This is a genomic window from Adhaeribacter arboris (genome assembly GCF_003023845.1).
In the GTDB taxonomy this organism is placed as follows: Bacteria; Bacteroidota; Bacteroidia; order Cytophagales; family Hymenobacteraceae; genus Adhaeribacter; species Adhaeribacter arboris.
On sequence record NZ_PYFT01000001.1, the window covers coordinates 1,843,842 to 1,959,184 of the forward strand.

At 42.6% G+C, this 115,343-nt stretch carries 93 protein-coding genes, 1 other RNA gene and 1 pseudogene (1 of these 95 only partly in view); 58 read left to right on the forward strand and 37 right to left on the reverse strand.

Annotated features, from left to right (window positions below; translation table 11 throughout):
• Positions 1-671 precede the first annotated feature (671 nt).
• Positions 672-2,096, forward strand: a complete 1,425-nt coding sequence (locus tag AHMF7605_RS07595; protein WP_106927985.1) for a Glu/Leu/Phe/Val family dehydrogenase — start codon at positions 672-674, stop codon at positions 2,094-2,096.
• Positions 2,097-2,190: 94 nt separating this feature from the next.
• On the opposite strand, the gene AHMF7605_RS07600 is transcribed toward AHMF7605_RS07595, so the two are convergent.
• On the reverse strand, positions 2,191-2,424 hold the full coding sequence (locus tag AHMF7605_RS07600) for a hypothetical protein (RefSeq protein ID WP_106927987.1): 234 nt from the start codon (positions 2,422-2,424) through the stop codon (positions 2,191-2,193).
• Positions 2,425-2,653: 229 nt separating this feature from the next.
• The gene (uvsE, locus tag AHMF7605_RS07605; protein WP_106927989.1) at positions 2,654-3,580 is read right to left on the reverse strand and encodes a UV DNA damage repair endonuclease UvsE; all 927 of its coding nucleotides are present in this window, start codon (positions 3,578-3,580) and stop codon (positions 2,654-2,656) included.
• Between the two features lie 207 nt (positions 3,581-3,787).
• Between uvsE and AHMF7605_RS07610 the strand changes: the two genes are divergently transcribed.
• From AHMF7605_RS07610 to AHMF7605_RS07630, 6 genes and pseudogenes are all read left to right on the forward strand, one after another.
• Positions 3,788-4,411 carry a dihydrofolate reductase family protein gene (locus AHMF7605_RS07610; protein WP_262512382.1) on the forward strand — a complete coding sequence of 208 codons (624 nt, stop codon included), beginning with the start codon at positions 3,788-3,790 and terminating at the stop codon, positions 4,409-4,411.
• A gap of 394 nt (positions 4,412-4,805) precedes the next feature.
• Entirely contained in the window at positions 4,806-5,432 is a 627-nt protein-coding gene (locus tag AHMF7605_RS07615) for a 3-keto-disaccharide hydrolase (protein ID WP_233218973.1), read from the forward strand.
• A 530-nt stretch (positions 5,433-5,962) separates the two neighbouring features.
• A complete protein-coding gene (locus AHMF7605_RS07620) occupies positions 5,963-8,836 on the forward strand; it encodes a PVC-type heme-binding CxxCH protein (RefSeq protein WP_106927995.1) in 2,874 nt (957 codons plus the stop codon).
• A 36-nt stretch (positions 8,837-8,872) separates the two neighbouring features.
• Entirely contained in the window at positions 8,873-9,262 is a 390-nt protein-coding gene (locus AHMF7605_RS07625; protein WP_106927997.1) for a hypothetical protein, read from the forward strand.
• A complete protein-coding gene (locus tag AHMF7605_RS29640) occupies positions 9,253-9,405 on the forward strand; it encodes a hypothetical protein (RefSeq protein ID WP_158267467.1) in 153 nt (50 codons plus the stop codon). The genes AHMF7605_RS07625 and AHMF7605_RS29640 overlap by 10 nt, the downstream gene beginning before the upstream one ends.
• Positions 9,406-9,417: 12 nt before the next feature.
• Positions 9,418-9,687: pseudogene (locus tag AHMF7605_RS07630) on the forward strand (type II toxin-antitoxin system VapC family toxin); the annotation flags it as partial.
• A gap of 54 nt (positions 9,688-9,741) precedes the next feature.
• Here AHMF7605_RS07630 and AHMF7605_RS07635 read toward each other — a convergent pair.
• Positions 9,742-10,797, reverse strand: coding sequence for an LLM class flavin-dependent oxidoreductase (locus tag AHMF7605_RS07635; protein ID WP_106928001.1), 1,056 nt, complete (start codon positions 10,795-10,797; stop codon positions 9,742-9,744).
• Positions 10,798-11,060: 263 nt separating this feature from the next.
• Between AHMF7605_RS07635 and AHMF7605_RS07640 the strand changes: the two genes are divergently transcribed.
• Together AHMF7605_RS07640 and AHMF7605_RS07645 are read left to right on the forward strand one after the other, a co-directional pair.
• Positions 11,061-12,128, forward strand: a complete 1,068-nt coding sequence (locus tag AHMF7605_RS07640) for a WD40/YVTN/BNR-like repeat-containing protein (RefSeq protein ID WP_106928003.1) — start codon at positions 11,061-11,063, stop codon at positions 12,126-12,128.
• 365 nt (positions 12,129-12,493) lie between these two features.
• Positions 12,494-13,408 carry a pirin family protein gene (locus tag AHMF7605_RS07645; RefSeq protein WP_106928005.1) on the forward strand — a complete coding sequence of 305 codons (915 nt, stop codon included), beginning with the start codon at positions 12,494-12,496 and terminating at the stop codon, positions 13,406-13,408.
• Between the two features lie 18 nt (positions 13,409-13,426).
• Here the strand turns inward: AHMF7605_RS07645 and AHMF7605_RS07650 are convergent, their stop codons facing one another.
• The 11 genes from AHMF7605_RS07650 to AHMF7605_RS07700 form a co-directional block, all read right to left on the reverse strand.
• Complete coding sequence (locus tag AHMF7605_RS07650; protein WP_106928007.1) at positions 13,427-15,610, reverse strand: hypothetical protein; 2,184 nt, start codon at positions 15,608-15,610, stop codon at positions 13,427-13,429.
• Positions 15,611-15,920: 310 nt separating this feature from the next.
• Positions 15,921-16,331, reverse strand: a complete 411-nt coding sequence (locus AHMF7605_RS07655; RefSeq protein ID WP_106928009.1) for a hypothetical protein — start codon at positions 16,329-16,331, stop codon at positions 15,921-15,923.
• Between the two features lie 108 nt (positions 16,332-16,439).
• Positions 16,440-16,904, reverse strand: a complete 465-nt coding sequence (locus AHMF7605_RS07660; RefSeq protein WP_146153540.1) for a hypothetical protein — start codon at positions 16,902-16,904, stop codon at positions 16,440-16,442.
• Positions 16,905-17,157: 253 nt separating this feature from the next.
• Positions 17,158-18,387 (reverse strand): efflux RND transporter periplasmic adaptor subunit, encoded by a 1,230-nt coding sequence (locus AHMF7605_RS07665; protein ID WP_106928013.1) that lies wholly within the window; start codon positions 18,385-18,387, stop codon positions 17,158-17,160.
• Positions 18,384-19,697, reverse strand: a complete 1,314-nt coding sequence (locus tag AHMF7605_RS07670) for an efflux RND transporter periplasmic adaptor subunit (RefSeq protein WP_158267469.1) — start codon at positions 19,695-19,697, stop codon at positions 18,384-18,386. Before AHMF7605_RS07670 ends, AHMF7605_RS07665 begins: the two co-directional genes overlap by 4 nt.
• Positions 19,698-20,019: 322 nt before the next feature.
• On the reverse strand, positions 20,020-21,276 hold the full coding sequence (locus tag AHMF7605_RS07675) for a TolC family protein (protein ID WP_106928017.1): 1,257 nt from the start codon (positions 21,274-21,276) through the stop codon (positions 20,020-20,022).
• Positions 21,263-23,161, reverse strand: coding sequence for an efflux RND transporter permease subunit (locus AHMF7605_RS07680; RefSeq protein ID WP_106928019.1), 1,899 nt, complete (start codon positions 23,159-23,161; stop codon positions 21,263-21,265). Before AHMF7605_RS07680 ends, AHMF7605_RS07675 begins: the two co-directional genes overlap by 14 nt.
• Positions 23,162-23,377: 216 nt before the next feature.
• Positions 23,378-23,755, reverse strand: a complete 378-nt coding sequence (locus AHMF7605_RS07685) for a four helix bundle protein (RefSeq protein ID WP_106928021.1) — start codon at positions 23,753-23,755, stop codon at positions 23,378-23,380.
• 68 nt (positions 23,756-23,823) lie between these two features.
• Complete coding sequence (locus AHMF7605_RS07690) at positions 23,824-25,089, reverse strand: efflux RND transporter permease subunit (protein WP_106928023.1); 1,266 nt, start codon at positions 25,087-25,089, stop codon at positions 23,824-23,826.
• Positions 25,090-25,140: 51 nt separating this feature from the next.
• Complete coding sequence (locus tag AHMF7605_RS07695) at positions 25,141-25,410, reverse strand: heavy metal-binding domain-containing protein (protein WP_106928025.1); 270 nt, start codon at positions 25,408-25,410, stop codon at positions 25,141-25,143.
• 349 nt (positions 25,411-25,759) lie between these two features.
• Entirely contained in the window at positions 25,760-26,167 is a 408-nt protein-coding gene (locus AHMF7605_RS07700; protein ID WP_106928027.1) for a hypothetical protein, read from the reverse strand.
• Positions 26,168-26,790: 623 nt separating this feature from the next.
• Here AHMF7605_RS07700 and AHMF7605_RS07705 point away from each other — a divergent pair.
• The 7 genes from AHMF7605_RS07705 (at position 26,791) to AHMF7605_RS07735 (ending at position 33,896) form a co-directional block, all read left to right on the forward strand.
• Complete coding sequence (locus tag AHMF7605_RS07705) at positions 26,791-27,198, forward strand: DUF1801 domain-containing protein (RefSeq protein WP_106933388.1); 408 nt, start codon at positions 26,791-26,793, stop codon at positions 27,196-27,198.
• Between the two features lie 157 nt (positions 27,199-27,355).
• Positions 27,356-27,799: a hypothetical protein gene (locus tag AHMF7605_RS07710; RefSeq protein ID WP_146153541.1), complete on the forward strand. Its 444-nt coding sequence runs from the start codon at positions 27,356-27,358 to the stop codon at positions 27,797-27,799.
• Between the two features lie 51 nt (positions 27,800-27,850).
• Positions 27,851-28,603, forward strand: a complete 753-nt coding sequence (modA, locus tag AHMF7605_RS07715) for a molybdate ABC transporter substrate-binding protein (protein WP_106933389.1) — start codon at positions 27,851-27,853, stop codon at positions 28,601-28,603.
• 18 nt (positions 28,604-28,621) lie between these two features.
• Complete coding sequence (gene modB / locus AHMF7605_RS07720; protein ID WP_106928031.1) at positions 28,622-29,293, forward strand: molybdate ABC transporter permease subunit; 672 nt, start codon at positions 28,622-28,624, stop codon at positions 29,291-29,293.
• Positions 29,290-29,907, forward strand: coding sequence for an ATP-binding cassette domain-containing protein (locus AHMF7605_RS07725; RefSeq protein WP_106928033.1), 618 nt, complete (start codon positions 29,290-29,292; stop codon positions 29,905-29,907). Before modB ends, AHMF7605_RS07725 begins: the two co-directional genes overlap by 4 nt.
• Positions 29,908-30,095: 188 nt before the next feature.
• Positions 30,096-30,320 carry a hypothetical protein gene (locus tag AHMF7605_RS29455; protein ID WP_146153542.1) on the forward strand — a complete coding sequence of 75 codons (225 nt, stop codon included), beginning with the start codon at positions 30,096-30,098 and terminating at the stop codon, positions 30,318-30,320.
• 240 nt (positions 30,321-30,560) lie between these two features.
• Positions 30,561-33,896, forward strand: coding sequence for a glycosyl hydrolase (locus tag AHMF7605_RS07735; RefSeq protein ID WP_106928037.1), 3,336 nt, complete (start codon positions 30,561-30,563; stop codon positions 33,894-33,896).
• Positions 33,897-34,347: 451 nt separating this feature from the next.
• Here AHMF7605_RS07735 and AHMF7605_RS07740 read toward each other — a convergent pair whose 3' ends face one another.
• Both AHMF7605_RS07740 and AHMF7605_RS07745 read right to left on the reverse strand, forming a co-directional pair.
• A complete protein-coding gene (locus AHMF7605_RS07740; protein WP_106928039.1) occupies positions 34,348-35,694 on the reverse strand; it encodes a GntP family permease in 1,347 nt (448 codons plus the stop codon).
• A gap of 360 nt (positions 35,695-36,054) precedes the next feature.
• On the reverse strand, positions 36,055-36,657 hold the full coding sequence (locus AHMF7605_RS07745) for a hypothetical protein (protein ID WP_146153543.1): 603 nt from the start codon (positions 36,655-36,657) through the stop codon (positions 36,055-36,057).
• A gap of 306 nt (positions 36,658-36,963) precedes the next feature.
• On the opposite strand from AHMF7605_RS07745, the gene AHMF7605_RS07750 reads away from it, so the two are divergent.
• Complete coding sequence (locus AHMF7605_RS07750; protein WP_106928043.1) at positions 36,964-37,536, forward strand: transposase; 573 nt, start codon at positions 36,964-36,966, stop codon at positions 37,534-37,536.
• A 121-nt stretch (positions 37,537-37,657) separates the two neighbouring features.
• Here the strand turns inward: AHMF7605_RS07750 and AHMF7605_RS07755 are convergent, their stop codons facing one another.
• On the reverse strand, positions 37,658-40,693 hold the full coding sequence (locus AHMF7605_RS07755; RefSeq protein WP_106928045.1) for a TonB-dependent receptor: 3,036 nt from the start codon (positions 40,691-40,693) through the stop codon (positions 37,658-37,660).
• A gap of 719 nt (positions 40,694-41,412) precedes the next feature.
• On the opposite strand from AHMF7605_RS07755, the gene AHMF7605_RS07760 reads away from it, so the two are divergent.
• The 10 genes from AHMF7605_RS07760 to AHMF7605_RS07805 all read left to right on the forward strand — a co-directional run bounded on the left by AHMF7605_RS07760 (position 41,413) and on the right by AHMF7605_RS07805 (position 50,586).
• Complete coding sequence (locus tag AHMF7605_RS07760) at positions 41,413-41,913, forward strand: GyrI-like domain-containing protein (protein ID WP_233218975.1); 501 nt, start codon at positions 41,413-41,415, stop codon at positions 41,911-41,913.
• Between the two features lie 270 nt (positions 41,914-42,183).
• Positions 42,184-43,062: an alpha/beta hydrolase family esterase gene (locus AHMF7605_RS07765; RefSeq protein WP_106928047.1), complete on the forward strand. Its 879-nt coding sequence runs from the start codon at positions 42,184-42,186 to the stop codon at positions 43,060-43,062.
• Between the two features lie 536 nt (positions 43,063-43,598).
• Positions 43,599-43,904, forward strand: coding sequence for a hypothetical protein (locus tag AHMF7605_RS30130; protein WP_199200209.1), 306 nt, complete (start codon positions 43,599-43,601; stop codon positions 43,902-43,904).
• A 116-nt stretch (positions 43,905-44,020) separates the two neighbouring features.
• Complete coding sequence (locus tag AHMF7605_RS07775; protein ID WP_106928049.1) at positions 44,021-44,677, forward strand: hypothetical protein; 657 nt, start codon at positions 44,021-44,023, stop codon at positions 44,675-44,677.
• A 421-nt stretch (positions 44,678-45,098) separates the two neighbouring features.
• Positions 45,099-46,118 carry a sensor histidine kinase gene (locus AHMF7605_RS07780; protein WP_106928051.1) on the forward strand — a complete coding sequence of 340 codons (1,020 nt, stop codon included), beginning with the start codon at positions 45,099-45,101 and terminating at the stop codon, positions 46,116-46,118.
• Positions 46,105-46,746, forward strand: coding sequence for a response regulator transcription factor (locus AHMF7605_RS07785; protein WP_106928053.1), 642 nt, complete (start codon positions 46,105-46,107; stop codon positions 46,744-46,746). The genes AHMF7605_RS07780 and AHMF7605_RS07785 overlap by 14 nt, the downstream gene beginning before the upstream one ends.
• Before the next feature lie 1,027 nt (positions 46,747-47,773).
• On the forward strand, positions 47,774-48,307 hold the full coding sequence (locus AHMF7605_RS07790; protein WP_233218977.1) for an RNA polymerase sigma factor: 534 nt from the start codon (positions 47,774-47,776) through the stop codon (positions 48,305-48,307).
• Positions 48,307-49,020, forward strand: coding sequence for a hypothetical protein (locus AHMF7605_RS07795; RefSeq protein WP_106928055.1), 714 nt, complete (start codon positions 48,307-48,309; stop codon positions 49,018-49,020). The genes AHMF7605_RS07790 and AHMF7605_RS07795 overlap by 1 nt, the downstream gene beginning before the upstream one ends.
• 34 nt (positions 49,021-49,054) lie before the next feature.
• The gene (locus AHMF7605_RS07800; RefSeq protein WP_106928057.1) at positions 49,055-49,948 is read left to right on the forward strand and encodes a DUF4097 family beta strand repeat-containing protein; all 894 of its coding nucleotides are present in this window, start codon (positions 49,055-49,057) and stop codon (positions 49,946-49,948) included.
• Complete coding sequence (locus AHMF7605_RS07805; protein WP_106928059.1) at positions 49,945-50,586, forward strand: hypothetical protein; 642 nt, start codon at positions 49,945-49,947, stop codon at positions 50,584-50,586. Before AHMF7605_RS07800 ends, AHMF7605_RS07805 begins: the two co-directional genes overlap by 4 nt.
• 55 nt (positions 50,587-50,641) lie before the next feature.
• Here the strand turns inward: AHMF7605_RS07805 and AHMF7605_RS07810 are convergent, their stop codons facing one another.
• On the reverse strand, positions 50,642-53,101 hold the full coding sequence (locus AHMF7605_RS07810; RefSeq protein ID WP_158267470.1) for a Kelch repeat-containing protein: 2,460 nt from the start codon (positions 53,099-53,101) through the stop codon (positions 50,642-50,644).
• Between the two features lie 1,008 nt (positions 53,102-54,109).
• A complete protein-coding gene (locus AHMF7605_RS07820; RefSeq protein ID WP_158267471.1) occupies positions 54,110-54,463 on the reverse strand; it encodes an SDR family NAD(P)-dependent oxidoreductase in 354 nt (117 codons plus the stop codon).
• Between the two features lie 574 nt (positions 54,464-55,037).
• Between AHMF7605_RS07820 and AHMF7605_RS07825 the strand changes: the two genes are divergently transcribed.
• The 4 genes from AHMF7605_RS07825 (at position 55,038) to AHMF7605_RS07840 (ending at position 62,584) form a co-directional block, all read left to right on the forward strand.
• Entirely contained in the window at positions 55,038-55,898 is an 861-nt protein-coding gene (locus AHMF7605_RS07825) for a DUF6371 domain-containing protein (RefSeq protein WP_106928067.1), read from the forward strand.
• A gap of 578 nt (positions 55,899-56,476) precedes the next feature.
• Positions 56,477-59,593, forward strand: a complete 3,117-nt coding sequence (locus AHMF7605_RS07830) for a SusC/RagA family TonB-linked outer membrane protein (protein ID WP_199200210.1) — start codon at positions 56,477-56,479, stop codon at positions 59,591-59,593.
• Between the two features lie 13 nt (positions 59,594-59,606).
• Positions 59,607-61,139: a RagB/SusD family nutrient uptake outer membrane protein gene (locus AHMF7605_RS07835; RefSeq protein ID WP_106933393.1), complete on the forward strand. Its 1,533-nt coding sequence runs from the start codon at positions 59,607-59,609 to the stop codon at positions 61,137-61,139.
• Between the two features lie 23 nt (positions 61,140-61,162).
• Positions 61,163-62,584, forward strand: a complete 1,422-nt coding sequence (locus tag AHMF7605_RS07840; RefSeq protein WP_106928069.1) for an arylsulfatase — start codon at positions 61,163-61,165, stop codon at positions 62,582-62,584.
• Positions 62,585-63,088: 504 nt separating this feature from the next.
• Here the strand turns inward: AHMF7605_RS07840 and AHMF7605_RS07845 are convergent.
• A complete protein-coding gene (locus AHMF7605_RS07845) occupies positions 63,089-63,523 on the reverse strand; it encodes a DUF2059 domain-containing protein (RefSeq protein ID WP_106928071.1) in 435 nt (144 codons plus the stop codon).
• Between the two features lie 702 nt (positions 63,524-64,225).
• Here AHMF7605_RS07845 and AHMF7605_RS29645 point away from each other — a divergent pair.
• On the forward strand, positions 64,226-64,402 hold the full coding sequence (locus AHMF7605_RS29645) for a hypothetical protein (RefSeq protein WP_158267472.1): 177 nt from the start codon (positions 64,226-64,228) through the stop codon (positions 64,400-64,402).
• Positions 64,403-64,683: 281 nt separating this feature from the next.
• Here AHMF7605_RS29645 and AHMF7605_RS07850 read toward each other — a convergent pair whose 3' ends face one another.
• Together AHMF7605_RS07850 and AHMF7605_RS07855 are read right to left on the reverse strand one after the other, a co-directional pair.
• On the reverse strand, positions 64,684-66,348 hold the full coding sequence (locus AHMF7605_RS07850) for a glycoside hydrolase family 32 protein (protein WP_106933394.1): 1,665 nt from the start codon (positions 66,346-66,348) through the stop codon (positions 64,684-64,686).
• A 957-nt stretch (positions 66,349-67,305) separates the two neighbouring features.
• A complete protein-coding gene (locus AHMF7605_RS07855) occupies positions 67,306-67,908 on the reverse strand; it encodes a hypothetical protein (protein ID WP_106928073.1) in 603 nt (200 codons plus the stop codon).
• Positions 67,909-68,471: 563 nt separating this feature from the next.
• Between AHMF7605_RS07855 and AHMF7605_RS07860 the strand changes: the two genes are divergently transcribed.
• Together AHMF7605_RS07860 and AHMF7605_RS29650 are read left to right on the forward strand one after the other, a co-directional pair.
• Positions 68,472-69,341 (forward strand): DMT family transporter, encoded by an 870-nt coding sequence (locus tag AHMF7605_RS07860; protein WP_106928075.1) that lies wholly within the window; start codon positions 68,472-68,474, stop codon positions 69,339-69,341.
• Between the two features lie 544 nt (positions 69,342-69,885).
• A complete protein-coding gene (locus AHMF7605_RS29650) occupies positions 69,886-70,038 on the forward strand; it encodes a hypothetical protein (protein WP_158267473.1) in 153 nt (50 codons plus the stop codon).
• Positions 70,039-70,693: 655 nt separating this feature from the next.
• On the opposite strand, the gene AHMF7605_RS07865 is transcribed toward AHMF7605_RS29650, so the two are convergent.
• The gene (locus tag AHMF7605_RS07865) at positions 70,694-71,671 is read right to left on the reverse strand and encodes a GlxA family transcriptional regulator (protein ID WP_106928077.1); all 978 of its coding nucleotides are present in this window, start codon (positions 71,669-71,671) and stop codon (positions 70,694-70,696) included.
• 240 nt (positions 71,672-71,911) lie between these two features.
• On the opposite strand from AHMF7605_RS07865, the gene AHMF7605_RS07870 reads away from it, so the two are divergent.
• The 10 genes from AHMF7605_RS07870 (at position 71,912) to AHMF7605_RS07915 (ending at position 78,217) form a co-directional block, all read left to right on the forward strand.
• The gene (locus AHMF7605_RS07870; protein WP_106928079.1) at positions 71,912-72,355 is read left to right on the forward strand and encodes an SRPBCC family protein; all 444 of its coding nucleotides are present in this window, start codon (positions 71,912-71,914) and stop codon (positions 72,353-72,355) included.
• A 144-nt stretch (positions 72,356-72,499) separates the two neighbouring features.
• A complete protein-coding gene (locus AHMF7605_RS07875; protein ID WP_106928081.1) occupies positions 72,500-72,925 on the forward strand; it encodes a DoxX family protein in 426 nt (141 codons plus the stop codon).
• Between the two features lie 72 nt (positions 72,926-72,997).
• A complete protein-coding gene (locus tag AHMF7605_RS07880) occupies positions 72,998-73,585 on the forward strand; it encodes an SRPBCC family protein (protein WP_106928083.1) in 588 nt (195 codons plus the stop codon).
• Between the two features lie 291 nt (positions 73,586-73,876).
• Positions 73,877-74,305 (forward strand): VOC family protein, encoded by a 429-nt coding sequence (locus AHMF7605_RS07885; protein ID WP_106928085.1) that lies wholly within the window; start codon positions 73,877-73,879, stop codon positions 74,303-74,305.
• Positions 74,306-75,211: 906 nt separating this feature from the next.
• Positions 75,212-75,538, forward strand: coding sequence for an ArsR/SmtB family transcription factor (locus AHMF7605_RS07890; RefSeq protein WP_106928087.1), 327 nt, complete (start codon positions 75,212-75,214; stop codon positions 75,536-75,538).
• Positions 75,539-75,583: 45 nt separating this feature from the next.
• Positions 75,584-75,991 (forward strand): VOC family protein, encoded by a 408-nt coding sequence (locus AHMF7605_RS07895; protein ID WP_199200211.1) that lies wholly within the window; start codon positions 75,584-75,586, stop codon positions 75,989-75,991.
• Between the two features lie 98 nt (positions 75,992-76,089).
• The gene (locus AHMF7605_RS07900) at positions 76,090-76,497 is read left to right on the forward strand and encodes a DoxX family protein (RefSeq protein WP_106928091.1); all 408 of its coding nucleotides are present in this window, start codon (positions 76,090-76,092) and stop codon (positions 76,495-76,497) included.
• 55 nt (positions 76,498-76,552) lie between these two features.
• Positions 76,553-76,774 carry a hypothetical protein gene (locus tag AHMF7605_RS07905; protein WP_106928093.1) on the forward strand — a complete coding sequence of 74 codons (222 nt, stop codon included), beginning with the start codon at positions 76,553-76,555 and terminating at the stop codon, positions 76,772-76,774.
• A gap of 63 nt (positions 76,775-76,837) precedes the next feature.
• Positions 76,838-77,227: a VOC family protein gene (locus AHMF7605_RS07910; RefSeq protein ID WP_106928095.1), complete on the forward strand. Its 390-nt coding sequence runs from the start codon at positions 76,838-76,840 to the stop codon at positions 77,225-77,227.
• Between the two features lie 48 nt (positions 77,228-77,275).
• Positions 77,276-78,217 (forward strand): DinB family protein, encoded by a 942-nt coding sequence (locus AHMF7605_RS07915; RefSeq protein ID WP_106928097.1) that lies wholly within the window; start codon positions 77,276-77,278, stop codon positions 78,215-78,217.
• A 382-nt stretch (positions 78,218-78,599) separates the two neighbouring features.
• Here the strand turns inward: AHMF7605_RS07915 and AHMF7605_RS07920 are convergent, their stop codons facing one another.
• From AHMF7605_RS07920 to AHMF7605_RS07930, 3 genes are all read right to left on the reverse strand, one after another.
• Positions 78,600-78,965 carry a DUF6717 family protein gene (locus AHMF7605_RS07920; RefSeq protein WP_106928099.1) on the reverse strand — a complete coding sequence of 122 codons (366 nt, stop codon included), beginning with the start codon at positions 78,963-78,965 and terminating at the stop codon, positions 78,600-78,602.
• A gap of 212 nt (positions 78,966-79,177) precedes the next feature.
• A complete protein-coding gene (locus AHMF7605_RS07925) occupies positions 79,178-81,802 on the reverse strand; it encodes an MGH1-like glycoside hydrolase domain-containing protein (RefSeq protein WP_106928101.1) in 2,625 nt (874 codons plus the stop codon).
• A 262-nt stretch (positions 81,803-82,064) separates the two neighbouring features.
• Positions 82,065-82,307: an HAD hydrolase-like protein gene (locus tag AHMF7605_RS07930; protein ID WP_262512338.1), complete on the reverse strand. Its 243-nt coding sequence runs from the start codon at positions 82,305-82,307 to the stop codon at positions 82,065-82,067.
• 482 nt (positions 82,308-82,789) lie between these two features.
• Between AHMF7605_RS07930 and AHMF7605_RS07935 the strand changes: the two genes are divergently transcribed.
• The 4 genes from AHMF7605_RS07935 to rnpB all read left to right on the forward strand — a co-directional run bounded on the left by AHMF7605_RS07935 (position 82,790) and on the right by rnpB (position 87,599).
• Positions 82,790-85,429, forward strand: a complete 2,640-nt coding sequence (locus AHMF7605_RS07935; RefSeq protein ID WP_106928105.1) for a DUF5060 domain-containing protein — start codon at positions 82,790-82,792, stop codon at positions 85,427-85,429.
• A gap of 197 nt (positions 85,430-85,626) precedes the next feature.
• Positions 85,627-86,178, forward strand: a complete 552-nt coding sequence (locus AHMF7605_RS07940; RefSeq protein ID WP_106928107.1) for a lysophospholipid acyltransferase family protein — start codon at positions 85,627-85,629, stop codon at positions 86,176-86,178.
• 361 nt (positions 86,179-86,539) lie between these two features.
• On the forward strand, positions 86,540-86,884 hold the full coding sequence (locus AHMF7605_RS07945) for a hypothetical protein (protein WP_106928109.1): 345 nt from the start codon (positions 86,540-86,542) through the stop codon (positions 86,882-86,884).
• Positions 86,885-87,094: 210 nt separating this feature from the next.
• Positions 87,095-87,599, forward strand: an RNA gene (rnpB, locus tag AHMF7605_RS07950) — RNase P RNA component class A.
• A 234-nt stretch (positions 87,600-87,833) separates the two neighbouring features.
• Here rnpB and AHMF7605_RS07955 read toward each other — a convergent pair.
• The 7 genes from AHMF7605_RS07955 to AHMF7605_RS07985 all read right to left on the reverse strand — a co-directional run bounded on the left by AHMF7605_RS07955 (position 87,834) and on the right by AHMF7605_RS07985 (position 98,832).
• Positions 87,834-89,804 (reverse strand): glycoside hydrolase family 127 protein, encoded by a 1,971-nt coding sequence (locus AHMF7605_RS07955; protein ID WP_106928111.1) that lies wholly within the window; start codon positions 89,802-89,804, stop codon positions 87,834-87,836.
• Between the two features lie 33 nt (positions 89,805-89,837).
• Entirely contained in the window at positions 89,838-90,689 is an 852-nt protein-coding gene (locus AHMF7605_RS07960; RefSeq protein WP_106928112.1) for a sugar phosphate isomerase/epimerase family protein, read from the reverse strand.
• A 495-nt stretch (positions 90,690-91,184) separates the two neighbouring features.
• Positions 91,185-92,093, reverse strand: a complete 909-nt coding sequence (locus AHMF7605_RS07965) for an alpha/beta fold hydrolase (protein ID WP_106928114.1) — start codon at positions 92,091-92,093, stop codon at positions 91,185-91,187.
• A gap of 221 nt (positions 92,094-92,314) precedes the next feature.
• Positions 92,315-93,247, reverse strand: a complete 933-nt coding sequence (locus AHMF7605_RS07970) for a YihY/virulence factor BrkB family protein (protein ID WP_106928116.1) — start codon at positions 93,245-93,247, stop codon at positions 92,315-92,317.
• A gap of 3 nt (positions 93,248-93,250) precedes the next feature.
• Complete coding sequence (locus AHMF7605_RS07975) at positions 93,251-93,658, reverse strand: acyl-CoA thioesterase (protein WP_106928118.1); 408 nt, start codon at positions 93,656-93,658, stop codon at positions 93,251-93,253.
• Positions 93,659-93,904: 246 nt separating this feature from the next.
• On the reverse strand, positions 93,905-94,963 hold the full coding sequence (mltG, locus tag AHMF7605_RS07980) for an endolytic transglycosylase MltG (protein WP_106928120.1): 1,059 nt from the start codon (positions 94,961-94,963) through the stop codon (positions 93,905-93,907).
• Positions 94,964-95,205: 242 nt separating this feature from the next.
• Positions 95,206-98,832 (reverse strand): PAS domain-containing hybrid sensor histidine kinase/response regulator, encoded by a 3,627-nt coding sequence (locus AHMF7605_RS07985; protein ID WP_106928122.1) that lies wholly within the window; start codon positions 98,830-98,832, stop codon positions 95,206-95,208.
• A 281-nt stretch (positions 98,833-99,113) separates the two neighbouring features.
• Here AHMF7605_RS07985 and AHMF7605_RS07990 point away from each other — a divergent pair, with 281 nt between their 5' ends.
• Positions 99,114-99,746 (forward strand): L-threonylcarbamoyladenylate synthase, encoded by a 633-nt coding sequence (locus AHMF7605_RS07990; RefSeq protein WP_106928124.1) that lies wholly within the window; start codon positions 99,114-99,116, stop codon positions 99,744-99,746.
• A gap of 132 nt (positions 99,747-99,878) precedes the next feature.
• Here AHMF7605_RS07990 and AHMF7605_RS07995 read toward each other — a convergent pair whose 3' ends face one another.
• Positions 99,879-100,772 (reverse strand): lysophospholipid acyltransferase family protein, encoded by an 894-nt coding sequence (locus AHMF7605_RS07995; RefSeq protein WP_106928126.1) that lies wholly within the window; start codon positions 100,770-100,772, stop codon positions 99,879-99,881.
• Between the two features lie 92 nt (positions 100,773-100,864).
• Between AHMF7605_RS07995 and AHMF7605_RS08000 the strand changes: the two genes are divergently transcribed.
• From AHMF7605_RS08000 to AHMF7605_RS08030, 7 genes are all read left to right on the forward strand, one after another.
• A complete protein-coding gene (locus AHMF7605_RS08000) occupies positions 100,865-101,461 on the forward strand; it encodes a WbqC family protein (RefSeq protein ID WP_106928128.1) in 597 nt (198 codons plus the stop codon).
• Positions 101,462-101,578: 117 nt separating this feature from the next.
• On the forward strand, positions 101,579-104,161 hold the full coding sequence (locus AHMF7605_RS08005; protein WP_106928130.1) for an ATP-dependent Clp protease ATP-binding subunit: 2,583 nt from the start codon (positions 101,579-101,581) through the stop codon (positions 104,159-104,161).
• 158 nt (positions 104,162-104,319) lie between these two features.
• Complete coding sequence (locus AHMF7605_RS08010; RefSeq protein ID WP_106928132.1) at positions 104,320-105,879, forward strand: acyl-CoA carboxylase subunit beta; 1,560 nt, start codon at positions 104,320-104,322, stop codon at positions 105,877-105,879.
• Positions 105,880-106,045: 166 nt separating this feature from the next.
• Positions 106,046-107,116: a M42 family metallopeptidase gene (locus tag AHMF7605_RS08015; RefSeq protein WP_106928134.1), complete on the forward strand. Its 1,071-nt coding sequence runs from the start codon at positions 106,046-106,048 to the stop codon at positions 107,114-107,116.
• A 96-nt stretch (positions 107,117-107,212) separates the two neighbouring features.
• On the forward strand, positions 107,213-108,052 hold the full coding sequence (locus AHMF7605_RS08020) for an ABC transporter substrate-binding protein (RefSeq protein ID WP_233218978.1): 840 nt from the start codon (positions 107,213-107,215) through the stop codon (positions 108,050-108,052).
• A gap of 18 nt (positions 108,053-108,070) precedes the next feature.
• Positions 108,071-108,619, forward strand: a complete 549-nt coding sequence (locus AHMF7605_RS08025; RefSeq protein ID WP_146153544.1) for a hypothetical protein — start codon at positions 108,071-108,073, stop codon at positions 108,617-108,619.
• 162 nt (positions 108,620-108,781) lie between these two features.
• A complete protein-coding gene (locus AHMF7605_RS08030; RefSeq protein ID WP_106928138.1) occupies positions 108,782-109,546 on the forward strand; it encodes a MerR family transcriptional regulator in 765 nt (254 codons plus the stop codon).
• 111 nt (positions 109,547-109,657) lie between these two features.
• Here the strand turns inward: AHMF7605_RS08030 and aroA are convergent, their stop codons facing one another.
• A complete protein-coding gene (gene aroA / locus AHMF7605_RS08035; protein WP_106928140.1) occupies positions 109,658-110,899 on the reverse strand; it encodes a 3-phosphoshikimate 1-carboxyvinyltransferase in 1,242 nt (413 codons plus the stop codon).
• Complete coding sequence (gene aroB, locus AHMF7605_RS08040) at positions 110,896-111,933, reverse strand: 3-dehydroquinate synthase (protein ID WP_106928142.1); 1,038 nt, start codon at positions 111,931-111,933, stop codon at positions 110,896-110,898. The genes aroA and aroB overlap by 4 nt, the downstream gene beginning before the upstream one ends.
• A 266-nt stretch (positions 111,934-112,199) precedes the next feature.
• Between aroB and AHMF7605_RS08045 the strand changes: the two genes are divergently transcribed.
• Entirely contained in the window at positions 112,200-113,384 is a 1,185-nt protein-coding gene (locus tag AHMF7605_RS08045; RefSeq protein ID WP_106928144.1) for a proline dehydrogenase family protein, read from the forward strand.
• A 580-nt stretch (positions 113,385-113,964) separates the two neighbouring features.
• Positions 113,965-114,708: a hypothetical protein gene (locus AHMF7605_RS08050; protein WP_317046510.1), complete on the forward strand. Its 744-nt coding sequence runs from the start codon at positions 113,965-113,967 to the stop codon at positions 114,706-114,708.
• A gap of 92 nt (positions 114,709-114,800) precedes the next feature.
• On the opposite strand, the gene AHMF7605_RS08055 is transcribed toward AHMF7605_RS08050, so the two are convergent.
• Positions 114,801-115,343, reverse strand: the 3' portion of a protein-coding gene (locus AHMF7605_RS08055; protein ID WP_106928146.1) for an energy transducer TonB. The gene runs 285 nt beyond the window's last position; 543 of the gene's 828 nt are visible here — the last part of the coding sequence; its start codon lies off the right edge, out of view — the gene reads right to left on this strand; it ends in the stop codon at positions 114,801-114,803.

Here is a 115,343-nt window from a genome sequence, read left to right on the forward strand (position 1 = left end):
CCAGCACGGATGGTTTTAAGCGATGGTTGCCTGGGTTAATCAAATATTTTAAAATTTATTTAAAATAAGAATTTCTTCTTACATCTGGTTCTATACTGTAATAAAAATAACAGCTTAGTAAAAATGCTAAGTAAGTTGGATAATTTACCAAAGCCACGGTGATTTTTTAACTTGTACATTTAAATGTTTAGAATTATTGAATAAATACATGTGGCAAATTTTTTCCACAATCGAATCAATTCGTTGGCTTAAAAAATAACAGTTATTGAGATTTCACCTTACTTAAATACCATTAACAATGTGGATAACTCGTTGATAACCCGCAGTAATCCACAATTCAGCATTTGTCTTTGGTAGTTGGCACCTAAATTGAGGCTTTACGTAAAAAAGTATGCAAGCCGAATATTTTTCACTTGGACGTAAAGATTTGCTAAAAATTTTCGTTTCTTTGAAAATTTAATAATCAGACCCAGGTTAAAAGCTGGTTAATTGCATATTTTCGATTTAGGTAAATAGGCAATCAGCATTTATTTTATTTAGCAGAACCAGTTAGATAGATTTTCAAGAGTAATACTTTGCCAATGAAACACTTGCAAAGTTCACTTAAACAATCCGCTGGCTTGGTTCGTTTTACATTCATTTAGTATCACCTCAATTTTTACCCGAAAACTATGATCTACCAGGAATCTCAGGGAAAACAATTTTTAACTAGCGTCCATCATTATTTCGACGAAGCCGCGCGGCATTCTACCTTACCGCCCGGCATACTGGAACAAATTAAAATTTGTAACAGTGTTTATAAGGTAAACTTTCCGGTAGAAGTAAACGGCAAAGTAGAGGTAATTGAAGGTATCCGGGCGCAGCACAGCCACCACAAACTACCTACCAAGGGGGGAATCCGGTACAGCATGCACGTAGATGAAGACGAGGTAATTGCCTTGGCTACACTCATGACTTTTAAATGTGCCCTGGTGGATGTTCCGTTTGGCGGCGCCAAAGGCGGCGTTAAAATAAATCCCCGGACCACCCCGGTGGAAGTGCTCGAAAAAGTTACCCGCCGCTACGCCAGTGAACTCATCAAGAAAAATTTAATTGGCCCGGGTATGGACGTTCCCGCCCCCGATTATGGTACCGGTAGCCGCGAAATGGCTTGGATTGCCGATACGTATCATACTTTTAAATACGGCGAAACCAGCGCTTTGGGCTGCGTTACGGGGAAACCGGTGGGTCAAGGGGGTATCCGGGGGCGGACCGAAGCAACCGGCTTAGGCATTTATTTTGGTTTGCGGGAAGCTTTGCAGGACGTGGAAATTTTAAACCAGCTAAAAATTACGCCCGGTATGGCCGGTAAACGCATGATTTTGCAAGGCTTAGGAAACGTAGGTTATCACGCTGCTCATTTCTGCCAGCAAGACGGCGTCATTATTACCGGCATTGCGGAGCGGGAAGGCGGCATTTATAATCCGGATGGCCTGGACATTGAAGCGGTTATGAAGCACCGCAAAGAATCAGGTTCCATTTTAAACTATCCGGGAGCTACGAACGTGGAAAAATCGGTAGACTTGCTCGAATACGAATGTGATATTTTGCTGCCGGCCGCTTTAGAAAATCAAATCGACGAAAAAAATGCGGCTCGCATCAAAACAAAAATCATTGCCGAAGGCGCCAACGGACCCGTTACGCAACCGGCGGAGCAAATTTTACTGAGCCGCAATATTTATATCTTACCGGACTTGTACCTGAACGCGGGCGGTGTAACGGTATCGTATTTTGAATGGCTGAAAAACCTGTCGAATGTACGCTTTGGCCGGATGGGAAAACGCGCCGAAGAAGCTAGTTTGCGCCGGATTATTGATACCATTGAAACCTCTACCGGTAAAAGTATTTCGACCAAAGAAAGGCAATTAATTATCCGGGGAGCCGATGAAATTACCTTAGTGCATTCGGGTTTAGAAGATACCATGATTCAGGCTTACCACGAAATGCGCGAAGTAATGCGGCAGCACCCTACCATTTCGGATTTACGAACGGCGGCGTTTTACAGTGCTACCGAGAAAATAGCGGTTAGTTATTTATCGTTGGGAATTTTTCCTTGATAAAATTTTGAAAAGATGTAAGTAGTTCATTTGCTTCGATACTCAAAAAGAAACCCGCCAGATTTTGAAATTTGGCGGGTTTTGTTATTTACGTTTATTGCTGCAGTTTTTTTACTTTCTCCTGCTGGATGGTAAAATACTCTTCCCAGTCCGAGATGGTGGTGTCGTCGAAGGTAATGTTACGGTTAATAAGCTCTTGCTTAAAGTCGTCGAAGCTAAGGTCATACCATTTTTCCAGCTTGTGCGAGGGGTGCGTCAGGCCGAAGTCGTTGGCCAGGTAAGTAAAAAACTGGTTGTTGATTTCATTCAGTAATACTCCGTTATCCATAATTACCGACTGTTTAAGTGAATAAAATAATTACTACGCAGGGTACCAATCAATGTTAAGCGCATCAACATCTTACACTAAAATACAGAATTTATTCGTCTGACCGAAGCGCTCAAACTTTTTTTTAAAATAAATTGATTTTTCTTCGGAAATAAATCTACAATTCGACTAACCTATTTTAGAAAATTAACCCGCTCGAGGCTTTTTATAGTTATTAAATGCTATGGAATTAATCAATTTGGCTAACCTTCTGTTCTACTTTATAATCCTGCAAGTATTTATTCACGGCTAGTTCTTTGGCTTTGGCTTCGAACATAATATCTATTTCCTGATTGTAAGTTTTAACTTCTTCGTATAAATAATCGGCGTGAGCGGTGGGTACGGATGCCGGGTCTTCGTACTTTTTCTTGGAACTGGAATAATGGACCACTGGGGTTATCTCTTTGGGCCAAGTGCTTACGGCGGCTAGTAAAGCTTCTTCTTCGTTTAAACCGCCCGGGCAAAATGGATGATGAAAATAATCGAAAGTAACGGGAATATGGGTTTGTTCGTGCAGCCACAATAAATCGCGCACGCTGAACATGTTGGCCTTGTCGTCGTTTTCTACCGCCAATCTTCTCCGGACATTATCCGGTAAGCGCAGGTAATTTTCGGCGAACCGGGCCAAAGCCGCTGCTTTATCCCCGAAAGCGCCCCCCACGTGAATATTTATTTTCGCGTAAGGCGTTTGCGGTAAGTTCAACAAATCCATCACCACGGCGTGTTGGTTTAGCTCGTGCAAGGTTTTAGTTACCACATTCTCCGACTGCGCCGCTAAAACGTTAAACGGACCCGGATGGTAAGTAAGTCGGAGTCCGCTTAGGGCTGCTTTTTCACCACAGCGTTTAAGAATAGCACTAAGTTGCTCGTAATCTGGTAAATCTGCCACCTGGTACTGACTCATCCAGGGCAACATATCCGAACTCATCCGGAAAAACAAGATATTATGCTCAATATTCCAATCCAATACCTTTTCAAAATCGGTAAAATTAGCCAACGCCAGCGCCGAAGCGTACGGAACTCCTTTCTCCAGAAAAGTCCGTTTCATCATGGAGCGGTTTACCTGAATTTTTTGAGCGGCTAAAGTTAAATTAATGGAGGCGTAGCCAAAGCGCATAGATCATAGTTTTATAATGTTCAAACCGGATTTTAGAATAAATATGCTCCGGAGGAAAATAGTTACGTAAAGCAAGCCAGTAAAGCCAAAAGCTCCAGAAACTTATTAGAATGTAATAACCGAGAGCCTTACGGATTGTTCCGGTAAAAAGTACGGATAAGGAGCCTTTCAACAGTTTAACTTTTTATAAATAGGAAGCCTTACGTTATTTGCCACATGCAGGGATCCGTAGATGGCCGGATTAAACAAAATAGCTGGGGGTTTAAAGACTACCACAAGTATTTTGAAGAAACCGCCGAAAAAATTCCGGCCGACGCCTGGTTGGTAGGCCAGGTAACGATGCAGGAGTTTTCGAGTAAACAACCGTATGTTCTGGAATCCGGAAAGGAAGATTTTCCCAAAAAAGACTTTGTTGCCGATCAGCCGGCAAAAACTTTCGCGGCAGTAATTGACCCCGCCGGCAAATGTTTCTGGGATACCAATAGGGTTTCTACGGAACATGTAATTGAAGTACTCACCGAAAATATACCAATTGGTTACTTGGAGCACCTTCGAAGCAAAAACGTTTCTTATGTTTTCGGCGGGAAAGAAGAACTAAATTGGGAACGGGTATTAAATAAATTGCACGATCTTTTTAACATTCAAATTCTTCGGATAGATGGCGGCGGACACGTAAACGGCTCTTTCCTGAAAGCCAACTTAATAGATGAATTTAGCCTGGTTTTGGCTCCGGTGGCCGATGGCGCCATTGGTTCTCCTACGGTTTTTGAAGTAGAAGAAGGTTACGGCGCCCGGAAAGCTACCCAATTCAAAATCAAATCGGTGGAGTAGATATACGGCGACTTTTTATGGATTCGCTACCAAATTATAAAAGATACTATTCAGGAACGGTAAGTTGGGTCGAGTTTAAACCTTCTTGTTTTGCATCTGTCTTTTGTAAATGGTAGAAAAAGCACGAAAGCCATCTATAGCTTGTAAGTAGGGTATTATTCGAGTAATGCACGGAAGTAAATCCGCGTTATAGCACTTTTTCTCATTTTGTATCATACCTCTCTTCCTCTTTACTCGAATAATAAACTATGTGAGCTTCGTGAGAAATTTCTTTTAACAGAATAAAAGAAATTTTATCCGGAAATTTTAATTTCGAAGGTTTTAAAATTTAGTAAGTTTCCTGGACAAATTGTCTTAACCTTCCTGTTATGAAAAAATTTTCCCGCTCGTTCTTTTGGTAAGTTATTTCTGCCTTTCCCTAATTCCCCCCAAGCCAAAATCCATTTCTTTATTCAACGGCAAAAACTTTAAGGGTTGGCAAGGCGATACGCTCCATACCTGGCGTATTCAGGAAGGGGCTTTAGTGGGAGGATCGCTCACCGAAAAAGTACCGCACAACGAGTTTCTCAGCACAACTAAAAGCTACTCCCATTACATCTTAAAGTTAAAATTTAAACTAACCGGCACCGAGGGTTTTATAAACGGGGGCGTCCAGTTTCACAGCCAACGCATTGCTAACCCACCCCACGAAATGACCGGTTACCAGGCCGACCTGGGTAAAGGTTACTGGGCTAGTTTGTACGACGAATCCCGCCGCGATAAGTTACTTGCTACTGCCGATTCCCTGCTGGTAAAACAAGTACTGAAACCGAATGACTGGAACGATTACGAAGTAAGAACGCAAGGAAAGCGCATTCAAATATATTTAAACGGCAAACAAACCGTAGATTACACCGAAGAAGATGCCAGTATTCCCCAATCCGGTTTGATTGCTTTACAAACGCACGGTGGTGGTAAAGTAGAGGTGTATTATAAAGATATCCAACTGACAGAAATACCTAGAAAAAAGTACAGTAATTAAAGTAAACCCTCTAACCAAAAATTATCAAGCAGATTATTATTTTAAATCCAAATTCCTCTATTTTTTATAAGGTTTATTCTTAACTTCCTGATCTTAATCTATAATTTATACCCAATGGAAAGGAATAAGACGTATTCGCAAGGAGCAGTAGCTAAGAATAAATGAAGTCAGTTTGGCTGTAGAGGGCCTTCTAAGGTTCCGGTCCCGCAGGCATTCCGACGGGTAGGGGCGTGCTGCGCACGTTCCCACCCGCTCGGAAGAGTTAAACGAGGCCCGCCGGCCACGAGGCAAACTGGTTACTGCTCCACCGCAACAGCACCGCCAACGGGAGACTGGAAAAGGCTCCAAAGATAATCTGTCCTTAATATGTCTGTCCTATTTCAATCTAGTATTATTGCAACTCGGGTCATTTTTGCTTGTAAAAAAATCTGTAAGTAAACCGGTATTTCTTGCCTTTTTCTTCAAGCCTTTATTAATTTTAAGTGGATGTGCTTTTTAATCTAATATAAACTTAAAACAATACCGTTATTATGAACCTACCCCGTTCGTTTATTTTAATTTTGCTTACTTTATTTCTTAATTCCCCCATAATAGCCAAGCCAAACCCTAAAGCTCTTAAGGTGAAAAAGGCGGCTAAATACGATCGGGATTATACCTTGCAAACCACCATTTTAGGTTATTACAGCCCCGAGGGAAAACGAAACCCGGTACTTCAGGCCAAAAAGGGAGAAACCGTGCGCATTAAAATTGTGAACGGCGAGCTAATGACCCACGATATTGCCTTGGAGAAAATTGGCGTTAAAAGTAAAGTACTCGTGGAAAAAGGCGATACGGCCAGTGTAGTTTTTAAAGCCACGCAAAGCGATACCTACTTCTGTACCATTCCGGGTCACCGGGCAGCCGGTATGGTAGGCAAATTTGAAGTGGTAGCCCAAATTGCCGCTACCGAGGAAACTATTGCGGGCATAATTCCTAAAAAAACCGGTAAAGCCTTAAACGTAAACTTTGAAAAAGGCAGCCTGCTTGATTGGACCAGCGAAGGCGATGCGTTTACTAATCCGCTGGTATCTAGTGATCCTTCTCCCATGCACGAAAAAGACATGCCTATTAATAAATCAGGTAAGTACTTTGTGAGCAGCGGCGGCACCAAAAACTATAAACGGACCGGTACTCTTACCTCGGTACCTTTTACCGTTACCCAACCTTTTGCTTCGTTTAAAGTTTCCGGCGGCGCTTTGCAAGATACCCGGGTAGAATTAGTACGGGCCGATAACAAAGAAGTATTTTTTCAGATTACCGGAAGTGGCCGGGCTACCTTGCAACCGGTGGTGGTGGATTTATCACCCGTCATGAACAAAGATATTTTTATTCGCTTGGTAGATAACGAAACCGGTATTTCTACCATTCCCTATATTAAAGACGATATTTGGGCCCATATTAACTTCGATGACTTTCAGTTTCACGCCACTCGTCCGAATTTTACTAATGAATTAAAGCAAAGCGATATTATTATTCTGCCGCCCTTGGATCCGGTGACGCATTCCGGACTTTCCGGGATAGAAGCCGCCAAAGCTATGACCCTGGCGCCCGGTTTTTCCGTTAAATTAGCTGCCTCCGAGCCGGAGATTATTCGCCCGATCAGTTTTACGATTGATGCCAAGGGAAGATTATGGGTAGCCGAAGCGCATACTTATCCGGTGCGGGCTCCCGAAGGCCAAGGCAAGGACCGTATTTTGATTTTTGAAGATACCAACGGCGACGGAACGCTGGATAGCCGGAAAGTATTTACCGAAGGCTTAAACCTGATCAGCGCCATTGAAATAGGTATGGGAGGTGTTTGGTTAGGTTCTGCTCCTCACCTTTTATTCATCCCGATTGATAAAACCGGTGATAAACCAGCTGGTCCGCCGCAAATTTTGTTAGATGGCTGGGGTTACGAAGATACGCACGAAATGCTGAACAACTTCCGGTGGGGGCCAGATGGCTGGTTGTACGGTACGCACGGGGTATTTACGAAATCGAACGTGGGCAAACCCGGAGCGCCGGATTCTGAGAGAACCAAGTTAAATGCCGGAGTATGGCGTTTTCACCCGACTACCAAGAAATTTGAATTATTTGCCGAAGGAACCAGTAACCCCTGGGGAATTGATTGGAATGATTACGGCCATTCGTTTATCACCGTTTGCGTAATTCCGCACATGTTCCACGTTATTCAGGGAGCGCGTTATCAGCGCCAGGCCGGTGAACACTTTAACAAATTTACCTACGACGATATTAAACAATCCGGCGACCACGTGCATTGGATTGGCGATCGCGGACCGCATGCGGGTAACTTTAGATCTAACGCCAAAGGGGGCGGCCACGCTCACGCCGGCGCTATGATTTATTTAGGCAGCGAAAACTGGCCAAAGGAATTGCGTAATCAAATTTTCATGAATAACATTCACGGTAGCCGGATAAACATGGATTTACTGAACCCGAAAGGTTCCGGCTACCAGGTGGGACACGGGAAAGATTTCCTGGAAACGAACGATACCTGGTCGCAGTGGTTAAACTTCCGGTACGATGCCAGCGGCTCGGTTTTCGCCATTGACTGGTACGACAAAAACCAATGCCACAGTTCCAACCCCGATGTGCACCAAAAAACCATGGGTCGTATTTTTAAAATCAGCCATGAGTCGGATAAGTTCGTGCAGGTAGATTTAACCAAAGCTTCGGATATGGAACTGGTTAACTACCAACTGTACCCGAATGAATGGTACGTACGCAATGCCCGGTTAATTTTGCAGGAACGCGGCCCGAATAAAAAAGTACACAAAGCCTTAAAGAAAATCCTGAACGAAAATCAAGATCCTACCCGTAAACTACGCGCCTTATGGGCCTTGCACGTAACCAAAGGTAGCAGCGAGAAAGAATTACTGGCTTTGTTGGACAACGATAACGAACACGTCAGAAGCTGGGCCATTCAGCTTTTAGCCGAAGACAAAAACTTATCGGAGGCGGCTTTAAAGCGCTTTGCCGAAATGGCGAAAAATGATAAATCAGCGGTGGTAAGGTTGTATCTAGCTTCGGCTATCCAAAGAACGACTCCCGAGAAAAGATGGGAAACTCTGGCGGCTTTGATGCAGCACGAAGAAGACAAAGAAGACCATAATTTGCCTTTAATGCTGTGGTACGCCTTTGAACCAACCGTACCAACCGACATGAACAAAGCCTTAGAAGTAGCCCAAAAAGCCAAAGTGCCGAATATTTTACCCTACACGGTAAAAAGAATCAGCGACATGAAATCGGCCGAGTCGTTAAAAACTTTACAAGGCTTCCAGCAACGCCTCGACGCCAACGATCATTCTCATCAAAGTCATGAGTTACAAGCTTTGTTGAAAAAGGCACTTGAATCGAAGTAACTTTGATTAAATAAAATTAAAAAAGCCCTTGAATTAATGTTCAAAGGCTTTTTTAATTCTCAATTATTGAAATCCATCCATGAATGGAAACATAAACTATGGCTATTTAATACTAGGGCTATTGCTATCCAAGTATTGAATTACTTGATTTATCTGTTAAAAGAAATCTACGTATATTTAGTAAAAGTTTACAAAATCAAGTTTATGCCCCCAAGTACTGCTGAAATAGAAAATATATTAAATCAAGTAAAGAAGCTAGATTATTTGGGTAGAATTAGTATTCTAGAAAAAATAATTTTACTTATTGAAAATGAAGCACATAATAAAGAATTAGTAAAATTATCCTCTCTAAACGGGCTAGGTTCTGAAATCTGGAAAAACGTAGATATAGATAAATTTGTAGAAAATGAAAGACAATGGGATTAAGTACATTTGATTCCCCAAAAGTCTTTCTGGATACTGCTCCTTTGATCTATTTTATCGAAGGTAATACACCTTATCAGGAACAATTAAATAGCCTTTTTACTGCTGCCGACAACGGTGATTTTTCCTTTATTACTACCATTTGAACTCTCCTAGAAGTATTGGTTCAACCTATAAAGGTAAATCGCCTGGATTTAGTGGAGCAATATAAGTACCTTTTAAATAATGCATCTAACATGGAAGTAATAGAAATAAATACAACTATTGCCGTTAAAGCCGCAGAACTAAGAGCAAAATATAACCTTAAAACGCCGGATACTATTCAAATGGCAACAGCATTAGAACCTAATGCAGCTTACTTTTTAACAAATGATATACGTTTAAAAACTGTTAAAGAAATTACAACAATAACAGTTTCAGAAATTTAGAATAATTAAACTAGAAAAATCTATTAACCCGTTAGAGCTTTTCTTGCTTATCCTTTATTTCACAGTTACCTGTTGTTGCTTTTCCACTTCTTTCTTTACCGTTGGCGATACTACTGTTCCCAGCAATTCTATCGCTCGTAAAACTTTGGCGTGAGGTAAGGTTCCTACGCTTATATGCAGCAGAAAACGGGTATTGCCGAAAAGCTCGTAGTTAAATAAAATTTTATCAGTTACCTGTTGCGGGCTGCCCACGAGTAAAGAGCCTTCCGGCGACCGCATCCATTCGTATTGTTGCCGGTTCATCGGCGACCAGCCCCGCTCCTGCCCGATCCGGCTCATCACCAAGGCATAAGGACCGTAGAATTCATCGGCGGCTTTTTTCGAATCGTCGGCGATATACCCGTGCGAATTAATACCCAGTTGAAACTTACTTTCCTCATGACCGGCTTTTTTATAGGTGGCTTTATACAAATCGGTAAAAGGTACAAACCGCTCCGGCATACCGCCAATTATAGCCAAAGCCATCGGTAAACCGTAGTTGGCGGCCCGCACCACCGATTCCGGGGTACCGCCAATAGCCACCCAAATGGGCAATTCGGCTTGGTATGGCCGGGGATACACGCCACGGTTATCAATGGAAGGCCGGTGATGGCCTTGCCAGGTTATTTTTTCACTTTTATTTAATTTTATCAGCAATTCTAATTTTTCGGAAAAAAGGGAATTATAATCTTTCAAATCGTTGCCAAACAGAGGAAACGATTCTATGAAAGAACCCCGGCCGGCCATAATTTCGGCCCGTCCTTTTGATAGCAAATCGACGTGGGCAAAATCTTGAAAAACCCGCACTGGATCATCGGAACTTAACACTGTTACCGCACTGGAAAGCTTAATGTGTTTGGTTTTTACCGCCGCGGCTCCTAAAACTACGGCCGGAGCCGATACTACAAAATCGGGCCGATGATGCTCCCCAATGGCAAAAACATCCAGACCTACCTGGTCGGCTAGTTCTATTTCCTCTATCAGGTTGCTCATTCTTTCGTGCGGAGCTAAAAGTTTGCCGGTTGAGGGGTCGGGTGTATTTTCAACGAAGGTAGTGATGCCTATTTCCATTATAATATATGTAGCTACATTGTTTACCTATAAATAAAGCAAAACAAGTTATAAGAACGAATGTTTCAGATAGATGGCTTAAAATTTAGCTTTCGTTTGACTCCATTTCTTCGTACTTCAAAAACAAATTGTAATCCGGTAAATTAATTTTACTACCCGGAGTGCATGTAGGCGCTATTCAACGCTTCGGAATCCACCGAAACATGCAACCTTTTATTTCCAGAAGGAATCATTATGACAAAAGACCTATAGAACTAAAAACAATGAAAAATCTGCGCTTTAAACTTTTATATTATTTACCGTTCTTCCTTCTTCTCCTCTCTTGTACCGATTCCGAAATCGAAAATCCAGCTAAAAAATCCATTACTTTTAAACCCATCGGCCTGTCCAACCGAATTGTATATGAACTGACGGTGCAGGATAATAAGCTATATGCCGCTACGGATAATGGTGTATTTGTAAAATCACTTTCCGCTTCCTCGAACTGGCAGGAATTGGGCTTACAAGGCCAAATGGTTAAAACAATTTTGTTTATTCCGGACGGTACTTGCCTGGTATCCGTTTCTAATCCAGCTAAAGAGGAGCACCAATTGTACAAAGCAGAAAATAACACCTTTAACTTTCAACAGGTAAATACAAATTTTGGGGGTACAGAACCCGAGCCCATCAATAATATGGCTTTTAACCCAGCCACGAACGAAATATTAGGCGTGGGTTATAATGTAGTAGCTAAATCTACGGATAAAGGCACCACTTGGACTCCCATTTACGGTGACTGGCATTACCTGGCCTCGGGCTTGGATTTTGTTCAGCTCAACCAAAAGAATGGAGATATTTGGGCTGGGGGCCAAAACGGTATTGAAGGATTTAACCTGGTTCAATTTTCGAAAGCAAGTAACACTTGGCAAAACTGGACTAATTTAATTGAGTCGCCGAGTACGGCGAAAGACATAGCTTTTGATAAAAATAACGCCAAACGGTTAATCATTGGCGGCGAAGACGGTATTATTAAAACCGAAGATAACGGTACCACCTGGACCACCATCAAGCATGAACCGCACTCCGCCCGCTTTTATTTTGGGGTGGATTTTGACCTGGATAACAGCAATAAAATTTACGCGGCCAGTTGGCTGAAGAACTTCAGCGATCCGCAGCCTTTACTATTGTACATTTCAGAAAATGCCGGAACAACCTGGAAGGAATACAAATACAAGGATGATTCTCTTTTTGGCGGTGTTTGGGACATGGTGCAGGTAAAAGAAGGCGAAAAAACCAAATTGTACTTAGGTCTTTATAAAGGCGGTGTTTTTGAAGTAACTATTGATTCATAATTCTTTGGTTTTTTAAATGATAAGTCCCTCTTTATGGCGCGGATTTATTTCGGTGCCTTTTTAACCCACTGCTCGACTTAGCCAACCTGTACTTTCCCATTAGCGTCAATATAATTAGGGTAAAAAGGATAAATTTTAATAAATTCAAAAAATAGAAATCTTGCTGTACCAGAATGTAACCTGATAGTTTGGTTAATTAAAAAATTGAAAGTGCAAAAGTCACGGAAGTAAATCCGCGCCATCGTGACTTTATGAATAAAAAATATTTTTTTATTTGTACTCCTACTTGCTTGTTTTCTGCAAATTATTTTGCCTTTTAGCTGGGTATTTCCGTTTTTACCAAGGTTACAAACAATCAGAAAAGCATGCTGGATATTGTAATTGAAGCCCGTAAAGCGGCTATTGGTCCGGGAATGAACGTTCGCCGGATTCTTCCTTTCCGGTTGCGGCGGATGGTGGGTCCTTTTATTTTTATGGATCATGCTGGGCCAATAGAAATGCCTCCCTCTTTAGTACCTTCAATGGATGTGTTGCCGCATCCGCATATTGGTTTATCCACGGTTAGCTACTTATTTGGCGGCCAAGTTACCCATCGCGATAGTTTGGGTGTCCAGCAGGTAATTCGTCCGGGCGAAGTAAACTGGATGACGGCCGGCAGCGGTATTGCACATTCGGAACGCTTTGAAGATCCGGCGGCCTTAGCTGGGGGCCAGTTAGAAATGATTCAGACCTGGGTAGCACTTCCCGAAAAAGACGAAGAATCAGCACCAACTTTCGATAATTACCAACCCGGGCAATTACCCATTTTTACGGATTCCGGCGTATGGATGCGGTTAATTGCCGGCGATGCCTTTGGTTTAAAGAACCATGTAAAAACCCATTCGCCTTTGTTTTACCTGCACGTCGTATTGCAACCCGGAGCCCGGTTCGGTTTGCCCCGGGAACACACCGAACGGGGAATTTATGTAGCCAAAGGAAGCATAGAACTTTCTAGCCGCACTTATTCGGTGGGTCAAATGCTGGTTTTTTCTAAAGGAGTGGACCCGGTGATTGTAGCCAAAGAACCTGCTACTCTCCTATTTTTAGGAGGCGAACCCTTAGGCGAACGTTTTATCTGGTGGAATTTTGTTTCGTCGCGGAAAGAACGCATCGAGCAAGCCAAAGCTGACTGGAAGGAAGGCCGAATACTTTTACCTCCTACTGATAATCTAGAGTTTATTCCACTGCCGGAAGATAAATCCAGGCCGGCCGGCAGCCCCGCGCCCGAAGCCCTTTCCTGATAAATACAGGGTATATTTTTATTTGGCCAAGGGATCCGGCCGTAGCTGGAATTTAAATACTTTGCTGGTAGTGCCTTTGCCGCCCTCCATGTGAAAAGGTGCCCGGGTACTAATGGTAGCCCAGAGTCCCCGTCCTTTCCAACCACCCTTCGGATCATCAATCCGGCCATCCAGCCATTTAGTATAAAAACCCAGGGGATAAGGTACGCGCAGTTTCACCCATTTGCCCTCTTTAAGCGCCAGCAAAGCTTCCGACTCATTCCCGGTATTAATGGGAATATTTTCTCCCAGACCAAAAGTATTAAACTGGTCTACCCAGGTGTAATAACTGGATTCGGCGCTTCCCTTGTAGTTTACGCCTTTTAGTTGCGGCAAAGGTTCGGGGTAAAAGGTCCAGCCATCCCGCGCGTGTTGGCCGGTGGCTTTCGGGCCGTTTAGCGGATCTTTGCTCTTGCGCCGGTCGAAACTGGCTAAATGGCCGCTGGCTAAAGCTACCCAAGCCACGCCATTCCGGTCGATGTCCATGCCCCTTGGGGAGAATCCCTCAATCGGTTCGCCTTTGTCATCTAACGGCAGCTCGTAATATTCGACCAACGCTGTTTCGGGTGGATTAGAGCCCGGATTAAGCCGGATAATACCACCCGGATACCCTAAAGTGGATCCCCAAACCGATCCGTCCGGAGCCGGAGCTACCGAGTAAAGTCCTTTCGCAATTCGTTTGTCTTTTTTAGGGTCAACGGGTTGGTCCGGCTCCACGTAAGCATCGCGTTTGCCATTGCCATTCGTATCCAAAATAAGAGCTGTCCATCCCTGGGACGCTTTTTCGTCGCCGGTTTCCTGGTATTTTTTCGTATCGAACCAGCCAATAACTTCTCCCCCGCCGCTGGTCCAAAGAGTATTTTTGCTATCCTCCGCGAACATCAGGTGGTGGGTACTAAAGTTGGTGCTAATAGGGGTATATTTTTTGGTTTTCGGATTATACACACCTAAATGGCGGCTGGCCCTTTTTAACGGGAAAAGCTTGGCCGATGGATGGTCCTTAAAATCATCCGGATTGTCGGGCGGCCTTACGGCGGCGGTAATCCAAACATTGCCTTCGGCATCTAGCATTGGGTTATGCACGTTGGTTTTACTGTTCCAGATGGCCTCCGTACCCCAGTAAGGCGAAGCCTCCAGTACTTCCCCGGATATAACGGGAGTTTTCGGGTCGCGTACGGTTAGCGGTATCCGGCTAGTAGTGTGGGTTATGGGGTCCAGAACGGGCAGGTAATCGGCGCTGGCTTCCAGGGCACCGTATAAAGGCCCGTTCGCGTTTACGGTGGGGTTTCTCCGGTCCGTAGAAACCAGGTCATGCAGATACGCTTTCGGATCGGCCCAATCCCATTGGGTAATGACCACGTTCCGCTCGATTCCTGCGGGACGCGGGGGAGTTGGCGGTAGTTCCCCGGCCTTCATCCGGTCGGTCCAGTCGGCAAACATACGGAGGACTTCTTCTTTCCCGATTTGGTGTATGGCGGAGGTCATAATAGGTCCGGCTTGCCCGGAGCGTAACCGGCGTTCCCAGGCTTCCACCGAATTATTAAAAGTACCTAAGGATTTTTGAAATTCCCGGGTGCCTTTGCTGCCCAATTGGTGGCAGGCCAAACAAGTTCCTGATTTTATACTGGACAGAAAATTAGCCTGGGTTTTAACATTCGACAAGATACCATTGCCATCGGGACCGGTCCCCGGAAATTTACTTTTATCAGGTACATGCAGCAGGGAAAACCAGTAACCCGCCGGGTAGTATTCAGCGGCGGCTTGCGGGGTGGGTGCTACTACGGCTGTCAGGTCTAGATTCCGGCCGGGTTTAACTTGTTGCTTCGGCGAATCAATCAACCCATACCCGCGTACCCAAACGGAATAATTAGCCTTGGGCAAGCCGGGTATTACATAACGCCCTTTCTCATCGGTAACTACTATTTTAGCAAATCGGGTAGGCAAATCATGCGTTTCGGCAATTACCCACACCCCGGCTTCCGGACCATTAGGACCCGTAACTACGCCTCCCAAATCACCTTCTCCCACCTGTACGGCTTTGGTTCCGGAATTACTCGAATTACAGGCGTTTAATGCCACTAGTGAGGTAAAAATAAAGAGATAAAGAAGATTTTTGAAAATACCTTCTTTCCAATTTCCAAATAAAATAGATGCGTATTTCATAGTGATTCAATTGGGCTAAAAAAGGAAGGAAAATCCGGCTTAACTTCTTAAAACCAGCAAATTAGGCCAACGAATATATCTATTTTAAATCTTTGAATCAATAATCAGGAGAATTCAATTTTTAACGGCTGATTTTTTGGTTGGTAATATTAAAAAACATGCAGGTGACATTGCCAACGTTAGAATGGCTGTATTTATTTTAAATTCCTGCTAACGGATTGGGCTAAACGGCGTACGAGGCCATCGGCCAAAGGCTGACGTTTAAATGTTATTTGCGGAAGTATTTTATTTCTTAAAAATGTTGAACCACTTAGTCAGACAAAGGATTACCTTCGTTATATTTTGCAATTATTACTAGAAATATAAATCCTAATACAATGAGAAGTAAAAATAATTTCCTTGCCTTCTTTACGGCTTCTCTATTTTCCTCTTCTACTAAGAAAACATCTATCTCATTTACCTTTGCCGTAAAATAATTTAAGATAAAATACATTAAAAGCAAAATTGGTAGGTATCCTATTCGGTGACTAGGTTTCTGGAAGCTGATTTCAATTATACCTAAGTTGTTTTCCAAAATCCCAAACACTGGTAGTAACCATATCCATATTAACAGGCAGAAAACACATTTCGCTATAAATAGACGGGCTTTACCTCCTGAGAACTGCATACTTGCTTGTTCTTTTTGGTATAAACCTGCTATTATTTTATTTACTACATTCATTTAATATTTTTCAATATTCTCTTATTGAATATTACCGCTAACGGGTAGTACATGAGTTGAGCCAGGCGTAGCCGCAGCTTAACTTATGTGCAGTGTTAGCAAACGTTTTTATTTATTTGTCAATATATACTCCTTAATTTTATTATGCAGATTCTGTTGAATCCATCGCCCATAATCTTGTTTCTCTTTTTCCCTATTAGAACTTTCATCTGTCAGTTGACTTTGAGAATACCATTCATTCCATGGTGAGCCTATATTAAAGGTGTCTTTTTCAATCTTTATGTCATAAAGGCTAAACATGTATCCGCCTCTTGAAAAAACTAAAAATCTGTTATTTATAAATTCTAATTTCGGGTTATCACAAAAGTAACCTGCCTCGTCATAGTTATAAAAAATTTCCCTAGTACGCATCCATTCAGCATCCTTGTCTGAAATTCCATTTTTTAAACTGTAGTCTATCTTTAGTTCTTTTGGATTTAATTTCTTGTCAAGTTTTAGAACCATAAACCCAGGGTCACCAATACTAAAATCGGAATACAAGCCATAGTAAAACTTCCCATCAGGTGATTCCACGTGTTGAATATATTCTAGGTAGTTAAGGTCACATGACGATAATGCAAGGAAGAATACTAAAGAGGTAAATGTTTTAATTAATTTCAATACGGTGTCCTTGATTAAATTTTTGCTAACTTATGTATATATGGAACTACTCCGTTTTTCCACCCGAATGAACCGGATAAACGGAACAGACTCCGGTTATCTGAATCCAGAAACTCTTGTTTTTATTATTTTAAATATAGAAATAAATTCATAAGGCAAAATCTTTTTAATGGTTATGGTCCGCCATCTGGTTAGCTCCGTTTTTTAAAACTGATTCGCTGTGCAGGAGATAAGCTCCGGTTGCTACCACGGTATCTTTGGCATTCAATCCGCTGGCAATGGCTACCTGGTTGGCACTTTCTTCTCCCAGCGTAACCATTTTAGGAGAAAAGGTATTTTTGGCGGTTTGCAACCACACATGCGCTCCCCGGGAATCGCGGATGACCGCATCTATTGGCAAAATCAGGATCTGTTTTGTTGCACCAGGAAGCGTGATAGTGGCCTGGGTACCGGCAATCAACTGCCCCTTCGGATTGGGTATTTCTGCCCGGGCTATTAATACCTGACTATTTTGCCGGAATTCCGGATTGATAAAGGCAATTTTAGTTTTTATAGCCTCCGATTTACCTGGTAATCTTACCTCAATGGGCGTACCTATTTTTAATTGGCTAGCTTCCGGCGCGTACAATTCAACTTCTACCCAAATGGTAGAAAATCGGTTGAGTCGGTAAAGTAAACTTCCTTCGGCTATATAAACTCCTTCTGCGGCGGCAATTTCCGTGATTGTACCGGAAGTGGGAGCCAGAAAAGTAATCCGGGCATCTAATTGGCGGGAATTGGCTATTTTGTATATCTGGGCCTTCGTTAAGCCAACTAACTGCAATTTACGTTCTGCTGCTTCCAGAATAGAAACAAACTGCTTCTGTTCGGGAAACGCTTTTACCTGGTCCAGCGCCAGTAGATATTCTTGTTCCAGGGTGAGTAAGGATTCGCTGTACAAGTCGTAAAGTGGCTGCCCTTTCCGGATGGGTCGCCCGGTTTCCTTAATATATAACTTTTCAATACGGCCAGCGGCGCGACTGCTGATTACATCCGTCTGCGTTTCATCTGGCACTAATCGACCGGGTAAGATGGTATTGTTCCCCACCTGGCCTGTTTGTACTAGTCGTGCAGTTATATTGCCGAGCTTCATTTGTGTATCACTCAACATAATACTGGTTACCTTATCTTTATAAATCTGTTTCGTAACCGGCTCCAGATTCATGCCGCAGATGGGGCAGGAACCAGGTTCGCTTTCCACAATTTGCGGGTGCATCGGACAAGTATAGGTTGTATCAGCGGCGGCTTGCCCAGTTGCGTTTTCGGTTTCGTGGTGCACGTGTTTGTCTTTTCTGAGGCAGGAAACGAATGCCAATACCATTAAAAATAAGAAAACTCTATTAAAAATCTTTTTCATTGATTATTCTTCTCCACCCGGATAAAGCTTTCGCTGTCCACTAAAAACTGGGCGTTGGCGGCTATTACATCCTTGGCCGTTAATCCCGATACTATTTCTACCTGGCCGTTTGCTTGTTGCCCCACCTGAACCGCAACCGGTTTAAAAACATTATTTACTTTTTGGAAGGCTACGGCCTGGGTACCCACATCTAACACTGCTTCCTTCGGTATCCAAAGAGTTACTCCGGTATTGTAAGTAGCTTTTCCGGTGATTAATTGACCAATTTGCGTTACTTTATTTTGAGCCGAAAGAGAAGCACGTACCTGGGCAAAATTTTCGCCGCCGTCATAAACCGGTGCTACCAAGCTCACCCGGGTGCGCACCGAATCGCCCGGTATTTGATTAAAATAAATGGATATAGGAGTCCCTGGGGTTAATTGATTAATTTGATTACTGGGTACCCTGAATTGCGCCCATACTTGCGAAGCATCCACTACTTTTAACAGTGCCTGGCCGGTGGTTACGTACATTCCTTCCCGGACGGCAAAACCATTACTGGTTGTTAGATTTGTTGGGGTCGCTACCGCACTTGTATTAATACCCGTACTACCCGCATTACCCATCCCTGCCATATTATCTCCTCCGGCTGTGGGGGCCGAAGCAGTAGGAACGTTAGCCGGAGTTGCAGTAATTGCCGGGTCGAGTACATAACCCGTGTAGGGGCTGTACACCGAAAAAACGTAGGACTCCCGACGATTCTGGGCTAAAGTATTTAATTGCGCGGCGGTGGCGCCTAAAAACTTTAATTTTTGGCGAGCCCCGTTTATTAGAGCCGTATTGGTAGGATCATTTTGTAACAGGTACAGCAATTCTTTTTGAGCCGTTACCAGTTCGGGACTGTATATATCAAACAACTTCTGCCCTTTACGTACCGGCTGGTAATTAAACTGCACGTACAATTTTTCAATTCGGCCCCCAAACCGGGCCGGAATAATGTTTTGCTGCCGGGTGTCATACGTTATTATTCCGCTCAAAATAATTTCATTCTGAACTTGTTTTTGCATTGGTTGAATGGTTTTTAAATCTGCCACCACGGCTTGGTTAACCGGTTGCAAAAGGTAATTCAGGTTGGAAGTTGTTGTAAGAGCAGGTGTATTTGCGGTTTGTTTGGCTACCAAGGTCATGCCGCATACCGGACAACTGCCGGGTTGGTTACGTACAATTTGCGGGTGCATGGGGCAGGTATACGGCACTTCGGTGGCGGTTTCAGCAGCATGGTTAAGATTTTCGCGGCAACTGGTGATTGCAAAAGCTAGAAAAAGGAACAAGATGACTTGGATTTTGGTAATAAGTAGTTCTCCCCGACGCCTCTCAGAACGATTGGCTTTTGTTGGGAAAAGTATAAATGGCGCGAACGTCCTCGCTCGTATCTTGTCATCGTCCGTTCTCCGGCCGAGATAAGAATCCCTTACTTGCTTATAACAAAGTTTTACTCTTTCATCCGGCCAGAGGCCTACCAGATAATAAACACGAGCGAGGATGCTCGCGCCATTTAGAAGTACTCTGGTAAAAAGAAATCCTCTCCCAACCTCCGCCAAAAGAAGCCTTTTTAATAAATAGAAAGACAACATACCTAAATTATTTTTTGAGTTATTTTTCCAGTTCTTTCTCATAATTCACCCCTATCAGATAGAGTTGTTCCAGGTTATTCAGGTATTCCATTTGGGCCATGTTCAGCGCTTCCCAGGCATCCATTACTAAGAGTAATTGCCCGGTATTCTGCTCGTAGCTCAGCAAGGTAGTTTCGTAGTTTCGCCGGAGAGCCGGGATAATTTTTGTTTGATAGTTCTGGACCTGGGTTTTCTTTGATTTTAACTCCAAAGCCATATTGGCCGCCATGCCCTGGGCTTCTTTCAATAAGTTCTCCCGGCCTATTTGCATGGATTGAATTTCCAAATTCATGGCTTTAGAATTGGCTTTATACATCCGGTTCGACCAAGGCGCAAAAGGGATAGATACCATACCCATAGCGGTAAACACCTGCGGCATCATCCGGTCGCGGGGCAGCATGTTTTCGAATCGGATACTAAAATCCGGCAGGCGCTGGCTATTTTCGAGGAGTAGGTTGAGCCGCATGGATTCAATTTTTCTATCTAACTGCCGCACATCGCTGCGGGCTGAATTGAAATAAGAAGTATCCGTTTGAATAGCTACTTCTGGAACCTTTACCACGGTATCAATCTGAAAACGGGTATCTCTGGGCAGATTCATCAGAATATTTAATTGAATATTCTTCATCCCGATTTCGCTTTCATTCATCAGCAGCATATTTTCCACTTCGTGCAACCGTGCTTCGGCCTTGTAGATACTGCCTAAAGTGCTTTGGTTGTAAGGGTACCGTACTTTGGCGAGTTTGAGCATAAACCCCATAATGCGCTGACTTTCCCGGAGAATCGATTTTTTTTTCTCTAAAACTACCCATTGGTAATAGGCAATTTTAGCCTGGGCCCGCAACTGATTGTACATAACTTCGTGACCTTCCTCCTCAACTGCCACTCGCGATTGCATATACTTTTCTTGGGCTTTCAGTTTAGCTGGATTAGGAATTTCCTGTTGGGCAGCGGTCATAAGCATGCCTTTATCCCGGTCTTCCATAATCCGCTGCCCCGGATAAGGATACATAAACACGCCGGCTCCTATCATAGGTGACATCCAGCTTTTGGCTCCTTCCGCGTACGTCTTGATGGCCTCGGTTTGTAAGTCATGTTCCTGCAACATCAGGTTATAATGATGTATATAAAGCAGAACACTGTCGAGGTTCATTACCCGGTTCTGCGCCCGCAGAGGTAAAAACGCCACCAGAAAAAGCCCAATAGCCAAGCCATATTTATACTTATTGTTTAACATCGTAAATTTCAATTTTACCGTGTTTTCTTAATTCGTACTCTTTCGTCATTTCAAAAACGACCGGCGTAACCAACAAAATATGGATAGAAGAAGTAAAAACGCCGCCAATCAGGGGCAACACAATGGGCAGCATTACATCGGTACCTACCCCGGTAGCCCACAGTACCGGAATTAAACCAAACAAGGAAACCGAAACCGTCATGATTTTGGGCCGCAAGCGTTTGGCGGCTCCCCTAAAAACATATTCCCGGATGTCCTGCTTGGTGATGCTTTGACCAGAATTACCTTTTTCGGCTACTAACTGGTTCATGGCTTCGTTGAGGTAAACCACCATCACCATGGCCGTTTCCACCGCCAAGCCAAACAAAGCAATAAACCCAACTGCCACCGCAACCGATAGATTTATACCGTAGAAGTACACGATAAATACGCCTCCTATCATGGCAAAGGGAATGGTAATTAAATTAAGTAAAGCTTCTTTTAACGATCTAAAGGAGAAATACAGAATCAGGAAAATAATTACAAGCACCAGGGGAATAATAATTTTTAGAGTCTGATTGGCCCGGATTTGATTTTCCCATTGGCCGCTCCATTCCAGGTGGTAGCCCGTTGGGATACCGGTTACTTCCTGGTTTATTTTCTGAATTGCTTCCTGCACGGTGCTGCCTAAATCCCGCTCCCGTACGTTGAAAAGCACCGCACCGCGTAACTGGGCATTTTCGGAGGCAATCATGGGCGGACCTTCCACAAACTGTACGTCTGCCACCGCCGATAAAGGTACGGAACCCAAAGAAACGGATTGAATGGGAATGCGGCGGATCCGGTCTAAACTGTTGCGGTACTCCTGGGCTAATCGTACGTTAATGGAAAAACGCTGGCGGCCTTCTACAGTATTTCCAATGGGTATGCCGCCTAAAGCAGATTCGACCACCGCATTCACATCATTCACCGACAATCCGTACCGGCCCAGTTCCTCCCGTTTCGGCTGAATTTCCAAATATTTACCGCCAGTAACCGGCTCGATGTACAAATCTTTAACTCCTGGAATTTCCTGAAGCGCGTTTCTTATTCTTTCTGATAGCAAAGCAATAGAATCGAGACTTTGCCCATACACTTTTACTCCTACATCGGTACGGATGCCGGTAGCCAGCATATTTATTCGGTTAATGATAGGCTGGGTCCAGCCGTTTATTACCCCTGGGATTTGTAGTTTTTGGTCAAGTTCGGCTATAATTTTAGCTTTGGTCATGCCTTCCCGCCATTCCGATTCGGGTTTCAGCTGAATAATAGTTTCGATCATGCTGATGGGAGAATTGTCCGTTGCGGTACTCGCCCGGCCCGCTTTACCCAGAACCTGCGCTACTTCCGGCACTGATTTAATAATCTTATCCTGCACCTGTAGTATGCGCTTAGCTTCGGAATTAGAAATATCCGGGAGCGTGATGGGCATAAACAAAATGGAGCTTTCATCTAAGGGTGGCATAAACTCCGAACCTAAACGCAGCATCATCGGAATGGCAATAAATAAAGCGATAATATTGATGCCAATGGTAGTTTTACGCCATTCCAAACACCAGCGTAAAATAGGTCCGTACACCCGCTCCAAACCCCGGTTAATGGGATTACTGCTCTCCGGCTTAAACTTTCCTTTTAGAAACAGAGAAAGCAGCACCGGCGTAACCGTTATGGCTACGAAGGCATCCACAATTAATATAAAGGTCTTGGTCCAGGCCAAGGGACTAAATAATCTTCCCTCCTGCCCCGTCAGTAAAAACACCGGCAGAAAAGAAGTAATAATGATAACGGTACTCCAAAACACGCTGGGCCCCACTTGCTTCGATGCTTTTTCGATGATAGCTAATCTTTCGGAATCGGATAGGTTCATCTTTTTAAATTTTGAATGAGGAAATAAGGGAATGTGAGAATGAGTGAATGTTGAATGAGTGATTGAGTGAATAAGTGAATTTTGAATAATGAAATTAAAAATATAGAATATGGATCATAGTCTTTTTTAAAATAGATTCATTGATTTATTTGATTATAACTACTATTCATTCACACATTCACTCAATCACTCATTCAACATTCACTCGTCCATTTATTACTTGCTAGTATTTTTTCTGGCTTTCGCCATTACGGATAAGATTTCAGTTGCTTCTTTCATAAGATTTGCCACTTTAACTTCCGGTATAATGTTGGCTTCGGTAAGTAATTCCAGCCAAAACAAGGTTTCATCAGCTTCTTCAATCACAATGCTACATTTAGCGTAGAATTCGGCGGAGGAACGGGCACGACAAGCGGCACGGTAATTTGCGGCGACCGATGTGGCTGAACGTAAAAGTTGTCGTTTTAAGATGCTTGCCTCTTCCGTTTTAGGTAGGCTTTGTGCCAAACGAATTACATCCAAAGCTAAATTTTTAGTCTTCTGACGGAAGCGTTCCACAAATTGTTCTTTAGATAATCTCCCAGATTCTTCCATTGTTCTAATTGTAATTATTTCATTTAATTATTCAGAATTCGCTCATTCACTCATTCAAAACTCACTCATTAACTATTCTGCGCATCTGCTAAATGCCGGTAAGCATTCTCGACCATTACAATGGCATCATCTACAATTACCCCAATGGCCAAGGCTATACCAGTAAGGGACATGATGTTAGAGGAAATATCAAAGGCATTTAAAAGAATAAACCCGATAGCAACGGAGAGCGGCAGTTGAATAATAATAATGAGGGCACTGCGCCAGTGAAAGAGAAAAATGAAAACTAAAACCGAGGCTACTACCATCTCATCGATTAAGGTGGCTTTTACCGAATCGACCGATTCGGTAATTAAACCGCTGCGGTCATACACAATATTAAATTTTACGCCTTTGGGTAAACCCACCGCTACTTCTTTCATTTTGGCCTTCACGTTGGCAATTACTTCGGCGGCATTTTCCCCGTAGCGCATTACCACTATTCCCCCCACAGCTTCGCCTTCTCCGTTCAGGTCAAAAATTCCTAAGCGCGATTCCCCGGTCATTTGCACGGTAGCAACGTCCTTTACCCGTACCGGAATGGTATTCGAAGTTACAACCGGAATATTTTCGATTTGCTCCGTGGATTGCAGGTAACCGGTAGTTTTAATGATATACCCGATAGCACTCCTTTCGAACTTGCGGCCGCCGCTCTCGTTATTGTTTGCCCGCACGGCGCCAATTACTTGAGGTACCGATAAATTGAAATAAGTTAGTTTATTCGGGTCTAAGGTGATCTGGTATTGTTTCTGGAAGCCGCCGAACGATGCAATTTCGCTTACCCCCGCAACATTTTGCAGCGAAAATTTCACGTACCAATCCTGGATAGCCCGCTGTTCGCCTAAGTCCAGGCCGGGTGCATCTAAGGTATACCACAAGATATGCCCTACTCCGGTTCCATCCGGCCCTAAGGTAGGAACGGCGCCTTCCGGCAATAAGCGGTTCGCGTAGTTCAGGCGTTCCAGTACTCTTTCCCGGGCCCAATAAACATCGGTTTTATCTTCAAAAATGATGTAAATAAAACTCATCCCAAACATAGATACGCCGCGCACATACTTTACCAGGGGCATGCCCTGCAAATTCGTAACCAAGGGATAGGTTACCTGGTCTTCCATAATCTGCGGGCTGCGGCCCATCCATTCGGTAAATACAATTACCTGGTTTTCAGATAAATCCGGAATAGCATCTACTTTGTTAACGGAAATGGAGTATACGCCCCAACCAAATAATCCGGCCGCCAGCAGCAAAACCACCAGCCGGTTCCGGAGAGAAAAAGAAATTAAGTTGCCAATCATAGCCAGAAGAGAATGATTCTCCCGGATTGAGGCCCAGGAGAAAATTTTAAATTAATGCTGTTCCTCGTGCTCGTGGTCTTTAGCAGCTACTTTTTCTAAGTTCATGCCGCATTTTGAGCATTTACCGGGTTCGTTGCTGGTTACTTCCGGGTGCATGGAGCAGGAATACACGGCGGCTAATTCCGAACCAGCTTGCCCGCTGGAATCCGCTTTTACGGTAGTTTGTTCCGTGGCATTTCGACTGGAGTTGGCGTTGTTACAAGCGGTAATAGAGATAAATCCAAGTAGGAAAAAGGAGACAGTAAAAAGAATTGCTTTCATGATGAAGAGTGTTTAAAAATCTAAGTTGAAGAAGTTATCTACCTAAAAATCAGGCGCTTTCACTAAAGCGCATTTGTCTTTAAAAAGGTATAATACAAGATTTTACAATGGCTGAAAAGCCACAGTTTTAAATGATTAAGCCGATAAGCTTTTTAACTTTAAACCAGGTTGTCGGAATACATGGCATTAGTATGGCTACCAATTACCAATACCCTAACCCTACTACTATCAGTAAGGTAACCTAAAGCCAGAAAAATTACTTTACCTGAAAATTAAAAAGGATAAGGCTTAGTAGAAGCCGGGCTTAAGGGAGACAATAGCCGGATAACTTCTACCAGAAGAAAGGAAATTATATTAAGAAAACTTGGTGTAGAATACCGCGCAACCGACCGGAAGAAGGCGGGGGCAACGTAAAATAAGGTTGCGCCTCTTGCAATGCCGGATAAATAACCTCGGCGTAAACCGCATACGTATTAATTGGCCGCAGCAATTTTGCTACTTGCTCATAGGCTTGGCGCGAGTTTAAAGAGCAATAAACGGAGGTTGGCACAACACAAGTACCCAAACCGCAATCCTCGCTGGTAGTTTTAGATTTTGGAGCCGGCTTTTTACAGCAACAATTGGAATGGGTAGAAGTAGTAATTGCTTTTTCCATTTCGTTAGAAGAGCAATTCGAAACCGCTATCCGAAATCCGGCAGAAGCCAAAGTGATGGCCAGAATTAAGGTGTAGTGAATGATTTTCTGAATTGCTCGCATGAATGAAATGACGAAATAAAAAATGAGTAGCCCGGCTCACGCCTCTTTATACAAACAAAATTAGATAAACTTAAGTTACTTTCTTTATATAATCTTAAAAAAAACTAATATAATTTAGACGTTTAACTGTTTATGTAAGTTGTTTCAAATTCAACAGTAATTTTTTTCTTTTCAGAAACAAATAGATTATTTCTTATAGTACCCTACGCACCCTGATGGTTAGAAAAAGTTTATACTTACTTTATGTTTCATCATTATTCCGTAAGACCCGATTTATTGTTTTAATTTTTTGCTTGATTTTGTAAATAACGTGAGTTAGAACTGCAAAAGGTAAAAATGAAATACGAGCGATTATTGGGTTTTGGATTTAAATTAAATCCGTTAAAGTTTTATCAGTTTAATCAATTGACAAAATCAATAAAATGCTCTTTTATTAAAGGGGCAGGGCCGAAAAAGGGTACGTTCTGCTTAAGTAGTTATCGTTCGTTTACTGCCATAGAGAAACCTAATGCGTGCTGTTTTTTTAATTAAAAGTAATTTGCCGAAAGTAATACCAATTGTTGAAGGTCATTTTTGAACGCAGAAAAGCCATCAATTTAAATCAAAACAACAAAAAACACTATATGGATAACTTAAACAGGGAAGTAACTAAATTTCTTGACGACTTGCATCACCCTTTGAGAGCCGAAATAGAACAGTTACGACGAACAATTTTAAACGCTGATGGTAGAATAACAGAAAACATAAAATGGAATGGACCAAATTATTGTTTGGAGAACGAAGACCGAATAACAATGAGAATTCATCCACCCAAACAAATTCAATTAATTTTTCACAGAGGCGTCAAAAAACTAACTCAACCTAAAGACAAAATTATTGTCGACAATTCAGGACTTCTTGTTTGGAAAGAGAATGATCGAGCAGTAGTTTCTTTTCAGGATAGTAACGGTATACAAAAATCAAAATTGGAACTGGAAGATATCGTAAATAAATGGATGAAAGCAACGAAGTCAACCACAACAAACCGCTAATAGAATATTAACAAAAGTAGGCTAACCCCCTATTATTCGGCTGACGGAAGTAAATCAACCTATATAATGCTCATAAACGGTAATGATGAAATTTCCGCCTTCGGCAATACCTAAACCGTTTTCCAAGAACCAATCCATAAAAATTGTAAATTCGGGTATGAAAAAATTACTACTTCTTGCCTGGATTTTCTTTTTTTTGTTAGGATGTAAAAAGGACGACGTAAACCCTAAATCTACCGCTGACCTCTTGCAGGGAGCCTGGAAGGTAGTCTCCAATACCTATGAAGGCTACGATGCGTCAAACGTTAAAGTTTACACGGATACTACCCAGAATAATTCCATCTATATTATTTCGGGGCAAAGCATTGCTATTTCCGATGGTACTACCACTAATCCTTGGGCTACGTACAGTTTAAGCGAACAACAAAACAAAAAGTACATTCACGTAGCTGGTTACGGCTTAAGCTCCAGCTTTGAGTTGGCTTTACTTACCGAAAGCAATATGACCTGGCAACGGGAAACCTGGAACGATACTTATCCAGATGGCTCCGGGTTCAGAAAAGATGCGAGATCGGTGGTAACCATACAATTTCAAAAATAAATTCTAAATAACCCCATTTCCTTGCCGGAAGTAGTTATTCCTTCAACTATTATGAAAAGCTTATTCACGTGGATTCTGTTGTTTTTAGGGCTAAGTCTGGTTAGTAGGGCGCAGCCGGTAAGAGTGGCCGTAGCCGCGAACGCCCAATTTGTGATAAAAATTTTACAAAAAGATTTTGAAAAGAAAACCGGAGTTAAAACCGAAATTATTACCGGTTCTTCGGGCAAAATAACCGCCCAAATTAAAAACGGAGCACCTTACGATATATTTCTATCCGCCGACATGGCATATCCTACTAACCTGTTTAAATCCGGATTTGGCTTAAATGCCCCAAAAGTATATGCTCTGGGTAGCTTAATTGTGTGCAGTACTGCTGATTTAACCCTAGAAAACTGGCGCCAGTTGCTTACTACTAGTTCCATCAATAAGATTGCCCTGGCTAATCCGGCGCTGGCCCCCTACGGCCAAGCCGCCCGGGAAGCTTTGCAGCATTACGGTATATGGGAAAAAGTGCAACCCAAATTAGTTTACGGCGAAAGTATTGCCCAGGTAAATACCTATATTACTACTGGGGCCGTAAAAATAGGTTTTACCAGCGAAGCCTTGATTTACGAAAATCCAAATAAAAATAAATTTAAATGGGTACGGGTAGAAAATAAAGTTTATTCTACGATGGAGCAAGGCATGGTAGTACTGAGCCACGCTAAAAAAGGAAATTATGCCCACGCAATGCAATTTTACGCTTATCTTTCCAGCCCGGCCGCTCAACAAATATTCCGGCAAAATGGGTACCGGGTGCCGTAACGGGTAAATCAGAATACTATGGATTGGACTCCTATCCTGCTTAGTTTAAAACTTTCGTTTATTACCACTATAATTTTGCTCTTCATTGGGTTGCCGGTCGCTTATTGGTTATCCGGAAGTAACTCCATTCCTAAACTTATTCTGGAGGCAGTTATTACGATGCCCTTGGTATTACCGCCCTCGGTTTTAGGCTTTTATTTGCTATTGGCTTTTAGTCCGCAGAATACGCTGGGGAATTGGCTACAAGAAACTTTTGCCCTGCAGTTGGTTTTTTCTTTTAAAGGACTGGTTTTAGCTTCGGTAATTTATAGCCTGCCCTTTATGATTAGCCCGGTAAAGTCGGCGTTCGATCATTTACCCCGTTCTATGGCCGAGGCTTCGTATACCATGGGAAAATCCCGCCTGCAAACCTTTTTTCATATTTTGTTACCCAATATCAAAGCTTCGCTGATAACGGCGGCTGTGCTCACCTTTGCGCATACCCTGGGCGAATTTGGCGTAGTACTCATGATTGGCGGCAATATTCCCGGTATAACCAAAGTAGCTTCCATTGCTATTTATGATTCTGTGGAAAGCATGGATTATACCAGCGCCAATTACTATTCCTTGCTTTTATTTACCATTACCTTTGTTATAGTAGTAACAGTTTTTGTTTTAAACCGGAAATCGGCCAAAAGCCCGTTGGAATGATAGAGGTAGCTATTCAAAAAAATATTAAAACGTACAACGGTAACAACCAGCTGCTAATTAATACTACGTTTGCCACGAATACAATTACGCAAATTTTTGGCCCCTCCGGCGCCGGTAAAACTACTTTCTTAAAAATACTGGCCGGGCTGGTGCAGCCCGAACAAGGCTACATAAGCGTGGAAAATGAAATTTGGTTAAATACGCGAATCCAAATTAACTGGTCGCCCCAAAAAAGACAAACCGGTTTTGTTTTCCAGGATTACGCCCTTTTCCCGCATTTAACCGTGGAGCAACACTTGTTATTTGGCACTTCCGATACGAGTTACGTACAACGTTTGCTGGCCATAGGTAAAATGCAAGCTTTTTATCGGCATAAACCCAAATTCTTATCGGGCGGACAGCAACAGCGGTTAGCTATTCTGCGGGCTCTTTCTACAAAGCCGAGGTTGCTTTTACTGGATGAACCTTTTTCGGCATTGGATTACGCCTTAAAACAGAGCTTGCTCCTTGATTTAAAACAACTGTTTACCGAATTGCAAACTACTTGTCTGGTGGTTACGCATCATCCCCTGGAAACCGAAGGCTGGGCCGAACACTCTTTTGCATTAGAATAAACCTGGTTGATAAAGCCCGGAAAGTCTAAAATGTAATATCAATGAAGCGGAAGCTAAGGCAGATTTATCTAAAAAATTAAAACATTTAAGTAGAAAAGCACGCATTAAATAGTAAATTTAAAAGCTTACTGTTCAAGTTCCGCCTTTGCATGTAAACGGCGAGAAAAGTGATTACGTAAAATACCCAAATGGTACAACAATACACGGCTCGCCTGGTAAAAAAATTAAAAGCAAAGCAAGAGCTGGTTCGGCTGGTCCGTTTATTACCTTTCCTATTTCTGATTGCCGTACTGATTACGAATACCATAGCCTGGGTAAATGGGGCGGCCTGGTACGAGAGCGTGTTAAATCCCTGGTTATTGTGCGCCTGGATAGTGGGTACTGTTTTCATTTACAAGGTGAAACTTCGCTAAATTTGAATTTAAAAACTTTCATTATTACCTGTATACATGAGGGTAAAAAAGGCTTTACTAACCTGAAACTGGTAAAACAACCTTTCCGGGAAATTTTAATTTTCCCTGTTCTGACACATTACCTGAATTGACCTTCGATAACCGGCTGAGTTGCAAAGCAAAAATTCAGAACTGGTATACATGTTCAAACAGTGTACACCTTAATGCCCTTATCTTTACTCTAAGCAAGCTTATAGCATTATGACCGCCTTCCGTAAAATTCTTTTAAGTTTTTTATTTGCTTCCGGCGCTCTTGTCGTTTATGCCCAGCAGCCAAAACCGAACAATTTACGGGCCGGCTTTCAAAATCCTGCCAGTGCGGCGCGCCCTCGGGTTTGGTGGCATTGGATGAACGGCAATATTACGAAAGACGGCATCCGCAAAGATCTGCTTTGGATGCACCGTTCGGGCATTGCCGGTTTTCAGAATTTTGATGCGGGTTTAACCACCCCCCAAATTGTGGAGAAACGGCTTACCTACATGACACCCGACTGGAAAGATGCTTTCCGTTTCACCACTAAACTAGCCGACTCTTTAAAACTAGAAATGGCGATTGCCGGTTCACCGGGTTGGAGCGAAAGCGGTGGCCCCTGGGTTCCGGCTAAAGACGGCATGAAAAAATTAGTCTGGCGGGAGATTCGGGTAAAAGGCGGCCAGAATTTTAACGGCAGCTTACCCAAACCACCCGCTACTACTGGTTCCTTTCAGAACTTACCCATTCCGGAAGAAGCGAGTGTTTTCACGGCCAAGACTGCTCCGCCACCGGAGTATTACGAAGATGTAGCCGTAATAGCCTATCGTTTGCCAACAGCTGATTTAGCTTTAACAGAACTAAACCCTAAAGTTTCTTCCAGTGCGGGTAGTTTTACCTTAACGCAACTTACCGATGGAGATTTAAATAAGACCAATCTTTTACCTTCCGATGCAAATAAAGGGTACGCCTGGATTCAATTTGAATTTACCAAACCTCAAACCATTAAAGCCATTACGGTAGTAGGTGGGGGCAGCAAATCTCCTTTCGGCCTGGCCAGTCCTTCGGAAAATCGTAGTTTAGAAGTGAGCAGTGACGGCATAAATTTTAAGCAAGTAGCTTTTATTCCTCTTACCGGCGTTCCGCAACAAACCATTACTATTCCGGCTACTACCGCCAAATTTTACCGCGTCACATTTAAGAATCCGCCACCGCCCTTTAGCTTTGCTGCCCTGGAAGGCGGCGAAGTGCCGAAACCGCCGGCGGGCACTGATATTGCCGAAATAATGCTGCACCCGGTTCCCCGGGTGAACCACTTAGAAGAAAAAGCCGGTTTTGCCACCGCCACGGACTTAACGCAGCATCCTACTCCCCCTACTACCGAGGTAATTTCCGAAGCGAATGTGATAGACATAACCGGCAAAATGGGTCAGAATGGTACTCTGAACTGGACCCCACCCGCCGGCGAATGGAAGATTGTACGGTTTGGCTATTCCCTCACCGGTAAAAAAAACCACCCGGCTTCTCCGGAAGCAACCGGCTTGGAGGTAGACAAATTAGATGCGCGGGCGGTAAAAGATTATTTTGAAAATTACCTGAACCAATACAAAGAGGCCACCGGCGGATTAATGGGCAGCCAAGGTCTGCAATTTATGGTTACGGATAGTTACGAATCGGGGCAGGAGACCTGGACTCCCTTAATGACCCAGGAATTTGAGAAACGGCGGGGTTACAGTTTGCTAACTTGGATGCCGGTACTAACGGGCGCCATTGTTAAAAGCGCCGAAGCAAGCGATCAGTTTCTATGGGATTTTCGCCAAACCATCGCTGAACTTATAGCCGAGAACCACTATGACCAACTCACCACCATCCTGGAAAAATACGGCATGAAACGTTACACTGAATCGCATGAGAATGGCCGGGTTTTTATCGGGGATGGTATGGATGTAAAACGAACTGCGGCCGTTCCCATGTCGGCTATCTGGATACCCGGAATTGGTGGTTCCTCCATAACGATGGCCCAGGCCGATATTCGGGAATCAGCTTCGGTAGCTCATATCTACGGGCAAAATTTAGCCGCCGCCGAATCCCTGACAGCCATAGGCCTAGGTGGCAAGGCCTGGTCCTACTCCCCGGAACAATTAAAACCTACCGCTGATTTAGAATTAGCTAATGGTTTAAACCGCTTTGTCATTCATACTTCGGTACACCAGCCGGTGGATGATAAAATTCCCGGTTTAGGCTTGGGGCCATTTGGTCAGTGGTTCAACCGCCACGAAACCTGGTCCGATCAGGCGAAGGCCTGGACCGATTACCTGGCGCGCAACAGTTATTTATTGCAACAAGGAAAATTTGTAGCCGATGTGGTGTACTATTACGGCGAAGACAATAACATTACCGGTTTATTCGGCAACCAGCTACCCGCTATTCCCGAAGGCTACAATTACGATTTTATCAATCCTCACGCTCTCCTAAATTTGTTATCGGTAAAAGATGGCAAGCTGGTTACCCCATCCGGCATGAGCTATCAGGTATTATATCTGGACAACAATGCCCGCCACATGTCGCTAAAAATATTGCGCAAAATAGCGCATTTGGTAAAAGCCGGGGCTACTATCAGCGGGGTAAAACCCGAAAACACACCCAGCCTGAAAGACGATAAGCAGGAATTTCAACGGCTAGTGAATGAAATCTGGAATTCGGGCAATCCAAAAGTGATGACGGGTAAAGAATTAAGCGAAGTGCTGCCGGCGTTAAATATTGCGCCTGATTTTACTTATACGAAACCGCAAAACGATACCAAAATTTTGTATGTGCACCGTCAACTACCAGATGGGGAAATTTACTGGGTAAATAATCGTAGCGACCGCTTTGAAAAAGTAGAAGCAAGTTTTCGGGTGAGTGGAAGAATACCGCAAATCTGGCATCCGGAAACCGGAAAAACAGAACCTACTTCTTACCAAACCACGAAAGGCCGTACCGCTATAACCCTAAACCTTACGCCCAACGATGCGGTATTTGTGATTTTTCAGGAACCAACCACCAAATCCTCTTTTTCCTTAACGCCAACATCCGAAAAAGAGATTGTTACCGTTGCGGGCAATTGGCAGGTAACTTTTCAACCTAACCGGGGAGCACCCGCGGGGGCAACTTTTAATCAATTAACTTCTTACACCGAAAATCCCGAGGCCGGAATCAAGTACTTTTCCGGTACCGCTACCTATAACAAAACCGTTACGATTCCAACCGGCCAGATCAGCAAGGGCTCGCAAATCTGGTTGGATTTGGGCGAAGTCAAGAATTTAGCCGAAATAATCGTAAACGGAAAATCATTGGGCATTGTCTGGAAAAAGCCCTTCCGGGTTGATGCTACCAATGCGCTAAAAGCAGGGAATAATAAGGTAGAGGTAAAAGTTACCAATTTATGGGTAAACCGCTTAATTGGCGATCAACAAACAGAGGTGAAGCAGAAAATTACCTACACCACCATGCCGTTTTACCAGGCTAATTCAGAACTGTTACCAGCCGGCTTGTTAGGGCCCGTGAAAGTATTATCCGTTAAGTAAAAGCACAATATCCATTTAAAATGGAAAAGCCTCTCCTATTTTTCTTCCGGAAAATCGGTTTAGTTATGTAGCAAAATGGTTTCCCCCGGCAGCACAGGTTATATTAACCAACTTGAAACCATTAAAACAAGATGTAATTACTGGCTTTATTACTACTTAAGAGGTAAAAATTAGTAGCTACGAGCAATTGACAGCAGTTTGGCTAGAGAGGGCCTTCTAAGGTTTCGGTGCCGCAGGCATTCCGACGTGTAGGGGCGTGCTGCGCACGTTCCCACCCGCTCGAAAGAGCCAAACGGGACCCGCCGGCCACGAGGCAAACGGGTTACGGTACAAATAAGATAGCACCACCAACTGGAGACTTGAAAAGGCTCCACAGATAAACTTTTAATAAGGCAGATTGAATAATTACATTCAATATTAATTATATTCCTTTAATTAAATAACAACAAGCTTACGTTAAAACCATAAAAAGGATCCAAATAATAAATTGTACGGTAACACCCATTAATAAAGTAGCTACGCTGTAAACTTTTAAAGTAGCCGAAGTAGACAAATTAGAAAAACGACTGATCACCCAAAAATAAGCATCGTTGGCGTGGCTAATCATCATACTCCCCGCTCCCATGCTCAACAAGGCTAAAGTTAATCCGGTTGGCGACTGTAAGCCTAAATGGGCTAGCAAAGGTGTTACCAGGGAAGCCGCCGTGATAATCGCCACCGTGGAAGAACCTTGGGCCGTTTTTAGAATGGTAGCAATTAAAAAAGGAAAGAAAATACCCAGGGAAAAACCGCTGAGCAGGTCACCCAGATTTTTACCCATGCCGGTGGCTTGTAACATTTCCCCGAACATCCCACCCGCCGCAATAATGGCTAGTATCATTCCGGCCTTGTCTACCCCATCCGTCAACCAATGCGACAGCTCTTTTTTGTTTTGTTTTTGAATCAGGCGAAAGGATAAAACAATGCCGATTGCTAACGCCACTACTGGTTCTCCGATAAAAGAAATAATCTGCAACAGTATACTTTGATCCATGGTTTGTTTAGTAGCATACAGAAAAACAATTGATTTACAAGCAATCAAAGCAATCGGCACCAGGATGGGTAAAAAAGAAAGAAAAGCCAAAGGTAATGGTATTCCTGGGGCCAGATTTAGCTCCGGTTCATGGTCGATGTATTCGTGGGCAACCTTTCGTCCCCGCCAAACACTCCATCCGAACCCTACCAAAGCCGCTGGTACCGCCAGCAATAAACCATACAGCATCACCATGCCTAAATCTCCGCCAGAAGTACCAACGGCGGCCGTAATACCCGGGTGAGGCGGCACCAGACAATGCACCGCGTACAAAGAGGTAGCTAAAGCAGCCGCCATTACCGGCATTTTGTGGTGCGATTTTTTAACCAGTGAATGATTTAAACCACTTAAAATAATAAAACCGCTGTCGCAAAAGATGGGAATGCCAATGATAAAGCCGGTTAAGGCAATAGCTGTGGGGGCATTTTCCTCTTTTACCATTCTTAAAATGGCATTGGCCATGCTTATCGTCGCGCCGGTTTTTTCCAGGATAACGCCCAGCGTGGTGCCCAGAATTATTAACAAGCCGATTTTCTCCATGGTATGGCCGAAACCCGTTTTTAGTACGGTTACAATTTCCGCTAAGGGCAAACCACTCAGTAAACCAACTCCTAATGCGGCCAAGGTTAAGGCAAAAAAAGCATTTACTTTTTTGTAAGCCGTAATCCAGATAATAAAACCAATACTCGTAACCAGGAGAAAGAGCAAGTAATAGGTATTTGTCATGTGGCTTGGTTTTACTTTTCAGAGAGCAAAGGTAGAGCCGACTACGCAAAAGCTACTGGTTTATCTTTAGAAAAACTAGTTATATGAAAAACCGGTAATTACTCTTAAGTAGGTAGGTCAGATGATTCCAGCTAATCCATAATAGCCAAGATACTTTTTCTAAGCAGTATTGCCCGCAGCAATTAAAAATCTGGGATAGATGGCTTAGAAAAGTAATTAAAACACAAACCTCTACAACTATAAATTATAATGTAAGCTAATTTAGAAAAGCTAAAGAGTATACTTAAGCAAAGCTTGAAATAAAAGAACTTAGTTACGGTTTTTTAAAAAATGGAGACTTATTTAATCCATATATGGCAGTTAATAACCTCTACTTAACCTATCAGACAAGATAAAAATACCTAAAATTATAAGGGCAAATATAACGGGTGTTTTAATAGAACGGGCTCGGTATATAGTTTCTCTTCCTATGTATTTGTTCCAGAAGAAGTTGGTTAAAATGGAAGCGCCAATAGCATTTATAATGAATGAAATAAACATAGTTCTACCATAACTATTAAAAATATATGCGAAGGCAGTTGTGTATAAAAAGCCAAAACCAATAACGATCCATTTCGCTTTTTTAGTTACAATATTCAGAGAAAGTAACACTGCCCCAAAAAGAACGGAAAGAAAAATGGAGAAGCCCCAAATAACTCTTGGTGAATAGTAAGCGGGTGCATCCGGGTCGGTAACCAGGTTGCGCGGCCATTGGCTGGTAAACATAATATCCTCCTCTTTCCGCTCCTTAGGCTCGGTTTCTTTCTTAGCCCTAATAATATCGTGGATTTCGGCTAGTTCCTCTTCGGTAAATGACCGGCCTCTATTTTGTAACTCATTTAGTGCAGCAGAAATAGTTCGGGAAGAGTAACTCCAAATATTAACCAGATAATTTTCAAGTTCTTCGTCGGTTTTGTTGGTCATAAAAGTTTTTTTTAAGCCAAACATCAGGCAAACTTAAAAATACAAAATTAAGCTATTCCTGCAGGTATAAGCTTGTTTTTTAATCGTTCCCTAACGGTAGCCAATTTATTTAAGTTGTAGGAGAAATATACTGCGGGTCTATTTACCAAGAAAGGAAGAAAAGGCGTATGCCATACTCCCCCAACGAAATTATCAACCAGTAAGGGCGTATATAGCTATACGCCCCAACATGGCTTAAGCTATTTTAGCATACATATTGCTCATACGGGCCGTACGAGCGAATTGTATTCGCCCATCCTTTACTCTATGGCCTACAATCCTCTTATTCATCACCGCCGTTCCATCCGGCTCAAAGGCTACGATTACAGCCAGTCGGGTGCTTATTTTATTACCCTCTGCCCCTACCACCGGGAACATCTGTTTGGAGAAATTGTAAATGGAAATACGGTGCTGAGTGAATACGGACAAATTGCATTTAATGAATGGGTCAGAACCCCGGTAAAGCGCTCAAATGTAGCATTGGATGTTTTTGTCATTATGCCCAATCACCTGCACGGAATCGTAATCATTAATGATACGGGCGAATCGCATTCGCCCATTTTGGATGATATGGCCTGGAATAAAATCCAATTACAATTCAACAATAAGGGCGAATGCGATTCGCCCCTACGTTCACTATCCAATACTGTTGGGGCGATTGTTCGGGGGTATAAATGGGTGGTGACCAAACAAATAAATTTATTATGTTCTGGCCAGATAATCTGGCAACGTAATTATTACGAACATATCATTCGGAACGAACAAGCGTATCAAACCATTTCGGAATATATTATGAATAATCCTGCAAAATGGGAAGAAGACAAGTTCTTTAGTATATAAAGAATTTTAACTTTCACTGATTGAAATTAATGCGCGTTTTAGACTAAAACCTTCACCCTAAAGCAAAAAAAGACCTGGTTTAACCAGGTCTTTTCTATAAAAATCAAATTGTAAAATCGGCTTATTTCACCCGGGTAAAGGTAATGACTCTCTCCTGACCCTGGAAGTTAGACGAAAGCGTAAGCGTATCTCCTTCTACTTTTCCTTTGTTCGGCACGTCCGTTCCCATAATGTTCAGGGTAAAGCTAACTTCATTGCCAATTATTTTACCGTTAGCAATAGGGTTAACACCTCTGGGAGTTTGCATGGTACCCGTTAAAGTTTCTCCTTCGGCTTGTAATTGCAAGTTCATTTCAAAGTCGCCCATTTTGGCCTGCCAGGTACCGTTGATGTTGGCTGGTTGGCCGGGAGTGGCTAAACTATCCACGGCGGCTGGAGCATTGGCGGGCGCTTGACCCGGCGTGATTCCGGTTGTGGGAGCAGGTACACCGGCTGGTCTTTGTCCGCCTGCTGGCATTCCTCCTGGTCGGCCACCGGCAGGAGCACCACCTCCTGGGGCACCACCTCCTGCAGGAGCACTTCCGCCTGTGCTGGCACCAGCATCCTGGCCACCGCCACTTTCACCACCTTTTAAATCATCGTTGGTTACCGATTTTCTATTTTTACGGGGCGCATTATCGTTGCTCATTTTACCAATGCGGTAGCTAAAGTTTACTTTCAGGTTTAGGTTATGGAAAACGTTCGTACTCTTTTGGCTAAAGATGGGTGAGGTTTGCTCGCTTCTTACCTTTATAGTGGTAGTAAAAAAGTTTTCGGCGCCAAAGCCAATGCTACCTTTTTTGTCGTTGATATCTTTTTTAACGTTTAAGCTATAAATACCAAAACCACCTTGGTAACCTTGCAACTGTACTTGCCGGCCCCGGTAAAAACCAAAACCTTGCAAACCCCAGCCCTGACCTAAGTTATAAGAACCAAAAGCCCGTAAGTTGTACACCCAGCCTTTGTTATTAGCGTTGTAAATAGGGTCGGCCACGTTGTTATCTATAACGGAATAATACGTATCCGTACCACCCATCAACATGAGCTTACCTACATTCACATTGCCGTTAATACTAAACCCATAGGCATTTTCTTGGCCAATATTAGCATAAGTAGTCCGTACGGTATCTAAACCCACCACATCCCGGATACTTTGGATAGAATTATTGGTGTTGCGGGTAAAAACCGAGAAGTTGAGCGAAGTCCGTTTAATAAAGGCGCTGTAACCCAATTCAAAATTGTTGGTATACTCCGGGTCTAAATTAGGATTACCCTGGGTAATGTTTTTGGTACTACCACTCGCGCCAAAGCTAGAACCCGCAATTTGAATGGCCGGGTTCAGGAACTGCAACGAAGGCCGCTGAATCCGGCGGGTGTAAGATGCTTTAACGGTGTTGCCGCCTTTTAATTTTTTAGATAAATTAATACTGGGAACCAACACCCCGTAAGAAGGAATGTCCTTGGTGGTTTCCTGATTATTTTTAAAATCGGCGTCTATATTGGTGTATTCATAACGGCCACCCACTTTCAAACTGTATTGTTTAGGTGTGGTTAAAGTATACGATAAATAACTACCCATTACATTCTGGTTGTAGTTAAAAACGTTATTAAGCTGCGCATTTGCGCTGCGCACATAATCGCCGGTAGCCTCGGCGGTAAAGCGTTGGAAATCGCTGGAAACCCGGCGCATAATCCCTTTCACGCCTACTTCTACCATCTGGGTTTTGCCAATCGGATTTTGATAGTCTATTTGTACGGTGCTTTCCTGGTTAGAACTCTCGTTCAGGTTTTTCAAACGGGCCGGGGTAAAAGCATCCGGATTTAAAGTATGGTTTAAGAAGTCGTTGGTGCGGTTGTTGCGGCTAAACTGAGTTAAAATACTGAGTTCCTGCTGCGGCTTGGCGAACAAATGCGTATAGTTCACATTTACGTCTACCTGGCCGGAGTTATTTTTATTTTCCGCCTCCTGATTTAAAGTACTCAGCGGAGCTCCATTTCGGAAACTTTGGGTAAGTAAATCATCCTGAAAAGAATGTCCGTTAAAGGTGCCAAACATTACCGAAGAGTTTAGATAGTTCTTCTCGTTTATATCATAATCCCAGCCCAAAGTATACCGGCCCATCAGGTTTTTCGTGCGGGTATCGGCATTTTGCAGCGTGGTCAATTGGTCGCCGGTAGTATTAGTGGTGATTTGGGTGTTTTCGAAACTGCCGGGAGTATTGTAACCGGTACGGCCAAATCCACCCAAAGAAAAGCCCATTTTACCTGACCGGTAAGAACCATTTAACCCCAGGTTTGTGCCCCGCAAGCCAATGCCGGTATCAATTCCTAAACTACCGCCTTGCAAGTTATTTTTCTTCAGGATAATATTTACTATACCCGCTGAACCTTCGGCGTCGTATTTAGCCGAGGGCGACGTAATTACTTCTACCGATTTAATTAAATCCGAAGGAATTTGCTTTAGAGCATCCCCCACACTTCCGGCGGTAATAGTAGATGGACGGTTATTAATTAAAACTTTAATATTCTGGTTACCGCGCAACGAAACGTTGCCGTCTAAATCCACGGACAGCATGGGTACTTTACGCAATACATCGGAGGCATCACCGCCCCGGTTAGAAGCATCGTTTTCGGCGTTGTAGACGGTACGGTCTACCTTTTCTTCGACTAAAGCCCGTTGGGTTTGAATTTCAACCGCTTTTAAGGCAATAGCGCTGGAGTTGATTTTTAATTCTCCCAAGTCAACGTTTTTATCTTTCTCGCCTACTTTTACGTTGTCGATGGTGCGGGTTTCGTAACCGATAAACGTTACCACTACCTGGTAAGTACCGGCTCCTACTTTCGGGATGGTGAATTTTCCTTTTTCGTCGGCTAAGGTTCCGTCTACGGCTTTGCCCGAAGCCGGGTCGTTCAGGGTAATGGTGGCAAAGCCTACCCCTTGCTGGTTAGCAGCATCTACTATGGTTCCGGAAATATTGGCATCTCCTTTTGGCGTAGTAGAAACAGCACTGGTTACAGCTGCCGTTAAAGTTTGAGAATTTGCCGACCCGATCGGGCTTTGAGCCATTACAATCGGACTACTAAAAGCCAGCAATAAAACTGGTAAGAATGCTTTCATAGCTATATTAAGTTTTAAAAATTCAAGTTTTCAGGCTACTTAACCTGATGCACGATACAAACTTAGCTTAACCCATACAATTTCATTTGGTAAATAGATGAACCGGCTTGTTTCCTAGATAGAATTGGTCAATTTCATCGACTAAAGATAATTTAACTATCCTTATTGAAATTCAATCACAAAAAAAATCATTAGTCAGATAAAAAATCAATAGATAATAGATAATTTAACAAGTAACGTAAAAAAAAACGCATTTACGTTAAAAATTATTCAGTCAATTACTACTTTACCATAAGACGAGATTTTGCCATTAACGTTGCTGAATATTTTCCGGAAGGTAGTATTTGCATTAGGAGTTTACCAACTAGTTAAAGGTAACCGGTAAATTAAAATCGGTAAATACGGGTGATTTGCCGGTGAATTTTTAGAATAACCTGTTTTTAACCTTCATTCTTCAGGTAAATCATAAAATAATTCTATCTCCTGAAGCGATTTACTTATATAAATTGAACGACTATAGGGTTTATACCAGCCCAGGAAAACTTCTTTGAACAGTAAAATTTCAATCTTATGGTTAGATTTAATTTTTAGAAGAAAGTATTTTCGAACTAGCTGATTTAGTGTCTTTAACGCAGGGAACAGCAACTACGGAAATGCCGCTACTAAAATAAAAAGGAATAATTCTATTTTCATCCGACAAACTTTTAAATACTTGAACCGTGAATAAAATACCCCGAATAGAAACTATCCCCGAAAAGAAATTAGTGGGCAAACACCTAAAAATGAGCTTGGCAGCTAATCGAACCACTGAACTATGGCAATCTTTTATGCCTCACCGCCACCAAATAAAAAACAGGAAAAACTCCGACTTTATTTCGATGCAGGTTTACGCCCCATCTTTTACCCTGAACAATATGAACTCCCACACTGAATTTGAAAAGTGGGCCGCATTAGAAGTTTTGCACTTAAATGAAGTTCCGGACGGTATGGAATCTTTCCTTTTACCAGGTGGGCTGTACGCCATTTTTAGGCATAAAGGTGCCGCCAGTACCGGAGAAAAAACTTTCCGTTATATTTTCGAAACCTGGCTACCCGCTTCTGAATACGAGCTGGATACCAGGCCACATTTCGAGATTTTAGGCGAAAAGTATAAAAATGAAGATCCGAGTTCAGAAGAAGAAATTTGGATACCTATAAAACTTAAAAATTCTATTACTTAAGCCCGTTCTCAAGGCTAATGTAAATTCAGCTAACTAAATTTATGGCTGAAATCAGTCAATAAGGCAAACAGACCTTAATTCTGTTTGATTCGATTTACCTTCGTAGCCGGCCAAACATTAATTTATTTTAGGCTTATTCTTGAATAAACCCGACTTTTATGGCAGACTTCCGACCAAGTTCCTAATTTTATTTATCTTTTAGATATTACCATTAATTGCCGGAAAATACGCTCTTACCCGACTACTTAACCTAAACGATTTACCAGGAAAATGAAAGGATTTTGTATTGGCTTAATTTTATTTCTAATATGCTTGTTAGAAGCAAAATGCCAAGTACTAACGGACTCTGTTTTAATAGAAAGTCATTACCGAACTTTCCATTTTAATAAACCGAAAATTAAACCACAAAATTACAACTTAATTTTTGTGCTGCACGGCTCAGGCGGTGATGGAAAAGGCATAATGAAAGCAGCAATGAGTCTGGAAAAACAATCCGGTCCGCAACCTATTTTCTTGGTGTATCCGGATGGTTATAAAAAATACTGGAACGAATGCCGGAAAGCGGCCACCAGCGCGGCAAACCTGGAAAACATGAACGAACAAGCTTTTTTTGAGGCTATGTTGCGGTATTTCGCGCATAAGTACGGGATAAATAACCAACGTTTTTTTGCCATTGGTCTTTCCGGCGGTGGGCACATGGCTTTTAAACTGGCCCTGACCATGCCGGATAAATGTAAAGGCATTAGCGCCTTCGTCGCCAACTTACCGGATACTCCTAACCTGGATTGTATTGAATCCAAAAAGCCGGTGGCCGTTATGATTACCAACGGCACCCAAGACCCCATTAATCCGTACCAGGGCGGCCCCGTGGTGGTAAACGGAAGTTCCTTTGGCAGTGTACATTCTACTAACGGTACCTTTCGTTATTGGGCCGGCTTAGCGGGTTATCAAGGTGAACCTAATGTGGAAAATGTACCCGATAAAAATACCCGCAATAAACAAAGTATTACCCGCTTCACGTACCAAGAAAAAAATAAGCCCGAAATAGTGCTCTTAGAAGTAAAAGGCGGCGAACATACTTTTCCGGCAGACATAGATGGTTTTACCGAATCCTGGCAGTTTTTTGCCCGCCAAATTCCATCAAATTAATAAGTTTTTCACGGCGAACAGCCCACAACCAGTTAGCAAGAATAATCGCCTAACCTCCCTTATATAGTTCTCCTACTCTCTCTTTAAAAATTGAATTTCTTCTACCGCGAGCGTCTTCGCTTGTGGTTCATCATGTAGCAGGCCTCCGGCTGGGCTACCCGATATACTTTCCTTAAAAGCAATCAGTTCAAATTCCTAGCAGCCAGTTGAAAATATTGAATAATTCCGGGAAAACCGGACAATAGGCATTACGGATGAAGACGCTCTGAATGGATACTTTGCAAATAGCTAATTAGCAATTGGTTATACTGCTATTCGATATTCGATACTCAAAATTCACCATTCCCATTCTTTAGGAATCAGCAACTAAGCAGTACTACCCATAAAAATGAGCAGTGCAGCTTATTTCCTTAGGGTAGTTCGTGGTAGTACCTTTGTCATGTTCTTAAAACAAAGCACTTACCGAACATAGAAAACAACTTAATCATCCAAATAACTTAGAAAACAATTCATCCATCCTTAACTCTCAACTGAAAATGAAAAAGATTACCCAAGTAGCCGCTGTTGTCTTATTAACCGTATCGATGTCGAGCTGTGCTACCGTATTTGGCGGCAAAGTAACCCAGTACCAGAAAACCCGCCCGGCCGATGGTCAGCCCCAACGCGAAATCCGGGTCGGGGCTTTAGTGGCCGACGTGCTGCTTTTCTGGCCCGGCTTAGCCATTGACTTTGCTACCGGCGCCATCTACAAGCCCCAAGCGAAAACCAGTACTGCCACCAACACTAATTCTAACGCGAACACTGGTTCTAACTCTACTACTAACGCCAAAGCCAGCAACTAACATCTTTCCAGGGGAGCACACCCGTAAGTTGGCTCCCTTTTTCTTTCTTCGTGCTAGTCTTTTTTCTTACTTCTAACTCTCAACTTCTAACTCTAAACTTTTACTTCTTCCCTCCGATGAAAACCTTTTGTACGCTCCTGTTATTCTTCTTTGCCACTACCCTGATGAGCCCAGCCCAAGTGCTGCTCGGGGAAGGTTCTAAACAAATCTTTGCCAGTCCCCAACTTGCCTCGGCCATTCAGCAACACCAAACCGTGGCTATTCTGCCCTTTACCGCCAAGATCACCTACCGCAAACCACCCAAGAACTTCAACCCCCAAGCCCACCAGGAACAAGAAACTACTTTAGCCCAAAATATTCAGAGTAGCCTGTATACCTACCTGCTGCGCAAAGCCAAGTCGTACTCGGTTACGTTCCAGGAGGTGGAGAAAACCAACAGCTTACTCAAAAAAGCGGGCATGTACGGCAAGTTAGAGGAGTTTACGAGAGAGGAGATCGCCAAAGCCTTGGGCGTGGATGCGGTAATCAGCGGGAAGTTCGACATGGAGCAGACCCGTTCGGATGGGACGGCTTTCGCCACGGCCGTGGTATTCGGGGGCTATGCGGGGAAGACCGGTTCGGGTTCCTTAACCATGACCCTCCACAACGGACAGGATGGAGAGCTGTTGTGGCGCTTTTTCAAGACCATGGACGATGATTTTACCTCTGCTACCGATGACTTAGTTGAACGCATGATGCGCAAAGTCTCCCGTAATTTCCCCTATGCTATTTAAGTAGAATCCTCTGAATTTAACAATTAATCCAATCCAAATCTAATCCAAATTAAACCCAACCGAAAACTCACCGGCCATCAAGCTTGGTGAGTTTTGGTATATAGAATCACCACCTAATGATTATAATCCAGAAAAAATTAAAAAAAGAGTTAACCTCCAACTTAATCAGAATACTAATAGGAAAGCAGTAAAGATTGAAATCCTAAAGCTTTATTACTTGATTTAACCCCAAACCGATTGAGTTTATATAGGTAGTACTACCCATAAATATGAGTGCCAGTACCTATTTTCTTCCTGGTTTTGCCTGGGTAGATTTGTTACATCCGAATATCGGAAAAATAAAATACATAAATTAATCTATTACCGTAACTACCCTTGCCCCGTTTAAAAGGAAGCGAAGGGTTTTTGATTATAAAATAACATGGCTGCGCCCGCAAAAAAAACTTCTGCTTATTGGTTGCCGGTAAATCCGGTTTGGCCAAGCCATGCCCTTACTGCATCCAGGGTAAATGGCCATCCAGAACCAGGTAGAGGAACAGATAGTAATAATTCTTCTGCATCTTTGAACCTGTTTGTAAGTACTATATATAAGGCTCCGCTAAAGTTTAATTCGGACCGAACCTGGGTGCAAAAGCCCAAATCTTTGTTTCAACATTTTGGCAAATTGCCAGTCGGTTTACCTGTAAATCAACAAGGAACAAAAAGTGAATATCCAGTAAATTGCCACTTCACTACTGGTAAAACAACTGGTTTTAAGAAAGAAAGGCAGGAGAATACTTTTTCGCAGGAACTTATACAAGCTCAGGAGCAAGAGCGCCAAAGTCTGGCTAATGAACTGCACGATACTTTGGGGCAAAGTGTAATTTTGATGAAGAATCATATTCTGAAGCTAAAAAATAATTTACCCGAATCCGCCGAAACCAGCGAGCAAATAAATACCTTAGCCGAAATGGTAACCGACACGCTGCAAAAAATAAGAGAAATATCGTACGGTTTAAGACCCTACGAACTAAACTTATTTGGTTTAACCCAAGCCCTTCGCAGCCTGACGGAAGAAGTAGCCGATGCGGCCGCCTGGCGTTTAACCTTAGATTTACCGAAAATCGATAACGTATTTTTAAAAGAACACGAAATTTACGTTTACCGGGTTATTCAACAATGCTTAGAAATAGTCGAAAAAAATGCGGCAGCTTGGGAAGTGCATTTAACGGTTCATTCTAAGCCCGAAGCAGTTGCGTGTACGATCCAGGTTACCGGGTCAGCCTCTTTCTGTTTATTCCTTAAAAAGAATAGTACCACTGATTTTAATCTTTTACGCCTGCAGGAACAACTTAAAATTATTAAAGGAACCATTACGTTTACCGCTGCTGCTCCCCAGGTTACTACCATTCATTTAACAATACCTATCCAACCAATGCCTGATACTCATGAAACAGCTTAACTTAATTATTGCCGATGATCATCCCATTTTTTTGAAAGGTTTACGGGAAGGACTGGAAATGGAAGATGATTTTAAAGTGGTGGCGCAAGCCAATAACGGTCTGGAAGCTTGGCACGCCGTGCAAACCCACCGTGCCGATGTGGTAGTGCTCGACATTGACATGCCCCGGATGAACGGTTTAGAAGCAGCCGAAAAAATGCTCGAACAAAATCCCAAATTACCTATTATCCTGCTTACCATGCACAAAGAAAAAGCGCCGCTGCTTAAAGCGCTGGAATTAGGTATTTGCGGCTACGTACTAAAAGAAAATGCCGTTACCGATATTATGCACGCTATTCGGATGGTAGCCGAAGGAAACCCGTACATTAGCCCGGAAATGTCGGCATTTTTACTCCGGAAACCGCAGACGGTGCAGAAACAAAAAACGCAGGAGGCCATGGAATTACTTACTCCCGCGGAAAGACAAATTACCCAACTAATTGCCCAGTATAAAACCAGCAAAGAAATTGCGGATGAGTTGTTCATCAGCGAGAAAACGGTTTTTAACCACCGCATGAATATTTCTAAAAAATTAAATTTAACGGGTAAGAACTCCCTGCTCCGCTTTGCTTTAGAACATTTTGCTTAAACTTTAAGGATTTCTTCTTCCTGCCCGAAAGCAAAAGAAAAGCTGATATTTGTGTAATTAATCTAATAAGTAAGCGTCTACTTTAGTTTTGACGAAGTATTGGAGGCAATATAATAAGGTGCTTACGTCCAGTTAATTACCTCTTTCTCTTCTTAAAAGGCGCTACTAAAAGGTTATTTATGCTCGCTTATTTCATCAGATAAATAGAACAAAATACATATAATCGAATAAAATTCTTAAAATAAAGTAATTTTAATCTGAAATAATAAGTGCGGGTAAATTGAAACATAAGGGAGCGGAAAATGGTTATAAATTAAACAGAAATTATAATTGACCAGAATAACTTATTATTTTGATAAATGTACCATTTTGAATTATACTACTTTGTTAATTGTATTTTTCAAGTAAAATAAAATTTTTCTCTGGCAGTTATAGTTGTTTTTAGAAATTCATCGTTAACAAGTACAGAATACCTAACTTAAATAGATTATGCAAGTATTAGCTTATATAGTAAATCCGCTTATTAGAATTTTCACCGTGGTTAAAAGCAAATACATGGTTCAACAACCAGCGCTTGCTCTAATACCCGTCAGAAGCTAAAATCTGACTTTTTTATTCTTCCGGTATTCTCTTTTATTTAAATTAAATAAGAAGAGAATTAAAAACTATAATTATTAATTTGGGCGGTACTAAGGTAAAGAGGCTTTTGATACAATTATCGACGAGCTAAATCAGAATTTCACTAGAAAATAATAGATAAATCTTGTCTTCCTGTTTTCATGAATTGATCAAAAAATCTGTCTCTTTACTTAGTATTTGCTTCTTCCAAATGCCGGTTATTTTCCTTCCTCGCTTTTCTTTTTTCTAATCTGTTTGTTTTTCTTTCTTCTAAAACTTTTAGCGGTTTTTAAATTCTTACATTTTTTTAACTGACTTCTTTTAAGCTGATTACAGCTTTTTTTATTTTTAATACAACCCTTTCTCCGGAATTTACCACTTTGGTATAGAAGTAAAATTATAACCACTCGTGGCGTATTATCCGGACCCTGCCGAACCCGTGCTTTTACAAGGCTGTCTGCAAAACAACCGGCAGGCTCAGCGCCATTTGTACGAAAAATACAAAGATGCCATGTACACCATTTTGTTCCGGATGTTGAACAACGAAGAAGAAGCCGCTGATGCTTTGCAGGAAGGTTTTCTGGAAGTATTTCGCAGTTTGTCAAGCTTTAAGGCTCAATCTTCCCTGGGAGCCTGGATTAAAACCATTGTTGTACGGGCTGGTCTGAAAAAACAACGCAAAACGCTTTTCCTGGAGCCTTTAGAAGAACAGGTTGCCTTTCGTTCGCCGATTGAATGGGACCAGAATTTAACGGGTGAATACTTGGATAAGGCGATTCGCCAATTACCGGATGGTTACCGGAATGTGTTTTTACTGGTAGAAGTAGAAGGATATACCCACCGCGAAGTAGCTGATTTATTGAACATTGCCGAAGGAACTTCCAAGTCGCAGCTTTTTCAGGCTAAAAAATTATTGCAACGCTTATTAAAGGATGTAAAATAATGAAGGAGCCGCAAGATATTCTCCAGCGAGCCATTGCCCAACTGCCCTCCTACCCCGCTCCGGCAAAGGTTTGGCCCTTAATGGAGCAGACATTAGATCAGGAACGAAACCCCCAGCCATTGCACCAAGCTGTTCAGGAATTAAAAACAACAATCTTACTTGCTCCCCTTGCTTGGGAAAATTTGGAAGAGAAACTGAATCAGCAAGAAGAGTTAGTAGCGGATAAAAATACAGTGCCAGAAGGGAAAACAACCCCAAGCATTTTCCGGGGAATGAGGAAAAGGGCCGGCAAAGCCGCCCAACCAGTATTTGCCAGAGGGTACGTTTTCTATGCGGTAGTTGCCTGTATTTTACTATTTCTGGGTGTCTTTTGGTATTATCAAACTATAGAATTACCCCAAGAGCCAAGTCTTACTTATTCCCAGGAAATAGTTGCCCCCTTAAACTTAACTTTATTTGAAGCTTCGTTGAGCGACGAAGATGAGGTGCTAGATTTTGTTCGCGAAAACTGCCAGACCCTCCAGGAAAAATGTACTAATTCTAAATTCAGGGGTTTACTTAACGAGTACCTGGAACTGGAAGCCGCCCGACACGAACTAACGGGCCAGCTAAACCAACACCAGGAACAAACCCAATTAATGAATTACCTGGTGCGCATTGAAAAAGAAAAAACGGAAGTGGGCAAGCAACTCTTACAACTTTTGCTCATTTGATTTTAAAATAAATTGATTCTACCCGAATACCATCATGCACTATATACGAACATACGGGTTTTTACTTCTGCACTTTTTTTCGGTGGGGCGGTTGCTGGCGCAAAGTAAGGTACAAGTAGTTACCAAAACGGTGGAGCAATCCTTTCCTTATAAAGCCGGTGAAATTATTTTTATACAAGGTGAGAAAGCCAGCATCCAGGTAATGGGCTGGACTAGTCAGGAAGTAAAAGTAGTACTCCGGCTGGTTGCCAAAGCTCCTACTACCGAAGTCGCCCGGGAAGCCCTCGAATACCAACGCTATATTCTGGAGAAAAAGAGAGACGCTGTGCAGGTAAAAAACTACTTTGCCGTTCCTGGTGGCAAATTTCCCATAAAAGCCCTTTTATTGGCTGAGTATGAAATATGGGTACCCCGGGAATCTTCTTTAAAAATTAAAAATCAATACGGAAATACCACTATATCAAATAAAAATGGCGAAACGGAAGTAGATACCCGCTATGGCAATATTACCCTGGACCAGGTAAAAGGAAACAATATTTTTAAAAATTATTTCGGCGATTTTACCGCAAAAAACCTAGGCGGGCAAATCCGGGCCCAATTCAATCACACCAAAACCAGCATACAGGGTTTATCGGGCAAAGCAGAATTTAATACTACTTTAGGCGATATGAGTTTAGGCGATTTAACGGGTATTCAAAGTTTAAAAATTGATGCGTCTAAATCCGATATCAGTTTGGCTGCTACCAATGCCCAAGCGAATCAATACTACTTTACCACTGAATTTGGGAATATCACGGTCCCGGAAAGTTTTCGCACGCCAATTAAGCGCAAACCGAACGAGTCGGCTACCTGGCAATACGGTGCCGCCCATTTGCCGGCCATACATGTTAAAACCACTTTTGGCAAAATTACCCTGGAAACCGAATGAAAAAGATACTGTTTTTAGCTACTTGGTTATTTGTTTCTTTCCCGGCAATTCTCTCTGCTCAGGAAAAAGTAACGATCAAAACTAGTGAAGAGGAAATGGATACCACTCATTTTTCGAACTTAGTGCAAACCTATAACCACCTGATCCGGGTACAGGAAGAAGAGCTCCAACTTTTTAAAATTGATTTAATCGGACCTGCCTTATTCTTGTTTTCGTTAGGTGGGAATAAAGACTCTGTGAAGTCGAACGTATTACGCCTGGCTTACGAAAGAAAAATCCGGCCCAACTGGTCCTGGATCGTCAGTCCTACTTTGCAGGCCGACCGCGATCGGGTACGTGACGTAGGTATCAGTGGAGGATTACGGTATTACTACAACCAGAATAATCGTATTTTGAAAGGAAAAAGCGCGAACAACTTTTCGGCCAATTACCTGGGCGCTTATTTGAACGGGCGCACCCGGCCGGGCGAAAATCAGCAACAGCTTTCGATTGACCTAGTTTACGGCATTCAGCGAAGGTTAGGTCGTTGGGCATTCGTGGATTTCGACCTTGGCCTCCGCAACAAAATAAAAGCCTACCCCGCCACAAAAAACCGGATTGACCTAATGACTGAAATTCGTTTAGGTTTAGCTTTTTAAACCGGTTCTTTCCAAAAAAATCATAAATAAAGTTATTTATAATTGTCTTAACCTTTTACTGAACAACCAGTTTCTGCTGTCGGGTACCCGATGCGCTTACAATTTTTATAATATATACCCCCGATCGGAGCAACGACGGTACCGGAATAATTAAATTGGCATTCCCCAGGTAGTTAGTCATTAAATTTTGGGTAAGCATCGTCCGACCCGCTACATCGTATAAGGTAAGCGATACTTCTTCTTTTTTGCCGAAGTTTTCCAGAGTTAAAGATAACTTTTCACCTTTGTTAATGGGATTAGGATAAACCTTAAGCAGCCGGTTGTTTTGATTTACACTGCCAGCTTGCTTGTCAATGCCGGTAACTAACTTGGACGTATCCTGTTGTGCTTTAATAACCACAAAGTAATTACTTAAAGAACCCGCCGCCGGACTAGCCCGGTTGCCGTCGAAAGTGATGGGGCCCGCAGTAAAGGATTGGCTATAAAGCTGGTAACGGTTATTTTTCTCATCATTTACTAAAATCTCCTCCTTCTGTTTTTGCCAATTTTCTAACCAGCCCGGTAAAACCTTTACCCGTGGGTCGTAAGCTACATAAACCGTTGCCGGCCGGGTTAGCTCCAAAGCAAATACTCCCGCCCCGTTATTGTATTTGTCATCGTTTGGCGTTTTAACAATAACTGAATTTATTAAATGCTCCGGCACCGAAGTCGTTACATAAGTACGGTCGGTGTAAATGGGAACTCCCAGGTTAAGAGTATCTAACTCATACTTTAAATTGTTAGTAGTTGTTAAATTGGTTACTAAAGGCGCATCGGTAATAGTAAAATTAATTTTTAAAGTAGTCCCCGGTAATCCCTTGCCTCCTGCTGCCGAATAAGGAGTAACATCTAAGGTATATTCTCCTGGCACCGGGTTCCAGGGCACATAAGTAGAATCCGGCCGATCACCTAATAAGGCGTAAGGCAACTTAGATTCCGTTTGCGTTACCGTTTGAGCGCCGCTCAATTGAAATACCACACTGCCCACGGCATTCGGACTGGTAGTAGCGCGAATACTTACCTTACTTGTAGGTAAATTAGCCAGGTTTACGGTTGCTCCTTTCCCAATTAACCGGATTTCTTCGCCATTTTCGGCGTTTACCAAGGCTAAGCGGATAATTTTTTGTTCCGATAAGGGTTCGCCCACATAGGTGCGCCGCACGTTTTTGCCACCAGTATAATATAGTTTACCTCCTATAAGCGTAGCCACCCCTCCGCGCATAATGAGAGGTAAAGGAGTAAGATCGTCCCAGGTATCAGTGGCCGGGGAATACGCCGAAACCAGCCGGGTTCCTTTCTGAAACTCGTATTCGCCCCCAATGACAATTATCTGGTTACCTCTTACTACTACCGACGACGAAATATGCGCAATACCGACGGTGTTTTCCTGCACGGGAATATCGGCAACCCGGGTCCAGTTATTGGTTTGCGGATCGTACACGTGCACCAAACGGGTAGCTACCGAACCTTCGTCGTGGCCGGTTTGCCCCCCGATAAAGTAAATTTTTCCTTCGTATACCGCCGAGCCCGCGTGCTGCCGCGCACTGGGCAGAGGTGCCAGAGTATCCCAACCGGCCGCTAGGTTATCTAAATCCAGCACGTAATGGTCGTCCAGGTCAATTTTTTTTACCCGGTCGGTACCGGCAATATAATGCAGTTTGCCCTGGAGGTATTCTAATTGCCCGGTAGCGCTAATCCGGGGCAGGTCCGGTAAACGTTCGTAACGATCTTTGTTTACTACGTATTTCCAAACTTCTTTCGTACCTAAAATCTGTCCTTTACCGCTTTCATTGGCAGTATAGCCGCCGGCAAAGTAAATGTCGTTATTATCGGTGGTAAAACCGGCGTGCGTTACGCCGCCGTAATTAGTGCCGTTCATGGGGGGCATGGGCGCGATGGGTTCCCAGGTGTTAATGGCCGGGTCAAAATAATAAGATCGGCTTGTGGGAGTAAAGCTCGGCTTTTCGCTATCGAAACCACTAAAAGTATACCATTTGCCATTCACGCTTTTACCTTGTCCTTCGTAAAATATATAAGGCTGATCGGATAAGGAACTCCAGGTAACTTTGTCCACGGCAATTTCTTCGGTTGGGGCAATCAGGGTAATAGCTACGCTGGCACTATCCGCAAGTCCGGTGCTATCCGAGGCCCGCACGCTCAACTGATAACTACTCTGCGTGTGCCGATTTAGGAATTTGGCTAAGGTTAAGGCGCCGGTGGTAGAATCCAGGGCAAAAGCTTGGTTAGTATTGCCGGCGGTTATTTTATAGGTTAAACTGGCGCCATCGGCAGCTGTGGCTTTTATGGTTCCCACACTGGTACCCAGCGCAGAATTTTCCGGCAAAGTAAAAGTATATTGCTTGTTTTCAAAAGCAGGCGATGCACCAAAAACCAGGGAAAAAGAACTTGTAAAAGAGTTGGTAGCCGTAACTATGGCGGATTTGTGGGACGCTGCTTTTACGCGATTAATTGCCACAGCATTTGCGAAAGAAGTTAAAGGAATTACACCTCCTAATCCGAACAGCAAAAAAAGTAAGAATCTAGGGTAAAATGAAAACGTAACCATAACGCAATAAGTAGATTTACTAGATAGCAATAATTTTAGAATGGCTCCTAACTGATGGTAGAACTCATTGCCTTTCAACTAAATCATAGAAATTTGAAAGAGTAAAATCAGTTTGGAAAATATTTAGTGTAATTACCGGTAACTGAATTTAAAAATTGAAAAAAAGGAAACAGCGCCGCCTCCTTAGTTCCGGATATGGGTTTATAAATAGGTACATCATACCCCAATTTACATGATAAAGTAATTAATAGGTTTAAGTGGTGGCTTTTATTTGTATTCTGGTAACATAATTTTAATCAACCCAGGTACTAGTACATTCTTTTACATCAAGCTAATGCAGTTTCTTGTTTACAGAGAATATATAGCTCAGTTTTAACCTTTCTGACTTACTTTCAATCCTATAACTTTATTAATCTAACTAAAGTAAATGTTATTTAAAATCATAAAAACAGGTCCCGAAGAATTATCTTCAAAACTTTTTAAATGCCTTCTTATACTCTATTTACTTGCATTTATTGTTTTTAGTTCTAGCTATTTTCCGGATAGTTCGGGCATCCTTATAACTTTAACAAGAATAATCTAAATTCTCTGGTATCTTTTACATTCACTTTTAGTAGGATTAAATGGAAGATGTTTTCTAATTAACATGGATGAAAAGTTTTCTCTTTATGGCGTTGTTCATGCAATGGAATAGTTTGTGTTTGCCTGAAGAAAGTTTCTAAACTTCCTTTGTTCGTTCCTCGGCACGCTGGCGCACAAATTATATAAGGATAGGGGATTTTCGATTTCAATGGAACCCAGATTAATTAAGGTGCCGTAACCTTGAGTCTGGAACTGTTTTATGGCGGCGTAGCTTCCGTAAATTACTTCTTTCCGGTCAATATCCACAATGGCACCCTGGTCGGCCAGCAGAATTTCTCAAAAACAGCCAATACCACCTACACCGGCCATATTAATGCAAACGTCTACTTTTTTATACTCCCGGAGAGTGGTTTCCAGCAGGCGTTCTACTTCTTCGGGTTTGCTGATGTCGGTACTAACCACTAGGGCCGTTCCGCCGGCAGTCCGTATGTTGGTGGCAATTTCTTCGAGTAAATCGGTGCGGCGGACCGCCAGAACTACGTTGGCTTTATAAGTTCCTAGTTGTTCGGCTACTCCCCGGCCAAAACCACTCGCAGCTCCCACAATCACGAAGGTTTTACCCGCTGTTTTTTGCTGTCCAGAATGCCCTACTATTGAAGTGGCGCAACCGCTCAGAAATATAATTACCAAATACCCGCAGGCGATTACCGGTCGGTTTGTAAATCCAATCGCTACCTTAGCTATTCCACTAAAAGAAAGAAAACTTAGTTTGGTTAGTGGCCTTTTTAAAATAATGTAAGCAAAAGTTCAGAGAAATTAGATTCCTAGTTTTAATTTTTAACCAAGTTATAAAGTTGTTTCGTAAGTGGTTGAAATGCGTCAGGTGGGGTCCTGTAAATGAAAGTGGATAATCTGGAGCTATCAACCCGGGTTTTATAGCTTTTCCTTTCCCGAGACAATACCGGAATAGTTATACCTAAGTAAATATACCCAGCTAATTGCCTCTACTGATACATAAACGGATGCAGGAAGCAGCCTATGGCAACCACAACTTTACTATAAAAGAAAATGATAATTTTCTGTTCCAGTTACTTAGTTTTAAAGTAAAATACTCTTGCTTTTAGAGGTATGCATAATAGGTATGTGTAAAATTTCCGGAGCATTAGTTTTCTGCTTTCGTTTAAATTTTACCGGATAATCTTTGAGTGAAGGTAGTGTTATATAGGTGAAAAATGATTAAAATTACCTAGTCATCTTTTAGCTTATGAATTATACATTTGTCCAGTCGAACCGGTTTAAGGTGGCTCCTACCTGCCCGTGCGGCAAAAATAACAAAGACGGCAAGTTTTCCCCGCTTATTCTGGACGGCGTTACAAATCCTGACCTTGGGCACTGCTATAGCTGTGGTAATAGCTTTTTTCCCCATCTTCCGGCTAAAGCTATTTCGGTAAACCTGAATTTTACCCCGGCTCCTAAAGCGCCGCTCCGTATTATTGCCGCCGACCTGGTTCAAAAAACGTTAAAAAGCTATTCCATAAATAATTTCGCAATTTGGCTGCAAGCTAAATATCCTACTACCGCCGATTATTTGTTGCAGTATTTTTCCATTGGCACTACCAGAGCGGGCGGCACCTTATTCTGGTACCAGGACAAAGCCGGACAGTACCGCAAGCCCAAAAGAATTTACTACCAATCCAACGGCCACCGGGTAAAAGCCACCGAAGACGAAGCAAAAAGCAAACCTAGCCCTTTAGCATTTACCAACCAGGCAGGTTACGAATACTGCTTATTCGGCGAATTTCAATTAATCCGGTACCCTGCTTCCGCCAAGGTAGTAATGGTAGAAAGTGAAAAATCGGCTATAATCGGGCACGTACATTTTCCGGATTTTATTTGGGTAGCTACCGGTGGAGCGGTGAGTTTAAAAAAAGAAAAAGCCAAGGTACTGCAAGGGCGTAAAGTCATGATTATTCCGGACATGCACCAAACCGGTCGGGAAGGCGCCCTGCGCATGCAGGCCATTTTAAAAGAAGTAGGCTGCCGCACCCGCATTTTAGAAATGGACAAACACCGGGAAGACGGCGATGACATTGCCGATATTTTAGTGCGGCGTGCCGGAATGTAATTAAAATTGCTTGCTTACCAGGTTACTCGTTACCTCTTTATTATTTCCAGTGTCTACTCTTCAAGTTTCCTGCTTAAGGCCCTACTATTTTCCGCTTGAATTTTAAATCAATTTACCTCTTTCAGAATCAATAATTTGCTAATTAATCTCTACTAATTCTATAGAATTTATTTTGTATTTAGATCTAATTTTTATCTTTGCCTCATCAGAATTCAAAATTTATCTAAGTATTGCCCGAAAGACGTAAAAATCATCTAAGGAAAATCAGAACAAAGTAGATAATCTAAAAAGAAGAAACTAAAACCTACTCGTAATTAATGGACCAATATTGCTTCAGTATTAGGCCAGTATTAGGATAAGTTGCTTGAACACAGAAACTGGAAATCACTTAAAATTTAAAATTTAGAAAAGTTAAACTACCCTTAACTATATAACATGAGATAATTCTACTACTTGTCATAAAAGCCGGAAACTTCCTTACCGGCTCTTGTCAGATGAAAAATCAGCTCGTATCACTTGCTGGTGAATCATCCCGCCTTTGTCCATGCGTGCATCATCAACAAAAAAATTTTAAATTTATGAAAAAAAATAGCTTTTGGAAGCTATCAATTCTTCTAAAAACGGGAAAAATATCTACTTTGGCGATTCTGGTTTTAGCCATGAGCCCCGAAGTAAGGGCTTTTTCTTTAACTAAATCTGCAACAAGTGTCACCATCAACTTTCCAGATCAACATGTAAAAGGAAAAGTTACCGGCGATAAAGGAGAAGAACTGCCGGGCGTCAGCGTTCGCGTTAAAGGAACCCAGCAGGGAACCACCACTTCGCCCACCGGCGATTTTGAATTATCCGTACCGGAAAACAGCGTATTGATATTTTCTTTTATCGGGTACAAAACCCAGGAAATTCCCGCTACCCAGGCACAAGGTCAGCTAACTGTAAAATTACTGCCCGACCAGGAACAACTGAACGAAGTGGTAGTGGTGGGTTATGGCTCTCAGAAAAAAGTAAATGTAACCGGCTCGGTCGCCAGCCTAGACCAAAAAGTTCTGGCGAATCGCCCTATTACCAATTCTACCCAGGCTCTGCAAAATTTACCCGGGGTTTTCACGAACCAAACCAAAGGCAGGCCCGGCGCGGATGCGGCCACCATCCGGATTAGGGGCGTGGGTACTTTAAATAACAGCAACCCGCTGGTGTTGGTAGATGGCGTCGAGTTTCCGCTGGGCGACGTAAACCCGAACGATATTGAAAGTATTACGGTGTTGAAAGATGCGGCTTCGGCGGCTATTTACGGTAACCGCGCGGCTAACGGGGTTATTCTGGTAAAAACCAAAAGCGGGCAAAAAGGTACTTTCCGGGTGGATTATAACTTTTACTGGGGCAAACAAGAAGCCACCCAGTTTCCGGATGCCGTTACCAACTCCCTCGAATACATGGAAGGAAAAAACCGCGCGCTGGCCAACGAAGGCAAACCCGCCGAAAGCACCCCCGCTTTGCTGGAAGAATACCGGGCCGGCACCGATCCTTATATTTACCCCAACACCAACTGGTTTGATCTGATGTTCCGCTCGGCTCCTATTCAGGAACATAACTTACGGCTTTCCGGCGGCGGCGAAAAAACCGCTTTTTCGGTTTCGTTAGGCTATTTAAACCAGGAAGGTATTCTGATTCAAACTTCGGGGAAACGCTACTCGCTCAACACGAACGTTTCCGCGGACATCAGCAAAAAAGTAAAAATTGGCGCCAGCTTAATTGGTAATTATTGGGTAAACCAGGAAAGTGCTTACAGCGCCGATGAAGGCAACGGCGAAGGCGGCTTAATGGGTTTGATTTACCGGGGCTTGCCCATGCAAACACCCTACGCCCAAAACGGCACCTACGCCGACCAATGGATACGGGTGCCAGGCCATAATTTTTTCCGGAACCCGGTAGCTTTAGCCAACGAAGGCTTCCGGAAAAACAATCAATACCGCACCCTGGCCAATTTATTTCTGGAATACCAGTTGCCGTTTAACATTCGGTACAAAACCACAATAGCTACCAATATTTTGTTCGGGGTGGAAAAATACTCTTACCCCCAAATTAATTTAACCAACCCTAAAACCGGCGTCATTAGCCCGATTGGCAATACGCCCTTGCGTGGTATCCGGCAGATTAGCCAGAACAATATTAACTTAACCAATTTCCACACCTTAAACTGGGAGCAAACTTTTAACCAGCACACGCTAACGGCACTCGGTGGCTTTAGTGTGGAAACGTTTAACAATGGTGATTTCTCGGCTTATAACCAGGGCTACTTGGGCAACGATTTAACGGAATTAAACGCCGGTAGTACCTCACCGCAGGTTACCGGAACCTCCGGGCAATCGAAGCTACTTTCTTACTTTGGCCGGGTTAATTACAACTACGCCGAAAAGTATTTACTCGAAGCCAACTTCCGCTACGATGGCTCTTCGCGTTTCGCGCCGGGTAACCGCTGGGGATTCTTCCCGTCGTTCTCGGCAGGCTGGCGTTTGAGCGAAGAAGAATTTTTAAAAAATAACCGCGTGGTGAGCAATTTAAAACTGCGCGGCTCGTACGGTCGCCTGGGCAATCAGTTGATTCCTTTGTTTAGCTACGTCGATGCTATTTCCTTGGGCCAGGGCTATAACTTTAACAATACGCTGGTGAGCGGGGCCGCTATTACGCAACTCAGCGACCCGAACATTACCTGGGAAACCACCACCATGCTGGACTTTGGTCTGGAAGGTGGCTTCTTCGATAATCGCTTAACTTTCGAAATAGATTGGTTCGATAAAAAGACTTCTAACATTTTACGCCAGGTTGCCGTTCCGGCCCAGGTCGGCAATCTGGATGGACCTTTCCGCAACATTGGCTCGGTAGCTAACCAAGGGATAGAAGTGAACCTTAGTTTCCGGAATACCATTCAGCAATTCCGGTACGGTGTAGATGCCAACGTTACGTATTTAAAAAATGAGGTAACTAACTTAAATAATCAGGTTTATTATAATCCCAATACGATTACGCAAGAAGGTTCTCCCATTAATGCTTTCTTTGGTCTAGAAGCCGAAGGTATCTTTCAGACGCAGGAAGAAATTAACAACCATGCCTTCCAGAACGCCGGCACCAAGCCCGGCGATTTAAAATACCGCGACACGGACGGCAACAAAGTTATCGACAATAACGACCGGGTAGTAATCGGCAACAGCATTCCGAAATACACTTATGGCTTTAATGTAAGTGCCGGCTACAAAGACTTGGAGTTAAGCGCTATTTTTCAGGGATTGGCCGATGTGGACACCTACCTGACCGGCAACCTGGCCCAGCCTTATAAAAACGGCGCCGGCGTTACCCGCGAATGGCTCACGGACTCCTGGACGCCGGAAAACCCCTCGGCTAAATTACCCCGCTTAACCACTTCTAACGGCTATCCGCAGAATTATCTTACGTCCAGTTTCTGGGTGCGCGATGCGTCGTATTTACGATTAAAGAATGTGCAGTTGAGCTACAATTTGCCGAAAAGTTTATACGCCAAAGCCGGCCTTACCCAATTAAAGGTATTTGTCAACGCGCAGAACTACTTAACCTTTACAAAATTCAAATTCAGCGATCCGGAAAGAAATTTAATCCGGGCTGACTTAATCGAATATCCGGTGGCCAAAAGTTTCACGGCCGGTTTAAATGTTTCGTTTTAATTTTTACTTGTCCATGAAAAAATACCTTATTTATACCTTTGCGCTTTTTTGCCTCAGCAGTTGCCAGGACTCGTTTCTGGATGTAACGCCCACCGACCGGTTTACCCAGGAAACGTACTGGAACACCAAAGAACAGGCCGAAGCTGCTTTAAACGCGACCTATGCCGTCATTGTAAATTCCAATTCGCTGTACTCGGCGGGTAACACCGTTTATCTGGATGCACTCACGCCCAATACCTACCAGTACAACCGCGACGAAAACATTATTTCGCGGGGCTTGCACAATGCGGCTACCGGTATATTTAATACCACCTGGAACACCAGCTACCTCGGTATCGGCCGGGCCAATAATTTTTTGGCTAATATCGATAAAGTAACCATGGATGAAGCGCTGAAAAATCGGTACAAAGCCGAAGCAAAGTTTTTAAGGGCGCTGTTTTACTTTCCGTTGTGGAACTTATACGGTGGTGCGCCGCTCATCACCGAAGCCACGGATTACGCAACCCAAGCCAGCTTACCCCGGAACTCTGCAGAGGAAGTGTTGACCCAGATTTTAAAAGATTTAGACGAAGCGGCGGCCGGGGATGTATTACCGCTTACCTACTCCGGCGCCGATAAAGGCCGCGTAACTCGCGGCGCCGTATACGCGCTCAAAGCCCGTATACTGTTGTACGCCAGCCGCTGGGAAGAAGCGGCCACCGCCGCTAAAAAAGTGATTGATTTAAACGTATATTCGCTTTTCCCAAACTACCGGGGTTTGTTTTACCTCGAAAACGAAGGCAACACCGAAGTAATTTTTGACGCCCAGTACAAGTTTCCGGAATTTACCCATTCCTTAGACGTGAGCTTGGACCAGCAATTAGGGTCGGCGCCTTTACCGGGTTTGGTAGCCGATTATTACGCCACCGATGGCTTACCTATCACCAGCTCGGCTGTTTACAATCCGGCTAAACCCTACGAAAACCGCGACCCCCGTTTACAAGCTACCGTTATCATTCCGGGCACTACCTTTAAAGGCGCCACCGTTACCGATATTCAATACCCCAGCACCGGCTACGGCTTAAAAAAATACACGATCTTTAAAGACAACGAAAAGCCGACCATTGTACCCACCAGTAATACTTCCGAGTTAAATTTTATTATTTTGCGCTACGCCGATGTGTTATTGATGTACGCCGAAGCTCAGAACGAAGCTTTCGGTCCGGAATCAGGGACCGACAAAAATTTAACCGTAGCGCAAGCGGTGAACCTGGTGCGCCAACGGGTACAAATGCCCGCTTTACCGGCGGGCTTAACGCAGGTACAAATGCGGGCCGAAATCCGCCACGAACGCCGCGTGGAACTGGCTGCCGAAGGTTTGTATTACTACGACATTCGCCGCTGGAAAATAGCGGATCAGGTTTTAAATACCGATGTTTTTAATAACAAAGGCGGCCGCATTGATAACCGGATGTTTAACGCCACCCGCGATTATCTTTGGCCCATCCCCTCTATTGCTATTCAGAACAATCCGGCTTTAAAGCAAAACCCGGGATACGGTAATTAATCTATTTCTTTAAATTTATTTCTATGAAACTTATCTTAAGAGCACTAGTCCTAGCCGGAATTCTCCTCACGGGGCAAACGCAGGCGCAAACGATGAAATCCAAGAAGCCTAACATTATTTTTATTGTGGCCGATGATCTGGGTTATGGGAACTTAACCAGTTACAACCAAAAGTCGCCGATTCCCACGCCCAACATCGACCGCCTGGCGAAAGAAGGAACCAAGTTTACCCGGTTTTATTCCGGCAGTACGGTGTGCGCGCCTTCCCGCTGCGCCTTAATGACCGGCTACCACATGGGCCACGCCTACGTGCGGGGCAACAGCAAAGCTAAAGATGGTACCGGTGCCTTACGGGCTCAGGATACCACCATGGCGCAAAGGTTGCAGCAAAACGGCTACGTAACCGGTATGTTCGGGAAATGGGGACTAGGCGACGAAGAAACCCAGGGTGCTCCCCACCTAAAAGGCTTCAACGAGTTTTACGGGTACCTAGACCAGGCGCACGCCCACGATTATTATACTAACCGCTTACTGGAAATCCGGGACAACAAGACCCAAACGGTAAAAGTAGATACTACCCAGTACACGCAGGATTTAATCGTGAACAAAGCCCTGGCTTTTTTAAAAAATCATAAAGAAGATCCATTTTTCCTGTACCTGCCATTAACCTTACCGCATGCCGAATTGAAAGTACCAAAAGAACTGCTAAAAAAATTCCAGAAGGCGGATGGCAGCAGCAAGTTTGGTCCCGAAACACCTTTCCAGAAAAAGAATAATTACGACAGCCAACCGCAACCCCGCGCCGCTTTTGCCGCCATGGTTTCTAAACTGGACGGCGACGTTGGAAAAATAGTGGAACTGGTAAAACAACTCGGTTTGGACGACAACACCTACATCTTTTTCACCAGCGACAACGGCCCGCATAAAGAAGGTGGCGGCGATCCGGTATTCTTTAACAGCAGCGGCCCGTTGCGTGGGGTAAAACGCGATTTGTACGAAGGAGGTATCCGGGTTCCTTTACTGGTGCGCGCACCCGGCCGCGTACCCGCCGGCAAAGTAAGCGACCAACCCTGGGCCTTCTGGGATATTCTGCCCACCGTGGGGCAACTAACCGCCACTCCTACTCCAGCTAACATCGACGGCATCTCCTTTGCTGAAGCCTTGGCCGGAAAAACCCCGGTAAAAAAACACGACTACTTCTACTGGCAGTTTAAAGAAGGCGAGTTAAAAGAAGCGGTAACCCAAGGCTACTGGAAGTTAATCCGGTTTAAAGAAGAAGGCAAACCCGAACTATTGGAACTCTACAATCTGCAAAATGACCTGAGCGAAAAAAGCAACTTAGCGGCTAAAAACCCCACCAAAGTAAAGGAGTTAAAAGCCTTAATGGTGCAAGCCAAAACCCCATCGGAAAACAAAACTTTTGATTGGACTTCTGTAGAGCAATAGAGTTTACCTATTTATTATTTTTGGAAAAAAGAAAAAGTCCGTTTTTGGAGGGTTTTTAGGTGAGTTTTTTACGGCTTTACTTTTGAAAGATTTCATCTTACAAGCCTGCGGTGCTATCGAGTTTGAGGCTCCAAGTAATAGAAGATACATTATTAATAAACGACCAAGGTCGTAAACTTTACTACTACGGTACAACCACCATCTTCCCGGTAGTATGATGCATTTGAATTTGATTCAGAGCCTGCACGCTTTTGATTTGAAAGAAACTTATGGCTGCAGATATTCATTTAAAAGTAAAAACTTTTATCAAAAAGATTAACCGTCAAAACTTTATGGTTAAACTCATCCAGTAACAGGTTGAAGCACGAATAAAAAAAGCACCGGGAATATTTGAATTTATTCCCGGTGCTTTTTTACTATCAACTTATTTATACTCCTCTTTTGCGCATTTGATTATTACTTTGTTATACCTAAATGGCTAGGCACACCAAATAAAAATTATGCTTATAGTTTGCCTTCGGCTTTTAACTTTTCCACTACATTCTGCCCAATTCTTTTGCCTAGTTCTTGCCCGGCTGTCATTGATTCCTGCGTTAATATAGGCAATACCTGCGTTGTTTTCTGACCTATAGGAGTTTGATAAAAAGCTATTAGTTCAGTAATTTCTTGGTGGGTAAAATGCTTGTCGTAGATCGGCACAATCATTTGGGCAAACGCATCTTCCGTTATTCCTTTTCTGAACTCCACCCAAAATTCTGCCGGAATAGTGGTATTGGTTTTTTTCTGTAATTCAATGCCCGCATCCATTGCCTGGATACCCACTTTTATAGATCCGGTTAATTCTAAAAGTTTCCTTATATCCTTAGCTTTAGCAGTATCTTGTGCCAGAATGGGTAATGAAAGTACTATTGTAAATAAAAGGGTAAAAATTGTTTTCATCTTAATCTAGGGGGTTTATAATTCTAATTTGGGAAAAATGGTTGCTGTATTTGGTTGACAGATATACGTTTAAACGGGTTCACCGGTGTAAAAGAAGTTTACTGAACATTCCAGCTGAAAGGCAAATGTTTTGCCAATTATAAAACCAAGGGGAAATAGTATCTACCAAAGCTCTTCCGCAGTGAATTATTTAAAAACAAAGTTCTTTATTTTGAATAAATTAACTTAATGAACTATAAAAGCTTTAGTCTATGGAACAGCTAAAATTTCTGCTATTTAACCAATTCATTTAAACAATTCTTCGTATTCGGTATAAACTGCTAGTGGTGGGCTTTCCGTTTTTTTAAATGCGGCGGAGTTGCTTTTTTTCGGAAAAGTCCAGGTTTCCGCTGACGAGGCGCAGTACCTAGCGAATGTGCCCTTATGAGGCACATAAGGCAACTTGGCCGCGGTGGTTTATATTTAATTAAATTTTTCTTTTATCCGCCTCATCGTGGGTTTCGTTTACCCAACCTTGCCGGATCGGGCATTTTATAATCTCGATGCCTGAAAAGAGATTAGAGATGGTTGATTATGAAGCAGAAAAGTATCCCCTCGGAGGTAGGGAGGATTTATTCTAGTAATTGAATGATTTTGTTGAGGTTTTTGCTCACTAATCTCATAATCTAGGTAGTTGAACGTTCGGCCTTGGCCAACACGCTAATGGCAAAGTACCACAGCAGCGAAAATATGGCCGCCATTACCTATTCTGGTCCGGCTCCTATTCCCGACGAAGACTACATCCTTCACCTAGTGGAGGCAGTTCTCAATAGACCCGTGCTGGCGAATACTCCGGGCAAACTCGCCCGCCGGCAGACGCTGTTAGCCCTAGCAGCTTAGGTCGGGTTCACTCCTTTTAAAAAGCAGCCCTTCCCGGATAAAAACCATTTGGGGAGCCCGGAAGATCTTCTCTAGTTTTTAGCATGGCTACAAACTCGCTCTCCCGTTAAGTTATAGAACAGGACAAGAAGTCCTCGCTCACGTTATACCCGCTTTGATCAGGAAAATTTTCACGGCTGGCTCTTTGCTTAACGGAATGACGGTACGCTTACGCCAGCAAAAAGCAAAAAAGCGGAATAGCAAATTAGCGAAATGCTTAATGGCGTTGCTCGCAATTGGTCTTATTTAGCCAAAGAATTTTGCCAGATAGAATCGGCGGAATATACTTCCAGGTTTTTAATTTTGATGTTATTACCCCAGATATGAAAGCCCTCCTGGTTATTTAATTCCGGCTTCCGCTCCATGGAATACGAATACGCGCCGCCGTCGATGAATATCTCAATAGAAGTACGATCCAGGTAAATATCCGCCGAAATTTCCATGCTCGTCCTGTCTTCCGGCGAGTAGAAGACATTGTTTACTTTGTTGAAATTCAAATCATAATCCAGGAGGCGCTGGCCAAAAAGATTTAAACCGGCGCTGGTGGCATGGCTTAATTGCAAGGTGGCTTTAATCCGTAAGCGGTCAGATTTACTAAAGGATTGTAATTTCTGATTGGCTTCCTCAGCCGCAAGAGTATTGTCTTGCTGTATTTTTTTAAAGAGTTGTTCGGTTTCTTTTACCGGCACGCTGAACATACGCACGCCTTCTTTCGTGGTGTGCAAAGTTAGTTCGGTGGGCAAGAGCATCATGTTATTAAAAGGCATCCCCGTTTGCGGTACGCGTCCCCAGCCAATTTGAATGCGGCGGCCGTCGGTTTCCGGAATGTTGGTGTAGGTTTGCGCGGCATAAATAGAACCGGTGTTAAAATAATGCTTGCCACTTTCGGGCGTAAAGGTTTTTCCGTTAAAAGAACCCAGCATGTAGGTATTAGAAGCGCCAAGCATGACCCATTTGGTATTGTTTTTATTCCCGTCTACGGGTAGTTCAAATAAATCCGGGCATTCCCAGAAGCCGGTAACATGACTTTCAAAATTCCAGTCTTTCAGGTTTTTAGAAGTGTAAATGGAGTGACCGTCGCGTTCGTTGAGGACGAGTACCCAGTGGTTACCGGGTTTATACCAGAATACGCGCGGGTCGCGGGTGTCTTTGCTGTTCCATTTGGCTTTCGAATCAATGAGGGGATTTTGGGCATATTTCGTCCAGGTGCGGCCTTTGTCCAGGCTATACGCCAGGCATTGAATTTGCTTGTCGGGGTTATCGGCGGTGTAAACGGCTATCATAGCCGGGGTATTTCCTTTGTTAAAACCGGCGGTGTTGTTGTAATCAATTACCGTAGAGCCGGAAAACATAGTGCCCAATTGGTCAGGGTATAAGGCAATGGGTAATTCCTGCCAATGCACCAAATCTTTACTCACGGCGTGGCCCCAATGCATGTTTTCCCACTCGCGTTCGTAGGGGTTGTGCTGGTAAAAAAGATGGTATTCGCCTTCGTGAAATATAAGCCCATTGGGGTCGTTTATCCAGCCGCGACGGGTGGTAAAATGGAATTGAGGCCTTTTGCTTTCGGCGTACAGTGAATCTTGCCCGGCAATTTTATCGTCCTGGTATATTTTACTTAGCCCGGCCGTATTTCCCGAATACGAAATAGCCAAGGTTTTCCCTTTAAAAGCGGTTACGTCGCAAAACACCCAGTATTCTGGTTTATTACTGGCCAACCTGATTTTAAAAGAACGTTCTTTTTTGCCGCCCAAGGTAAATTGCATCGTGCCCCGTTCTTCTTGCTGCGACACCGGAATATTTAAGTACCGCTTGGTAATTTTTAAAGTAAAATCGGCGGCTCGCAGCGCCGTAGTACCGGAAAACAGAATATAAATAGCGAGTGAGACTTTTAAGCAGTATTTCATTTTGCCACAAGTAAATAGTGAGAAGAAGGTACCGGTAAAAGAAGAAGGTAATTTATAAAACTGAAACCAAATTACCAGCCGTAATTGCTGGTAATCAGAAAAGAAGCCTACTAAATGAATATTATTGATAATTAATGAGCGCCTAACCCGCACAATCCCGGAAAATATTCAAGACAACTTCCACTCACGCCTTTTAAAACCAAATGACTACAGTTAATATTTACCCTATCCGGTACTGGTTAAAAAAGTAGAGTTATAGCTTTAGTAGTTCTTCCTTTTGTGGTGGGGTACGATAGCCCAAACCAGAATGTAACCTTTCGCGGTTATTCTATTTTTAAATACATTTAAAGATGGTACTAGCGGCCGACTTTTAATTTTCAGATTGGCGGCTATTCCCGCTTTTTGTTTTCAGGTTTTGAAAAAGCTCTCGGCCACGGCAGCATCTAAAACAATCTCCTGCTCTGACAAATGAAACAATAAGCTTGTTGTTCTTTTCGGAACGCCTCACAAGCATCCTGTCCGCCTAGTCTGAATAAAAAACCAAAACCTTCGCTTCAGCCTGATTCCTTCTGGCTAGTCTTGCTAAGCTCCCGGTTATTAGCTTAATCTCTTTATTTAATTTCTTTCTTGAGCCATAGCGCTACGTTATTTGTTTTTCTCTTCACTTCTTGTCCCTCTAAAGCAGCAAGTTCAGGCAAAAAGTCTTTCTTCGAATGGGGTAGAGGGAGGATGAGGAAGTAAAGACGTTCATTTGGCGTAAGTCCAAAAATAATAAGTTAAAAGCTTCCCTCCTAAGCTTAGGAGAGTGAGCGATGGTTGATTTTTAAACACCCTTGATAAAGTTTGTTTTGTTTGTTTCTCAACTAAGAGGTGGCTGATTTATGAAAAATACTCCCGCATTTTCCTTTAAAAAAGTAGCAGGAGAATTGATTCTTTCGGAAGTAAATATAAATGAGATTATAAAAATACAATTAGTACTACCGCTACTACCAAGGCGGCACTAGCCAAAATTCCCGTGCCGGTGCCGGCGGCGGCTTTGCCTACTTTCCGCCAATGCGCTTGTTTGCGGTAGCCTTGCATGTAATCCCGGTTCTGGGCAAGTCGCGGATCGGCCACCCGTAAAGTGCGGGAGCTGGGCGGGGTAACGGCCATTGCTACCGGAATGGCTAAAGTAGCACCGCCGGTAAACCACGACATAGCGCCCGCTGCGGCCGATCCCCAGAATACTCCTTTGCCTTTGTACAGCAAGCGGGCATCCCGGCGGCCATCCCGGGAAAATTCCGCCGCCGATTTTACGGGTAAGCCTAAGGTATCCAGGGGTATTTCTATCTTTATTAATTCGGTGGTGCCGTTAGCGTACTGAATCATAAACACCTCGGTTTTTGGCAATGACAAAACGGGACCTTGCGCGGAATCGGAGAGGGTATAAAAAATAGTGGACTCTTTCACTTCGGTAACTTTAGCCGGGAGCTGATCGCCGGAAGTTTTAAAAATAATGTCCTGGGCTTGTACCGCGTACACTCCCAGGAAGAATACCAAAAAGAAGGCTATCTTTTTCATACGTTTTTGCGGGTCGCTGCTGGTTAGTTTCGCAGCGATTTTTAATTATTTTGGATGATTTCGGAGGTTACCTGTTAAACAACAAAAGTATGGTATTGCCGCCCTTACCGAAATGGGTTTTGCTGCTCATTTAGATGAGTACTACTACCTAGTAAGGGTTGCATGGTGCGGTGAAAATGTTTTATTGATTAAAAGTGTTTTTAAAATACGGCAGCATGAATCAGGTATTTAATGCTTTGTTTTAGCATCATACTGCTGGATTAAAAGCGGCATTACTTATTTACTCCGTTGAGACTGTGCTAGTCTCCATACTAAGGCGCAATCTTGTTTGAGCAGTATCCCGTTTGCTTCTTAGCCGGTGCCGGAAAACAGGGTACTGCTCCCCCGCCCCGCACTTTCGCTTAAAGACCTAAAAAGGCTCCAGAAAGAGTTGGCTAAAATTACGCCCCTTATTCATAGGTCATTCAAGTAAGTAAAGAGAAACCAGCAGCTTTGTTACAAACTCATTCCTTCTTAACATTGGAATAAATACCTTTGCGCCCGGTCCAACAATTGTTAGTCTTATGCGGAATGTGGTGCTCGGTTTATTATTTGCCATGTTGTGGGCATCGGCCTCGGTAGCTACTAAAGTTGGCGTCGCGCAGGTGCATCCGCTTTTATTAGCTAATATCCGTTTTTTTATTGCCGGTGGGTTAATGTTAGGTTATGCTTACGGGTTGCAAGGGAGTAAAAATACACTTCCGCGCGGCCTGGAATGGAAGCATTTACTTATTTTTTCATTGCTGAATACTACTATTTATTTAGGCGCTTTTGTTCTGGCATTAAAAGAAGTATCGGCCGGCATCGGCAGTTTAAGTGTAGCAACCAATCCGCTTTTTATCACGTTACTTTCGGCCGTTTGGCTCCGGCGGCCCTTGCGAGTACGGGAAGGTTGGGGCATTTTGCTGGGACTAGCCGGAGTAGCTTTGGCTACTTATCCTTTGCTGCAAAATAGTTACGCCACACTCAAAGGTTTATTCATTTTACTTGCCGGCATGATTTCGGTATCGGCGGCTACGGTATATTACGCCCAGGTTAAATGGAAACTATCCAGTTTGGTGATTAACGGCTGGCAGGTTTTACTCGGGGGTATTTGTTTACTGCCCTTTACAATTTACTTCACTAATTTACAAACGGCTCACTTCAACGCCGATTTTTGGGGCGCAGTTTTCTGGTTAATTGGCCCGGTTTCAATTGTATCGCTGCAACTTTGGTTTTTCCTGATAAAACAAGATGCGGTCCGGGCTTCGTTGTGGTTGTTTATGTGCCCGATATTTGGCTTTTTTTATTCTTACACTTTACTCGGCGAGCCTATTACTACCTACACTTTTGCCGGAACTGCTTTAGTTATTGCCGGCTTGTATCTGGCTCAACGCGAAAAGTTTACAAAATAAAATAGATTTAGAGTTCCGGCGCTTAAATAGATAAAGTTATCTTTCTCATCCTTCCTATTTTCATTAACCATCAAGCCTAATGGTTGCTATTAGCTTATATAAGCTTTTTTTAGTTGCTTAGTTTTTAAAGAGAAAACTTCATTTTTAATCTGCTATCCCGCAGAATATGATACCCAATAGTATGAGTTACCTTCCATCAGGTTGATGTAAAAAACTGCGCCAACCCGGCGGGTTTTGAAAATCCGCCGGATTTCATATCCTGCGTTATGGCCGCTCCTTGAAGCGATTGGGTATGAACTTTCAAATGACTAATTCAGGATTTAAATAGACTAAATGGCTTGTCTTTGGAGCTGGTTCCCGTCTCTAGGTGACGGTGCTATCTTGTTTGATGAGTACCCTGTTTGCCTCGTGGCCGGCGAACCTCGTTTGCTCCCTCCGCCTTCAGAACCTCCCCTAACAACAGGAGAGACGGCTGTTCCCTTTTCCTCCTGCCTCGGAATGCTCAAGCACCAGAACCTTTGCAGACTCTCCCTAGCCAATACGCATGTTTTTGCCTTACGTAGAAATGCTGGCGCCGCTGTTAGGGTACACGGGTAATTTCGACAGTAGGGGCATTTTAGGGGTAAGTTACTGGAATGCGTATGGTCTGCTTTATTATTTTTCCGGATTTCTGGGCTACCTGGTTCTGGCGTATTAGCTTATTTAGCACCCCTTTAATTAATCCTGGAGCCGCACGCTGCTGGTAGCCCTACCTTTGTTTTTGTTGGGGTACGCGGTTACGGCGTTGGGCTTGGTTCTTACCCAAAAGTATTTCCCCGGCAGCTGGGCCAACCCGGAAATAATCTGGTATTTCTAGGGCATCAAGGTTTTTCTAATGACTTTTGCGGTCTTTATTCTTATTCAGAAGATAAGCCTTAAAAATTCTGCTTTATTAACGAAGATGGCCGCCCTTACTTTCGGCGTATTTCTTTGTCACTTTGTTTTCGTACAACTAGCCTACGACCTTATCTATCCTCTATCCGCTTTACCGGCGTTGGTTAAATTTTTTAATGGCAGTATTTACATTTGGCATTTCCTTGTTTATTACTTGGTTGCTGAACCTAAATAAAATTACGCAAAAAAGTAGTAGTTTGATTCTTGCAGGGCCGTTGGAGAAAGATGCGTTACGTACAACGCCTCTTTTTATTTTGATACTAATAAATTAAGCTATAAAATACCTGCTATTTGCTGTTTATTCTTAATGTCGATTTCTAGCTACTCGCAAGGATGCGAATACGAGTTAACTGTTGGTAATTACCTGAGCCCGGTCGGCTTTGTCAATCTCTGCGCTGGCGACTTACAGAAATACATTTTTACGCTACCATTTCCCGGTTGTATTTACTACGGTATTGCACCGGCGATAATCCGGTAATTTTTTTGAAAGTATCCCGGAAAGCTTTGGGGTCGGAGTAACCTACGTTGTACATTACTTCGTTCACGTTTTCGCGGGACGTTTCCAAGCTCATTTTCGCGGCTTCTATTTTTACCCGCTGAATGTATTCTACTACCGTATTGGCGGTGGCTTTTTTAAAGCGTCGTTCCAGGTTACGACGGCTCAGTGCGAGGGTATCGGCTAACTGGTCAACGGTTAATTTCTCGGGCACATTTTTTTCGATTATTTCCTGGGCTTTTCTAATTACTTCGTCTTCGTGGTCTTTTTGACCGGCAAAAATAACGAACGGCGATTGGCTCCGGCGTGCTATATCAATCTGGAAAGCTTTGGACATAAACACGGCAATGTCCCGGCCCACGTATTTCTCAATGAGGTATAAAATTAAATTCAGGTAGGAGAAGGCCCCGCCACTGGAATAAATACCTTGCTCATCGGTAATAATTTTGTCTTCCACCAGGTTCACTTCCGGGAACATCTTCCGGAAATCTTTGGCTGCCATCCAATGGGTCGCGCATTTTTTACCCGTTACCAAGCCGGTAGCAGCCAACATAAACGCTCCCACGCATAAACTACCCACCTCGGCTCCCGCCTGGTATTGCTTTACAATCCAGGGAATAAATTCCTGGTTATTTGCTAAAGTTTTTACCATATCGCCATCCAGCGCCGGAATAATAATTAAATCCGTTTTTTCAATATCCTGGGCTACTACATCGGTGTAAATCGTGTAAATACCGCCGGCAGCCGGTACTTCTTTCTCCAAACCCACCAACTGCACATTAAACAAAGCCGGCTTATCCATGCTTTTCAAAAGTTTGTTCACTTCGGTAAAAACCTGGCGCGGTCCCTCAATACTGCCTAAAACGGCTCCTTTCGGAACTAGGATCGATATATGTTTCATAGGTTTAAATAAGTTTGAATGGATGGCTAAATGTAATTATATTGTTTCTAAAATAAACAGAAATGTTGTCGCAATCAACCCCTTAGATTGTCGGAAATATACCCCCTTGTTTCGGCAATTTACTAATAAATTTGTCTTAATCTAATTCATTTAGCAAATAAATAAAGAGGCCGCATTACTTTGAAACCGGAGACTATACTTAACCCGATACTTTAATTTTTTAACTATAAAACAAATACTATGGAAGCTCTCATTATTAAAAAAAACATTGAAATTAACGCTCCAGCAAATAAAATCTGGGATGTATTGCTACAGGACGAGTATAACCGCATTTGGTTCGCTGAGTTCAGCCCGGGAGCATTCGCCGAAACCACCTGGCAAGAAGGCAGCAAAGTTATCTTTAAAGACGAGAGCGGCAGCGGCATTATCGGCACCATCGTTGCCAACCAAATTGGCAAATTACTTTCCATTAAATACAACGGTATTGTAAAAGCCAACGTCGAAGATTACGACAGCGAGGAAGCCCAGGGAGTAAAAGGCGGCCGGGAAATTTACCGCTTAACGGAAAACCAGGACGCTACCCAGTTAGACATCGAAGTAGACATGGGTGAGGAAATGTACGAGATGATGGCGGGAGCCTGGGACAAAGCCTTGCAGAAAATTAAAGAATTAGCGGAAGCGTAGGAAAATATTTTTTAACCGGGTGCGCTCCGGCCACTCGGTAATTCTCCACTCCATTTGTTTTTCTCCGCCAGTAAAGTTTATAAATATTTAATCCGGATTACCTGCATTTATCTGAGTAAACCCTTATCTTAAATTCTAAAGCTCATGAAACCGAAAACAGTTAAAATACTTTACTGGACCGTTACCGGTCTTTTCTCCCTTTTACTCCTGATGGCGGGTATCACCGAAGCCATTCAACCCGAATCGGGCCGGCAGATTATGCAACACTTAGGGTATCCGGTGCACATCATGCTCGTGATTGGGGTAGGCAAAATTTTGGCAGTCGTAGCCTTGGTGCAAACCAGATTCCGGGTAATTAAAGAATGGGCTTACGCGGGTATTACTTTTAACCTCATTGGCGCTTTTGTGGCCAGGGCTTACGCCGGCGATAGTATAGGTTTGATTCTATCGCCCTTAATATTTTTGTCGGTTATGTTCTTGTCTTATTTTCTATGGAAACAAGTCGGAAAAACAATTATTGTCCCCATGCAAGCCGAACCAAAGGTCATCGAATACCTGAAAATAGCTTAATTACCAGAGTGGCTCATTTCTAATTACAAAACTACTAAATATCCTCAATCCTCCTTAACCCGAAAAAAGAACATGAACATTCTCCTGATTATTCTATTCGCCGTCGTCGGCCTTGTTGCTGTTTTGTTAATAGCTGCCTTATTCGTAAAAAAACAATACACCCTTGAGCGGGAAATACTCATTAACCGCCCCAAGGCCGACGTTTTTAATTATCTGAAATACCTGAAAAATCAGGATTACTACAGCAAATGGGTTAAAACGGACCCTAACATGAAAAAAGAATTCCGGGGCCTGGACGGTACCGTCGGTTTTGTATATGCCTGGGACGGCAACGATAAAGCGGGTAAAGGCGAACAAGAAATTAATGCAATTACAGAAGGAGAACGACTGGAAATAGAAATCCGGTTTATCCGGCCTTTCGCCGCCACGGCGCATACTCCTTTCACCACCGAGGCTATTTCACCGAACCAGACCAAAGTTAAATGGGGCATGAACGGCATTAACCGATATCCCTTTAACTTAATGCATTCTTTTTTACGCGGAATGTTGAGCAAAGACCTGGAGATTAGCTTGCAGACTCTGAAAGATATTTTAGAAACCGAGAATACTCGCTCTACTACCTTGTCGCAGAATCCTGAATCCCGTTCTGCTTTCGTGTAAATTCTAGTAAATTTATATGAAAGCTAAACCTCTTTGAACCAAACCGAACAGGTAAATGAATTAATCGACGATAGTCATAGTCCAATTTCCGGAATGTTAGCTTGATTTTGTAAACCAACGCGCTCTATTATTGTGATCTAAACCCTAGTGGTAAGGCAATGGTAAGTGGGCGGGTATTCAGCTTACAATTACCTAATAATCAAAAAGTTCATCTGCGAACTGTCGACTATGGACAAAACCCTAATAACAAAAGTAAATTTTAAATTCTTTCACCCTTAAATAAAATCAGACATGGCAGGCATCCATCCTTATTTAAACTTTAACGGAAACACAGAAGAAGCTTTTAACTTTTACAAATCCGTTTTCGGTGGTGCGTTTTTAGGTATCCAGCGTTATAAAGATACCCCCGAAGCCAACAAGATTTCGGCCGCGGATCAAGACAAAATAATGCACGTGGCCCTCCCCGTAAAAGGTACTATTCTCATGGCCACCGACGCTTTAGAATCCATGGGTCACACTTTAACGATGGGAAATAATATTCATTTATCGTTGGATACCGACAGCGAAGAAGAGGCTGATCAACTATTTAACGGCCTTGCCGCTGGCGGTCAGGTTAAAATGCCCCTGAATAAAACTTTTTGGGGAGCTTACTTCGGCATGGTTACCGATAAGTTTGGGGTGCACTGGATGGTTAGTTACGATGAAAAACAGTCGGCTTAAACAATAAGTAAGATTTACTCCTGTTCGTGTCAAGCAATTTTACCTGACACGAACCCTTCTCCTTAAACTTTACAGCTTCTGTTAATTAGTAAAATCCAAGTACTATAAATAACTGGTTAGTCTTGCTTCTTTTCCTTTAACATTTCTTTTGATTGTTGCCAATTTAAAAGTAGAGTCTCATTTTTTCAAGATTTCTCTTTTAAGAGTTTAAAAACAGCAGCAGAGTTCTGGTTTTAGTTTAAGCGATTAATTCTCCTAGCGCTAGTTAAACTTTAAGTATAGCTCCAAAAATAGATAAAGAAAAAGAGAAACCAGTCCTCCTTACCGCTAAATGGTAGTACCACTTGCTACAAGCTACTAACACCAGTTTGTCTATGCTCCGATTAGGACAGGTAATTAGACTAGTATCTTTCCTGCATTTTCCGGCTTCCAGTTTGTAACTAGGAGCTTTCTGTTCCGTCCGTTTGTAACTGGCGAAACCGGAATGGACACGTGCCTGTTCGCTTAACAACGTGTTTTGGGCCTCCCGCCCGTTGCAAACGGGCGGCGATAAGTAGTTCCCAGTTAAAAACTGGAAACAGGGTTTGATAAGAGAATTACTAGCTACAAGCAACTGACAGCAATTTGGCTAGGGAGGGCCTTCTAAGGTTCCGGTGTCGCAGGCCCCGAGGTAAACGGGTTACGGCTCAAATAAGATAGCACCAATCCCTGGAGACTGAAAAAGCCTCCAAAGAAAAGCTATATAGAAAGACGAACTATATACTCTATTTGAATCTAGTAAAATAAAGCTTTAAAAGCATCTTTCGAAGGAATAAAGTAATTGTCGTGATTCACCCTTTTTCTGTCGCGATTTTACCCCATGCAACCAAAAGGTTTCCTATACCTTTGTTCCATCAGATTTCACTTATGCGAAGAGATGTATTTCAAGCCATTGCGGACCCAACCCGGAGAGAAATCTTACACCTGGTGGCGTACCAATCGCTGAACATGGAAGCGGTAGCCAATAATTTTGCGGTAAGCCGGACGGCTATTTACAAACACGTTAAAATATTAACCCAATGCGGATTAGTAACTATTAAAAACCAAGGTCGCGAACGGTACTGCGAAGCTCAATTGAAAAAATTAAGCGAAGTGGCCGATTGGGTAGAATCCTACCGTCCATTTTGGAATGCTAAACTCGACTCATTAGAAAATTACTTGCATCAACTAAATAAATATATCCCCAATGATTAAGCATTAAATAAAGAATTTATAAACTAAATAAATCCGATTAAAACTATGGCAACTCAAATTTTCGTGAATTTACCCGTTAAAGATTTAAATAAATCTATTGAATTTTTCAAGAACCTCGGTTACTCGTTTAATCCGCAATTTACCGACGAGAACGCTACCTGCCTGATTATCAGCGACACTATTTACGTGATGTTGCTCGTGGAGCCGTTCTTTAAATCTTTCACCAAAAAAGCTATCCCGGATACTACTCAAAACGCCCAGGTAATTCTTGCTTTATCCGCCGAAAGCCGGGAGGGAGTGGATGATTTAGTAAACAAGGCAATTGCTGCCGGGGCTACTACGCCCAACGATAAGCAAGACCAGGGTTTTATGTATGGCTGGGGCTTCCAGGATTTAGATGGCCACCTGTGGGAAGTAATGTACATGGACCCGAGCGCCGTTCAACAAGGGTAAAATTAAATCGAATGTACCCAACTTCTTTTCTATTTCTAAAATTCAGCTAATCAAGTGCTTCACAAATAAAATCATTAAAACTCAAATTATTACTCATCATGAAAAAGACAAAAATTATTTACTGGGTTTTCACCGGCCTGGTAGCCGCTATGTTAGGAGTCGGCTCTATTTTCGATGCTATTTCTGCGCCGGAGGCGGTGGATTACGTTACCCGTTTAGGTTATCCTGGCTATCTGGTTCCCTTTTTAGGCGTGGCCAAGTTGTTAGGCATCCTCGCTATCTTGGTTCCAGGTTTTCCGCGCTTAAAAGAATGGGCTTACGCCGGTCTTGTTTTCGATTTAATTGGCGCCATGTATTCGCATATTTCTAAGGGAGATGCTACCGGCAACTGGATATTTATTTTTATCCCTTTACTCCTGATAGCCGGATCTTATGTTTACCACCACAAGCTGCAAAAAAGTACTGAATCCGACACTTTACCTAAAGTGAGTTTATCGGGTAATTAAATTCCGTCGGGAGTACAACCACAAAATTTAACGCTTAGCTGGAGATTGAATAAGAATGGTAGAAGTTTTTAAAACCAATGTAAAAGACCAGCGCCACGCCAATCGGCTGCTCTGTCTTATTCACCAAACTTTTCGGGAATACAAAGCTAATTTTGACCTCGAAGATTGTGATAATATCCTGCGGGTAGCCTCCGCCACTGAGTTTATTCAAGTTGCTTGTTTAATTAAGTTACTCCAAGAATCGGGCTTTTACGCCGAAGTATTACCCGATGAATAACAGCCTTATGCCATTGGATGGCCTTATCTAAATTCTTACTTACTCTTAACTCTTTCTCCGATTATGTTTAGAAACACCCAAGCATTCAGTGGCTTTTCGGTTAACGACCTCGAAAAAGCCAAACAATTTTACCGCCAGGTACTGGAACTGGAAGTTGTTGAAGATTCCTCGATGGGCTTATTAACCTTACACCTGGCCGGTGGAGCTAAAGTTCTCATCTATCCCAAACCCAATCATACCCCCGCAACTTTTACTATTCTTAATTTTCCGGTGATAGATATTAACCAGGCAGTAGCAGAACTCAAAAGCCGCGGGGTTATTTTTGAGAGTTACGATTACGAACACTTCAAGACCGATGCGGATAATATTTTCCGAGGCGGTGGGCCTCTCATTGCCTGGTTCACCGACCCCGCCGGCAATATTTTATCGGTGCTGGAAACGGAGGCGGCTTAAACCAACAGTTCTAAACTAGTTGTTAAACTTCTGAAAGATTAATATTCAATGGAAAATTACTATCTGGAACAAGACGTAGCCGTATTCGGCTTGCCGGTAAAAACCTTTCCGCTAGGTATTGGCGAGGCTTTCGACGCTTTACAAAACCAACTACCAAAAGACAACCGGCCCTTTTATGGTATTAGCGAATGTACTCCTGCGGGAATAGTTTACCTGGCGACTACTTTGCAGAAAACAGAAAATGAGCCGGAAAAATACGGGTATAATCCCTATATCATAGAAAAGGGCGACTACTTAGCCGTAATCGTACGCGATTGGCTCACCAAAACCGATAGCATTAAAAATGTTTTTACGCAAATGTTTACCGATGAGCGGAGCGACCGCAATAAACCTTGCGTAGAAATTTACAAAAATAGCGAGGAAATGATTTGCCTGGTAAAAGTAAAAACCCCAGAAACTAAAAATCTGGCGGACTACATAGCCCACGTCGGACCTGAATTTGAAAAAACAACGCAAGAACTCGCGCAGCTTTTTTCCTCTTTATCACCGGACGAAATTAATCAAAACTCATCGGCAGGTAACTGGACCGCGGGGCAACTTATTCAGCACGTACTAAAAGTAAATTCCGGTTTTTTAAGAATCCTGAATGGACCGGTTAAAGAAACAGAGCGAAATCCGGCAGAACAAGTAGCAAATATAAAAGCCAATTTATTAGATTTCACGACGAAACGTAGAGCCGGTGATTTTGTAACGCCCGAAAATAAAACTTACCAAAAAGAAGAATTATTACATGCTCTGGAAAATATACGGGTTGCTGTTCATCACGTTATTCAAATCTCAGATCTCACTCCAGCCTGCTTAGCATTTGAAGTGCCGGTATTTGGTTTTTTAACCCGCTTGGAGGCCATTTATTTTGTTATTTACCATACCCAAAGACATACCCAACAGTTAAAAAATATAATTGAACAGCTAGCTACCTCTAGCAATTAGTAGCAGGGAGCTAAATTAGCTTTTAGGTATAAAGTTGTTCTTTAGTAGAAGAGCCGTCTTAAGTTGACAACTGCTATAAGGAAAAAACCATTTTCCAATCAACGTGAAAAGTTCTAAAGTTAGATTCAAAGAATAGTCATCATCCGCATTTCTTAAAGAAGAAAAAAAACTATTTACTTACAGAAAGGATCTGGTAGGATTTATTATTTCTTATCAGGGATGAAATGTTATCTTTTTTAAAAGTAAAAGCAGCGACTTTAATAAATTACTTAATAAAATTCGCTGCTTTTTCCTACTTCTACCCTATCCACCAATTTTTAAAACTCAAGCATTTAACGCTAACTGGTAAACAGGAGAGAATATTTAATACTTAAAATAAAATTTACTCTAGCGCCTGGAAGTAAATATGTTCCGGGAACTTACCCAGGGCAAACAAAGTAACGTCGCAGAGCCATACCGACTGAATAGCGTGGTTTAAGGGCTTGTAATACGCGCCACCGCCAGGTTCTCCCACCTTAACGCGATCTAAAGCTAACGCCCCGGCAAATGGTTGTTCACTCATTTTTACTACTACCCGGTTTTTTCCTTTGGCCAGAAAATCGAGCATGTCATCGGTGCCGGCTACCATGGCCAGGTTGCCTTTAGGTCCGGGGTAATCGGGTAAATCAATGTACCAGGTGCCGGGCGATTCTTTATAAAACGTAAATTTTATTGGGTTTGTCGAGGTTGTATTCCAGCTAGCCAGCAATGCAGCTCCTATTATTAAAAGGCATAATTCTTATCATGCGGAAAAACATTACCAAATTTGGCAAAGTTTCGAGGAAGGCCGCAGAATAACAGATTTATAGCTGGCAGCTATAATTGGTTTGCCAATTATAAAAATTTAAAGAAATATCACCTCTATTTCACCCCGTATAAGATTGACCCTTTTTAAAGTTTACCTTATTTACTTTACCTGGTTTACTCTTCTTCTTCCGCCATCTCCAGCAGCAGATTTGCCATTAAAGCCGTCCAGCCGGTTTGGTGCGAAGCGCCTAAGCCTTGGCCGGTATCGCCGTTAAAAAATTCGTAGAAAAAATGGTGGTCTTTAAAGTGCGGATCTTTTGTAAAAGGCTCGTGGGCAGAATGGTAATGCGTTTTGCCGTTTTCGTCTTTTTCGAATAAATGCAGCAAACGGGTAGTTAACGCACGGGCAATTTGCTTTAAATTTAACTTATTACCGGAACCAGTCGGGAATTCATAAATGTATTCTTTGCCGTAGTATTTATAGTATTTCCGGAGCGCCTGAATAATTAAATAATTCATGGGAAACCAAATCGGGCCGCGCCAGTTAGAATTACCGCCGAACATAGAACTGGTACTTTCGCCGGGCTCGTACTGAATCACATGTTGGCGGCCTTGATACGTAAAAATATACGGATTTTGCTCGTGGTATTTCGATAAGGATCGTATCCCAAACTCCGATAAAAATTCGGCTTCATCGAGTAGCCGTTTTAAGACATTCTCTAACCGGAAACCGCGCATAATGGAAAAAAGGTGATAACCGTTTCCGTTCTGAACTTCGATGTGCGAAATAAGTTCGGCTAAATCCGGCCGGGTACGAATAATACCTACGGCCCGGCGTTTAAATTCACTCATCTGATTGAAAATTTTGCTGTTAATAATTTCCACGGCCAACAACGGTATAATGCCCACCAGCGAACGAATTTTAAGGCGCTGGCTTTTGCCATTATCTAATTGTACCGCATCGTAATAGAAATTATCATCATCGTCCCACAGCGATATATTTTTTTTCCCGATATTATCCATGGCCCAGCCTATATTCAAGAAATGCCGGAAAAATTTAGCGGCCGATTCTTCGTAAGCCGGATTGCGCTTCGCTAACTCCAGCGACATCCGCAGCATATTTAAAGAAAACATGGCCATCCAACTGGTAGCATCGGCCTGTTGTAAACTTTTAATACCTGGCGGCATTTGATTACGGTCGAAAACCCCGATATTATCCAGCCCCAAGAAGCCACCTTCAAAAATATCATTCCCGTTCACGTCTTTCCGGTTTACCCACCAGGTAAAGTTCATCAGCAGTTTCTGAAAAGCCCGTTCCAGAAAGTCCCAATCCGGTACGCCGGTTTTTTTCTTATCAATGTCATATACCTGCCAAACCCCCCAGGCATGTACCGGGGGGTTTACGTCGCTAAAGTTCCACTCGTAAGAGGGTATTTGCCCATTGGGGTGCATGTAATACTCCCGGAGCATGAGTAATAATTGCTGCTTGGCAAAGTTTGGGTCGATGTGCACGAACGTAGTGGCGTGGAAAGCTAAATCCCAGGCGGCGTACCAAGGATATTCCCACTTATCGGGCATGGAAATAATATTGCGGTTAGTGAGGTGTTCCCAACCTGCATTCCGCTTATCGGTGCGGTAAGGTAATTTATCTTTTATTTCCCCATTTAACCATTTATACACGTCGAAATAATAAAACTGCTTCGTCCAGAGTAAACCGCCAAAAGCCTTGCGTACAATGGACTGGTGAGTCGGGGCTAACTTTTCGGGAATAATAAACTCGCGGTAAAAAGTATCGGTTTCGGCGCGCCGGCGCTCAAAAATTCGATTAAAATTGGTCCAGGGTTCAATAATCCGGTTCCGGACTAAACGCACCTTAAATACCACTGAAGATTTTGCGGGAACCGTAGCTTGCAGCCAAATGGCCGCTTTGGTACCTTGTTGCTCCGGATTAATGGTATTCAGGCCGTTTACCACGTGATTGTTAATGCCGTCTTTTACAAAAGGAGTAGGATTAGCCGACCGGTAAATGCGCTCGTTATTCGTTTCGTTCTCGCAGAACAATTGTTGCCCCACGGCATCGTGGTACAAGAAAAAAGCGCCGTTGCGCGTAGAGTAAGTTTTTAAACAATCCGAAGATATGGAAGTAATGCGGGGTACGGCATATTCCGGACTGTGCTTCCAGTAATTCCGAAACCACAAATGCGGCAGCACGTGAATGGGCGCCGGTTCTTCGGCCCGGTTATGCACGGTAATCTGCAGGAGAATGTCGTGCGTATCGGCTTTCGCGTATTCAATAAATATGTCAAAATACCGGTTATGGTTAAAAGCTCCCGTATCCAAAATTTCATATTCCGGCTGAAATCGGTCGAGCCGGTTTTTCTGGATTAAATCATCGTACGGAAAAGGCGTTTGCGGGTATTTATACAAATACTGGCAGTAAGAATGCGTGGGGGAAGAATCCAGGTGAAAATAAATTTCTTTTACATCTTCGCCGTGGTTGCCTTGTCCGTTGGTCAGTCCGAAGAGCCGCTCTTTTAAAATGGGATCCTGACCATTCCAGAAAACCGGAGCTAAACATAGAATTTGCTGGTAATCGCAGAAGCCGGCAATTCCTTCTTCGCCCCAACGGTAGGCATTGCTACGGGCTAAATCGTGGGTGATAAAGTTCCAGGCATCCCCGTTTGGGCTATAATCTTCGCGAACGGTTCCCCATTGACGCTCCGCCAGGTAAGGTCCCCAGCTTTTCCAGTTTCGGTTATTCGGCGATTGTTCTAGCCGCTCGTATTCGTTCGTATCCATTCATCTGAGATATGCAATGCCTGAAATTAAGAAAAAATATCAGCTTAATTAAACAAGCTTTTCATACCCTGATTTATAAACAAATTAATAAGAATAGAATACAAATTAAGATGAAGGACTACACTGTTTTATTTAAGAAAAATACTTACTATTTAAAAAGCTCGCCATACATTAAAATAACATTACTTGCTGATAATATTCTTCCTTTTTGGCTGTAGAAAATCAGCTTTAAAAGTTTACTGATTTAAATAAAATTAGTGGGTTAATCTTCTTGCCGCTTTAAATTAGGCTGTTCCGATTTTACAATTTCTAAAATGTCGGCGGGAGTACCGGCAATAAAATCAGGATTTTCTTTGCCGGCTACTTCTGGAATATCGTATCGCCAATTTACCCAAATAGATAATACTTGATTTTTTTTACAAGCTACAATATCCCGGGCTTCATCGCCCACATAAATTATCTCTTTGTTTTCAAGCGAGTATTTTTTCAAAAACTTTTTTATCACTTTGTCTTTGTCAATAATCGGATAAGAGGATGTTTAAATTTTAAAGGTTGTACAATTAGAGATTATCTAACGAATGCGGTTGATTGCCTTGAGTCAGCTTTTTAACACTTGTTTTGTTAGGAAATATTTCCCTTACTTAGTGAAAGTAGCGGCTTCAACCCTTGCTTCAATTTCAATTGGCAGCCTACTGGAGCCATCCATTCAGAAACAGAATGAATTAACCTTCTGAAAATCAGTAAACTTATATTTTACCTTCTTTTTAAAATTAGCTCTTAAAAATTTTAAAAATACTCTAAACTTTTAATGGATTTACAAGTTAATGGGCGTTACATTTTACTACTATGTAACTACTTCTGACTTTAGAACAGTCAAGTGCCTTTCTAATGTGAATACAAGTAGAATTTCTGCCTTTATTTTCTGTTTATTTAAAAATAAATCGGTTTTCCAAAGTCGTTTTATCGAAATACCTAAACCTTCCCGGCATGCAAAAGATGAATACCGCTTATCTGTCCTTAGTATTTGGGTTTATAGTAAAATGGTGCTTTATGTTTTTAATAGGTATCCTACCACTTACTCAGGGTAATGCTAGCACTCCTCTCCCAAAAACTAGTACATTCATTCGCGCGAACAATGCGCGTGAAGCAATTATTTTAGCTAAGGAGCAAGTAGTCAGTTTTTCGCATGTTAATGCCGATATCGATCAGCCCATTCAGACTCTTAATCATGGCGCGATTCATCATTTAGAAGCCTTACCCACCAAAAACGTAAATATCAAAGCAAATATTCCCCCTAACTCACCACCAGATGTAGTAAGACCACCCACCAACCAAGCGCTTATAACAGAGAAATTTTTTTCTTTTTCCGCGGGCCAGTACACCGATCCTGATGCCAGCGACACCTTATCCTTTCGGGCTACTCTGGCCGATAAAAGCCACTTACCCGCCTGGTTGAAATTTAATGCCGGTACCCTTACTTTTAGCGGTACGGCTCCCGCCATTGAAACAGATTTAACGGTGCTGGTAACGGTTACCGATAAAGACCAGGCTTCGGTAACTATCAATTTTCGGATTTTAGTTCGGCGACCCACTCCCCCAGTTATTTCGGGTGAATTAAAGAAATGGCACAAGATAACGCTCACTTTTAATGGCCCTTCAGCGAGCGAAACCGATGTTGTTAATCCTTTTTTAAATTACCGCCTGAACGTTGTTTTTAGTAAGGGAAGCCGAAAACTGGTGGTGCCGGGGTATTATGCCGCCGACGGAAATGCCGGGGAAAGCAGCACTACCAACGGTGCTAAATGGCGGGTTCATTTTTCTCCGGACGAAACCGGCAAATGGACGTACCGGGCCTCTTTCCGGGAAGGAAAAAATGTGGCCGTAAGTAGTGCGGTTAACGCCGGCAGTGCGGTTGCGTTCGACGGCGTAACCGGCAGTTTTACCGTTGCGCCTACTAATAAAACCGGGTCTGATTTACGGGCGCAAGGGCGTTTACGGTATGTGGGCCAGCATTATTTGCAATTCGCCGAAACTGGGAAATACTTTTTAAAAGGCGGCGCCGATAGTCCGGAAAACTTTTTAGCTTATCAAGAATTTGATAATACCTACAGTCAGAATCCGGCCGCGGATTACACCAAAACGTATGGTTCGCATTTAACTGATTGGCAACCCGGAGATCCTACGTGGCAAGCCGGAAAAGGAAAAGGCATCATTGGGGCACTTAATTACCTGGCTGGCAAAGGTATGAACACGGTTTATTTCTTAACCCTGAACGTGAACGGCGATGGTAAAGATGTCTGGCCCTGGACTTTGCCCACCGAAATGGTTAGATACGATGTTTCCAAGCTGGATCAATGGGAAATTGTTTTCTCGCACATGGATAAACTCGGTTTGATGCTCCACGTCGTTACCCAGGAACAGGAAAATGATCAATTACTCGATAACGGGGAATTAGGCACGCAACGCAAATTATATTACCGCGAATTAATTGCCCGCTTCGGCCATCATTTAGCGATTACCTGGAACCTAGGCGAAGAAAGCACGAATACCGATGCGCAACGAAAAGCCTTCAGCCAGTATATCCGGCAGTTAGACCCTTATAAAAGCCCCATTAACGTTCATTCGCATCCGGCTCAAAGAGCGGCGGTGTATACACCCTTGTTGGGTTACACTCCCCTGGAAGGCCCTTCTTTGCAGATAGTTCACCCCGAAGATACCCACGCGGAAACTTTATATTGGCTTGATCAATCGGCGAAAAGCGGGCATAAATGGATTGTGACTCTGGATGAGATTGGACCTTCTACTACCGGAGTAAAGCCGGATGCCGCTGATTATGACCATGATTTAGTGCGGAAGCATGCTTTATGGGGAAATTTAATGGCGGGCGGCGGCGGCGTAGAATGGTATTTTGGTTACCGATACCCGAATTCTGATTTAACGGCTCAGGACTGGCGTTCCCGCGACCAAATGTGGAATTTAACCCGCTTTGCCCTGCAGTTTTTCAAGCAATACCTTCCTTTCTGGCAAATGCATAGTGCCGATAATCTTACCGCTGACCCTAATGATTACTGCCTGAGTTTAGCGGGTAAAATTTATGCCGTTTATCTACCTCAGGGCGGCGGCACAACCCTGAATTTAGGAAAAAATACCGGTAAGTACCTAGTGCAATGGTACAATCCCCGGTTGGGTGGCGCCTTACAAACTGGCTCCGTTCGGCAAATTACGGGTCCGGGTATAAAATCTTTGGGCCTGCCCCCCGAAAAAAATAAGCAAGACTGGGTTTGTTTCATCACAAATGCTAGCAGTACTACTAACAACGAAGTTGCTACTATGTATAACTCCTTAAATCCGGCTTCAACCAACGCTCTCGCGGAAACATTTTTTACTGTTTATCCCAATCCCATTCAAAATCAAATAACTATCCAAGCCAATCAACCAGTTGCCTTACCTGTTGAAGTAATATTGCGGGATAGTAAGGGTAAACTAGTAATCCGATCTTTATTTGATAAAGCAGAATTTTCAACCGCACAAGTGAATACGCATCAGCTAAAACCCGGCATTTACTATCTACAAATAAATTACGGTACTAAATTTTTTACCCAAAAATTGGTAAAATACGATAAGTGAGCACGCGAATACTATTTTCAAAGTTAGTAGATTTATAATTAGGCTATTTGTACTAAAATAACTTATTTGATCAAACCAGATTTAAAAGGATAAATTACACCGAAAGTATATAATTAGAATAATTTCATTAATTTTAACAAGAAAAGCCAGTCTGATGGGTTAGGACTGGCTTTTTACTGTTTATTTCTACCTAAAAAATGCTGGCAAAATTTTTATCAAAAATAATATTTAAAGTTTCGGGCTGGAAAGTAATTGGCCGCATTCCGGCGAGCGTTCCTAAATGTATTATGATTGCGGCACCACATACGAGTAATTGGGATTTCTTGTATGCCCGTTGTGCTTTTTATATTATGGGGGTAGATGTTCGTTTTACCATTAAGAAAGAAGCAGTTAAATGGCCTTTGCTGGGTCCCTGGATTCAATATATGGGAGCCTTACCCGTAGACAGAAGTAAAAACAACAGCCTGGTACAAGCCATGATCGATATTTTTAACCAGAACGAGAAAATGGTAATTCTAATTACGCCGGAAGGAACCCGTAAATACCAGCCACGTTGGCGGCGGGGCTTTTACCACGCCGCGGTAGGTGCTAAGGTACCCATTTGCTTAGGCTACCTCGACTACGCCAAAAAAGAAGCGGGAGTGGGACCCATCTTCTATCCTACCGGTAACATCGAGAAAGATTTAGAAGAAATTCTGGCCTTTTACCGGACTAAAACCGCTAAATTTCCGGCAAACGGAGTACGTTAATCATATTTTTCTACCATACAAACCCGGGTTTTACACCAGATTAATTTTTAACTCTCCTTATAAGCCAAGTCTTTCAATCGAAATAGCTAAAAAGCTTTCGTGAATGGATAGCAGTAGTAATGCCTGCTTTTAGCTAATAGAAGCGCTGGGTATTAAAGCTTAAAGCTACATATCACCATCCGCTTTGGTTTAAGTTGAAGTTATTATTTTGAACAACAGATTAAATTTATCAATTTTAGATGTACATTGAGCTACAGTCGCCAAGCAGAGGTATCTCAAATCTCCTACCATTGGTCATACTTGTTCCTTGGCGGTTATTGAACCACTGAAAATTCCGAGATCTCATTACAAATAATTAAGGATGAAAAGTTTAACCTTGTTTTTAGCGATTGTTACATTTTATGGCTCAACTTGCTTAGCACAACAAAAAGAGCCGGCTTTAGTACAGTTTAAACTTAAAAATGCCTCACTTCTTCCTAAAAGAATTACCATTATCTCCTACCAGCCAGGAGACCCCGGAAATGGAACCGAATCCGTTACTGTTGCTCCTAAATCTGAAAAAGAAGTAAAATTTAAGGAAGGAACAAAAATTTATTTGGCTAATTCAAAACAGGTAGATGCTGTTATGAGCGGGAAAAGAATTGATTCAGACAAACCTTTTTTAATAGTTCAAAAGAATAACGGCGGAAAAACAATTCCATTTTAAAACAACCACTAACATACCTGAACGCTAAAATACATATTTGATTACTAAACTCAACGTAATCAAAGTTTTACTCGTCCTTCTTCACCTTTACTATAATACGAGCAGATTTCAGATTTATTTTTTTATAAATATCTAATCTAGTTAATGGATGTAAACTGCTTTTTCTAGATCAGAACCAAAATCAATAAATTTAAGTTAATTTGTAAAAATATAGCAAGCCGTCTTATCGCTGCGCCGCGAGGCGGAGAGGAAAGTCCGGGCAACACAGAGCAGTCTACTTCCTAACGGGAAGGATTCCGGCAAAATCCGGGATACAGCCAGTGCCACAGAAAATAACCGCCGGTACAGTTACATTTACCAGGCACCATTTACCAAAACTTGGTCATTGGAAAATGGTACCTGGTAAATGTAACTGTACCGGTAAGGGTGAAAAGGTGCGGTAAGAGCGCACCAGTACGCGGGCGACCGTTGTAGCTGGGTAAACCTTAGGCGTTGAAAGACCAAATAGGCTGGCAGCTCATTTAGCTTAGATTATCTTTTTCCCGGTTATTGCGGTAATTGGTAAAGGATATCTGGTAAAAGATAAGGGCGGCTCGTCCGATGCCAGTGGGTAGGTTGATGGAGCCCCGCCGCGAGGTGGGGCCTAGATAAATGGTAAGACGTTCGGGAGCTTGCTTCCGAATGACAGAACCCGGCTTACAGGCTTGCTATATTTTTTATTTTTTCTTCGCTAATTGTTTTTTATAAGGCAATAAGTTGATGTTTTTGTAGACTTAACAACCTAAACTCCGTTAGGTACAGAATTCACCAAAAGCAAAATCCACACTTTTTGTAATGCCAACCCGCCAATTGGCTGATTGGCTTTCCATTAAAGTTATAGGCCACTTTGATAACTTTATCCAACCAGAATAATTCCTTAAAGAAACATTTTCCTGTATTAAATATTGAATCAATTTCCGCTGTTAATTTTCACCTCTTTTACTTTGGTGGGCAACCATACCTGCATCGGATTTTTGCCCCGGTTAGCCCAGGTGTAATACGGAATAGCAATTACTTCTTTTTGCTGGGTTTGTACTCCAGTACCATCTGCAGAAGTGATAATTACCGGGGCTTTGGCCTGAATAGCCATGACGGGTTCGTTTAAAACGGTATACTGCTTTGCTTCTAAAGCGGTATTTTCCGGAAGAATAATGTTCCAGGCCTGGCCATTGTTATCGGCTCCTTCTACGCAATACACCAAAGGTCCGCGTTGTAAAGCCACGCGATCGTTGGTGTAAGTTAAATCGGTTTTAGCCGTAACTCTTTTTATTTCCATGGGTAAATTCAATTCTACTACATCGCCTTGGCGCCAATTCCGGTCTAATACTGCATAGCCGTTTTCTTCGCGGTAAGTAGCTGGTTTGCCGTTTACCGAAACCTTAAATGCCGAAGCTGCATGGGAAGTAAAAGAATACAAATTTCCGGGAGCCGGCGTTCCTTTCACCCAACCGGGAATTCGCAGGTTTACCGCATACTTCACGGGCTTGGTCGGGTTTAGGATTACTTTTACGTTTCCGTTCCAAGGGTAATTGGTTTCCATTTTCACGGGGATAGTACTTTTACCCACTTTTATCGTGGTATGGCTGCCTACAAATAAATTCACCCAAAGCCCTTTAGCCGATTGTCCGTAAATATAATCACCCAGCGAGGCGACTAAGCGAGAAATATTAGAAGGACAGCAGGCCGTTCCAAACCACTCACTCCGTGCATGTTGGCCGCTGGAAGCCAACGGGTTGCCGTAAAAGAAACGATCGCCGCTTAAACTTAAGCCGTCCAAGGCTCCATTGTACAGGCTTCGTTCCAAAACATCCACGTACTTGGCGTCGCCGGTTAGTAAATTCATGCGTTGGTTCCAGAATACCATGCCTACGGAGGCGCAAGTTTCGCAGTAAGCTTCTTCGTTCGGCAAATCGAAATCTTTCGAGAAGCCTTCGTTTTTACCCGAGGAGCCAATGCCGCCGGTAATATACATGTTCCGGAAAATGACGTCTTCCCACACGTTATTCATGGCTTGCAGGTAACCGGCATCTTTGGTGGCAGCGGCTACATCGGCGGCACCGGTGTATAAGTACATGGCCCGCACGGCATGACCCGTAATTTCTTTTTGTTCTTTCACCGGAACATCATCCTGGCAATATTTTGGGTCTTTCCATTGGTCCCAGATAACTCCCTTGCCGTATCCGTGGCCCCGCTGTTCTAAATACCAATCCGCCAGTTTCAGGTAGCGATCGTTGTGCGTAGCATGGTATAATTTCATTAGAGCCAGTTCTATTTCCTGGTGGCCACTTACCCAATGGCGGTTCTGTAAGCGAAAAGTATTATCAATGTGATCGGCAAACCGGATGGCTACGTCCAGCAATTTTCTTTTACCGGTGGTGTTATAATACGCAACAGCCGCTTCGAGTAAATGGCCGGCATTATAATCTTCGTGCTTTTCCATATCGGTCCAGCGTTTACTCAGGTCGGTTAAGGTATAATAAGTATTTAAATAACCGTCGGGTAACTGGGCCGCCGCAATTTTATCAATCCATTCATCGGCTTTTTTTTCCAGGGCCGCATCGGGGTGATTTTTCAAGGAATAAGCTATTGCTTCAAGGGCTTTGTACACATCGCTGTCGTCGTAATAAATACCCTCGTGCTTTTCGTTTTGTTTGCGGGCAACCTTCTCGAAGTTCCGGATGCGGGCGGTCTTACCTTCGGTTTGGTAAATACAGGCCTGTAAGGTAGTAGTGGCTACTTTATCTAATTTAGGTTTCCAGAAATTATCGGTAATAGTTACCTGCGAAAAGCTTACCGGCTCAAACTTTTTGGTGGGTGTTTGCGCCCGAAGCGAGACACTTACAAAAGCAAAAAACGCTACCGGCAGAAAATATTTCTTCATAAAAAACTTACTACTAGATACAAACCAAATAGATTACAAACCGTGTTTTTGGCACATTTGCCGGATAAAAGTTAAGCCTTTCTCGGCAATATCCCAGGGCGGAGAAAATTCCCGCCAGACACCGATAGAATTGGCAAAATCCGGATCGTTCCGGGAAAAAGCTTCAATGGTAAGCATTCCTTTATACTTAATTTGAGCTAATGCCGCGAAAGCCTCATCAAAATTTATATGACCATCGCCGGGAGTTCCACGGTCGTTTTCACTGATGTGCACGTGTACCAGGTAAGGCGCAATAGTTTGGATAGCCTGAGTAAATTTCTTTTCTTCGATGTTAGCGTGGTGCGTATCAAACATGGCTCTTACGTTGGGATGTTGAGCCTGCTCAAGTAAGCGGGTAAGTTGCGCCATTGTATTGCACAGGTAACTCTCGAAACGGTTAAGAGCTTCTAAGCCTAAGGTTACGCCAGCTTGAGCCGCATGTTCCCCGGCCGCGTGTAATACCTCGGCTCCCCAGCCGTATTCCTGATCTTCGGGTGCATGTTGGGCAAACACCGCGTGGGCGGAATGCAGCGGCCCGCAAAGAATTTTGGCTTGTAAGTCGTGGGTTCGATCAATTACCCATTTAAGCCGGTCTAAGCTCTTGGCCCGTACGGTCGCCTCCGGACTGATTGGATTTTCTTCTCTGCCTACCACCGAAACAGTAGTTACCTCTAAACCCAAATGACGGCAATGATCCCCGATGCGTTTGTAGGCGGCAATATCCGGCGAACCCACAAAAAATTCCACTCCCTCGTACCCGGTTTCTTTTAACCGATCTACAATCGGCAATATGGCATCCGACATAACCGCCGACCAGGCCAAAACATTAAATCCAATTTTATTCATAGTTCTTTTTATGTGGTTACTTTACGTTTTCTTTTTTCTGGGAAGATTTTTAATCTTAGTAGCCCGACCACTCAATACTATAGTAGTTCACCTGGCTTTTAGCTGAGCTGCACGCTTCGGTTCTTATTCATCTCCTATTAATGAAGAGAAAACTAAATATAGGTATTAAATCTAAACCAACTATCCTGAACTGTCCTGAATAAAGGCTTTCGTAAATAGCTAGGTAAACGCTACCGTATTTGTTGAGTTATTACATTTAAGAAGCTTCTGCTATTTGTTAATCCAGTAAATTTTCAAGAATTAGCTAGCGAAAATATTGTTCGTATAGAAGGGTACAACAAGTTCCGATTAAAACTTGTATAGGTGATAGAAGCCATATTATTTAAGCCGCTGTTGTAAATCAGGTTTAAGCTTATAATAACGAGGCTAATTGGCAGGAATTTTCTTACTCGCGTTGTTTACCTGGGAGTTTGCATAACTGAATCTAAACCGCCTTTATGCGTAACTCTTAATGGTTTCCCCGATAAATTGGAGGGCTTTGTCATACGTTTCAATACCATGGCCAACATTCTTAAAAACGACTACTTCCTTTAAACTGCTTATTTTGTTTTTAGCATTCGCAATCGATTTCTGGTAAGGAAACAGTAAATCTTTTGTTCCTTCCAGTAAATAAGTAGCCACCGTTACTTGGGTAAGCTGGTCGGCCATGTAATAAGGTTTCTGCGTATTATCTTTATAACGGGTTATGGCAAATAACTCGTAATCCACAATCAGTTTTTCCGAAGCTTCGGATAATTGGTGATTAGGTTTACAGAAAACCGCTTTATCTAAAAACTTTTGTACATTCTTTTTACTTGGCGCAAAAATAGGTAGCAGATTATAATAAAGATTTTTAAACGTTAAAGAAAAGGGTTGCAAACAACCGGGGTTCAAAAGAAAAATTGCTTTTACTTTTTCCGGATGCACTATTCCTAGTTTCAGGCAAATAAGACCGCCAAAAGAAGCACCCGCCACAAAGGTTTTTTCAATTCTAAGTTTATCCAGAATTTCGGCGGCCCATATTCCATAATCCAAGGATTTTATATCCGGCGTATGGCCGTCACTCAAATTAGGTAACCCATTTGTCTCTACCAGGTAGATTCGTAAGTTGTGGCGGATATTGTCGAGTCCATTATCAAAATCCCAGAACAAAGAACTGGTACGGGCGCCGGGAAAAATAACCAAAGTTTCCCAATTAGGTTCATGGGTGTTTAAACCCCAAATATGGGTTTTACCTAAAGTTGTGTTCAGAGTTATTCGGTCGTATTGCCTTTTGTTATTTTTTTCTAATTGCTGCACCCAACTCTCCAACCATTCTCTATCCAGCACCGAATCTTTGAAGAAAGATTTCTTATGTATTTTCATCGCTTCTTTCTGGAATTCAACTTATAGTCTTATAAAACAGGTATTGTGCAAGGTAGCATTTTAGCTGAAATATGCAGCAGAAGTAAAAAGACAATGCATAATCTTCCGTTCACTTGACAATGTTAAGTTTTTCTTTTCATTCTATTTTAAAGAAATCCGGATAAAACAATAAACCAAGCTGCATTTACTTTCCTAAACAAATCAATTAAGCAACTCACCTTTTAAGAATTAACCCGTGAAACCCGCTTGGTAATCGAATCAATGCTAATGTTAATTTCAAAACCTAATACTAAGGTCATGGAAATAAAGTCAAGCCAGATCATTAAGCCGACTAAAGCCCCAATAGAACCGTAAAAATGATTATAGGTATCGAATATCCGGATATAAAGAGAAAATAGCCAGGACACCAGGAAGATTAGCAAAGTGGCTACTACTGCTCCCGCCGAAAAGAAAGGCCATTTATCGTGAATGGCGGGTACGTAGTAATAAATAGAACAAGTAGCCAGTAAAAAAAGAAAAATAATGGCCAGGTACTTAAGCGCGACAATTAAAGTATAGGTAAATGCTTCCGTAACAATTTCGTAAAAAACCAGCACATCGAGCAGGTACGTACCGAAGAAAATAATCCCGATGGACGTAATAAGAATGAACGATAACATTAGCGTGAGGCCAGTAGCAATCAAGCGTTTGCGCAGGTAAGACCGTTGCCGAAAAGTTTTATACTTCTTATCAAAAGCATCCATCAGCGACATAATGCCATTTGTGGAAAGCACCAGGGCAAATAAAAAGTTAACCGACAATAACCCCCCTCGCGGAATATTTACAATATCTTCGATAGTACCGGAAGCCGCCGCGTACATTTCTTTCGGCATAAAATCCTGCAAAAAGGTAAGAATGCTGTTATTTAGATCCGGAATAGGAATGTACGGGATTAAGGTAAACAAAAATATGATGGTAGGAAAAATAGACAAGGTAAAGTTAAAGGCCATGTACGAAGCTCGTTTGGTGAGTGAATCCAGCCGTAGCTCCCGAATCAGTACCTCCAGAATATCGTAAACCGAAAGCCTGCCTTGGCTAAAGCGAAGCCGCTTCAGAAACACAATGAACTTACGGTACGGCCGTCGCTCTTCTACGTATTTCTGTTGTAATCCCATACCTTAGTAATAACTTTCCAACAACGAAATTAAACTTTCGGGAATAGCCGTTGGCTTACCTGAGCGCATATCCACAAATACTAGGGTAGTTTCGCCAATGTTCAAAAGTTCTCTCGCTTCGTTATAAACCTCGTATTCAAACTTTATACGCGAACCATGCGGTTTGTTCGGAATCATTACTTTTATGGTGAGTAAATCGTCGTACCGGGCCGGCCGGATATACTTGCAGCGTAAATCTAAAACGGGCATCATAACGCCCGCTTTTTCCATTTCTTTATAATTTACCCCTAAATTCCGGAAGGTTTCGGTCCGCGCCACCTCGTAATAAGCCGCAAAATTACCGTAATAAACATACCCCATTTGGTCGGTTTCCGAATAACGTACGCGCACTTGTATTTCCGATTGAAACATGTTTCTAGTCGAGTCCATGCATGGTCCATAGTCGATAGTCCACAGTCGACAGGCCATAGTAATAATTAAATGATTATACGGTTAATTTTTTTAAATCGCAAAGTAAGCAGATAACTGGTCCTAAATAAATTAAGTCACACCAAAATACAGCCATTTAACTAGCCATCCATCTAACAACCAAATCTATTCGCTTTAATCTGTGGTCTATGAACTATCGTCCGTGATCTATACACTATCGACCAGAGACTAACGCAGTATATTCCGTTCGTTTAACGCTTGTTGGTAGCGACGGGCATTGCGGATGTGTTCGGCTTCGGTAGCGGCAAAGTTGTGATACCCCGAAAAATCCTCTTTCGCGCAGAAGTAAATATAATCGTGTTTCTCTGGATTCAATACCGCATCAATCGAAGTTATAGAAGGCAAATTAATAGGTCCGGGGGGCAAACCTTTGTATTTGTAAGTATTATAAGGAGAATCAAAGCGCAGGTGCTCATTTAAAACGCGCCGAATACTAAAATCTCCCACGGCAAAAACTACGGTTGGATCAGCCTGTAAAGGCAAACCAATTTTTAAGCGATTCAGGTAAACACCGGCTATTCGGCGGCGCTCATCCGGGTGTACTGCCTGTTCCGCCTCCACAATAGAGGCCAAAGTAGAAACTTCACTTTTACTTAAACCCTGTGCTTTGGCTTTCGCTTCGCGGGCGGGAGTCCAGAAAGCATCGTATTCTTTCTTCATGCGCTTCAGCAACTCTTTTCCCGAAGTATTCCAGTATAACTCGTAGGTGTTCGGAATAAACATCGTCATGATAGTAGTGGTATCAAAGCCCAGGTTTTTTACGTATTTCTCATCGCGCAACAATGAATCCAGTTCCGTTTGGGTGGCCGAAATATCGCTGCTTAATTTGGCGGTAAGGTCTTTTTTTATGCGGATATTATTAAATGTAAGCCGCACCGGCGATTGAATACCCGCTCGTAACCTACCAATCTGGTAATAATTGGTAGCTCCGTTAATTAACTCGTAGTGGCCTGGTTTAATTAATTTTGGATAATCCATTAACTTAGCCAGAAAGCGAAAAGATAATTCATCAATTATTACTTTTTCGTTTTCGATGGAGTCCATTACTTGCTCAAACGAAGCGTCCCGCGGAATCCGGATGTAGACGTGCTTACCGTGGGTATCGACATTAGGCGTATATACAATTTGGTAAGCGTAATACGAGAAACTAACGAATAATATTCCCCCTACCACCAGTAGGTTGCGGAGTAAATTTGATTTTTTACGGGCTTTTTTCTGAACATCCATATTTTAGACAATAATCTACTTACCAGCGCCACCTTCCCTGTTTGCCGGAATTCTAACAAAAGTAATACATCTGGCAGGATTTAAAAAAAATCGTTAATGGAGATAGGTAAACGGAGGCAAGGAATAAAGGGCAGCAAATTTCTGGTTAATAGCCCTTTCTTATTCATTTTTTAACGAATGAATCGACTAAGTTAAAACCAAAAATTGCTGCCGTAAAATATTAAACGTTGTGAAGAAGCAGCCTATTGCTTTTGCAAGTGATCCATTTCGGCTTGTAATTCTGTAATAGCTTGTTTGGTTACAGTTTGAATAATAGCCATTAAGTTGGGAATGCCATCTAAATTGGTTTGTTGCCGGGCGTTCGTTTCCAGATCCCGAATGGGCTGGTGCAAGGCAGAAATTCCTACAGTATCAAAATTTGCTTTTAGCTGATGCGCCAGATTACCTGCTTTCGCCCAATCGGCTTGGGCCACGGCTTCCTGCATGGTCTGAACCTGCGGGGGTACCTGCTCAATAAACATTTGCAAAAACTTTATTAAAAACTCGGTATTTCCATTGGCCATGCTTTGCAATATGGCTAGGTTACAAACTTTTTCGGGCATTGCATTGTGGGATATAGTCAAATTTATTGCGTTTTTTATAATTAATAAGGAATCAGCCTGCTTGGGTTTAGTTGGAGCTATATTAGCTGCTATTTTCTGAAAAAGTTTACATTCTTCAAAAGGCTTAGCCAGGTAATCGTTCATACCACCAGCAATGTATTGCTCGGCATCTCCTTTTAAAGCATTGGCCGTTAACGCAATGATGGGGATATTGGCCTTCCGGGGATCAGTTAGGCGCCGGATCTGCTGCGTTGCTTCCATGCCACTTACTTCGGGCATTTGGATGTCCATTAATACTAAATCGTAGTATTGATGAGAAGCTAATTCCACGGCTTCTTTACCGTTTTTGGCTATATCCACGGTAAAACCCCAATTGTGCATAATAGATTGGGCTAAAAACTGATTAACCGCATTGTCTTCGGCCAGTAGTATTTTTAATTGTCCTAAACTAGTAAAATCAATGGTTTGTTCTTCCGCAAAAGCACTTTCAATTAGAGCAGCGGCCGCTTTTTGAAACGTAAGTTCAAACGTAAACTTACTCCCCTTACCCGGGATACTTTCCACCCAAATACGGCCTCCTTGCTTCTCTACTAAATTTTTACAGATAGTAAGACCTAAGCCAGTGCCCCCATAATTGCGGGAAGTATGGGCATGCGCCTGCATAAAGCCTTCGAAAATACTTTCCTGTTTTTCGAATGGTATGCCAATACCCGAATCTTTTACCGCAAATTGTAAGGTAAGCGCAGTATCGTTTTCCTCCAGAACTTCTGTTTGAATAATGACTACTCCTTGGTTCGTAAACTTAATAGCATTACTTACTAAATTCAGCAATACTTGGGTAAGACGATGCGGATCGCCAATTAAAAACGGCTGATTTAAATTAAAACTTTTTACAATTAAGAGAATATCTTTTTCTTCTGCTTTGTACTCCAAGGCTTGCTGCACACCCTGCAAAATCTCCTGAATATTAAAAGGAATTTGTTCCAGCACCAACTTACCCGATTCAATTTTCGCCAGGTCCAAGATATCGTTGATAATGACTAATAAGTTACGGGCCGAATAATCAATAATGTTCAGGTATCTTTGTTGCAGGTCGTTCAGGAGGGATTTATTTAACAAACCGGCCATGCCCAAAATACCATTAAGCGGGGTCCGAATTTCGTGACTCATATTCGCTAAGAAATTTTTCTTTGCCACCGCCGAGATTTCGGCGGCTACTTTTGCCTTTTTAAGCTTACGTTCCGTTTTTTTGCGGGCAGTAATATCCCGCGACACGGTTTGTACTTCAATTACGTCCCGGTTTGAATTAAATATGGGACGTAAGCCACTATCTACCCAAATGTATTGATTATCCTTCCGGCGAATCCGGTATTCAATGTTTTTAGTTGATTTGCCTCTTTCCAGCACCGCTACTACCTGTTCGATTACTCGTTTCTTATCTTTCGGGTGAATAAACTCGTACGGCGAAACATCCATCATATCTTCCGGAGCATAACCTAAAATATCTTGGGCGGAAGGCGAAGCATAAATGATTTTTCCTTCGGGGTCATGCAAACAAACTAAATCGGTCATGTTCTCGGTTATTAACCGGAACTGTTTTTCGCTTTTCCGCAATGTATTCTCCGCCGCTTTGCGTTCGCTAATATCCTGGATAATACCGGTAAAAACAGGAGTTTTAGAATTACCGCTGGCCGTAATAGAAATCTCCACCGGAAATTCTTCGCCGTTGGCGCGCATGGCAGTTAATTCTACCCTCTTACCCATAATTTGAGTTTCGTCGGTTCTAAAGTAGTGCAACAGACCCGAAGCATGCCCTTCCCGTAAATAAGGTGGAAGAATAATATCATGAAGTTTTTTACCTATTACCTCTTGCCGGCGGTAGCCAAAAGTTTTTTCAGCTGCCAGGTTAAATTCTATAATATTACCACTATGGTCCATACTAATAATACTTTCCATTGCCGTCGCCAACACCGCCTTATTGCGGGTTTCGCTTTCCTGTAAAGCCTGTTGGGTATGAACCAAATCGGTAATATCTATCGCTGTACCGGCAACAAACGAAGCACCATTTAAAGTATGAATGGGAAATTTATGTACTAAAAATTGCCTTTTAGATCCATTCGGCAGGATTACCTGTTCGCGGCATTCCATTGCCTGCTGACTTTCTGCCACTTTTACATCATTTTGGTGCAAAGAAGCAGCTATTGGTTCTGGCCATAAGTCAAAATCCGTTTTATTAGCTACCATCTCGCGCGATAGCCCCAAAACATGTTTATGAGTTAAGTTCACATAACTATAGCACCAGTCGCGGGTGCTTTTCATCCAGGCTAGTACCGGGCTATTGTCCATAAACGCCGCAAAGCGTTCTTCACTTTCCAGCAATATTTTTTCAGATTTTTTCTGTTCTGTTATGTCGTGGTTAATAGATAATACTGCTTTTTTTCCTTGGTAAGTGATAAACGAAGCACTTACCGAAAAATGAATTTCATTACCATCTTTTCGGTATTGAGTAGTTTCTACATTTTCCAGGGTACCGGTACGAATAAGTTGTTGTAAATAGGCCTTACCCCGGACAATATCTTTAGAAATACCCTGCAAACTCATGTTCGTAAACTCCGGCAGGGAATAGCCGTAAAGTTGGCAGGCTTTGTGGTTAGCATCAAAAATTTGTTCTGTTTCCGGATCAAATATGAGGATAGCATCATTGGCTTTGTTAAAAAGATCGCGGTAATCCCGTTCGGAACGTAGTAAAGCTTCTCGCTCACCCGAAATATCCCTTATTATTCCCCAACATTTAAACTGGCCGTCTTGATCCATGTAATCGTTCGAACTAATATCGGCTAAAAACCGGCTACCATCTTTGCGGACCAAAACCATTTCTCCTCGGAACTTGCCCGTCCGGCTTTTTTCCTGCCGGAAAACCACCTGTTTGGGATCGGTTATATCTACTACATCGTAGTAATTGAGGCGAAGCAGTTCTGATTCAGAATATTGCAATAAAGTACAAAATGTATGATTCACGCCCAGAATAGTTCCTTCTAAAGACAAAATAACCATAGCCTCCGGGCTTTCCTGAAATAATTGCCGGAAAACCGTGTCGTACGTGTAAGATGGCTTAGCTACTAGCTGGTTCGTTGGCTGAGCTGTTGTGTAGCGCGCAAGGATTGGTTCTTTTTGTATTAATTGTTCATTTAACAGTTGATTATCTTCTTCGGCTTTCGCTAGTTTAATTTGTAATTCCTGTATTTGATCCAATAGATTTGTTTGCATATTTTTACTCGTACCAACCTGCCTGTTTTGTAATGAAACCGTAAAAATGCAAATTTAATTTTTTGACGGCGAGTTAATCTTATTTAAATAAAACAAAAACACCACGCTTTTCTTGTTAGAATATAAATCCGGTTTAAACTACAATGGGGCAATTAAATCAGGGAATTAATGCATTTGGACCTGAAAACCAGGTACCAGCCGAAATAGTTCGGTAAAAAAATAAACCAATTTTTACTTAGGCGGTAGAATAAGCAATAGTTTATACTTAATTAAAAATTTTTATGGCAAATGCTACTTTATTAAAAATTCATCCGGATAATCCGCCTCTGAACAAAATTATGCAGGTGGTAGATATTCTACGCAAAGGAGGAATTGTAATTTACCCTACTGATACCATCTACGGAATGGGTTGTGATTTGCATAATGCCCGAGCTTTAGAACGGCTTTGTCAACTCAAAGGCATTAAACCCGATAAAGCCAATTTGTCTTTTATTTGTGCCGACCTGACGCATATTGCTGATTATGCCCGTAATATTTCTACTTCGGTTTACAAAGTAATGAAAAAAGCCCTTCCGGGTCCTTTTACTTTTGTACTGGAAGCAAGCAGCAAAGTACCCCGACTCGGGGGCATCCGCAAAAAAACCGTTGGTATCCGGGTACCGGATAATCAGATTCCATTATGCATTGTCCGGGAACTAGGTAATCCCATTATTTCAACCTCTATCCACGACGACGATGAAATAATCGAATATGCTACTGATCCGGAGCTAATTTATGAAAAATTTCGGCATTTAGTAGATGCCGTAGTAGATGGGGGCTACGGCAAGAACGTACCCTCTACGGTTGTTATTTGCGAAGATGAGCAGTTTGAGGTTCTTCGGCAGGGAGCCGGCGATATAGCAAACTTCGTTTGACTAATAAGTTAAGAGTTATGAGTTTAAAATCTATCTAAAATTTAATGAAAAGAATACTTAAAAGTTTATTTAGCTTTCATAAATTTTAGCGATAAAATCGCTCCGAAACTCATAACTCATAACTTTTAACTCTCAACTGCCCACCGGGCGGGCATGTTTCCAGCGACGGTGCGACCAAAGATAATCGGCGGGGTTTTCGTGAATCCAGTTTTCCAGCATGCGGGCAAATTGTTCCGTCAGGGGAAAGGCTGTTTGTAAAGCGGCTTCGGTGGGCTCCATCGGAATAAATTTAAAATGGTAATAACCCCGGCCCACTCGTTGCGCATGAATAAAAAACACCGTCATATTAAAAGCCTTGGCTAGTTTTTCGCCGCCTACAAAAAAACCGGCATCCTGGTTCATAAAGGTAGTCCAATACTGAATTTCGCTTTTGGGCGGGGTTTGGTCCGATAACATACAGAAAAGCCGCGGCCGATTTTTATATTGAATTAAATGCCGCAAACTATCTTTCATGCGCACTAAATCAGGACCTAATCGGGTACGAATATGCCACACGAATGCTTCGAAAAAGCTATTGCTCAAAGGTTTATAAACCACGTCAATAGGGCAACTTAAGAAAGGAATTCCGCCCGAAGGAGCCCATTCCCAATTTCCCTGGTGGCCGCCCAGGGCTAAAACCAAATTCCCTTTATTCGTTTCCGCTTCAATTATCTCCGGATTAAGTATTTGTACGCGTTTTTTTAATTGCGGCAGCGAAATAGAAGCCAGTTTTATGGTTTCTATAATAATATCGGTCAGGTTACGATAAAACCGTTTGGCAATTTTTAAATGTTGTGCCTTACTCTTTTCCGGAAAAGCCCGATGTAGATTCTGCAAAACTACTTTCTTGCGATAACCAATTATATGGTATATTAAAACGTATAATCCATCGGAAATAAAGTAAAGAACCGGGAAAGGCAGCCAAGCAATGGCTATCAACAGCCACCAAAGCAAATAATACCGTTTCCGGACGGGTAATTTCTTCATGAGGGCAATTGGTTTGATTTAGAAGATTTAGTACCTTCCACACGATTTCTCATAAAAGATGCTAATATAGCGGTATTGAAGCCGATTTGTATATGCCGCTATTATCTGAAATTCATTATAACCCGTGTATTGCTTATTTTCAGCGGGTAAATAAAACCGATGAAATCTGGCTCGAACAGCACGAGCATTACCTAAAACAAAGTTATCGCAATCGCTGTTCTATTTTAACGGCACAAGGCGTAAAAGATTTAACTATCCCGGTAAAAAAAGGCAACCGTAAAACATTAATAACAGAAGTTGAAATTGATTACGACCAGAAATGGCTAAATACCCACTGGCGAACTATTAAATCGGGCTACGGGAGCGCTCCTTATTTTACTTACTACAGCGATTTATTACAACAAATTTTAGAGCAGCGCGTTCCTACATTATTCGGGTTAAATGAAGCTCTTTTAAACTTTTATCTAAAAAGTTTGCAAATCCGCAAACCTATTACCTACACAAAGGAGTATATCACTTTGTACCCAAACGGGGTACTAGACTTACGAAATCAGATTCACCCGAAGAAGAAGTCTGCCATTTTGGACATTAAACCTTACCAACAGGTGTTTGGCAAACAATTTGCCCCTAATTTGAGTATAATTGATTTGTTGTTTTCACAAGGTCCAGCAGCGAAAAACTACCTGTAATTTCAGTTATTATTACACTGAACAATTACGTACAAATGCTTGTTTTTAAAATATAAACGCTTATCTTGTTACGGCGGCAATCAAATGGAATGCATTTTTTATTTTTAATTAATATACATGGAAGCTAAATTCTCAAACCGAGTAAAAGAGGTCATCTCGCTTAGCCGTGAAGAAGCTATTCGACTTGGTCATGATTATATAGGTACAGAACACTTGCTTTTAGGTATGATTCGCGAAGGCGAAGGTACTGCTATTACCTTGCTGAAAAAACTGGGTATTTCGATCGACGAGTTGAAGTATGCTTTAGAGCAGGCTACCCGTAATACGGCGAGCCCCGGCACCAGCATCACTGGCAGCATTCCGCTCACGAAACAAACCGAAAAGGTATTGAAGATTACTTACCTGGAAGCCAAAATATTTAAAAGCGATATTATTGGCACCGAACATTTATTGCTCTCCATCCTGCGGGATGAAGATAACATATCTTCGCAAACTTTAGCCAAATTTAACGTGAACTACGAAACCATAAGAGATTCCTTGGATTATCAAAACAATAATCCCATGGCGTCTTCCGATACCGACGACAACGACGACAACGATAAATTATTTGGCAGCAGCTCCAGCAAAGGTAGTACTGCCAAAAAACCTGGCGAAAAATCCCGGACTCCCGTATTGGATAACTTTGGTCGCGATTTAACCAAATTGGCCGAAGAAGACAAACTTGACCCCATAGTAGGCCGCGAAAAAGAAATCGAACGCGTTGCCCAGGTACTAAGTCGGCGTAAAAAGAACAACCCGATTTTAATTGGGGAACCCGGGGTAGGTAAAACCGCTATCGCCGAAGGTTTAGCCTTACGTATTGTGCAGAAAAAGGTATCGCGCGTGTTGTTTAACAAACGCGTCGTTACTTTGGATCTAGCTTCTTTGGTTGCTGGCACCAAATACCGGGGTCAGTTCGAAGAGCGTATGAAAGCCGTGATGAACGAATTGGAAAAATCACCGGATGTAATTTTGTTCATTGATGAGCTGCATACCATTGTGGGTGCGGGTGGCGCTTCTGGCTCCTTAGATGCCAGCAACATGTTTAAACCGGCTCTGGCTCGCGGCGAAATTCAATGCATCGGGGCTACTACCTTAGATGAATACCGTCAGTACATCGAGAAAGATGGCGCTTTAGCCCGTCGTTTCCAGATTGTAATGGTAGATCCAACATCGCCGGAAGAAACCATCGAGATTCTGAACAACATTAAAGATAAATACCAGGATCACCACCACGTATTGTACACCGACAAAGCGATTGAGGCTTGCGTGAAGTTATCAGATCGTTACATGAGTGACCGTTTCTTACCAGACAAAGCGATTGATATCTTGGACGAAGCGGGTGCCCGCGTACACATTAACAACATTATAGTACCGGAAGATATTCTAAAACTCGAAGAGCAAATTGAGAATATCAAAACTGAGAAAAACCGGGTAGTAAAATCGCAGAAATACGAAGAAGCGGCTCAGTTGCGCGATAAAGAGAAAAAATTAATCGATCAGTTGGATGCCGCTAAAAGAAGCTGGGAAGAAGAAACCAAGAAGAAACGTTATACCGTTAAGGAAGAAAACGTGGCCGAAGTAATCGCTATGATGACAGGTATTCCGGTAAAACGTATTGCTCAGAAAGAAGGTGTAAAACTGTTGAACATGGGCGAAGAACTGCGTGGTAGAGTTATCGGTCAGGATAAAGCCATTGCGCAGTTAGTAAAAGCCATTCAGCGCACCCGGGTAGGTTTGAAAGATCCGAAAAAGCCAATTGGTTCTTTTGTATTCTTAGGTCCGACCGGGGTAGGTAAAACCGAGTTAGCTAAAGTTCTCGCTACTTATTTGTTCGATAAAGAGGATGCTTTAGTTCGGATTGACATGAGCGAATACATGGAGAAATTCAGCGTATCGCGCTTAGTGGGAGCGCCTCCTGGCTACGTAGGTTACGAAGAAGGTGGTCAGTTAACCGAGAAAATCCGTCGGAAACCGTATTCAGTGGTATTATTAGATGAGATTGAGAAAGCGCATCCGGATATTTATAACTTATTGTTACAAGTACTGGATGATGGTATTTTAACGGATGGTTTAGGCCGTAAGGTAGATTTTCGGAATACCATTATCATTATGACGTCGAACATTGGAGCCCGCGATTTACAGGATTTTGGCGCGGGTATCGGTTTCGCCTCTAAAGCCAAGCAAGAAAACATGGACGAAATCATGAAAGGCACTATCGCCAGTGCGCTGAAGAAAACCTTCTCGCCGGAATTTATGAACCGTCTGGACGATGTAATTGTGTTTAACTCGCTTAATCGCGAAGATATTCATAAAATCATCGATATTTCGTTGGGCAAATTGCTGCACCGCGTGGATGCCTTAGGGTACAAAATTGAATTAACGGATAAAGCTAAAGATTTTGTAGCCGAAAAAGGTTATGATCCTAAGTACGGTGCTCGTCCGTTGAACCGGGCGATTCAGAAATACCTGGAAGATCCGATTGCCGAAGAAATTCTGAAAGCGGAATTGACCCACGGCGATACCATTATCATCGACCACGAAGAAGGCAAGGAAACTTTAACGTTCCAGTCGAAGAACAGTGGTAAAGGCACTACCGATAAAAAAGATGAATTGCCGGAAACGGAGCCTAGAACTACGGATCCAAAAGCAACCGAGTAAAAATATAATAGAGTTTTAATAGAAAGGCTGACAGTATTGTCAGCCTTTTTTGTTTGTTAACGTTAACTTAATATTATTAAAAATTTATTCTGGTGGTAGTTCATCTTTTTATAAATTTACACACGTAACTATCTAAACCCACCCGAGCAGCGCATTACATGGCAGACACAACCGGCTTAAGTAAAATAGAAATTTTAGAACAAAAGAACGCGGAGGCTTTATTAGGTGGGGGCCAAGCCCGCATTAATGCTCAACACGCTAAAGGGAAACTTACTGCCCGCGAGCGGGTTGATTTATTTCTGGATCCAGGCTCTTTTGAAGAAATCGGAAAATTTGTCATGCATCGCTCCAAAGATTTTGGCCTGGACAAAGAGTATTATTTAGGTGATGGGGTGGTAACCGGTTATGGCACGGTAAACGGCAGATTGGTATACGTATTTTCGCAGGATTTTACCGTCTTTGGCGGTTCTCTTTCCGAAACTCACGCCGAGAAAATAGTTAAGATCATGGATTTAGCCATGAAGAACGGGGCTCCGGTAATTGGCTTGAATGATTCCGGTGGAGCCCGTATTCAGGAAGGAGTGGTTTCATTGGGTGGGTACGCCGATATTTTTTACAAAAATACTTTAGCATCCGGTGTAATACCCCAGATTTCTGCCGTAATGGGGCCTTGCGCGGGAGGTGCCGTTTATTCGCCGGCCATTACAGATTTTATTTTAATGGTCGAGAATACCTCTTATATGTTTGTAACTGGCCCTAATGTGGTAAAAACCGTAACCCACGAAAATGTAACTTCCGAAGAATTAGGTGGAGCCAGCACGCACAGTATGAAAAGTGGGGTAACACATTTTTCTTGTGCCAACGAGGTAGAGTGCCTGAATACCATAAAAAAATTAATTAGTTATATTCCCCAAAACTGCGAAGATACCACGCCCCCTCTCCCCTACGATTCTAAGGAAGAAGAAACCCGTCCGGAATTAAATAACATTATTCCGGATAATCCTAACCAACCTTACGATATTCGGGAAGTAATTACAGGTATCATCGATACCGATTCCTTTCTAGAAGTACACCAAAACTTTGGGGAAAACATTGTAGTAGGATTTGCCCGTTTAGCCGGCCGCAGCATTGGTATTGTGGGAAATCAACCCGCGGTTTTAGCCGGGGTTTTAGACATAAATGCCAGCACCAAAGCGGCGCGTTTTGTACGATTTTGCGATTGCTTTAATATACCCTTACTTGTGCTGGAAGATGTACCGGGATTTTTACCGGGCACCGACCAAGAATGGCGGGGCATTATAACAAATGGAGCTAAATTATTGTATGCTTTCTGTGAAGCCACGGTTCCCCGTATTACAGTTATTACGCGCAAAGCCTACGGCGGTGCCTACGATGTTATGAACTCTAAACATATTGGGGCTGATTTAAATTATGCCTGGCCTACGGCCGAAATTGCGGTAATGGGTGCTAAAGGTGCCGCCGAAATTATATTTAAGCGCGAGATTGCGGCAGATCCGGATCCGGAAGCCAAACTGGCCGAAAAAGTGGAAGAATACCAGAAGAAATTTGCTACTCCTTACCGGGCAGCTCACCGGGGATTTATTGATGAAGTAATTTTGCCGGAGCAAACGCGGGCTAAATTAATAAAAGCATTTAAGATGTTGGAAAACAAAGTAGACCAGCTTCCCCGTAAAAAGCACGGGAATATACCTTTGTAGTTACAGGTTGTCAGGTTGCAAGTGAGAAAGTTAAATCATTTTTTAGTTTAACAATTCATTTGTTCAACAATGTTACAATCCCACAATTTAACTATTTAATAATTTACCCGTTCAACATTTAAAATTAAAGTCTGTGGTCTATCGACTATGGACTATCGACTAACACATGCGACAGGAAAGCTTTGATTTTTTACAGAAATACTTAAATACGGCAGCCCCAACGGGATTTGAAGCGGAAGGTCAGAAAATTTGGCTCGACTATTTAAAGCCCTACATTGAGGAATATTTTGTAGATACGTACGGTACCGTAGTAGGGGTAATAAATCCGGAGTCAGAATATAAAGTTGTTATTGAAGCGCATGCCGACGAAATTAGTTGGTTTGTTAATTATATTACCGATCAAGGGTACATTTACGTCCGTCGCAACGGCGGCTCGGATGCTTTAATTGCTCCTTCTAAACGTGTTAACATTCACACTCGTAAAGGTATCGTAAAAGCAGTTTTTGGCTGGCCGGCTATCCACGTTCGCAAAGTAGAGCAGGATAAAGCCCCCGCTATCGAAACCATTTTCCTGGATTGCGGTGCTAATTCCCGCGAAGAAGTAGAAAACCTGGGAATACACGTGGGTTCGGTTATTACCTTCGAGGACGAAGTAATGGTATTAAACGAAAAATACCTGGTAGGCCGCGCGCTCGATAATCGTATCGGGGGTTTTATGATTGCCGAAGTAGCCCGAATGCTGCGGGAAAATAAGAAGAAATTACCTTTTGGCTTGTATATCGTAAACGCCGTGCAGGAAGAAATCGGCTTACGAGGCGCCGAGATGATTGCTCACCGCATAAAACCCAATGTAGCGCTCATCACGGATGTAACCCACGATACGCAAGCGCCCATGTACGAGAAAAAAGTAAGTGGCGATATTTATTGCGGCAAGGGCCCGGTAATTACGTACGGTCCGGCGGTGCAGAACAATCTACGCGACATGCTCTTCGACGTGGCCCAGAAAACCGAAATACCTTTCCAACGAGCCGCCGCCACCCGCAGTACCGGCACCGACACCGATGCCTTTGCTTATTCGAACGAGGGAGTTGCTTCCGCTTTAATTTCGTTGCCTCTTAAGTACATGCATACTACCGTAGAAACGGTTCACTTCGACGATGTAGAAAACGTTTCCAAATTAATGTATGAATTTTTAATTCAGTTATCAGCTGGTTACGATTTCCGGTATTTGAGTTAATCTTCTGTTTTACAAAAGATGTCTTCCATATAGTACCTCACCTTTACTAAAATGGTGAGGTGTTTTTGTTTCTGTACATTGCCAACTAAAACAATCATGTTAGTAAGAGATCAGATGGGCTTCGAAGTGGAAGTACCTAGCCGGCCCCAACGCATTATTTCGTTAGTTCCTTCGCAAACAGAGCTATTATTTGATTTGGGTTTAGGTGAACAAATGGTAGGAATTACTAAATTTTGCATCCACCCGGCCGAAAAAGTTAAAAATAAAACGATTATTGGCGGGACCAAGAACTTTCATTTTGATGTAATAAATGCCTTACAACCGGATTTTATTATTGGCAACAAAGAAGAAAATTACCGAGATGGTATTTTACAATTAAAAGAAAATTACCCGGTTTGGATGAGTGATATTTCTAACCTGGCAGAAGCATTAGAAATGATGCAACAAATTGGCCTTGTTACCAACACCGCCGTCGCCGCGGAAAAGCTTACGCAAAAAATAAAGACTTTTTTTCAAAAAATTAACTCTACTCTTGATTTACCCACGGCATATTTTATCTGGCGAAAGCCTTATATGAGTGTGGGTCCGGATACCTTCATCCATGAAATGTTGAAAATTTGTGGTTTCCTGAATGCTTTTAGCGCCTACAACCGCTATCCGGAAATTAATGCTGAACAGCTACAAGCCGCTAATCCTACATTAATTTTACTATCATCGGAGCCTTACCCATTCAAAGAAAAACACATCCAAGAATTCCGAAATATTTGCCCGCATGCAATAGTCAAGCTAGTGGATGGTGAGCTCTTCTCGTGGTACGGCAGTCGTCTGCAATATTCGGCGGAGTATTTTGAGAATTTAGTGGAAGAAGTAAAAGCCGAGCTAAACTTTAAGAACTCAAATTGCCGGAATGATAAATCTGCCAACCAACCCTTATAACTTATAAAGTTATTAGCTATGAAATTCCATCAAATATTGAAGCGGCTACATTTCAGCATGTTAATTATTCTTATAATTCACTTATTTACCTTTGTATTGATAGGATTCGGTTTAAATGGCTGGTTAGTTTACGTATGGAAAGTAGAAACCTATCTATCCGGAATTTTATTATTCTTTATATCTATCAAAAAACATAAACGAATAGCCTTCTATACCTCTTTCTATATCCTGGCCCCGATTGGTATATTCTTAGCAAGGCTGGCAGATGGAATACTCGCAGGACTAATCGGTTCCCTGTTATTGGCGTTCTTAGTGCCTCCTACTTATGTATTAGCGGATAAAAACTACCAAATTCGCCGGGAATTTACTGGCTTTTTAGGCGGGTGTTGTTCCTATACGATAAAAGAAAACAAGTTATGGCTATTTGAAAAAACAGTAGCCGAGTTTCGATCTGTACATGAGCCCACCGAAATCTCAAAATTGGAAGTAGTTAAAAATATTTACGCTGTTATTCACTACAAACCGGAGGGAAAAAAAGATTCGACATTAGTTCTGTTAAATCAATAATTTTATAAAACGGCCGCTCGGCGCGAAAAATCTTCTACTATTTTATCTTCCTAATTTGTTTTACGTTTTCCGCCGTTTGTATTTTCCCAAAATTTTTCAAAAAATCATTGACTCTCCCCTTACGTCATACCTTATGTTTGTTCGGTAAATAAGCAATAAGTCGTGGAACGTTATTCTGTAAAAAAGCTGGCTGCATTGGCGGGGGTAAGTGTCCGGACGCTTCACCTTTACGACCAAATCGGTTTACTCAAACCCTCTATCCGTACCGAGAAAAAATACCGGATGTACGGAAAGGCGGAGGCCTTACGGTTGCAGCAAATACTCTTTTACAAAGAATTACAAATGCCTTTAAAAGAGATTGCGGAAATTCTAGACGATCCGCACTTTAATACTTTGTCGGCGTTAGAACTTCATAAAAAAGAACTACAGCAACGAAAAAAACGGCTGGACACCTTATTGCAAACCATTGACAAAACGATTGATCACCTAAAAAACAAAACCATGTTATCTACCGAAGAATTATACGAAGGTTTACCCAAGGAAACTACCGAAACGTGGCGAAAAGAAGCCCAGGAAAAATGGGGTTCCGCGTTCGAACATTCTGAAAACCACCTGCGCAACAAAACAAAACCTGATTTTGAACGCTTAAAAGAACAGGCCAATGCCAATCTGAAGAAACTTTTAAGTTTAATGAACGAAGAACCAACGAGCGAAAAAGTACAAAAGGAAATTGCCGAGCATTACGAAATTATTCGGGAGTTTTGGGGAACATCAGCCACCCCAGACAAACAGGCAAAGGCGTATGCCGGTTTAGGCGACTTATACGTAAGCGATGAGCGTTATACTAGTCAGGAAGGTAAACCGAACCCGGTTTTTGCTCAGTTCCTAAACAAAGCGATGAAGCATTTTGCCAAACAGCTAAAATAACTTTTAGTTAAATAAAAAGTCCTCATTTATGTTTGAGGACTTTTTTATTTCTTCTAAATCTTTATTCAGAAGTTTAGGCTTTCCATTTGAAGTCAGAGAGTATTTTACGGTTTATTTCTCTACGTTTTGAATTGTAAAACCTAGTTGTGTTAAATCCTGCCAAAAACCAGGGTAAGATTTTTTTACCACTGCGGGTTCTTCTATGGTAATGGGTGTAAGTAAAGCAATGGGCGCTAAAGCCATTGCCATTCGGTGGTCTTCGTACGTTTTAAAAACCGGATTATTGGAAATAGTACTGGCTGGTTTCACTCTGAATAATCCACCGCTTTTATCTTCCAGGCCGCCGCCAATTTTAGCTAATTCTTGTTGTAGGGCGGCAATCCGGTCGGTTTCTTTAATGCGTAAACTTTCCAGACCAGTCATTTCTACGGCCATACCTTTGGCTACCGCCACCACCGCAACTGTTTGAGCTAAATCCGGGCAATCGGTAAAATCAAAGCGGAACGGCTCTAATTTATCGCTTTTGGTTAAAATTACTTCTCCTCCTACGTACGTTGTGCGCACCCCCAAATGCTCCATAATCGTGGCAATGACACTATCGCCCTGGAATGACTCGGAACGGAGACCTTTTAATTCAACGGTAGCTTCCGGCGCCAGGGCTACCATGCTGTACCAATAACTGGCGCCTGACCAGTCCGATTCAATGGTGTACTGGTTCACGTGGTATTTTTGCGGCGGAATGGTGATTGTAGTTCCATCAAAAGTGCCTTTCACCCCAAAATGCTTCATCAGCGATAAAGTCATGAGAATGTAAGGCCGCGAACCAATTTTACCTTGTAATTCCAGCGTTAATCCTTGCGGAAAAAGCGGGGCTACCATCAATAAAGCCGAAACGTATTGGCTGCTAATATCCCCGCGCACTTGTAACGTAGCAGGATAATCTTGTTGCCGATCAATGCCGTTAAATTTTAAAGGCGGATAACCTTCCTGACCCAGGTACTCAATTTTGGCTCCGAGTTGGTGCAAGGCATCTACCAATACTTTAATCGGGCGCTGCTGCATACGGGCTGTTCCGGTTATTATTTTCCGTTGATCCGTTACCGCCAGGTAAGCGGTCATAAAACGCATGACGGTGCCCGCATCTTCGGCGTTTAATTCTTCGGCTGCGGATTGTAACAATCGGGTAATTACTTTGGTATCGTTCGCTTCGGACAAATTATCGAGTGTAGACATTCCGCCCGAAAGCGCATTAATTATTTGGGCCCGGTTACTCTCACTTTTCGAAGCGGGTAAGTTAACCGACCCGCGGAGTACCCCGGTAGAATGCGAAATAATTATTCCAGAATGGCTCATAATGAAGTATAATATTTTAGTGCGGCTTCTATTTCCGCTAAAGTAATCGGTTGGTCGTAAACCGCCTTCCCGATGCCCGCCAATAAAGTGCAGTTAATAGTGGTGCCGGTATTTTTTTTATCTTGTAAAGCCAAAGCCGCAATTGCCGAAAACTCATTGCCTCGGAGCATTACTTTTTCGTAGATTGAAAACAGAAAGGTTTCTATTTTAGCTAATTCAGCTTGGGTTAATAAGCCTTTCCGGAAGGATAAATAACTTTCGCCAAGCATTCCCACCGCAATGGCTTCGCCGTGCAATAAGCGGCGTTCCGGCTGAGATAGTAAATACGTTTCCAAGGCGTGGCCAATCGTATGACCGAAGTTTAAAATTTTACGCAAGCCTTGTTCCCGGGGGTCGGCGGTTACTACGCGGGCTTTTACCGCTACCGAATCCTGAATTAATTTCGTCCAGTCTTCCGTCATCAGACCCACGTATCTTTGCTCTTCAAACGAAGCCGCATCCGCAATTAACCAATGTTTTATAATTTCGGCGTAACCCGATTTTATTTCCCGTTCCGATAAGGTGTTCAAAAATTCAGGGTAAATAAAAACTTTTAAAGGTTCCTGAAACACCCCTAAATGATTTTTTAAACCGTTAAAGTCGATACCAGTTTTACCACCAATGCTGGCATCTACCTGGGCCAGTAAAGTAGTAGGAACTTGCACAAAGTAAATGCCTCGTTTAAAAATACCCGCGCAGAATCCGCCTAAATCGCCAATTACGCCACCCCCCATATTTACCAGCACTGACCAGCGACTAGCCGCTAAATCCGTTAATTTTTGCCAAACCTGCTCGCAAGTGGCCAGAGTTTTATGTTCTTCCCCGCTTTTTATTTGAATCAGGGTATGTTCGGGTAAGTACGGCCGCAGCAAAGGGTAGCAATGCACCCGCGTATTTTCGTCTATCAAAACCGCAACTTTATCAAATGCCCGGTTCTTCAGAAAAGTTTGCAGCTGCACTCCGGCTTCCGGTCCGATATAAATATTTTCTAACAAAATAATATAAATCTAAAGTTCTCGGCTTAAAAATAGCTATTAAATTTAACCTTTGTCAATTACTTATGTAAAAGTTTAAACTTTATATAAAGGAACATACTTTATTTAAAACTTGGTGTCTTATTTGAGTTTAACTTACCTAAGAAAATAAACTACTTAACTTTTTTGGCTGTTTACCAGTTAATAAAACGTAGCCGGCAATAGCCATTTCATTTAAAGGTACTCTATTCCTTATACTAAATTTTACTTACTCTAATTACTTGTGCATGATAACCGAAAGGAAGCTTTCTTTTGATGATACAGCCATAGCGTTTGCTTCTAAATCAAACGCTGAATTAATGAAGATGTACACGCTCTTTGCTACCATGAATAATAATTTTCTGGTAAAAACCGGTGGCAATTTGGTACAACGGGCCTTTAAATGGGGCTTACCCGTTAAATTTTTAATTAAGCCTACAATTTTCCAACACTTTTGCGGCGGCGAAAACTTACTCGAATGTAACCAGGCTATTCAAAGTTTAGGGCAGGCCAACATTGGTACTATTCTCGACTATTCGGTAGAGGGCGAAAACGATGAGAACAGTTTTGACCGCACTACTAAGGAAGTTTTAGCTACCATTGAGAAAGCAAATACTTCTAAACACATTCCCTTCTCCGTTTTTAAAGTAAGCGGTATTGCGGATAGTCGCATCCTGGAAAAAGTTCAAGGAAAAATAACCCTTAGTCCGGCGGAAGAAAAAGCTTTTACCCGCGCCCACGCCCGAATGGACATTCTTTGCCAACGGGCGCATCAATATGGCATTTCTATTTTTGTAGACGCCGAGGAGAGTTGGTTTCAGGAAGTGGTAGATAATTTAACTTACGAAATGATGGCGAAATACAATAAAGAAAAAGCCATTGTTTATAATACGTACCAGTTGTATCGCCATGATCGGTTGGAAATTCTTCAACGCGATTACCAGAATGCAGTAGATCATAATTACTATTTAGGAGCTAAATTAGTGCGCGGGGCTTACATGGAAAAAGAAGCTCGCCGTGCGGCAGAACAAGGCTACGACAATCCCATTAACCCCACCAAAGAAGCTTCGGATGCACTCTTTAATGAAGCTTTAACTTTCTGCATCGAAAATATCGATAGGATTGCCATTTGTGCCGGTACGCATAATGAGGCTAGTTCTTATTTACTCGTGGATTTAATGGCAAAGCACGGTATTGCTCCCAACGACAAGCGCATTTACTTCGCGCAATTATACGGCATGAGCGATAATTTATCTTTCAATCTGGCGCACGCGGGTTACAATGTAGCCAAATACGTACCTTATGGACCGGTGGATGCGGTTATACCTTATTTACTGCGCCGGGCTGAAGAAAATACCGCCATTGCCGGCCAAAGCAGCCGGGAATTTAACTTAATCAAAAAAGAATTGCAACGACGTAAAGCGGCAAAGTAAGTTTCCTTTTAAAGCTTTAAAGGCTAAAAGCTTAGAAAGGATAATAAAAGAACAAAAGCCTTCCCTTATTTCAAATGTAAATAAGGGAAGGCTTTTAAGTTATTGGGTAAATTTTAGATAGGAGCTCTTCCTTTTGTTTAAATTCTAAACTATAGCATGTCTTGCTATACAAATTAATGGCTTAGGTACAGGAAACATATATATTACCAGGATTTATTTTTAAAAATCTACCCTTATTAAATTGACTCTTAGCGATAATTCCTATGTACAGTTACTTTCAAACCAGACTATCAGATTAAGTTTATTACTTTCCTTTATTAATTTACAAAGTATTAGCCCAAACGCATCTAAGTCCTGCAACAGGGCGATGTAAATATTTTATTAATTTCAACAACCTTTAAGTATCCTTATTTATATATATTTTCATATTACTTTCTTGTTCGTATCTTCTATGTAAAGTTTAAGTAAAGTTTGTAACTTATTAGTTTGTACATCGTTTAGTCATAGACAAATTCAGATAATTAACTTACATAAATTTAATTGTCTAAATATAGTTCTAAACCCTAATAATGATAAAACTATGGAAAACACAACAGGTAATAACAACCAGACTGGCGGAAGCTACGATAATCCTAATAATTCAAGTAATCCTTTTAATACTTCTAATTCCGATTTCAACACTGCCGGAAGTTCCTCTAATGCGGGCTCTTCTTTAAGTGATTCCGCCTTAAGTGGTTCTTCTGTGGGAGGTTCTACTATAGGCAGCAGTGCCTCAAGTGGTTCAAACTCGGGCAGCTTTTCTTCTTCAGGTACATCCCGAATGATGACGGGCATGTTCCGGGACCGGGATAGTGCGGAGCGCGCTTATTCTTCGTTACAAAGCCGGGGTTACAGCAGAGATGATGTAAACTTGGTAATGTCGGATGAAACCCGGAAAAAACATTTTGGTAACCATACTCCCGATTCTGACTTAGGCGATAAAGCTTTAGAAGGAGCCGGAGCCGGGTCTGCCATTGGCGGTACTTTAGGAGCAATTGTAGGGGCGGTAGCCGCCATTGGTACCTCGGTAGCTTTACCAGGTTTAGGTTTGATAATAGCGGGCCCATTAGCAGCCGGTTTAGCAGGCGCTGGAGCGGGCGGATTAACGGGCGGTTTACTGGGAGCTTTAGTTGGTTCCGGAATTCCGGAAGATCGCGCCAAAGAGTATGAATCTGGTGTAAAAGAAGGCGGTATTGTAATGGGTGTTCACCCCCGTTCCGAAGATGATGCCCGCCTTCTGGAAAGTGAGTGGCGGAACAGCCACGGCGAAAGCATTTACCGATAATTTTTTGAGTAATTACATACTTCCACAAAAAAAAGCCTTACCATATTGGTGAGGCTTTTTTAGTTAGGAAAAATGACGTAAAACAAATACTTTCAGGAAGACAGCGAAAACCGCAACGGCAAAGTAAAACGCACCGAAACCGGCTGGCCATTTTGCCGTCCTGGTTGCCAGGGTTTCATGCTACGGATCACCCGGATAGCTTCTTCGGCGGTACCACCGCCGACGTCTTTAATTACCTTAATATCCGAAATTTGACCGGCTTTATCTACCACAAACGTTACTACTACCAAACCTTCCAACCCTAGTCGGCTTGCTTCGTGGGGGTAGCGTAAATTCTGCCGGATAAACTCGTACATTTGTTTCATCCCGCCCGGAAATTCGGGCATTTTCTCTACAAAATCTCTTATTTCATTTTCCGAACCGGCCGCATCGCTGTTGCCTAAGCTTCCCGATAAATCAACCGCGGGAGTAGCTCCGTTATTAATTTCTCCTAACGCATCTTTTAAACCAGGCTCTGCCTCGGTAAGTAAAGTTTGGTCAGGCATATTATCTTTAACAGGAACCGCATCCGGAACTATCCGGTTTGTTACAAAACGTTTAGTAGCACCGGCCGGTACTAACTTAGTAGTATGTTT

Excerpts from the sequence above, each read along its gene's own strand:
- AHMF7605_RS07665 (WP_106928013.1), bottom strand. The coding sequence starts at position 18,387 with ATGAAAAAGATTTTTAATAGAGTTTTCTTATTTTTAATGGTATTGGCA.
- AHMF7605_RS07745 (WP_146153543.1), bottom strand. The coding sequence starts at position 36,657 with ATGACCAACAAAACCGACGAAGAACTTGAAAATTATCTGGTTAATATT.
- AHMF7605_RS07830 (WP_199200210.1), top strand. The coding sequence starts at position 56,477 with ATGAAAAAAAATAGCTTTTGGAAGCTATCAATTCTTCTAAAAACGGGA.
- AHMF7605_RS07900 (WP_106928091.1), top strand. The coding sequence starts at position 76,090 with ATGAAAAAGACAAAAATTATTTACTGGGTTTTCACCGGCCTGGTAGCC.
- AHMF7605_RS07975 (WP_106928118.1), bottom strand. The coding sequence starts at position 93,658 with ATGTTTCAATCGGAAATACAAGTGCGCGTACGTTATTCGGAAACCGAC.
- AHMF7605_RS08010 (WP_106928132.1), top strand. The coding sequence starts at position 104,320 with ATGGCAGACACAACCGGCTTAAGTAAAATAGAAATTTTAGAACAAAAG.
- AHMF7605_RS07825 (WP_106928067.1), top strand. The coding sequence starts at position 55,038 with ATGAATTATACATTTGTCCAGTCGAACCGGTTTAAGGTGGCTCCTACC.
- modB (WP_106928031.1), top strand. The coding sequence starts at position 28,622 with ATGGATTGGACTCCTATCCTGCTTAGTTTAAAACTTTCGTTTATTACC.
- AHMF7605_RS07870 (WP_106928079.1), top strand. The coding sequence starts at position 71,912 with ATGGAAGCTCTCATTATTAAAAAAAACATTGAAATTAACGCTCCAGCA.
- AHMF7605_RS07965 (WP_106928114.1), bottom strand. The coding sequence starts at position 92,093 with ATGAAAATACATAAGAAATCTTTCTTCAAAGATTCGGTGCTGGATAGA.
- AHMF7605_RS07985 (WP_106928122.1), bottom strand. The coding sequence starts at position 98,832 with ATGCAAACAAATCTATTGGATCAAATACAGGAATTACAAATTAAACTA.
- AHMF7605_RS07655 (WP_106928009.1), bottom strand. The coding sequence starts at position 16,331 with ATGAATGTAGTAAATAAAATAATAGCAGGTTTATACCAAAAAGAACAA.
- AHMF7605_RS07650 (WP_106928007.1), bottom strand. The coding sequence starts at position 15,610 with ATGAAATACGCATCTATTTTATTTGGAAATTGGAAAGAAGGTATTTTC.
- AHMF7605_RS07795 (WP_106928055.1), top strand. The coding sequence starts at position 48,307 with ATGAAGGAGCCGCAAGATATTCTCCAGCGAGCCATTGCCCAACTGCCC.
- AHMF7605_RS07750 (WP_106928043.1), top strand. The coding sequence starts at position 36,964 with ATGGCCTACAATCCTCTTATTCATCACCGCCGTTCCATCCGGCTCAAA.
- AHMF7605_RS29650 (WP_158267473.1), top strand. The coding sequence starts at position 69,886 with ATGTTTTTGCCTTACGTAGAAATGCTGGCGCCGCTGTTAGGGTACACG.
- AHMF7605_RS07705 (WP_106933388.1), top strand. The coding sequence starts at position 26,791 with ATGGATAACTTAAACAGGGAAGTAACTAAATTTCTTGACGACTTGCAT.
- aroA (WP_106928140.1), bottom strand. The coding sequence starts at position 110,899 with ATGAGCCATTCTGGAATAATTATTTCGCATTCTACCGGGGTACTCCGC.
- AHMF7605_RS07620 (WP_106927995.1), top strand. The coding sequence starts at position 5,963 with ATGAACCTACCCCGTTCGTTTATTTTAATTTTGCTTACTTTATTTCTT.
- AHMF7605_RS07865 (WP_106928077.1), bottom strand. The coding sequence starts at position 71,671 with ATGAAACATATATCGATCCTAGTTCCGAAAGGAGCCGTTTTAGGCAGT.
- AHMF7605_RS07840 (WP_106928069.1), top strand. The coding sequence starts at position 61,163 with ATGAAACTTATCTTAAGAGCACTAGTCCTAGCCGGAATTCTCCTCACG.
- AHMF7605_RS07680 (WP_106928019.1), bottom strand. The coding sequence starts at position 23,161 with ATGAACCTATCCGATTCCGAAAGATTAGCTATCATCGAAAAAGCATCG.
- AHMF7605_RS07955 (WP_106928111.1), bottom strand. The coding sequence starts at position 89,804 with ATGAAGAAATATTTTCTGCCGGTAGCGTTTTTTGCTTTTGTAAGTGTC.
- AHMF7605_RS07995 (WP_106928126.1), bottom strand. The coding sequence starts at position 100,772 with ATGAAGAAATTACCCGTCCGGAAACGGTATTATTTGCTTTGGTGGCTG.
- AHMF7605_RS08000 (WP_106928128.1), top strand. The coding sequence starts at position 100,865 with ATGCCGCTATTATCTGAAATTCATTATAACCCGTGTATTGCTTATTTT.
- AHMF7605_RS30130 (WP_199200209.1), top strand. The coding sequence starts at position 43,599 with ATGAAAAAGATTACCCAAGTAGCCGCTGTTGTCTTATTAACCGTATCG.
- AHMF7605_RS07890 (WP_106928087.1), top strand. The coding sequence starts at position 75,212 with ATGCGAAGAGATGTATTTCAAGCCATTGCGGACCCAACCCGGAGAGAA.
- AHMF7605_RS07960 (WP_106928112.1), bottom strand. The coding sequence starts at position 90,689 with ATGAATAAAATTGGATTTAATGTTTTGGCCTGGTCGGCGGTTATGTCG.
- AHMF7605_RS07925 (WP_106928101.1), bottom strand. The coding sequence starts at position 81,802 with ATGGATACGAACGAATACGAGCGGCTAGAACAATCGCCGAATAACCGA.
- AHMF7605_RS07940 (WP_106928107.1), top strand. The coding sequence starts at position 85,627 with ATGCTGGCAAAATTTTTATCAAAAATAATATTTAAAGTTTCGGGCTGG.
- AHMF7605_RS07645 (WP_106928005.1), top strand. The coding sequence starts at position 12,494 with ATGCTGGATATTGTAATTGAAGCCCGTAAAGCGGCTATTGGTCCGGGA.
- AHMF7605_RS07860 (WP_106928075.1), top strand. The coding sequence starts at position 68,472 with ATGCGGAATGTGGTGCTCGGTTTATTATTTGCCATGTTGTGGGCATCG.
- AHMF7605_RS07875 (WP_106928081.1), top strand. The coding sequence starts at position 72,500 with ATGAAACCGAAAACAGTTAAAATACTTTACTGGACCGTTACCGGTCTT.
- AHMF7605_RS07970 (WP_106928116.1), bottom strand. The coding sequence starts at position 93,247 with ATGGGATTACAACAGAAATACGTAGAAGAGCGACGGCCGTACCGTAAG.
- AHMF7605_RS08020 (WP_233218978.1), top strand. The coding sequence starts at position 107,213 with ATGTTAGTAAGAGATCAGATGGGCTTCGAAGTGGAAGTACCTAGCCGG.
- AHMF7605_RS08015 (WP_106928134.1), top strand. The coding sequence starts at position 106,046 with ATGCGACAGGAAAGCTTTGATTTTTTACAGAAATACTTAAATACGGCA.
- AHMF7605_RS07855 (WP_106928073.1), bottom strand. The coding sequence starts at position 67,908 with ATGAAAAAGATAGCCTTCTTTTTGGTATTCTTCCTGGGAGTGTACGCG.
- mltG (WP_106928120.1), bottom strand. The coding sequence starts at position 94,963 with ATGGATGTTCAGAAAAAAGCCCGTAAAAAATCAAATTTACTCCGCAAC.
- AHMF7605_RS07895 (WP_199200211.1), top strand. The coding sequence starts at position 75,584 with ATGGCAACTCAAATTTTCGTGAATTTACCCGTTAAAGATTTAAATAAA.
- AHMF7605_RS07755 (WP_106928045.1), bottom strand. The coding sequence starts at position 40,693 with ATGAAAGCATTCTTACCAGTTTTATTGCTGGCTTTTAGTAGTCCGATT.
- AHMF7605_RS07640 (WP_106928003.1), top strand. The coding sequence starts at position 11,061 with ATGAAAAATCTGCGCTTTAAACTTTTATATTATTTACCGTTCTTCCTT.
- AHMF7605_RS07695 (WP_106928025.1), bottom strand. The coding sequence starts at position 25,410 with ATGAAAGCAATTCTTTTTACTGTCTCCTTTTTCCTACTTGGATTTATC.
- AHMF7605_RS07775 (WP_106928049.1), top strand. The coding sequence starts at position 44,021 with ATGAAAACCTTTTGTACGCTCCTGTTATTCTTCTTTGCCACTACCCTG.
- AHMF7605_RS07740 (WP_106928039.1), bottom strand. The coding sequence starts at position 35,694 with ATGACAAATACCTATTACTTGCTCTTTCTCCTGGTTACGAGTATTGGT.
- AHMF7605_RS07935 (WP_106928105.1), top strand. The coding sequence starts at position 82,790 with ATGCAAAAGATGAATACCGCTTATCTGTCCTTAGTATTTGGGTTTATA.
- modA (WP_106933389.1), top strand. The coding sequence starts at position 27,851 with ATGAAAAGCTTATTCACGTGGATTCTGTTGTTTTTAGGGCTAAGTCTG.
- AHMF7605_RS07910 (WP_106928095.1), top strand. The coding sequence starts at position 76,838 with ATGTTTAGAAACACCCAAGCATTCAGTGGCTTTTCGGTTAACGACCTC.
- uvsE (WP_106927989.1), bottom strand. The coding sequence starts at position 3,580 with ATGCGCTTTGGCTACGCCTCCATTAATTTAACTTTAGCCGCTCAAAAA.
- AHMF7605_RS07690 (WP_106928023.1), bottom strand. The coding sequence starts at position 25,089 with ATGATTGGCAACTTAATTTCTTTTTCTCTCCGGAACCGGCTGGTGGTT.
- AHMF7605_RS07625 (WP_106927997.1), top strand. The coding sequence starts at position 8,873 with ATGTTCAAAGGCTTTTTTAATTCTCAATTATTGAAATCCATCCATGAA.
- AHMF7605_RS29645 (WP_158267472.1), top strand. The coding sequence starts at position 64,226 with ATGGCAAAGTACCACAGCAGCGAAAATATGGCCGCCATTACCTATTCT.
- AHMF7605_RS07990 (WP_106928124.1), top strand. The coding sequence starts at position 99,114 with ATGGCAAATGCTACTTTATTAAAAATTCATCCGGATAATCCGCCTCTG.
- AHMF7605_RS07915 (WP_106928097.1), top strand. The coding sequence starts at position 77,276 with ATGGAAAATTACTATCTGGAACAAGACGTAGCCGTATTCGGCTTGCCG.
- AHMF7605_RS07595 (WP_106927985.1), top strand. The coding sequence starts at position 672 with ATGATCTACCAGGAATCTCAGGGAAAACAATTTTTAACTAGCGTCCAT.
- AHMF7605_RS07800 (WP_106928057.1), top strand. The coding sequence starts at position 49,055 with ATGCACTATATACGAACATACGGGTTTTTACTTCTGCACTTTTTTTCG.
- AHMF7605_RS07885 (WP_106928085.1), top strand. The coding sequence starts at position 73,877 with ATGGCAGGCATCCATCCTTATTTAAACTTTAACGGAAACACAGAAGAA.
- AHMF7605_RS29640 (WP_158267467.1), top strand. The coding sequence starts at position 9,253 with ATGGGATTAAGTACATTTGATTCCCCAAAAGTCTTTCTGGATACTGCT.
- AHMF7605_RS08045 (WP_106928144.1), top strand. The coding sequence starts at position 112,200 with ATGATAACCGAAAGGAAGCTTTCTTTTGATGATACAGCCATAGCGTTT.
- AHMF7605_RS07725 (WP_106928033.1), top strand. The coding sequence starts at position 29,290 with ATGATAGAGGTAGCTATTCAAAAAAATATTAAAACGTACAACGGTAAC.
- AHMF7605_RS07635 (WP_106928001.1), bottom strand. The coding sequence starts at position 10,797 with ATGGAAATAGGCATCACTACCTTCGTTGAAAATACACCCGACCCCTCA.
- AHMF7605_RS07835 (WP_106933393.1), top strand. The coding sequence starts at position 59,607 with ATGAAAAAATACCTTATTTATACCTTTGCGCTTTTTTGCCTCAGCAGT.
- AHMF7605_RS07850 (WP_106933394.1), bottom strand. The coding sequence starts at position 66,348 with ATGAAATACTGCTTAAAAGTCTCACTCGCTATTTATATTCTGTTTTCC.
- AHMF7605_RS08025 (WP_146153544.1), top strand. The coding sequence starts at position 108,071 with ATGAAATTCCATCAAATATTGAAGCGGCTACATTTCAGCATGTTAATT.
- AHMF7605_RS07780 (WP_106928051.1), top strand. The coding sequence starts at position 45,099 with ATGGCTGCGCCCGCAAAAAAAACTTCTGCTTATTGGTTGCCGGTAAAT.
- AHMF7605_RS07710 (WP_146153541.1), top strand. The coding sequence starts at position 27,356 with ATGAAAAAATTACTACTTCTTGCCTGGATTTTCTTTTTTTTGTTAGGA.
- AHMF7605_RS07845 (WP_106928071.1), bottom strand. The coding sequence starts at position 63,523 with ATGAAAACAATTTTTACCCTTTTATTTACAATAGTACTTTCATTACCC.
- AHMF7605_RS07600 (WP_106927987.1), bottom strand. The coding sequence starts at position 2,424 with ATGGATAACGGAGTATTACTGAATGAAATCAACAACCAGTTTTTTACT.
- AHMF7605_RS07805 (WP_106928059.1), top strand. The coding sequence starts at position 49,945 with ATGAAAAAGATACTGTTTTTAGCTACTTGGTTATTTGTTTCTTTCCCG.
- AHMF7605_RS07905 (WP_106928093.1), top strand. The coding sequence starts at position 76,553 with ATGGTAGAAGTTTTTAAAACCAATGTAAAAGACCAGCGCCACGCCAAT.
- AHMF7605_RS07765 (WP_106928047.1), top strand. The coding sequence starts at position 42,184 with ATGAAAGGATTTTGTATTGGCTTAATTTTATTTCTAATATGCTTGTTA.
- AHMF7605_RS07700 (WP_106928027.1), bottom strand. The coding sequence starts at position 26,167 with ATGCGAGCAATTCAGAAAATCATTCACTACACCTTAATTCTGGCCATC.
- AHMF7605_RS08050 (WP_317046510.1), top strand. The coding sequence starts at position 113,965 with ATGGAAAACACAACAGGTAATAACAACCAGACTGGCGGAAGCTACGAT.
- AHMF7605_RS07675 (WP_106928017.1), bottom strand. The coding sequence starts at position 21,276 with ATGTTAAACAATAAGTATAAATATGGCTTGGCTATTGGGCTTTTTCTG.
- AHMF7605_RS07685 (WP_106928021.1), bottom strand. The coding sequence starts at position 23,755 with ATGGAAGAATCTGGGAGATTATCTAAAGAACAATTTGTGGAACGCTTC.
- AHMF7605_RS07945 (WP_106928109.1), top strand. The coding sequence starts at position 86,540 with ATGAAAAGTTTAACCTTGTTTTTAGCGATTGTTACATTTTATGGCTCA.
- AHMF7605_RS07785 (WP_106928053.1), top strand. The coding sequence starts at position 46,105 with ATGAAACAGCTTAACTTAATTATTGCCGATGATCATCCCATTTTTTTG.
- AHMF7605_RS07880 (WP_106928083.1), top strand. The coding sequence starts at position 72,998 with ATGAACATTCTCCTGATTATTCTATTCGCCGTCGTCGGCCTTGTTGCT.
- AHMF7605_RS07735 (WP_106928037.1), top strand. The coding sequence starts at position 30,561 with ATGACCGCCTTCCGTAAAATTCTTTTAAGTTTTTTATTTGCTTCCGGC.
- AHMF7605_RS08005 (WP_106928130.1), top strand. The coding sequence starts at position 101,579 with ATGGAAGCTAAATTCTCAAACCGAGTAAAAGAGGTCATCTCGCTTAGC.
- AHMF7605_RS29455 (WP_146153542.1), top strand. The coding sequence starts at position 30,096 with ATGGTACAACAATACACGGCTCGCCTGGTAAAAAAATTAAAAGCAAAG.